107 protein-coding genes (2 of these 107 cut by a window edge) are annotated in these 115,343 nt (G+C 44.9%); 24 read left to right on the forward strand and 83 right to left on the reverse strand.

Annotated elements, in window-relative coordinates; all coding sequences use genetic code 11:
* Both FRZ06_14550 and FRZ06_14555 read left to right on the forward strand, forming a co-directional pair.
* Positions 1 to 584, forward strand: partial view of an alanyl-tRNA editing protein gene (locus FRZ06_14550; GenBank protein QOX64473.1) — the final stretch only. Its footprint begins 742 nt before the window's first position; 584 of the gene's 1,326 nt are visible here — the last part of the coding sequence; its start codon lies off the left edge, out of view; it ends in the stop codon at positions 582 to 584.
* Between the two features lie 81 nt (positions 585 to 665).
* Positions 666 to 1,199 carry a glutathione peroxidase gene (locus tag FRZ06_14555; GenBank protein ID QOX64474.1) on the forward strand — a complete coding sequence of 178 codons (534 nt, stop codon included), beginning with the start codon at positions 666 to 668 and terminating at the stop codon, positions 1,197 to 1,199.
* 71 nt (positions 1,200 to 1,270) lie between these two features.
* Here the strand turns inward: FRZ06_14555 and FRZ06_14560 are convergent, their stop codons facing one another.
* The 14 genes from FRZ06_14560 to FRZ06_14625 form a co-directional block, all read right to left on the reverse strand.
* Positions 1,271 to 2,485 carry an MFS transporter gene (locus FRZ06_14560; protein QOX64475.1) on the reverse strand — a complete coding sequence of 405 codons (1,215 nt, stop codon included), beginning with the start codon at positions 2,483 to 2,485 and terminating at the stop codon, positions 1,271 to 1,273.
* Between the two features lie 121 nt (positions 2,486 to 2,606).
* On the reverse strand, positions 2,607 to 3,083 hold the full coding sequence (locus FRZ06_14565; GenBank protein ID QOX64476.1) for an SAM-dependent methyltransferase: 477 nt from the start codon (positions 3,081 to 3,083) through the stop codon (positions 2,607 to 2,609).
* A gap of 59 nt (positions 3,084 to 3,142) precedes the next feature.
* The gene (locus FRZ06_14570) at positions 3,143 to 3,967 is read right to left on the reverse strand and encodes a MerR family transcriptional regulator (protein QOX64477.1); all 825 of its coding nucleotides are present in this window, start codon (positions 3,965 to 3,967) and stop codon (positions 3,143 to 3,145) included.
* A 119-nt stretch (positions 3,968 to 4,086) separates the two neighbouring features.
* A complete protein-coding gene (locus FRZ06_14575) occupies positions 4,087 to 4,833 on the reverse strand; it encodes a hypothetical protein (protein ID QOX64478.1) in 747 nt (248 codons plus the stop codon).
* Positions 4,834 to 5,994: an ATP-binding protein gene (locus FRZ06_14580; GenBank protein ID QOX64479.1), complete on the reverse strand. Its 1,161-nt coding sequence runs from the start codon at positions 5,992 to 5,994 to the stop codon at positions 4,834 to 4,836.
* Between the two features lie 230 nt (positions 5,995 to 6,224).
* Complete coding sequence (locus FRZ06_14585) at positions 6,225 to 6,875, reverse strand: CoA transferase subunit B (protein ID QOX64480.1); 651 nt, start codon at positions 6,873 to 6,875, stop codon at positions 6,225 to 6,227.
* On the reverse strand, positions 6,863 to 7,543 hold the full coding sequence (locus FRZ06_14590; GenBank protein ID QOX64481.1) for a CoA transferase subunit A: 681 nt from the start codon (positions 7,541 to 7,543) through the stop codon (positions 6,863 to 6,865). The genes FRZ06_14585 and FRZ06_14590 overlap by 13 nt, the downstream gene beginning before the upstream one ends.
* A gap of 13 nt (positions 7,544 to 7,556) precedes the next feature.
* The gene (locus FRZ06_14595) at positions 7,557 to 8,342 is read right to left on the reverse strand and encodes a hypothetical protein (protein ID QOX64482.1); all 786 of its coding nucleotides are present in this window, start codon (positions 8,340 to 8,342) and stop codon (positions 7,557 to 7,559) included.
* A complete protein-coding gene (locus tag FRZ06_14600) occupies positions 8,342 to 9,898 on the reverse strand; it encodes a D-lysine 5,6-aminomutase subunit alpha (protein ID QOX64483.1) in 1,557 nt (518 codons plus the stop codon). The genes FRZ06_14595 and FRZ06_14600 overlap by 1 nt, the downstream gene beginning before the upstream one ends.
* Before the next feature lie 19 nt (positions 9,899 to 9,917).
* Positions 9,918 to 11,570 (reverse strand): DNA mismatch repair protein MutS, encoded by a 1,653-nt coding sequence (locus FRZ06_14605; GenBank protein ID QOX64484.1) that lies wholly within the window; start codon positions 11,568 to 11,570, stop codon positions 9,918 to 9,920.
* A complete protein-coding gene (locus FRZ06_14610) occupies positions 11,533 to 12,573 on the reverse strand; it encodes a hypothetical protein (protein ID QOX64485.1) in 1,041 nt (346 codons plus the stop codon). Before FRZ06_14610 ends, FRZ06_14605 begins: the two co-directional genes overlap by 38 nt.
* A 143-nt stretch (positions 12,574 to 12,716) precedes the next feature.
* A complete protein-coding gene (ablA, locus tag FRZ06_14615; GenBank protein ID QOX64486.1) occupies positions 12,717 to 13,976 on the reverse strand; it encodes a lysine 2,3-aminomutase in 1,260 nt (419 codons plus the stop codon).
* Positions 13,977 to 14,446: 470 nt separating this feature from the next.
* The gene (locus tag FRZ06_14620; GenBank protein ID QOX64487.1) at positions 14,447 to 15,478 is read right to left on the reverse strand and encodes a zinc-binding dehydrogenase; all 1,032 of its coding nucleotides are present in this window, start codon (positions 15,476 to 15,478) and stop codon (positions 14,447 to 14,449) included.
* A 332-nt stretch (positions 15,479 to 15,810) separates the two neighbouring features.
* Positions 15,811 to 16,815: a sigma-54-dependent Fis family transcriptional regulator gene (locus tag FRZ06_14625; protein ID QOX65952.1), complete on the reverse strand. Its 1,005-nt coding sequence runs from the start codon at positions 16,813 to 16,815 to the stop codon at positions 15,811 to 15,813.
* A 1,492-nt stretch (positions 16,816 to 18,307) separates the two neighbouring features.
* Here FRZ06_14625 and FRZ06_14630 point away from each other — a divergent pair.
* Positions 18,308 to 18,703 (forward strand): 3-aminobutyryl-CoA ammonia lyase, encoded by a 396-nt coding sequence (locus FRZ06_14630; GenBank protein ID QOX64488.1) that lies wholly within the window; start codon positions 18,308 to 18,310, stop codon positions 18,701 to 18,703.
* A gap of 122 nt (positions 18,704 to 18,825) precedes the next feature.
* Here the strand turns inward: FRZ06_14630 and FRZ06_14635 are convergent, their stop codons facing one another.
* The 3 genes from FRZ06_14635 to FRZ06_14645 form a co-directional block, all read right to left on the reverse strand.
* The gene (locus FRZ06_14635; GenBank protein QOX64489.1) at positions 18,826 to 19,290 is read right to left on the reverse strand and encodes a DUF441 domain-containing protein; all 465 of its coding nucleotides are present in this window, start codon (positions 19,288 to 19,290) and stop codon (positions 18,826 to 18,828) included.
* A 183-nt stretch (positions 19,291 to 19,473) separates the two neighbouring features.
* Positions 19,474 to 20,052 (reverse strand): methyltransferase domain-containing protein, encoded by a 579-nt coding sequence (locus tag FRZ06_14640; GenBank protein QOX64490.1) that lies wholly within the window; start codon positions 20,050 to 20,052, stop codon positions 19,474 to 19,476.
* 27 nt (positions 20,053 to 20,079) lie between these two features.
* A complete protein-coding gene (locus FRZ06_14645; GenBank protein ID QOX64491.1) occupies positions 20,080 to 20,784 on the reverse strand; it encodes an rRNA pseudouridine synthase in 705 nt (234 codons plus the stop codon).
* A gap of 351 nt (positions 20,785 to 21,135) precedes the next feature.
* Between FRZ06_14645 and FRZ06_14650 the strand changes: the two genes are divergently transcribed.
* The gene (locus FRZ06_14650) at positions 21,136 to 21,585 is read left to right on the forward strand and encodes a hypothetical protein (GenBank protein QOX64492.1); all 450 of its coding nucleotides are present in this window, start codon (positions 21,136 to 21,138) and stop codon (positions 21,583 to 21,585) included.
* A gap of 143 nt (positions 21,586 to 21,728) precedes the next feature.
* Complete coding sequence (locus FRZ06_14655) at positions 21,729 to 22,640, forward strand: HAMP domain-containing histidine kinase (protein ID QOX64493.1); 912 nt, start codon at positions 21,729 to 21,731, stop codon at positions 22,638 to 22,640.
* Between the two features lie 253 nt (positions 22,641 to 22,893).
* Here FRZ06_14655 and FRZ06_14660 read toward each other — a convergent pair whose 3' ends face one another.
* The 22 genes from FRZ06_14660 to FRZ06_14765 form a co-directional block, all read right to left on the reverse strand.
* Positions 22,894 to 24,195: an FAD-dependent oxidoreductase gene (locus FRZ06_14660; protein ID QOX64494.1), complete on the reverse strand. Its 1,302-nt coding sequence runs from the start codon at positions 24,193 to 24,195 to the stop codon at positions 22,894 to 22,896.
* 80 nt (positions 24,196 to 24,275) lie between these two features.
* Entirely contained in the window at positions 24,276 to 25,724 is a 1,449-nt protein-coding gene (locus FRZ06_14665; GenBank protein QOX64495.1) for a LysM peptidoglycan-binding domain-containing protein, read from the reverse strand.
* Between the two features lie 207 nt (positions 25,725 to 25,931).
* Positions 25,932 to 27,374: an MFS transporter gene (locus tag FRZ06_14670; GenBank protein QOX64496.1), complete on the reverse strand. Its 1,443-nt coding sequence runs from the start codon at positions 27,372 to 27,374 to the stop codon at positions 25,932 to 25,934.
* A gap of 1 nt (position 27,375) precedes the next feature.
* Positions 27,376 to 27,819 (reverse strand): winged helix-turn-helix transcriptional regulator, encoded by a 444-nt coding sequence (locus tag FRZ06_14675; GenBank protein ID QOX64497.1) that lies wholly within the window; start codon positions 27,817 to 27,819, stop codon positions 27,376 to 27,378.
* Positions 27,820 to 28,043: 224 nt separating this feature from the next.
* Positions 28,044 to 28,730 carry an MgtC/SapB family protein gene (locus tag FRZ06_14680; GenBank protein QOX64498.1) on the reverse strand — a complete coding sequence of 229 codons (687 nt, stop codon included), beginning with the start codon at positions 28,728 to 28,730 and terminating at the stop codon, positions 28,044 to 28,046.
* A gap of 162 nt (positions 28,731 to 28,892) precedes the next feature.
* A complete protein-coding gene (locus FRZ06_14685; protein ID QOX65953.1) occupies positions 28,893 to 29,936 on the reverse strand; it encodes an ABC transporter substrate-binding protein in 1,044 nt (347 codons plus the stop codon).
* Between the two features lie 232 nt (positions 29,937 to 30,168).
* The gene (locus tag FRZ06_14690; GenBank protein QOX64499.1) at positions 30,169 to 31,041 is read right to left on the reverse strand and encodes a sugar phosphate isomerase/epimerase; all 873 of its coding nucleotides are present in this window, start codon (positions 31,039 to 31,041) and stop codon (positions 30,169 to 30,171) included.
* A gap of 84 nt (positions 31,042 to 31,125) precedes the next feature.
* Complete coding sequence (locus FRZ06_14695; GenBank protein QOX64500.1) at positions 31,126 to 32,244, reverse strand: ABC transporter ATP-binding protein; 1,119 nt, start codon at positions 32,242 to 32,244, stop codon at positions 31,126 to 31,128.
* A gap of 21 nt (positions 32,245 to 32,265) precedes the next feature.
* Complete coding sequence (locus FRZ06_14700; protein QOX65954.1) at positions 32,266 to 33,918, reverse strand: iron ABC transporter permease; 1,653 nt, start codon at positions 33,916 to 33,918, stop codon at positions 32,266 to 32,268.
* Between the two features lie 255 nt (positions 33,919 to 34,173).
* Positions 34,174 to 35,742, reverse strand: coding sequence for a response regulator (locus tag FRZ06_14705; GenBank protein QOX64501.1), 1,569 nt, complete (start codon positions 35,740 to 35,742; stop codon positions 34,174 to 34,176).
* Complete coding sequence (locus FRZ06_14710; protein ID QOX64502.1) at positions 35,717 to 37,183, reverse strand: sensor histidine kinase; 1,467 nt, start codon at positions 37,181 to 37,183, stop codon at positions 35,717 to 35,719. Before FRZ06_14710 ends, FRZ06_14705 begins: the two co-directional genes overlap by 26 nt.
* Positions 37,180 to 38,139: a substrate-binding domain-containing protein gene (locus tag FRZ06_14715; protein ID QOX64503.1), complete on the reverse strand. Its 960-nt coding sequence runs from the start codon at positions 38,137 to 38,139 to the stop codon at positions 37,180 to 37,182. Before FRZ06_14715 ends, FRZ06_14710 begins: the two co-directional genes overlap by 4 nt.
* Before the next feature lie 333 nt (positions 38,140 to 38,472).
* Positions 38,473 to 39,159, reverse strand: a complete 687-nt coding sequence (locus FRZ06_14720; GenBank protein QOX64504.1) for an MgtC/SapB family protein — start codon at positions 39,157 to 39,159, stop codon at positions 38,473 to 38,475.
* 156 nt (positions 39,160 to 39,315) lie between these two features.
* Positions 39,316 to 40,218: a ribokinase gene (locus FRZ06_14725; GenBank protein QOX64505.1), complete on the reverse strand. Its 903-nt coding sequence runs from the start codon at positions 40,216 to 40,218 to the stop codon at positions 39,316 to 39,318.
* Between the two features lie 108 nt (positions 40,219 to 40,326).
* Positions 40,327 to 40,998 (reverse strand): PHP domain-containing protein, encoded by a 672-nt coding sequence (locus FRZ06_14730; protein ID QOX64506.1) that lies wholly within the window; start codon positions 40,996 to 40,998, stop codon positions 40,327 to 40,329.
* Between the two features lie 63 nt (positions 40,999 to 41,061).
* Positions 41,062 to 41,847: an HAD family hydrolase gene (locus FRZ06_14735; protein QOX64507.1), complete on the reverse strand. Its 786-nt coding sequence runs from the start codon at positions 41,845 to 41,847 to the stop codon at positions 41,062 to 41,064.
* Positions 41,844 to 42,878, reverse strand: a complete 1,035-nt coding sequence (locus tag FRZ06_14740) for a hypothetical protein (GenBank protein ID QOX64508.1) — start codon at positions 42,876 to 42,878, stop codon at positions 41,844 to 41,846. Before FRZ06_14740 ends, FRZ06_14735 begins: the two co-directional genes overlap by 4 nt.
* 52 nt (positions 42,879 to 42,930) lie before the next feature.
* A complete protein-coding gene (locus FRZ06_14745; GenBank protein QOX64509.1) occupies positions 42,931 to 43,374 on the reverse strand; it encodes a hypothetical protein in 444 nt (147 codons plus the stop codon).
* Between the two features lie 48 nt (positions 43,375 to 43,422).
* A complete protein-coding gene (locus FRZ06_14750; protein QOX64510.1) occupies positions 43,423 to 44,619 on the reverse strand; it encodes an ABC transporter substrate-binding protein in 1,197 nt (398 codons plus the stop codon).
* A 53-nt stretch (positions 44,620 to 44,672) separates the two neighbouring features.
* Positions 44,673 to 45,794: an ABC transporter ATP-binding protein gene (locus tag FRZ06_14755; protein ID QOX64511.1), complete on the reverse strand. Its 1,122-nt coding sequence runs from the start codon at positions 45,792 to 45,794 to the stop codon at positions 44,673 to 44,675.
* A 134-nt stretch (positions 45,795 to 45,928) separates the two neighbouring features.
* Positions 45,929 to 47,761, reverse strand: coding sequence for an iron ABC transporter permease (locus FRZ06_14760; protein QOX64512.1), 1,833 nt, complete (start codon positions 47,759 to 47,761; stop codon positions 45,929 to 45,931).
* Positions 47,758 to 48,537 (reverse strand): HAD family hydrolase, encoded by a 780-nt coding sequence (locus FRZ06_14765; protein QOX64513.1) that lies wholly within the window; start codon positions 48,535 to 48,537, stop codon positions 47,758 to 47,760. Before FRZ06_14765 ends, FRZ06_14760 begins: the two co-directional genes overlap by 4 nt.
* Positions 48,538 to 48,872: 335 nt before the next feature.
* On the opposite strand from FRZ06_14765, the gene FRZ06_14770 reads away from it, so the two are divergent.
* From FRZ06_14770 to FRZ06_14780, 3 genes are all read left to right on the forward strand, one after another.
* Positions 48,873 to 49,850 (forward strand): LacI family transcriptional regulator, encoded by a 978-nt coding sequence (locus FRZ06_14770; protein ID QOX65955.1) that lies wholly within the window; start codon positions 48,873 to 48,875, stop codon positions 49,848 to 49,850.
* Between the two features lie 104 nt (positions 49,851 to 49,954).
* Positions 49,955 to 50,845, forward strand: coding sequence for a ribokinase (locus FRZ06_14775; protein QOX64514.1), 891 nt, complete (start codon positions 49,955 to 49,957; stop codon positions 50,843 to 50,845).
* Positions 50,846 to 51,073: 228 nt separating this feature from the next.
* Entirely contained in the window at positions 51,074 to 51,796 is a 723-nt protein-coding gene (locus FRZ06_14780; protein ID QOX64515.1) for a GntR family transcriptional regulator, read from the forward strand.
* A gap of 28 nt (positions 51,797 to 51,824) precedes the next feature.
* On the opposite strand, the gene FRZ06_14785 is transcribed toward FRZ06_14780, so the two are convergent.
* Positions 51,825 to 52,433 (reverse strand): hypothetical protein, encoded by a 609-nt coding sequence (locus FRZ06_14785; GenBank protein QOX64516.1) that lies wholly within the window; start codon positions 52,431 to 52,433, stop codon positions 51,825 to 51,827.
* A 213-nt stretch (positions 52,434 to 52,646) separates the two neighbouring features.
* The gene (gene ugpC / locus FRZ06_14790) at positions 52,647 to 53,738 is read right to left on the reverse strand and encodes a sn-glycerol-3-phosphate ABC transporter ATP-binding protein UgpC (protein QOX64517.1); all 1,092 of its coding nucleotides are present in this window, start codon (positions 53,736 to 53,738) and stop codon (positions 52,647 to 52,649) included.
* A 141-nt stretch (positions 53,739 to 53,879) separates the two neighbouring features.
* Here ugpC and FRZ06_14795 point away from each other — a divergent pair, with 141 nt between their 5' ends.
* Positions 53,880 to 54,389 (forward strand): helix-turn-helix transcriptional regulator, encoded by a 510-nt coding sequence (locus tag FRZ06_14795; protein QOX64518.1) that lies wholly within the window; start codon positions 53,880 to 53,882, stop codon positions 54,387 to 54,389.
* Here the strand turns inward: FRZ06_14795 and FRZ06_14800 are convergent.
* From FRZ06_14800 to FRZ06_14815, 4 genes are read right to left on the reverse strand one after another with little or no spacing between them, the layout of a single operon-like run.
* The gene (locus tag FRZ06_14800; GenBank protein ID QOX64519.1) at positions 54,384 to 54,869 is read right to left on the reverse strand and encodes a hydrogenase maturation protease; all 486 of its coding nucleotides are present in this window, start codon (positions 54,867 to 54,869) and stop codon (positions 54,384 to 54,386) included. The two genes, FRZ06_14795 and FRZ06_14800, sit on opposite strands and share 6 nt — an antisense overlap.
* A 29-nt stretch (positions 54,870 to 54,898) precedes the next feature.
* Positions 54,899 to 56,323 (reverse strand): Ni/Fe hydrogenase, encoded by a 1,425-nt coding sequence (locus FRZ06_14805; protein QOX64520.1) that lies wholly within the window; start codon positions 56,321 to 56,323, stop codon positions 54,899 to 54,901.
* Entirely contained in the window at positions 56,316 to 57,140 is an 825-nt protein-coding gene (locus tag FRZ06_14810) for a hydrogenase small subunit (protein ID QOX65956.1), read from the reverse strand. The genes FRZ06_14805 and FRZ06_14810 overlap by 8 nt, the downstream gene beginning before the upstream one ends.
* Before the next feature lie 19 nt (positions 57,141 to 57,159).
* On the reverse strand, positions 57,160 to 57,513 hold the full coding sequence (locus tag FRZ06_14815; GenBank protein QOX64521.1) for a hypothetical protein: 354 nt from the start codon (positions 57,511 to 57,513) through the stop codon (positions 57,160 to 57,162).
* Positions 57,514 to 57,668: 155 nt separating this feature from the next.
* Here FRZ06_14815 and FRZ06_14820 point away from each other — a divergent pair, with 155 nt between their 5' ends.
* Positions 57,669 to 58,898 carry a diguanylate cyclase gene (locus tag FRZ06_14820; protein QOX64522.1) on the forward strand — a complete coding sequence of 410 codons (1,230 nt, stop codon included), beginning with the start codon at positions 57,669 to 57,671 and terminating at the stop codon, positions 58,896 to 58,898.
* On the opposite strand, the gene FRZ06_14825 is transcribed toward FRZ06_14820, so the two are convergent.
* The 10 genes from FRZ06_14825 to FRZ06_14870 all read right to left on the reverse strand — a co-directional run bounded on the left by FRZ06_14825 (position 58,877) and on the right by FRZ06_14870 (position 68,346).
* Entirely contained in the window at positions 58,877 to 59,878 is a 1,002-nt protein-coding gene (locus FRZ06_14825; protein QOX64523.1) for a hypothetical protein, read from the reverse strand. The genes FRZ06_14820 and FRZ06_14825 overlap by 22 nt on opposite strands.
* A gap of 256 nt (positions 59,879 to 60,134) precedes the next feature.
* On the reverse strand, positions 60,135 to 61,217 hold the full coding sequence (locus tag FRZ06_14830; protein ID QOX64524.1) for a D-alanyl-D-alanine carboxypeptidase: 1,083 nt from the start codon (positions 61,215 to 61,217) through the stop codon (positions 60,135 to 60,137).
* Positions 61,218 to 61,306: 89 nt separating this feature from the next.
* Positions 61,307 to 62,083, reverse strand: a complete 777-nt coding sequence (locus tag FRZ06_14835) for a DUF881 domain-containing protein (GenBank protein QOX64525.1) — start codon at positions 62,081 to 62,083, stop codon at positions 61,307 to 61,309.
* Positions 62,084 to 62,477: 394 nt separating this feature from the next.
* On the reverse strand, positions 62,478 to 63,149 hold the full coding sequence (locus FRZ06_14840) for a hypothetical protein (GenBank protein ID QOX64526.1): 672 nt from the start codon (positions 63,147 to 63,149) through the stop codon (positions 62,478 to 62,480).
* 118 nt (positions 63,150 to 63,267) lie between these two features.
* Complete coding sequence (locus FRZ06_14845) at positions 63,268 to 63,675, reverse strand: hypothetical protein (protein QOX64527.1); 408 nt, start codon at positions 63,673 to 63,675, stop codon at positions 63,268 to 63,270.
* A gap of 260 nt (positions 63,676 to 63,935) precedes the next feature.
* Positions 63,936 to 64,685 (reverse strand): DUF4367 domain-containing protein, encoded by a 750-nt coding sequence (locus FRZ06_14850; protein ID QOX64528.1) that lies wholly within the window; start codon positions 64,683 to 64,685, stop codon positions 63,936 to 63,938.
* A complete protein-coding gene (locus FRZ06_14855) occupies positions 64,672 to 65,226 on the reverse strand; it encodes a sigma-70 family RNA polymerase sigma factor (protein QOX64529.1) in 555 nt (184 codons plus the stop codon). Before FRZ06_14855 ends, FRZ06_14850 begins: the two co-directional genes overlap by 14 nt.
* A gap of 689 nt (positions 65,227 to 65,915) precedes the next feature.
* Complete coding sequence (scpB, locus tag FRZ06_14860) at positions 65,916 to 66,512, reverse strand: SMC-Scp complex subunit ScpB (GenBank protein QOX64530.1); 597 nt, start codon at positions 66,510 to 66,512, stop codon at positions 65,916 to 65,918.
* The gene (locus tag FRZ06_14865) at positions 66,509 to 67,294 is read right to left on the reverse strand and encodes a chromosome segregation protein ScpA (GenBank protein ID QOX64531.1); all 786 of its coding nucleotides are present in this window, start codon (positions 67,292 to 67,294) and stop codon (positions 66,509 to 66,511) included. Before FRZ06_14865 ends, scpB begins: the two co-directional genes overlap by 4 nt.
* Positions 67,295 to 67,455: 161 nt before the next feature.
* Positions 67,456 to 68,346 (reverse strand): DMT family transporter, encoded by an 891-nt coding sequence (locus FRZ06_14870; protein QOX64532.1) that lies wholly within the window; start codon positions 68,344 to 68,346, stop codon positions 67,456 to 67,458.
* 80 nt (positions 68,347 to 68,426) lie between these two features.
* Between FRZ06_14870 and FRZ06_14875 the strand changes: the two genes are divergently transcribed.
* Complete coding sequence (locus FRZ06_14875) at positions 68,427 to 68,789, forward strand: methyltransferase domain-containing protein (protein ID QOX65957.1); 363 nt, start codon at positions 68,427 to 68,429, stop codon at positions 68,787 to 68,789.
* A gap of 29 nt (positions 68,790 to 68,818) precedes the next feature.
* Here FRZ06_14875 and mtnA read toward each other — a convergent pair whose 3' ends face one another.
* Positions 68,819 to 69,877, reverse strand: a complete 1,059-nt coding sequence (gene mtnA / locus FRZ06_14880) for an S-methyl-5-thioribose-1-phosphate isomerase (GenBank protein ID QOX64533.1) — start codon at positions 69,875 to 69,877, stop codon at positions 68,819 to 68,821.
* A gap of 191 nt (positions 69,878 to 70,068) precedes the next feature.
* On the opposite strand from mtnA, the gene FRZ06_14885 reads away from it, so the two are divergent.
* The 3 genes from FRZ06_14885 to FRZ06_14895 all read left to right on the forward strand — a co-directional run bounded on the left by FRZ06_14885 (position 70,069) and on the right by FRZ06_14895 (position 73,276).
* A complete protein-coding gene (locus FRZ06_14885) occupies positions 70,069 to 71,028 on the forward strand; it encodes a D-2-hydroxyacid dehydrogenase (GenBank protein ID QOX64534.1) in 960 nt (319 codons plus the stop codon).
* A gap of 80 nt (positions 71,029 to 71,108) precedes the next feature.
* A complete protein-coding gene (locus FRZ06_14890; protein QOX64535.1) occupies positions 71,109 to 72,077 on the forward strand; it encodes a polysaccharide deacetylase family protein in 969 nt (322 codons plus the stop codon).
* Positions 72,074 to 73,276, forward strand: a complete 1,203-nt coding sequence (locus tag FRZ06_14895; protein QOX64536.1) for a hypothetical protein — start codon at positions 72,074 to 72,076, stop codon at positions 73,274 to 73,276. The genes FRZ06_14890 and FRZ06_14895 overlap by 4 nt, the downstream gene beginning before the upstream one ends.
* Before the next feature lie 97 nt (positions 73,277 to 73,373).
* Here the strand turns inward: FRZ06_14895 and purD are convergent, their stop codons facing one another.
* The 8 genes from purD to FRZ06_14935 all read right to left on the reverse strand — a co-directional run bounded on the left by purD (position 73,374) and on the right by FRZ06_14935 (position 85,267).
* Positions 73,374 to 74,642 carry a phosphoribosylamine--glycine ligase gene (purD, locus tag FRZ06_14900; protein ID QOX64537.1) on the reverse strand — a complete coding sequence of 423 codons (1,269 nt, stop codon included), beginning with the start codon at positions 74,640 to 74,642 and terminating at the stop codon, positions 73,374 to 73,376.
* 91 nt (positions 74,643 to 74,733) lie between these two features.
* Positions 74,734 to 76,269 (reverse strand): bifunctional phosphoribosylaminoimidazolecarboxamide formyltransferase/IMP cyclohydrolase, encoded by a 1,536-nt coding sequence (purH, locus tag FRZ06_14905; protein ID QOX64538.1) that lies wholly within the window; start codon positions 76,267 to 76,269, stop codon positions 74,734 to 74,736.
* Positions 76,270 to 76,350: 81 nt separating this feature from the next.
* On the reverse strand, positions 76,351 to 76,947 hold the full coding sequence (locus tag FRZ06_14910; protein QOX65958.1) for a phosphoribosylglycinamide formyltransferase: 597 nt from the start codon (positions 76,945 to 76,947) through the stop codon (positions 76,351 to 76,353).
* Between the two features lie 197 nt (positions 76,948 to 77,144).
* Entirely contained in the window at positions 77,145 to 78,185 is a 1,041-nt protein-coding gene (locus tag FRZ06_14915) for a phosphoribosylformylglycinamidine cyclo-ligase (GenBank protein ID QOX64539.1), read from the reverse strand.
* A gap of 1 nt (position 78,186) precedes the next feature.
* Positions 78,187 to 79,650 carry an amidophosphoribosyltransferase gene (locus FRZ06_14920; protein ID QOX64540.1) on the reverse strand — a complete coding sequence of 488 codons (1,464 nt, stop codon included), beginning with the start codon at positions 79,648 to 79,650 and terminating at the stop codon, positions 78,187 to 78,189.
* A gap of 91 nt (positions 79,651 to 79,741) precedes the next feature.
* Positions 79,742 to 80,446: a phosphoribosylaminoimidazolesuccinocarboxamide synthase gene (locus FRZ06_14925; protein ID QOX64541.1), complete on the reverse strand. Its 705-nt coding sequence runs from the start codon at positions 80,444 to 80,446 to the stop codon at positions 79,742 to 79,744.
* 242 nt (positions 80,447 to 80,688) lie between these two features.
* Positions 80,689 to 81,168 carry a 5-(carboxyamino)imidazole ribonucleotide mutase gene (gene purE / locus FRZ06_14930; protein QOX64542.1) on the reverse strand — a complete coding sequence of 160 codons (480 nt, stop codon included), beginning with the start codon at positions 81,166 to 81,168 and terminating at the stop codon, positions 80,689 to 80,691.
* Positions 81,169 to 81,325: 157 nt separating this feature from the next.
* Positions 81,326 to 85,267 (reverse strand): phosphoribosylformylglycinamidine synthase, encoded by a 3,942-nt coding sequence (locus tag FRZ06_14935; protein ID QOX64543.1) that lies wholly within the window; start codon positions 85,265 to 85,267, stop codon positions 81,326 to 81,328.
* Between the two features lie 379 nt (positions 85,268 to 85,646).
* Between FRZ06_14935 and FRZ06_14940 the strand changes: the two genes are divergently transcribed.
* Positions 85,647 to 85,856, forward strand: a complete 210-nt coding sequence (locus tag FRZ06_14940; protein QOX64544.1) for a helix-turn-helix transcriptional regulator — start codon at positions 85,647 to 85,649, stop codon at positions 85,854 to 85,856.
* A complete protein-coding gene (locus tag FRZ06_14945; GenBank protein QOX64545.1) occupies positions 85,853 to 86,317 on the forward strand; it encodes a hypothetical protein in 465 nt (154 codons plus the stop codon). The genes FRZ06_14940 and FRZ06_14945 overlap by 4 nt, the downstream gene beginning before the upstream one ends.
* A gap of 137 nt (positions 86,318 to 86,454) precedes the next feature.
* Here the strand turns inward: FRZ06_14945 and FRZ06_14950 are convergent, their stop codons facing one another.
* Positions 86,455 to 87,600, reverse strand: coding sequence for a lytic transglycosylase domain-containing protein (locus FRZ06_14950; protein QOX64546.1), 1,146 nt, complete (start codon positions 87,598 to 87,600; stop codon positions 86,455 to 86,457).
* A gap of 454 nt (positions 87,601 to 88,054) precedes the next feature.
* On the opposite strand from FRZ06_14950, the gene FRZ06_14955 reads away from it, so the two are divergent.
* Positions 88,055 to 88,570 (forward strand): transposase, encoded by a 516-nt coding sequence (locus FRZ06_14955; GenBank protein QOX64547.1) that lies wholly within the window; start codon positions 88,055 to 88,057, stop codon positions 88,568 to 88,570.
* Positions 88,516 to 89,238: an ISL3 family transposase gene (locus tag FRZ06_14960; protein QOX64548.1), complete on the forward strand. Its 723-nt coding sequence runs from the start codon at positions 88,516 to 88,518 to the stop codon at positions 89,236 to 89,238. The genes FRZ06_14955 and FRZ06_14960 overlap by 55 nt, the downstream gene beginning before the upstream one ends.
* Before the next feature lie 235 nt (positions 89,239 to 89,473).
* On the opposite strand, the gene FRZ06_14965 is transcribed toward FRZ06_14960, so the two are convergent.
* Both FRZ06_14965 and FRZ06_14970 read right to left on the reverse strand, forming a co-directional pair.
* On the reverse strand, positions 89,474 to 90,835 hold the full coding sequence (locus tag FRZ06_14965; GenBank protein QOX64549.1) for a putrescine aminotransferase: 1,362 nt from the start codon (positions 90,833 to 90,835) through the stop codon (positions 89,474 to 89,476).
* Between the two features lie 302 nt (positions 90,836 to 91,137).
* Complete coding sequence (locus FRZ06_14970; GenBank protein ID QOX64550.1) at positions 91,138 to 92,289, reverse strand: radical SAM protein; 1,152 nt, start codon at positions 92,287 to 92,289, stop codon at positions 91,138 to 91,140.
* 242 nt (positions 92,290 to 92,531) lie between these two features.
* On the opposite strand from FRZ06_14970, the gene FRZ06_14975 reads away from it, so the two are divergent.
* The 6 genes from FRZ06_14975 (at position 92,532) to FRZ06_15000 (ending at position 98,842) form a co-directional block, all read left to right on the forward strand.
* Positions 92,532 to 93,314 (forward strand): threonine/serine exporter family protein, encoded by a 783-nt coding sequence (locus tag FRZ06_14975; protein ID QOX64551.1) that lies wholly within the window; start codon positions 92,532 to 92,534, stop codon positions 93,312 to 93,314.
* Entirely contained in the window at positions 93,314 to 93,760 is a 447-nt protein-coding gene (locus FRZ06_14980) for a threonine/serine exporter (GenBank protein ID QOX64552.1), read from the forward strand. The genes FRZ06_14975 and FRZ06_14980 overlap by 1 nt, the downstream gene beginning before the upstream one ends.
* Positions 93,761 to 93,914: 154 nt before the next feature.
* On the forward strand, positions 93,915 to 94,151 hold the full coding sequence (locus FRZ06_14985; GenBank protein ID QOX64553.1) for a ferrous iron transport protein A: 237 nt from the start codon (positions 93,915 to 93,917) through the stop codon (positions 94,149 to 94,151).
* Between the two features lie 2 nt (positions 94,152 to 94,153).
* Positions 94,154 to 96,160 carry a ferrous iron transport protein B gene (gene feoB, locus FRZ06_14990; protein QOX65959.1) on the forward strand — a complete coding sequence of 669 codons (2,007 nt, stop codon included), beginning with the start codon at positions 94,154 to 94,156 and terminating at the stop codon, positions 96,158 to 96,160.
* Between the two features lie 283 nt (positions 96,161 to 96,443).
* Positions 96,444 to 97,424, forward strand: a complete 981-nt coding sequence (locus FRZ06_14995) for a magnesium transporter (GenBank protein ID QOX64554.1) — start codon at positions 96,444 to 96,446, stop codon at positions 97,422 to 97,424.
* 68 nt (positions 97,425 to 97,492) lie between these two features.
* Positions 97,493 to 98,842, forward strand: coding sequence for a PAS domain-containing sensor histidine kinase (locus tag FRZ06_15000; GenBank protein ID QOX64555.1), 1,350 nt, complete (start codon positions 97,493 to 97,495; stop codon positions 98,840 to 98,842).
* Between the two features lie 19 nt (positions 98,843 to 98,861).
* Here the strand turns inward: FRZ06_15000 and FRZ06_15005 are convergent, their stop codons facing one another.
* From FRZ06_15005 to metF, 16 genes are all read right to left on the reverse strand, one after another.
* Positions 98,862 to 100,049, reverse strand: coding sequence for a GGDEF domain-containing protein (locus tag FRZ06_15005; GenBank protein QOX64556.1), 1,188 nt, complete (start codon positions 100,047 to 100,049; stop codon positions 98,862 to 98,864).
* A gap of 189 nt (positions 100,050 to 100,238) precedes the next feature.
* Positions 100,239 to 100,664 carry a F0F1 ATP synthase subunit epsilon gene (locus FRZ06_15010; GenBank protein ID QOX64557.1) on the reverse strand — a complete coding sequence of 142 codons (426 nt, stop codon included), beginning with the start codon at positions 100,662 to 100,664 and terminating at the stop codon, positions 100,239 to 100,241.
* Entirely contained in the window at positions 100,657 to 102,048 is a 1,392-nt protein-coding gene (atpD, locus tag FRZ06_15015) for a F0F1 ATP synthase subunit beta (protein ID QOX64558.1), read from the reverse strand. Before atpD ends, FRZ06_15010 begins: the two co-directional genes overlap by 8 nt.
* 263 nt (positions 102,049 to 102,311) lie before the next feature.
* Positions 102,312 to 103,163 carry an ATP synthase F1 subunit gamma gene (gene atpG, locus FRZ06_15020; GenBank protein ID QOX65960.1) on the reverse strand — a complete coding sequence of 284 codons (852 nt, stop codon included), beginning with the start codon at positions 103,161 to 103,163 and terminating at the stop codon, positions 102,312 to 102,314.
* A gap of 39 nt (positions 103,164 to 103,202) precedes the next feature.
* Positions 103,203 to 104,714 carry a F0F1 ATP synthase subunit alpha gene (locus FRZ06_15025; protein ID QOX64559.1) on the reverse strand — a complete coding sequence of 504 codons (1,512 nt, stop codon included), beginning with the start codon at positions 104,712 to 104,714 and terminating at the stop codon, positions 103,203 to 103,205.
* A gap of 86 nt (positions 104,715 to 104,800) precedes the next feature.
* Positions 104,801 to 105,340, reverse strand: a complete 540-nt coding sequence (gene atpH, locus FRZ06_15030; GenBank protein ID QOX64560.1) for an ATP synthase F1 subunit delta — start codon at positions 105,338 to 105,340, stop codon at positions 104,801 to 104,803.
* The gene (gene atpF, locus FRZ06_15035; protein QOX64561.1) at positions 105,328 to 105,840 is read right to left on the reverse strand and encodes a F0F1 ATP synthase subunit B; all 513 of its coding nucleotides are present in this window, start codon (positions 105,838 to 105,840) and stop codon (positions 105,328 to 105,330) included. The genes atpH and atpF overlap by 13 nt, the downstream gene beginning before the upstream one ends.
* Positions 105,841 to 105,893: 53 nt before the next feature.
* On the reverse strand, positions 105,894 to 106,160 hold the full coding sequence (gene atpE / locus FRZ06_15040; GenBank protein QOX64562.1) for an ATP synthase F0 subunit C: 267 nt from the start codon (positions 106,158 to 106,160) through the stop codon (positions 105,894 to 105,896).
* Between the two features lie 46 nt (positions 106,161 to 106,206).
* Positions 106,207 to 106,911: a F0F1 ATP synthase subunit A gene (gene atpB, locus FRZ06_15045; GenBank protein ID QOX64563.1), complete on the reverse strand. Its 705-nt coding sequence runs from the start codon at positions 106,909 to 106,911 to the stop codon at positions 106,207 to 106,209.
* Positions 106,912 to 107,008: 97 nt separating this feature from the next.
* On the reverse strand, positions 107,009 to 107,461 hold the full coding sequence (locus FRZ06_15050; GenBank protein ID QOX64564.1) for an ATP synthase subunit I: 453 nt from the start codon (positions 107,459 to 107,461) through the stop codon (positions 107,009 to 107,011).
* A gap of 242 nt (positions 107,462 to 107,703) precedes the next feature.
* Complete coding sequence (locus FRZ06_15055) at positions 107,704 to 109,110, reverse strand: MATE family efflux transporter (protein ID QOX64565.1); 1,407 nt, start codon at positions 109,108 to 109,110, stop codon at positions 107,704 to 107,706.
* Positions 109,046 to 110,173 carry a UDP-N-acetylglucosamine 2-epimerase (non-hydrolyzing) gene (locus tag FRZ06_15060; protein QOX64566.1) on the reverse strand — a complete coding sequence of 376 codons (1,128 nt, stop codon included), beginning with the start codon at positions 110,171 to 110,173 and terminating at the stop codon, positions 109,046 to 109,048. Before FRZ06_15060 ends, FRZ06_15055 begins: the two co-directional genes overlap by 65 nt.
* 1 nt (position 110,174) lies before the next feature.
* Positions 110,175 to 111,257 carry an undecaprenyl/decaprenyl-phosphate alpha-N-acetylglucosaminyl 1-phosphate transferase gene (locus FRZ06_15065; protein QOX64567.1) on the reverse strand — a complete coding sequence of 361 codons (1,083 nt, stop codon included), beginning with the start codon at positions 111,255 to 111,257 and terminating at the stop codon, positions 110,175 to 110,177.
* A gap of 128 nt (positions 111,258 to 111,385) precedes the next feature.
* Positions 111,386 to 111,841: a cytidine deaminase gene (locus tag FRZ06_15070; GenBank protein QOX64568.1), complete on the reverse strand. Its 456-nt coding sequence runs from the start codon at positions 111,839 to 111,841 to the stop codon at positions 111,386 to 111,388.
* A gap of 128 nt (positions 111,842 to 111,969) precedes the next feature.
* Positions 111,970 to 114,459 carry a homocysteine methyltransferase gene (locus FRZ06_15075; GenBank protein ID QOX64569.1) on the reverse strand — a complete coding sequence of 830 codons (2,490 nt, stop codon included), beginning with the start codon at positions 114,457 to 114,459 and terminating at the stop codon, positions 111,970 to 111,972.
* A 127-nt stretch (positions 114,460 to 114,586) separates the two neighbouring features.
* Positions 114,587 to 115,343, reverse strand: partial view of a methylenetetrahydrofolate reductase [NAD(P)H] gene (gene metF, locus FRZ06_15080; protein QOX64570.1) — the 3' portion only. 125 nt of this gene lie beyond the right edge of the window; only the last 757 of its 882 coding nucleotides appear in the window; its start codon lies off the right edge, out of view — the gene reads right to left on this strand; the stop codon is at positions 114,587 to 114,589.

Raw genomic sequence — 115,343 nt, forward strand, 5'->3', positions numbered from 1 at the left:
TTTCTGATTATCAGAAGAAGCATCGCATTCTCTCCGAACTCAATTCGAAGTACTCAGCAGATGACAAGGATCTTCTTGAAAAAATCAAGGCGCAGGATGAGAAAAACAAGGAAGTGCGTCAGGAGCTTTATCAGTTGAAAAACAGTGTCATCACCAAGGCTGCAGATGAAATTCTTGATAGCTTTGGCGTCCCCGAAACAAAAGCTGCTGTTGTTAATAAAAAGTCCAGCGGCACCAGCAGCAGCTCCAGCGAGGCTTCAACCTCTCTCATTCATACTTCCGATTGCCTTATCATCAGGGAATACCCCTACTTGAATGTCAACGACCTCCTTGCCATCTCGAAACTACTTGCCGCTGAACTTAAGACAGGAATCCTCGCAGCAATGATTTCAACCAGAGAGAACCTGGTAATTCTTGCTTCATCCGGCGGACACGACTGTGGAAAGCTTGTCAAAGATAATGCTCCGGTGTGGAATGGCAAAGGCGGTGGGAATGCAGGGGGAGCGCGGGCAATGTTTTCTTCCAGAGAAGATTTGGAGTGTTTTGTCACGTTTATCCGTCAAGCGTATCAAAGTCGGAAATAATTTTAAAACTGGCCGTTTGTTCTGACTCTCATTCGGGTAAAATTATTGCAAAGACAAATAATTGTTCGAAAGGAGAATACCATGAGAATCTATGATTTTAACGTAAAAAAGATCGACGGTACGGATGTATCATTAAAGGAATATGAAGGAAAGGTTCTTCTGATTGTCAACACAGCCACTGGCTGCGGATTCACACCACAGTATGACGGTCTGGAAGCACTCTATGCAAAGTACAGAGAGAGGGGCTTTGAAATCCTCGACTTCCCTTGCAATCAATTTTTAAATCAGGCTCCAGGGACGAGCGAAGAGATTGCAAGCTTCTGCAAACTCAATTTCGGAACCGAGTTTGAGACCTTTGATAAGATTGAAGTAAATGGGGAAAATGCTCATCCACTCTATAAGTTTTTAAAGGAGCAGGCTCCTAGCGATATCGACAACGGAGGGCTGGAAGACCTTAAGAAAAAGCTTCTGACCCACTCATTCTCTGTAGAAGCCCCAGAAATCCAGTGGAATTTTACAAAGTTCCTCATCGATGGTACCGGAAATGTCGTTGGAAGATTTGCACCGACCATCACACCTGAGGAATTGGAAGCACATATCGAGAAGTTGCTGTAACCTGATCAGCGGAACCTGTGGTTCCTTACAAATACGAACTAAAGCTACAAGCCATTTTAACAAAACCGGCATCACAAGTGCCGGTTTTGTTGTTTTCTTCGAATTCGGTCCACTGAAAAAAATACGATCATTGTGCCAAACACACAGGTTGCCGTGCTGATGATGAGCAGCAGCGAGGCTCCGCTGATATCCAGGATGACTCCTCCCAGCAGGCTGGCAAATACAGTACTCATGGTGATCATACCAGTGACGAAAGACTGCCCTTTAACCGCCTCCCCTTTCTCCATCACCTCATCCACCAGATGGATTGCAGCGGATAGAAAGATAGGAAAGGAAATCAGCTGAAACAGATACGCCAGGTAGATAAATGACACGGTATCGGCAAGGAACACCAGAAAAATCTTAAGGACAAAAGCAACGGACGAGAGCTTCAGCAGAAACTGGCAGCTAAAGCGTGATCTGATTTTACTGAAAAAGAACAAGCCCGGTATCTCAAGCAATGCCATAAATGAGAATAACCTCCCTAGCTGACTGCTTGTCCCACCCACTTCGGTAATTATCTGGAGCAAATAGGTATTCAGAACTGAGTTCTGAAAAAAGACGAACATGATTCCGATTGAGAACATAATAAACGGCATATTTCGTTTGACAAACACCAGCAGATTAATCGCTTCTCCCTTTTCCTCGGAGGTTTTATCCTTCAAAACTTCCTGTGAGGGAAGAGCCTTTTTCAGCAGACCTGAAGTCACACTCAAAAAAATCAAAAGGAAAGCCAACATCAATACACCGGTCACAGGGATTGCATTGATGCCATAAATCGTAACCAGTGTGCCTAAGATCGCGCAAAGGACTGCATATGCAATTGAACCACCGCTTCTGGCGATGCCGAAATTAATCCGGTATCCGCTCCTGCCTAGATAAAACGCCATCGAGTTGACCAAAGGCTGTAAGGAAGTATGAAGCGCTGCGATGATTACAAAAAGGACGGAAAGAGCGATTGCCTTTACCGGAAAGAGATAAAGAGAGAGGGTGGCAGCAGCAAGTCCGATGCTGCTGCTACCAACGATGTGGATTAACGAAATCCGTTTACTTCTGTCTGCCGCATCTGCCAGCAGCGGCTGAATCAATACCGCTAAAATATTTGCTGCCGCCAGAATCACTCCTATTTCTGAATTGGTATATCCTTTCCCCAGAAGGAATACAGAAGCAAAGCTTAGTACTGCTCCGTAATACATCCAATAGGATCCTTGGATCGCGCCATAAAACAGGTTCAACAGTGTTGTCATCTCTCTCAATATCCTTTTCTTAATTTTTATCGCAGGAAACGCTGTTCTAATCGAGTGTGCGCAGTCAGTTGAAAAATTAGCAGATCAAATGTTCATACACCTCATTGAATCAGCACTCTACCTAAAAATTAAACTCTGCACCCCAATCAAAGTCCCCTGATGCTTCAGCAGATTTTGGCCAGTGGCTGCACCAGTCTGGCACCACCGGATGCTCGACTCTGTCAATGCTTGGGGTATAGGGCTTAATATCCAGAACCGGAGTCCCGTCGTCCGCATCAATATAGGCCAGATAGAGTTCCCCTTCTTCGTGATTGATCCCCAGTACCTGAACCGCTGTCAAGGCGATAGGGTTTGGGCGGATCGGTGACCTTGTTGCAAAGATTCCCATGATTTCAGGTGATTTTTTGTAAGGAGCCGCGACTTCGAGGGTGCTTCGTGCGTCTTGGTGGTCACATTTACTGCACCACCAAAGCACATTGACATGGCTAAAACCGTCAAGAGCCTTGAGTGCAGGTCGAAAGGCTTCGTCAACGACTAAAACCATCCCATTCTCATTGTGTCTGATCTCACCGATTGGATTTACAATTCGTGTATTCATAATTAAACCTCCATTTGTTTGATTATGATACCAGCATAATCCCTGACACCGTGTGAGAGTCAATCCCTAATTTCCACAGGAATCTGAATTTCCGTAAGATAATGATCTTCCACCTCTTCATTCCATGGTCCCCGATGGCAGATTTGACGGTTGAATCCGCTCATGCGATAGGTCTGGTGCTCAGAAAGCCATCGTGCAAACTCTGCAAAGGCCGGTCCTATATTCTCAAATGGCCCGTAGACCATCATACAAGCCATCGTAGAAACCTCCTCAACCATGCGAAACATCGGTGAACTGAGGTAAGGCTCCGTTTCATTCACAACCGCGCAAACTTCTACATCAACATCCGTTTCTTTGTACTCGAGATCATGATATACAGCAAAGTTGAGTGTGTTCTGAGGAACCTCCAGCTTCTCCCGTTCGACCTGCTCAGTAAATTCCTTCCAGAGCATTCCCTCATGAAAATAGTTCGGAATTATTCTTCTCAAGCACAGGGTAGGATACGCCGGAATGCGTTTTACCAAGACTTCATAATGGATCGGCTGGCGCCCTTCCCTCAGTTCACAAATAGCAGCCTCAATTTTCGATATTTTCTTTCGCTGTTCATCAATGGCTATTTGGGCCTCTTCTCTTTTCTGATCAAGTGCGCTTAGCGTATAATTATCATCGCATCGTTTTAGGAGAGCAGAAATCTCGCCTACGGCAAAGCCGGAATCCCTGAGAAAGATAATGCGCTGAAGCTGTTGAATCTGAGCCGTTGAATAAAAGCGGTACCCGGTAAAGCGATCTATCTCGGCAGGTTTCAAAAGCCCCGCCTCATCATAATAACGAAGCATCCGCACAGACACCTGCATCAGCTTTGAAAATTCTCCGATTTTAAACATGACCATACTCCTGCTTCAATTTTTATTGAGACCTTTCCGTTAAACCATGGAAGATAATCTTTGAAAAGTTACACAAATAACACATAAAGAGGTAAAACTTTTTATGACTTAATTATAGACTATAGTAGAGTAGGCTGTAATATCTCAACATAAATTTGTTTATCACCAACCATTTTTCCCTCATATGTTTTCTTAAAATTATGGGGGTTCTTAATCACGTTTTCTTTATCATATATATAAAAAACTATGTATTTATTATTATAATGAACTATATCAGCAGCAACTTCCTCACTCAAACTGCGCTCATTCATTGTTTTTCGTGAACATTTTAATTCAATTATGATATTTTGTGAATCAATTACAATATCTTCACGGACAGTGTGGTGACCGCTATCCTCATTTTTTTCTAAGCGCGCATCTGGAAATACTGCACGAATCAGAGGATACATTAGCTGCTGTACGTCATATTCATTCTTAATCTCAATCTTTGATAAATTATCCTTTATTTCGGCACTACACTTTCCATGAATGGAGTCTTTGTATAGACTTTTACAGAACAAATGGAAATTTGCAATGATTTTTCTTACAATCGATATGCCGATATTAGTAGCAACTTCCTCTCCAAAATATATATGATTTTCTATATAATTCAATAAACTTGTCTGGCTTTGTTTCATACTATCAAAAGTCGACTCTTTAGATAACTTATTTACATAAAACTCAGACAAGCTATTTATCTCAGATGCAATATCCGGTAAGCCTTGCTGCTTTAACTTTGTCACATATTGAGAAATCCTATCCTTATACTCTTTAACTGTGTTTAGCTCTGATATTTCGTCATAAAGCTCCTTCATAATACCTTCCATTTACTCTGCCCCCCAGCGTAGGAAAAATAAAAATAGCGGCTCTAAAATAAACAAAGTATCATCTTTCCATTCAATAACTTCATAGGAGCGATCTTTTGACGTTAACACTTCCTGTAAATTTTTCAAATATTCCTTCAGTGATTTTGTTGTTGGCTTTTCTTCACCTTTTACTAATGAATTTATACGGCTCATTAACTCTGTAAGAATTAGCTTCGTTTGCGGGGGATCAATCGTTATGGATTCCAGAATCAATTCATACAAATCCAAATCTTTAACTTTGTCTGTTCGAAACGTCTTTCGACTCTTACCCCTGGAATTTTTTCCTTGCTTTATTGTATCGGCAATTTGACTATAATTAAGATTCAATGTTGAAAATTTAAAAGATCTCTCTAATATCTCATCTTTTATTTTATTTACTTCTAGCTCATCTACTTTTTCCAGAACACATATATTTAGGCATATTAATTGCATCAAATGGGGAGAACAAATGCTCTCCTCCGCTAATTTGTCGATCGCTTTCTTCGAAATTTCAACTTCGAGCTCTTTAAAACCAGCCTTAGGGATTTCCTTTAGTTCCTCTTTTGTCCACATTTCTATATCAATAATATTAATTCGTCCTTGCAAATCCGGATTTGTACGAATAGCATCATCACTCCTATGCGGTAACGAAGCGATAATGACTTTAAAGCCTTTTCTGATGGCATCCTTAAACTGCTGAGCCATATGATTTTGCATAGCACTATCTGCATAATGAAAGTCATCTAAAAGTAAGACCAGCTCTTTTTCTTTGAAATACTCTATGACACTTTCTTTTGTGAGAAGATACGATTCCTTCATTGAACCACTCCTGCATGCATTATTTGTAATTTCCGCATTATTCGGCATTCCCGCTTTTGTGCCTATCTTCCTCCAGATATCATCTTTTTCCAGAAAATCGGAACCAGAAACTTCAATAAGATGATCCAGACCGACTACTTTTTCACATAAAACAGTTTTTCCTATTTTCGATTGACCTGATATGGAAGTTAAATATCCGCTCATGTTTAAAGCTTGATTTAATCTTTCCTCATAAGTGAATCCCATTTTAGCTTGCCTCGTAATGTAAGTACTTTCTGGCAATCCCCCCGGGCTAAATACCTCTTGTGCTTTTTTCTGATTCATGGTTACACCTCCAATCCATATAGTTAGATTATACCTTATTTTAATATTTTTTATAGCTATTTTCTGAATTTATTTTAATTTAATAGTATTTTTAATATTTATCACATTTTTATAGTTTTAATAGTAATTCATGGGTTTTTATTTATTTCTATATTTACTCCTACGATTCCATAAAAAAAGGCGCACTTTACTTGTACGCCTAAACTTTACTTTAAATTCTTATCATTGTACTACTCCATCGGCTTCAACTCCGGACTGATGATCAGTTCCGCCTCTGTAGCCTCCTGAATCTGATCAACTGTATAGTCAGGATGAAGTTCCTTCAGAAGAATTCCTTCCGCGGTGATCTCCATTACGCCCATTTCTGTAATGATCATGTCCACTACACCAACTGCCGTATAGGGAAGTCTGCATTCCTTCAGAATTTTGTGCGCTCCCTTTTGGGTGTGCTGCATGGCGATGATTACTTTCTTTGCGCCTACTACCAGGTCCATGGCACCGCCCATCCCAGGAACCATCTTGCCCGGTACGATCCAGTTTGCCAGATTTCCGTGCTGGTCTACTTCAAGGGCTCCCAAAATCGTCGCATCCACGTGGCCTCCCCGGATAATTCCAAAGGAAGTGGCACTGTCAAAGAACATTGCACCGGGATTCACCGTTACGTACTGGGCTCCGGCGTTGACGATATCAACATCTTCTTTGCCTTTCGCAGCAGCAGAGCCCATTCCCATAATGCCGTTTTCCGACTGGAGCACAATATGGACTCCTTCCGGAAGAAAATTCGCAACCATGGTAGGCAGTCCGATTCCAAGATTCACAACATCCCCGTCCTTAAGCTCCTTAGCCACTCTAGCGGCGATGATTTCCTTTATATCTGCCATGGCTTTTCACCTCCTACGATGGCATCCACGAAGATGCCTGATGTTACAACATTGTTGGGATCGATCTCACCAATTTCTACGATCTCACAGGCTCCTACAATGACATAATCTGCTGCTGCAGCCATCATTGGATTGAAGGTTCTTGTGGTACCGTTGTACGTGGTATTACCAAATTGATCGGTTACAGAACCTCTGATCAGCGCAAAGTCCGCTCTTAGAGGCTTTTCCAGGAGATAATCTCTGCCATCCACATTGATGATCGCTTTTCCTTCTGCTACGATGGTTCCCACACCGGTTGGGGTCAGAAAGCCGCCCAGCCCAGTACCGCCTGCCCGTACTCTTTCCGCAAGAGTGCCTTGGGGTACGAGAATGCACTCGAGCTTATCCTCTTCAATGTCGGTGTTCATTCTCTGAGCCACTTCAGGGTTTAAGCCTACATGGGATGCGATCAGTGTCTTGACCTGTCCGTTTGAGACCAGCTTTCCTACGCCTCTTCCTGGCACACCCGCATCATTGCAAATAATGGTAAGATGTTTTACCCCCTTCTCAACAAGGGCATCAATCAGAATTTCCGGTGTACCGCAGGCCATAAAACCGCCAACCATTATCGTGGCGCCGTCATGAATCCCAGCTACCGCTTCCTGCGCTGTCATGATCTTGTTTTTCATAGAACCCTCCCTCTTATACGAGTTTCCTCTTCACAACCTCTGTGAGTACAAAGGATGCTACATCCTCTGCATAGGAATGTGCACCGAATCCTGCATCATATCCCAGCTCCTGCGCAAGCTCATGAGAGATTCTGGGTCCTCCGCAGACCAGAACCACTTTGTCCCTGATTCCTTCCGCTTCCATGAGCTCAACCAGATTCGTCAAGTTGGCAACGTGTACATCCTTCTGTGTGACGATCTGAGAAACCAAAATCGCATCTGCATTTACTTCAATGGCTTTTGCAATCAAAACCTCATTGGGCACCTGGCTTCCCATGTTTATCGCTTCAATTCCATGATAACGTTCGAGGCCGAAGTGCCCATGGAACCCTTTCATATTCATGATCGCATCAATACCAACGGTATGAGCATCGGTTCCGGAGCATGCTCCGACGATGACCACATTTCTCTTGATGTTCTCTTCTATATAACGTTCGCACTCCAGACGATCCATCACATCAACTTCTACCTTTGTCACTTTGATGGAAGTATAGTCAACAGTGTGCTGGCACTTACCATATAATACAAAATAGGTGTATCCTATTCCAAGATCCTTGGAAAACACTACCGCAGGCTCGTCAAGACCCATCTTCTTTCCAAGAATTTTCGCTGCTTCATTTGATTCTTCACCGTAGGGAACGGGAAGTGTGAAGCTGAGCTGCATCATACCGTCGTTCAGCGTATCGCCGTAGGGCTTGATTTTTGTCAGGTCAACCGTAGTTGTTGCCGTTGTCACATTTTTATTGCCAGCACCGCTCATTATTTTGCACCTCCCAGCATTAACGGAATAAACGGATTGAAGTAGTGTCCATCCTTAACGCAGACACCTGCCAGTCCTTTTCCTCCATCCTTTGGTCTTTTAACGCCGCCGAACTTACCCTTTTCAATAGTGGAGAACAGGCCTTCCTTTTCGATTTCATGAAGGAGCTTTTCAGCTTCTGTAAGAACAAACTGTGCTCTCTTCTGGATGATACCGTCCTGCTTGTACTCGACTTCTTCTCCCAGAGCTCTCGCATTATTGAAGATGTACTTTGCATTTTCAATGGAAAGCATTCTGTCATGAAGATGCGGTGTGTGGATTGCTTCTGTCAGCATACCCAAAAGCTGTAAGGACTGTCCTGACCATACTGCGATCAGGTTGAACAGTGCATCCTGAATATGCCCCTTGAAGATATTTCCTGTCATATACTTTGTGGGCGGCATATATTTCAGCGGCGCCTTAGGGAAGATTTCTCTTGCCATAATGGCCTGGGAAAGCTCATACAGGAAGCCGTTTTCGATATCCGGATCCATTTCAAAAGCATGACCGAGACCCATCTGCTCTTCTTTAATATTCGCCAGAACAGCAAACTGTTCGTTGATGAACTGGGATGCAAGTACGGTATGTGCCGCTTCATAAGCATCATCTGTGGTCAGATAATTGTCTTCGCCGGAGTTAAAAATGATACCGCAGTATCCGATGATGACTCTGGAGAAATACTGATCAACCAGTGTTCTCTGCATATTGATGTCACGGAACAGAATTCCGTACAGCGCATCGTTCAGCATGACGTCCAATCTCTCTATCGCGCCCATTGCTGCAATTTCAGGCATGCAAAGTCCGGAGCTGTAGTTGCAGAGTCTGATGTATCTGCCGACCTCTTCTCCTACTTCATCAAGGGCTTTTCTCATCAGTCTGAAGTTTTCCTGTGTCGCATACGTTCCGCCGAAGCCCTCTGTCGTTGGTCCGTAAGGAACATAATCGAGCAAGCTCTGTGCCGTTGTTCTGATAACCGCGATGATATCTGCACCTTGTCTTGCCGCTGCCTGCGCCTGGATCACGTCTTCATAGATATTTCCTGTTGCTACAATGACGTAAAGATAAGGCTTTTTCCCTTCGCCTATGGTTGCAAGGTAATTGTCTCTCTTAGCAGTCTGGCTATTAATCTTTTCAAGCGCTGCTTCTACAATGGGGAGAATCTTTGCTTCCGCTTCCTCTGATGAGGCCATTGGCAGCTTCATGATGTCCAGTTCCCCGGAAGCCATCTTCTCAGCGATTGCCTGGGGTTCAAGTCCGGTTTGGATCATGGTGTTTCCCATCCAGTAAGCGACTCCCTTAGGAAGTCCGCCGCCGTCCTTGATGGCATCAACAACGACGTTTGGAAGGGGTGTATCTACATCATCCACTCCATCTACTCCCAAAAGTCTCAGAATGGTTCTTTCCGTGCTAACTGTCGTGTGCCTGTCGATAAAAGTCTGCATGCTCTCGGCAATTCGCGCGGCGCATGATCTTGCGCTGTCAATCACCTTTGGATCGAGATTTAACTTACTCTTCATCCTTTTTCCTCTTCCTCTCTTATTTTAAATACTGTTTTGCATTCTCTATAATCTCATCATAGATTCCAAGCATCTTTGCAATATTCAACGCATCCTTGGGAATCTCTTCTCCGTTATCCGCCTCATAAAGGCGATAATCCATATATTTCTGTATGATTTCGATTCGCTCTTTTCGATTGGCATACCGGAGCTCTTTTTCCAGCCTGTGAAAGTCTGCTTGCGCCAATCCCCTAACCTGCATATTTCGAATATGACCGCCAACCGCTACACTGTCAAAGTGGGTGGTGATGAGGCTGATATAGGGTCTTGCCTTCAGATATGACACCAGGCTTTTCGTCAAAGCTAGCCCTTCCACTGGATTTGTTCCGCTGGCAATCTCATCAATGAGAAGCAGGGAACGATCCTTGCTATGATCCAGAATCTCCTTCAGCTCCTCCATTTCACTTCCAAAGCTGGACAAGCCACGTTGAACTGATTGGCTGTCTCCGATGAGAATGTGGATATAATTGGATAAGCCCACTCTAGCCTTCTTACAGGGAACAAAGAATCCGTATTGCGTCAGGATTGCAACCAGGCCGACAAGCTTCAGGGATACAGTTTTCCCACCCATGTTGGCACCTGTAATACAGGTCACTCCATCAAAAAGTCTGATACTGACCGGGCAGTAATCCTTCTTTTTCGCATTTAAGATTTCTTCCACCACAAGATGCCTGCCGTCTTCAATCTCGATTTGGTGATCCAAAACAAGTTCTGGCCTGATACAATTATGCTGTTTGGCATAAACCGCCTTAGCAAGTGTAAAGTCCAGCGCACCGATTTTATTGCAATTTTCCAATAATGTCAGGCTGTGTTTGAAGATCTCCTCTGACAGTTTCTCACGGATGATCAGCTCCTCCTCCTCGATCCGTTCATTAAGCTGATCCATCTGCTGATTCACTGCATCGGTTTCTTCCGTTCCTTTCAAATGAAAAGTTACAGACAAATAGTCTTCATCCCCTGCCACTAGCTCAGGGATTTCCTTGATGATCTTTACCAGCTCCTTGTTTGATTTTGAGACTGTATAATCAAACTTGGGAGTCAGGGTAATTCCGTAGTGACGATCAATTTCCAGTTTGATTTCTTTCTGGATTTTACGAAGACGAATTTCTATCTCACGTTTTCGTTTTCTGAGCTCTCCCAGAGTTTCAGAAAAATCATCATAGATATAGAACGTATGCATTCGATCCTGCCGCGGGTCCAGTGTGTCCAGAAGCTGCCCGGTATCTTCCAAAAGGAACTCTTCTGACAGTTTACTTTCTGACGCCTCCAGAAGCTCAGTGATCCGCTTCATCTTGAGAAGAAGACTCTTGACCTCAAACAATTCCACCACAGAGAGGGCATTTCCCTTACTCCTTTCAATGGTAAAGCTTATATCTTTCATATCCATAAAAGTCTCGGAGAGTTCTTCTGCAATCTGAGGTTTCTTCTCCGCAAGCACGAGCAATTCTTCCAGTTTTCCAAACTCATCCTGAAGGGCTTTCTCATCGCCTGGCAGGAAAGGGTTTAGTTCCTTCATTCGTTTTTTACCGAAGGGCGTAAGGACATTGATGCTCTGCATGACGTGATCAAGTCCCGTTTCGCTGCGTGTCTTTACGTTAGATAACCTCATTGAGCCCACCTCCCAGCTTGACATCAATCACAGGAATTCCCAGAGCTGCGGTTCTCATCTCCCTCAGCAGCAGCTCATGCTCAAAAGCATAGCCCGCTGGCGAATAGGGATTCACTGTCAAAGCTGCAACCTTGATATTCTCAAGAACCTTGACGGTAAAGCCTTTCTTGCGAAGCTGCTGCCATAAGGCTGCTTCGATGAAGATCTTGGTCGGATCCTTTAGGATGAATTCAACTTTTTTCATTTTAGTCGGATGAATTTCGGAAATTACACTTTTGGTCAGGGCTCCCGGAATATATATGTAGTCCGTTTCTTCGTCGATGGCCTCATCCAAGAATTTTCCTGCCGTCAGACCGGTCTTCAGATCCAGGACAACAACGTGTTTCCCTTTCACAAGCATGATCTTTTCCTTTGCCTGATTTTTGACAATCAGATCTTTTCCTGCTCCATCCTCCAAAGCGGGAAGCTGGTAAAGTTCTATGATGTGAGCCGTTTCTTCTACAACCTTTTTCATGCTTCTAGAGAGAACTGCGCCTGTTGCCAGAATGATCGCATCTGAGGTATCCGGTGCGGCGATGGACTTCCTGTCTATGGCGCCGTCAATGAGAATCAACTCCGCTCCAAATGAAAGCATCTCCCCGCACATTTTTTTATGATCCTTCGTATTTACCGGACCTGCTATCTGAACATAGCCACTTTCCGCAACGCGGCAGATCATAATTTGACCCAGTGCAGTGGAATAATTGGTCATGCTGAGAATTTCAAGTCCTGCGTCAGCCAGCTCGTAGAGTTTCACCGGCACAGATACGATGGTGCCGGCATCAAGAAAAACTTTTGGTTTGTCCGTCCCAGTCACAAGGTCGGTACTTTCGCCATCTCTGCCGGTGGATGTGATTCCCAGAACAACGCCTTCATCCATCGCTTCTTCGATCAAATAGTTCAATGCTGTTGTCTTCCCCGCATTTTTTGCCATTCCAACGATGGACAGGGTTTTGTAATTCTGCTTCAATTGGCTTAGTAGACCCATTTTCATCTCCATTAAACGCAACAGATGCATCTGCCGAAATTTCCCGCCAGATGCCCGGTTTCGCATGGGCAAAAGGAAGTTTCAGCCCATGCGTCCGGGTCCTCTTTTGGGGGAATCAAACAGATGCATATCTATTATTTGATTTATTTGTTTCTCTGGTGACGCAAAAGCTCCTGCGGCTCCATGGACATTCTTTCGCCCTGAAGCAGTCCTGCGACGCCTTCATAATGATACTTTTTCTTTCCGGTGCAGTAATCGCAGTTACATTCGATCTTCGGCAGATCCGTAGGTTCGGTGTAGGTCGTGATTACGCCTTCATAGTTTCTCAGGATTACCTTGTCAGGTGACTGAGAAATGATATACTGTGGCATTACCGGAATCTTTCCTCCGCCGCCGGGAGCATCCACAACAAAGGTCGGAACGGCATATCCAGAGGTGTGGCCTCTCAGTCCTTCAATAATCTCAATTCCCTTTGCAACAGAGGTTCTGAAATGCTCGATCCCCAGGGACAGATCGCATTGATAAATATAGTAAGGTCTTACTCTGTTTCTGACCAGAGCATGAACCAGATCTCTCATGATATGAGGACAGTCGTTTACTCCTCTGAGCAGTACGGACTGATTTCCTAGAGGAATTCCTGCATTTGCAAGCTTCTTTAAGGCTTCGATTGCTTCAGGAGTGATTTCCTTAATGTGGTTGAAGTGGGTGTTCAGCCAGATCGGATGATACTTCTTCAGCATATTGACCAGATCGTCTGTAATTCTCTGAGGCATAACCACAGGTGTTCTGGATCCCAGTCTTACGATTTCAACATGAGGAATCTTTCTCAGCTCACTGATGATGTATTCCAGAATCTCGTCATCAACCAGCAGACAGTCTCCGCCGGACAGAAGTACGTCTCTGACCTGAGGAGATTTTTTGATGTAGGCGATACATTTGTTGATATCATCCATGCTTCTTGCGCCGTCTTTTTCTCCTGCCAGTCTTCTTCTGGTGCAGTGCCTGCAGTACATGGAGCACTGGTCTGTAATCAGAAGCAATACTCTGTCAGGATATCTGTGGGTCAATCCCGGTGCAGGAGAATCTTCATCTTCATGCAGCGGATCCAGCATATCTGCATCGCTTCTGTGGGTTTCCGCAATGATAGGAACCGCCTGCATTCTTACAGGACATCTTGGATCATCTGCATCCATCAGGGATGCATAGTATGGGGTAATTCCAAGACGGAAGCTTTTCAGCGTTTCGTTAATGTCATGTTCTTCCTGGGGTGTCAGGTTGATGATCTTTTTCAGCTGCTCAACGGAGGTAATTCTGTTGGCAACTTGCCATTTCCAGTCATTCCATTCGGCATCGGTAACATTTTTCCATGCTTCGATCTCTTTCCAATTTCTTCTTTCTGACATTGCAGTTTTCCCTTCTTTCCTTTCTTTTTTGCCCGCCTGCCAAAATGCAAGGCGGACTTACGCAGGGAAACCGCATCTTTGTGCGATTTCTCCCGCCAAGTCCCTTTTTCGTTCAGCTCTTAGATTAAATAAACAAATTTTAATGCTTACCTATGTAAGCTACTTATTTCTATACCAACGGCTTCCTCAACAACACTACGTCCATCATTGCTAGCCTAATCAAAATCTACTTAGAACCGCTATGCAACAACATCATAGCAAGTGCAAAACGTTCTTCTGCATGAGCGCCGAGTGACAGCAGCACAACTGTCTCCTGCAAGCGCAGGGAAATTTGTAAGCCCCAAAGCTGTCAAGCGCAGGAAAATTTGTTCACAGCTAGGCGTGCAGCCAAGTGAGAGCGGAACGTACTTCTCGTACGTGAGCACCGAACGAAGGCAGCACAACAACGCTGTGGGCAAATTTTACAAGCTTTATGCGTACATCTCAGCGAACAGTTCCTTTAAAGGCGCACACTCTCTCAGCACCTGAAGGGAAATTGCTGCATGACCTTTGCAGTATCCGTTTCCTACGATCATATTGACGTCTTTGCCTACGCCTTCTGCACCTAATGCAGCTTTTGTGAAGCTGGTTGCCATGCTGAAGAAGTATACAGTTCCGTCGTCTTTACATGCCAGGATGCTGGCCATTTCTGTGTTTTCAATATTTACGCAGTTAATTACCACATCAGCAAGCTTACCGTCAGTCAGGTCATAAATCTTATTGTAAATTGCTAGCGCATCGGTTGCGTCTGCTGCAAAGTATTCATCTGCCAGACCGAGCTTTCTTGCTCTGTCAGTACTCTTTTCGCTTCCGCCGATGCAGATAACCTTACCGGTTACGCCAGCTCTCTTCTTTGCTTCATACAGGCAGAGCAGTCCTGATTTTCCGCCGCCGCCGATTACAACTACTGTATCACCGGACTTAACCAGTTTTGCAGTCTGAGCAGGTGCTCCTGCAACGTCAAGAACGGACAGTGCAAGTGTTTCTGGCAGATCTTTCGGAAGTACTGCATAGATTCCGCTTTGGAACAGGATTGCCTGTCCTTTGATGTCTACCTGATCGATGTCAGGTCTTACTGCAAGAATCTCTTCGATTACCAGCGGGGTCAGTGAAAGGGATACTAATGTAGCGATCTTGTCTCCCACTTTCAGGTCGCCTTCGTAAGCAGGTCCAACTTCCTTAATGGTTCCGATGAGCATTCCGCCGGAGCCGGTTACGGGGTTCTTGTGCTTTCCAGCCTTTGCTACAATTCCCATCATGATCTTTTTGATCTCTTCGATATCTCCGTTTGCTTGTCTTTCTATCTGGGTGAAGCTTGCAGAGTCAACGTTCAGAGTCTGGACGTCGATCAAAACTTCGTTGTCGTAAATTTCCATCGTGTTATCGATGACGTCAGCCGGCTGCGGCAATACTCCTTTTGGTGAGATTACTCTGTGTGTACCGAATGGGCATCCTTTTTTCATTGTGTTTCCTCCTAGATTAAATACTTAAAAATAATCATTAATTATTGAATTTAATAGCATGCATATATTTATAGCAATTAGTGTGCCAACTGACCTACGTTGAAAATTACATTGCCTCGATGCACTTCGAACCGTTTGTGACAAAATTTCATTCCAAACGCGAACCATTAATGGTTCGACCGAACAAAAAAATAGATGGAGTGCATTTCAAGCCGGACTCATTTCATAGTTTGCCCCCGAGAATGCATTCCATCCATCATCAACATTTGTTAGTTTGCAAGGCATACTCCAGCTTTCATACGCTGTTTCGCCTTTCTAAATGCTTGCTATTTTTAAGGAATGTTATATTTATTTTTCTTTCTTACCAGCTGAGTTTGACTGATTCCAATTGCCTTTGCTGCTTTTCTTGTCGAGCCGTGCTTTTCACAGGCATACTGAATAATATTCTTTTCAAAGTTATCCACCATATCATCCAGATTGATTTTCTCCGCGTCTTCGAATGCCGGTTCGTCATAATTCACGCTGATTTTGTCAAACAGATCCGCGTGCAGCTCTTTCATAACATCTAAAACAGTGATAACCTCTCCTTTGCATGAGATCAGCAGCCTCTGGACAACGTTCTCCAGTTCTCTGATATTTCCGGGCCAACTGCATTCCTTCAGATATGCCAGGGCGTCCTCTGCAATGGAGCGCTTCATACCAAATTTCTCGGTATATTTGCCCATGAAATATTCCACCAATGCAGGAATTTCTGCCCTTCTCTCATTAAGGTCCGGTACTCTGATGGGGAATACGTTAAGCCTGTAATAAAGATCTCTTCTGAATTTCTTTTCCTCAATCAGCTTCTCAAGATCCCGGTTGGTTGCGGAGATAATTCTAACGTTGGTCTTGATGGGTTCGGTCCCTCCCACTCGATAAAATTCTCCATCTTGAATGACTCGCAAAAGCTTTGCCTGCAAGTCCGGGGGAAGCTCACCAATCTCGTCCAGAAAGATAATTCCGTTGTCAGCCAGTTCAAAATATCCTTTTTTTCCGGTCGCATTGGCTCCGGTAAAAGAGCCTTTTTCGTATCCAAAGAATTCCGATTCAATCAGATTGTCTGAAATGGCTGCGCAATTAATCTTGATGAATGGCTGCATTCTGCGATTGCTGTTTTTTTGGATGATCGAGGCGACCTTTTCTTTTCCGACTCCCGTATCCCCTGTAATCAAAACGTTGCAATCGTATTTTGCCACGCTGAGTATTTCATCCACAACAATGGTCATCGCTCTGCTTTCACAGATAAAATCCTCTACAAGGCTCTTGCGGTAGCCGGATAATTCAAATCCCTTTCTCATTCTCCCCAGCGGGTAGGCGATGTCATCCTCAACCTTCATCTCAGTGACCACCGCGCGTTCCAGGAACGGAGCAAGGCCCTGCACGATCCTAATGTCAAATTCGTCGTATTCCTTTAGGTATCCCACTGCGCAGCGGATGTCCAGCTGCCTTGAAATTGCTTCTGTCAAGTATAGCGCGATGTTGTAATTATTAATCAAGTTCGCAAAGCAAACTGTACCACCGGATTTCGTGGCAAGAATATTAATGGTCTCTGCCCCTGGGATATCGGCGCAGTTGACGCTCAGGTCAAACATGGAATCCATCTGCAGGCTTTCTATGCATTCCATGGGCTTTAATATGTTTACATAGTAGATTTCCGTAAAAACATTGTTCAACAGCAGCTCGATGCTTTTTCCCTTAACCATAACGTCGGACTTACTGTCCAGCAGACAGACAATTCGAGCATCCGGACCGGCCACATTTCGGATGGCGTAGCCGTACAAGGCGTTGGTAAGCAGGTTGCTGCCGACAATTAGAAAATTGGTTTTACCCTTGGCGCAGCTGCTTGCAGTATATAAAGTACCCGATTCATCAAATGCGAAAAGCAGTAGGTTCATCGGAACACCTTCCGGTTTTTTTACGATGGGGAATTCGTTGAAAAGGATTGCATATCCCTCAGCATCCGCTTGATTGTACGCCATATCAATCTTTGTGATGCGGCTGATATAAAGGGGGATTGCAGCCAGTGACGCATTACAGATAATTTCGTCTCCAACCTCAAGACCGTATTGATTGCCGTACTCCTCCCCGATTTTCTCTACAACGCCGAAGAGCAGCCCCCCCGTGTCTGTTACCGGATTATGGAGCTTCCCTCTTTTTATGACAATATCGATAATTCGATCCTTAATCTTGTCAAGGTTGTTGTTAGATTCGATGCAAATCTGTTTAAAACTCGTACTTTCCAGATGAAGTTTTTTGATCGACACCCGCATTTCATTGGGATGGATTTCTCTGTTGTTATCCACCTTCCATGCAGAGGTAGACAGCACATGCTTAGGCTCAATCACCCGTTTTATTCCATAGCAATTCTCTGCCATCGCAACACGCCTCCTTTCACGTACTTTTCGCATCACCCTATCCAAAGGGCGATGCGAAATCGGTTCATTACTCACATAATACAAGGATAACTGATTGGCACATTATTTGCAAATTATTTTTTATGGAATCACTGATTTAATGGAATGCACACAGGTGGTTGAGGAAATTTTACGATTGGCAAGGAAAAACGCAGCAATAGCAGCGCTATTGCGAGGCTTTATGACAGCGCCAAGCGAAAAATTTACCAGTCAAATGTGTCCATGAAATAAATCAGCGTTTCCTTAGGATAAAATATTGAACGCAGTTCATAATAATCAGCAACTTTGCTATCAATGCTGTGTTCAATATAACGTGCAGGAATAAGCGTCTGCATGTTATAACATTATACAAACAAATTATAGATCAAAGAGGAGAATTGCGATGGAAAAAATAACTTCAACGATTCGTCTGAGAATGTCTCATAAAGATGCGCATTACGGCGGAAGCCTGGTTGACGGCGCACATATGGTTCATCTTTTCGGCGACGTTGCAACGGAGCTTTTAATCAAGCTCGACGGTGATGAGGGACTATTCCTGAAGTATACTGATATTCAATTCCTGGCACCCACGTTTGCAGGAGATTATATCGAAGCATACGGAGAAATTTATGAAGTGGGAAACACATCCAGAAAAATGAGATTCGAAGCAAAGAAAGTTGTTGCGGCAAGGCCGGACATCAGCCCTTCTGCTGCGGATTTCCTTGAAGAGCCCATCGTTGTTTGTAGGGCGGAAGGCATCTGCGTGACGCCGAAAGAGTCAAAAAGAAAGTAAGCATACATTCGACATAATTTTCCCATCGGCAAAAGCCCGGTCCTTGCAAAGATCCGGGCTTTTGCTTTTGGTCCGTATTCCGATCTGACTGTGCCGACTAACTTCCGATCTCACAGTCCAAGCTATCCTTTAAAGACTTCCACAATTTTGATCAGCAGCACCAATAGGCCGCTGGTAATCAGCGGTCCGACAGGGACACCGCCTAAAAACGCCGTGGCGATTACTGCGCCCAGGATCATAGCGGGCATCACGTCGCTATGCCCTTGTACCGTAAGGAAATCCAGGCCTCGACCACTCAAATATGTCGTAAAAAAGGATAAGGCAAAAGCAGCGATACCAATCCATGACGCAAAGATCTCCTTGATACCATCAGAGGTGATCTTACCGCTGGCAATGGGAAGAAGAATGGCTGCGACCAGAATGATGATCCCATAAGTCAGGCCGTTCTTTTCCAGAAATGGGTATATGTATTGATCGATTCTAATCAGCTTCAGGCCAAGTAAGATTCCGGTAGCAATGGCAACCGTATTTGCCTTTCCGATTACCGCAATGATAAAAATCGAGAGCAATATGAGTTCTGATCCCAATAAAAACATCTCCATGCGATTTATTTCGAGTAAAAGCTGATTTCATTGATGATAGCTAGGTTTCAGATGTGCCAATAGAATTAATCAGCATTTCCCTATATAATAATATGAAGCGCACCGTTTGGCGGTGCACTTCTCAGCATTTTCTTGTGATGAGCAATCGTTCTGGAGAGTTCTTTCTAATTAGCATTTTCTTGTGATAAGCAACAGTTCCGGCGGACTCTTTTTCTGATTAGGAAAAGAAAGATAAGCGGTATGATACTGCCTCTGTGAAAGGTTCTCTGAGAAATGCAGCAGCGAGGCTCTTTCCATTTCCCCCTCAGGATGTCCGGGATACATTGTCACCGCTATGATTCCGCCTATGCGGATCAAGTACAGTGCCTGTTCTACCGCAGCAATAGTTGCCCCCGCCTGTGTTGTCATTTCCTTTTGCCCTCCGGGGAGATACCCCAGATTAAAGACCACAGCGGAAAGCTCTTTTTTCTCATGGTCCGGTATATGGCTTCCCATATTTTCATGAGAATCCAAAACCAGTGTGCAGTTATGAAAATAACCCTCTTTTTCAAGAAGGGTTTTTGTTTGTTCCAAGGCTAGAGGCTGTACATCAAAGGCATAAACCTTGCCTCCAGTCCCTGCTAATTTTGCAAGGGCCAGTGTATCGTGTCCGTTTCCGGCGGTTGCATCCACAACAATGTCACCAGGTTTTATATATTCTTCAATTATTTTCAAAGACAACGCTGTAGGTTTTGTGATCAGATTCATATTCGTCTTCTTCTCCTATGAACGGCTTCAGCAATCTTTGAGATAATCCACTTCCTGCTTTGTCAGCTTGCGATAATGGCCCTGCATCAGGTGACCCAGATAAAGTTCTCCGATGGCAATTCGCTCCAAATCCATTACTTTATTCCCCACAGCGGAAAACATCTTGCGAACCTGTCGGTTTCTTCCCTCGAAGATTTTGATCTCTACAATCGCCGACCGTTCCACCTGTTTCATCACATTGACGACCGCTTTAGAAGTCACAAAGCCTCCGATATCTACTCCGTTTCTGAGCTTTGCAACCTTTTCCGCAGACAGCTGTCCCGACACTCTTGCCCGATAGGTCTTGTAGATATGGTGTTTCGGATGAGCCAGTTTATGTGCCAAATCCCCATCATTGGTCATGAGAAGCATTCCCGAAGTATTATAGTCCAGCCTTCCAATGGCAAACAGACGCTCATTGATATCCGTAACAAGCTCCATTACCGTCGGCCTGTCCCTTTCATCTCTTGTTGAAGTGATAAAGCCCTTGGGCTTGTTGAGCATGATATAGACCTTTTTTGCCTCTTGCTTGATGATCCTGCCGTTAACCTCTACGAGGTCATCTTCTTTCACATCATAGCCCATCTCCGTCATGACAGCACCGTTGATCTTTACTTTGCCCTGCTTGGCAAGCTCGTCCGCCTTTCTGCGGCTGGCGACACCTGCCTGAGCTATAAATTTATTTAAACGCATTTTTTTCTCCTTTTTTCATCAACCCATATTTTGCTGCGCCATTGACGCAAAACAGAAAATCACCAATTGCATCTGGCAGCAATCTTAGCTTCTCTAATATTAGCATTCCGCTTTTCTCTAAATTTTAGCATATCCCTGAATAAATAGGAAGTGAAAAGCGATCGAGCCGGTTTGACGAAAAAAGTATAGGTTGTTTCGCTAAAGGCGTCTTACTGCTCTCGCGCCTGCTGAGACGCAATATTCTTTCCATTTTATTCAAGCTGTGCTATTCTAAAATAAGTTCTACTACCACTCTGTGCCACGAAAGCCTTGTCATTGCACAGGATCTTATAACGAAAGGAGAGTCGCTCTATGCGAAAGCAAATTGCATTCTACATGCTATGGGATGTCCTGTTTCTTGCACTCCTGCTGGGTTACTGCGAAATCAGCACCTGGGCGCAGGAAGCCTACTTCAAGTACACCGGCCCTCAAAGCATGTATCTTATAATCTTTTATCCCATCCTGCTTGGTGCAGCACTGGCCCTGCTGGCCTATGTTAGCAGCCGGTTTCATTTTACCGAAAGGCTAGCCAGATTGGAATTGATCATTGTCGGCGGACTTGGCCTCTATCTTTCCACAACTTTAGTTTTGACACCTCTGCTGGCACCCTTATTTGGCCCTAATCTACCATTTCTTCTTAAATTTTGGCTTTATTATGGGACAACACCAAATATTCTGGGCAGTGTCCTTCTGGGTTATGTGCTGTTCCGGTTCATAAGCCGTATGGCAAAGCGGGAGAAAGAACAAACGCGAGAAATCTAAAATGGGCTCTCTGCCGTCAGAAATAGGTCACCATTGGTATATCTTAAGGGGAAATGAAATAGATTTATAGTATCTATTACTTCAAAGTGGTATTTTGGGCGAAGCGCTAAGTGAATCCCCCCTTTCAGGACTAGGAGTACCAAATGGTTGTACAAGAAGGATTTGTTACAGAATGTACAAGGATGGACAAAAAACGTAAGGAAAACATCATGCTCATGGAGAGTGAGTCAAAGATTCACGCATTGTTTCTTGAAACTTCCTATGTTATTAATAATTGTGGCATCAGCGATCGAAAAACTGCAGAAGAAGCTCTGAAAAAAAGCGAACAGGAAGTTCTGGCACTGGTTGACAAACTGGAGTCATTAAATAAAAGTATGCTTTGGTTTCTCGATATACTATCTCATGAACTTAGAAATCCAATCGCAACAATTGCGTCAGGCCTAGAACTTTTGAATCTGACTGCTGACTGGGATAAATTTTACAAAACCAAGGAAATTCTGATTCGTCAAACGAATCAGCTCTGTCATCTCGTCGACGAACTGCTCGACCACACACGGATCTCGAGTAATAAAATGAAGCTGAAAACAGAACCTGTTAATCTAAATCAGCTTGCTCAATTGGCAGTTGAGGATTACAATCTGCTCTTTGAACAAAAAAAAATAGAACTCAGCGTGGATGAAGGAAATCAAGGTCCAATCTATATCAGTGCGGATCCACAGCGCCTTAGACAAGTAATTGGAAACCTTCTCCATAATGCCTGGAAATTTACGAATACAGGCGGGAGTGTTATTCTCAGCCTATATCGGCACAACGAGAAGGCATTTATCCGTGTAAAAGATACGGGCTTGGGCATCGCCGCAGACATGATCGAAACCCTGTTTGACCCCTTCATTCAGGCCGAAACAGTTCAAGGGCATAACAGCAGCGGCCTGGGCCTTGGACTTGCCATCACCAAAGAAATCATTCAGCTTCACAAGGGCGAAATAGAAGTTCATAGCGAAGGACTGGGAAAAGGATCAGAATTCATCATCTGCCTCCCAATACAAGAGCAGTAATAGGATCAAAACAAGCGCCTTGCAGGTGTACTGCCCAAGAAAACCGTCCGACAATACCGTGAATATTTGTATTGCCCGATTAAAACAGAAAGGTGCCGCGACGCGGGTATTCTCTTGGAAACCGCCTGTCAAAATTGTGAATATTTATATCACCGATGAGCAAAACAAGCGCCTTGCAGGTGTACTGCCCAAGAAAACCGTCCGAGCAAAGCGAGCGGTTTTCGTGGCAGCATGCCTACAAGGCGCTTCATATTTATATAATCGGTTCCTTATAAATATTTTCAAGATCAAACTTCTTAATCCGCTTCCTCACCGCCTCTGAGTCGGTGGTATAAAGCCCCTTATCCTGCATTCGCTGGAAGTATTCAGATCCAGCGAAGGTATACCTTGTCATAAGACCATCCTTGGTCTTAACCCGTTTGTTTGCATATGAAATCAAATCTCCGATGGCAATCTGCTTCGGCAGTTCCAGCGGCCTGATTCCTTTCAAGTACCTAACACTATTGTAGCCTGCAAGCGTACCCGTCGAAATTGCTTCGGTATGACCTACAAACAGCCCTGATTTTTCACCGCCGCAGAACAAGTTTTCAATGCCGGTTACCTTCATTTGATTATCCCGTTCCGCTACAGACAGGTAGCGTATGGAATTTCCTTTTCCGCCTGCATATGGATCCGCATATCTGGCATTTTCAAATCCCGGAACCATTCTCAGCTTCTCGAGAGGAAAAAACGGAGTCATGATCTTTGCATACCCCGTATCCAAAAGTACAATATTCTCAGCATATTCATCCAGCGCATATTGCTGGCAAACCTTCATATCCAGCTTTTCCTTCGTGATCTGCTCTGCTTTCAAAGGTATGACTGCAACACCGATCTCATTGAGCTGACTTTGTATTTCTTCTGACAGCGAGGACTTTTCCAGCTTGCCGGAGCCGCTGAAGGCACCGAAAGCGCCGTCTTTGCGCTGTCCCATAATATCGTTATTTCCAGCCTTTTGGGTGATACTGACCCTTGGACCGAATGCAGGGCATCTGAGGATACACATACAACAACCGTTTCCATAAGTAAGGCAGTTTCCCATCGGTCCTGTAGACCCCGTGCATTCAATGAAAACATCACCCTCAATCACCGTATCGTCTGCAAGGATAATTCCTTTCATAATTCTGTTTCCGCCAGGCGTAACCGAAGGATCCATTACTACATCCACCGCTCTGGCGATGGTTTGAATCGTGATCCCTTTCTCTTTCAGCAATCTTCTCACCTGCGGCTCAACCTTGATCACATCGTATAGGCTCGCGTGCTTGTGCCCTGGAAAATCTACATTCACATGCCTGGAACATTTATCTGTAATACCGAAAAGTTCATCGGCGCCAAGGGCTATATTTTCTTCTGCGGCAGTATACCTGCCGTTGTTTCTCATAATACCGCCTACATTGCCAAGCCCAAGAAGCATATCTGTCTTTTCTACTAAAGTAACTTCCGCCCCCGCTTTTTTCGCAGCCAAAGCAGAAGCGACGCCTGACCAGCCGCCTCCTATGATAACAACCCTTTCCATCTAGTTGCCTCCATCGTTCAGAATATATATCAGCATATTCTGAGAGGAGATAAAATGATACCTGTAGAAAAAGCTTTTTCTTATTGATTTGACGCTCTTACTGCTCCGCAGTACTTCAGAGTAGTGGTAGAAAAGCTGCTGACTTTGACACTCTCACCGGATTGTGGTGAATGGATAAAGCTTCCGCCTCCAACGTAAATGCCTACATGGCTGATGCGGGAAGAGGACGAGAAAAAGACAAGATCACCAGGTTTCAACTGGGATTTTTCAACATAGGTACCGGTTCCGTACTGGCCGGTTGTGGTGCGCGGCAAACTTCCGCCAAAATGTGAATAAACATATTGGGTAAATCCCGAGCAATCAAAACCCTTTGGACTGGAACCGCCATGAACATAGGGCGTCCCCAGAAAGGATTTTGCGTAAGCTACGATATCGCTCCCCGATCCACTTACAGTAACTTCTCTTCCGCCGCCTCTGCTGGCTAGATAAGTTCCTGCTTTTGTTCCTTTCAAAGCCACCTGAGCTTGAGGTTCTGCCGTTACAGTAGCCTCCAAAACCTTCGTTTCAATGGCAGTACCATTTTCTTTTGTGACCTCAGAAGTGACAAGCTGCGATCCGTATACACCAGCGGTCTTTACTTTGATTTCACCTTTGTTGAGCGTATTGGTTTCCTCGTAAACTGTGTCGAAATCGATCTGCTCGGCAGCAGTGATTCGTTCCTTCGTCAGAACCGTTATATATGGCTTAATTGCAACTAAGTTTAGCTGCTGCCCAATTTTCAATTTATTCGGATCAAATCCCGGATTGGCAGCCTGCAATTCCTCCGTGCTCACGTGGTTCGCAGAAGCGATATCCCACAGGGTATCTCCATCTTGAACGGTATAGACAACGGGCGCATTTTCACCGGCAAGAAGCAGAGCCTCGGCTTCCTCCGCACTCTTAAACTCTGCAATTCGAACTGCCGACTGAGTAACAGCAACATCTTCTTTGAAGGAAACGCTGACGATCTCGCTGCCATCTGTCAGGTAGTGGTTCTTAATATCTTCAAGAATTTGATTCGCCGATTGCTCTGTTGCTACTGCCGCAAGAGTTCTTCCGTCAACATTAATGGCAAAGCCCTTTGCTTTAAAAGCATCAGACGCCACAACAAGCTTTTCCAGCGCATCAAGATCCAAAGGGTTAACATCCTTCTTCTTTAAATCCGTAGGACTGCAAAGAAGTGTATTCTCATCGATGGTAAGCTCCATTCCTTTTTCTTTGTAATCTGCTATGACGTTGTCCACCGCAGCTTGAACCAGTGATTGATCTGTAACATATCCGGCTTCTTTCCCCTCGATGTTCAAACGATACACCTCTGCACCAGAAAGCTGAATCCATACAAAACAAAGAGCAATGCTAAATAGCACTGCTGCCGCTGTGACTTTGGACTTCTTATTCTTCTTGAATTGGGAATATAATTGTTTCATGAACGGAATCACTTCCGTTTTAAATTGCTTTACGAATTGTGCTGATTGTGATATTTGTTTCATTCTCAATTTCTCACTTCTGTAGTTTTTATCATGTAATAACTTACTACATTGTTATCAAAAATTCAAGGAATTATATCCAAATTTCACAATTGACAAAATCAAAATATGGTGTCACACCTTGATTTTACAACGTTCTTCAAAAATATTTATTTCAGACCACATCTTATCCCTTCAAAAAATTTTAACTAATTTGCGGTCGATAGTGATTCAGTTGCCTAAGACTCTGCCCCTTTCTGATTTCCAACAGGGACTCCTCAAATACCGCAGGAGTGTAAGGATTGCTCCCAGCAGGCTGATTCCCGCCGCAATGAGATATACAACGTGCATACCGTAAATAAATGCTTGATCCTGGCCCGCAGTATAGTTTGATACTTTATACGCAAGTTTCAGGCTCATCATACTGTAAAGGACAGTAGTAGCTAGAGCAATCCCCGACACCATTCCCAAATTTCTGACCAGCGCATTGACGCTGCCTGCGATTCCCAACTTGTTTCTAGGAACAGTTGACATGATTAGAGAGGTGTTTGGGGATTGAAACAACCCCATTCCCATTGCCATGACCGCGATAAATAAAACCAAATGGAACATCGAAGAGTTTTGGTTCAACGTTCCCATAGCAAAAAGTCCCGCACTGGCAAGTGACAGTCCCACGACAGTAAGAATTTCAGATCCGATTTTATCCGAAAGATGACCGCCGAAAGGCGCTGCCACCATCAAAATCAGCGGATAGATCATAAGGATCAGACCTGCGTGCTGCGGACTGTAGGCCATGACATCCTGAAGATAAAAAGGAAGGATGATGTTGCTGCAGAACATTGCCACAAATGTAAGAAAACTACAAAATATGCTAAGCGAGAATAAGCGGTTCTGAAAGATTTCAAGCCTGATGAGAGGATGCTCTTTTCTCTTTTCAAGCTGTATAAATAAAAAGAAGGAGACGATCGAGACGCCGAAGCCACAGAGGATCACAGAGTCGGTAAAGCCACGGTTTAAGCCTTCGCCCAATGCGGTGAACAGCGGAATGATGGAAAGCAGCAACAGCAGGGCGCCAAGTCCATCCATTTTTTGACCTGCCATGCTTTTTCCTTTGGGCAGCAGCCGATATGCAAAAAAATAAGCAGCAATTCCAATCGGAACATTAATCAAAAAGATATATTCCCATCGTCCTACACCTACAATGATCCCGCCAAGTCCAGGACCTACCAAAGAGCCTAATGCAACAGCGGTTCCCGAAAGACCCAGAGCCCTCCCTCGCTCCGCTGCCGGAAACACTTCCGCAATAATCCCCTGATTATTCGCCATCATGGCTGCAGCCCCTACCGCTTGAACGACCCGCGAAACGATCAAAAACAGAAAGCTGTATGAGATTCCGCAAAGCAAAGATCCTACCGAAAAGATCAATAGCCCGTAACGGAAGGTTCTGCTTTTACCGATCATGTCGCCCAATCTGCCGAAAATCAAAACCATACCGGAGATTACGATGAGATAGCTCAAAGCAACAAGCTGAATTCTCGAGGTTCCCACCCCCAGTGCCCGCGCCATATTGGGAAGCGCTACGTTGACGATACTGCCATCCAGTGTTGACATAAAGGTCGATACAACTACAACCATCAGCACAGACCATTTGTTCCTTGTGTTTTCCTGTTCCATCTTAAAGATCCTCACCTCGTAATAATTTTGTTTGTTCAAAGATCTTTTTCAGAGAATCCATCGTAACTTGACGTTCGTTATCTGTGAGATCTTTTGTAATTCTTTTGACCAGAAGATCAAACTCCTGATGAATTTTAGGCAGAATATCCTTTGATTTCTGCGTCAGATAAAGTTGGTATGCTCTGCTGTCCTTCTCATCTGCGGTTTTGTAAATGTGTCCTGATTCGATCAGCTTCGTTATGGTTCTCGCTGACATAGCCTTGTCATTTCCGACTTCTCTGCTAATTTGATTCTGGCTGACTCCTTCCTGATGCTCCAGGAAGAATAGGTAGGAAAAGGCTCCGCTGCTTAGCTCATATTTTTTTAAAGCCCGATCCAAATACCGCTGGGTATACCGAAAGATTTTGTTATTATATTTTAGAAACATCATGATTTCCGGTTTCATTTTTTCACCGCCATTTCGTTGATTGATCAACCATATTTTATTCCAAATTGGTTGACTTGTCAACCATGAGGTAGGTCTTAGAACACTGAAGGAGGTATTTAAGATAGAAAAGAGCCGGAAGCTGTGCTCCCGGCTCTTTCCTTGTATGAAATGACAGTTTTGCATCGGTTGCGATGCTATTGTAGCTTGCGAATTCACGGAAACACTGATTGATCAGTGCCTCTTTATAAATCTTTCACCTTTGTAACGGACACGCCGTCAAGCCGTTTAATCTCCGAAGTGAACCCATCCTTATCGACTTTCTTGCTGGATTTGCCAAAACCGAACTTGGATGTAACATGGTACAATACCCGATCCTCTCCGATCTCCTCTGCAATATCGACATCGTTAAGTACTACGTCGTAGCCGGGAGCTATTTTTTTGATGTTGATCAACGTCGATGAAATATCTGTGCATACCATATCCATGGCGAGTCCCTTTTGTCTTACTTTGCAGAACCGCTTCTCCAAATATTCGAATATGGTCAGTGTGATGATGATGGCGATGGTACCTGCTGTGGCAGCTTCGTAAAAGCCTCCTCCTGCCGCAAGGCCGAGGCAAGCCACTGCCCATAGGCTGGCTGCGGTGGTAAGTCCTTTCACCGTCGCCCCTTCTTTCATAATTGTCCCGGCTCCCAAAAAACCAATTCCTGAAATGACCTGTGCACCAAGTCTCGTGGGATCCATGGTTGTAATATCTGCATAAGTCTCCAGAGACAGCTCTCCCATCAGCATGACTACAGCCGCTCCAATGGCGACCAGCATATGAGTCCTTAGGCCTGCGGGCCGGTTGCTGTTTTCCCGTTCCCAGCCGATAATTCCTCCGATTGCCATGGCAAGCAAAATTCTTGCGCATATTTCCAATAGAGACATAGTTTTCACCTTTTTTCCTGTATCACTTCGTTACGCCTTTTGGTTAAACAGTCCTCCCTGATGTATTTTGCAAAAACGGGTACGAATTCACAAATTTGAGAGGAAAGGGCGGATTTCTCCGCCCTGAAAAAGATAAATCGCACGGCTCGGAGGCTACGTTTCTTATTCTTTTAATGAACCTGCGTTATCAATCTTAGCTTTGAAATCCTCAACAAGACGTTCTCTGTTTTCTCCGCTCCAAACAGCGTCATATGCAATTACATTGATATCGCTGATCTTCTTAAGACCATCTGATACCTTTGCATTCACGTTGATGGGCAGACGATTGCTCTTTGATTCGATGAAGCATTCCTGACCTCTCTGAGACAGTACCCAGTCGATAAAGAGTTTTGCATTTTCTTTCTCTTCTGCTTTTCCATTCTTAATGAGAGCAATGGCTCCTACTTCATAGCCGGTTCCGTCTTCTGGGAATACAACTTCAATGGGGTAGCCCTCGTTTGCAGGCTTTAATCCGTCATGAGCGAAGGTAAGCGCAATAGCGGCTTCTCCCAGAGCAACTTCCATCGGAGGCGCTGCACCAGCCTTAGTATACTGACGAACATTCTTGTTCAGCTTTGACATGTAATCCCAAGCCTGGTCTTCTCCCATCATCTGCACAATTGTTGCCAGAATGCTGAAGGAAGTACCGGACGTGGAAGGATGCGCCATGGAGACCTGACCTTTGAATTCAGGCTTCAGCAGATCATCCCAAGTCTTGGGATACTCAAGTTTATTCTTTTCAAACCAATCCTTGTTGCAGGCAAATGCAAGTGCTCCAACATAGAAAGGAGACCAATTTCCGTCGGCATCCTTATACTCGTCGGGGACGTTGGACAGCTCCGGTGAAGTATATGGTTCCAAAAGACCTTCCGCAGCAGCAGCGATATAGGTATCGCTGGAACCGCCGTACATCAAGGAAGCGTTTGGATTTGCTCCTTCTGCCTTAACTCTTGTGAGCATTTCTCCTGCGGATAATCTGACATAGTTCACCTTGATGCCGGTATCCTGCTGGAATGCGTTGAAATAGAAGGGCAGTTCGGTTTCTGGCAGAGCGCTGTATACCGTAAGTTCTTTATAAGCAGGCTCTTTTTTTGCGTCTTCGCTATCTCCTTTTTCTGCCTCTTTGCCGGAAGAGCCGCATCCGGCCAGAGCGGCCACTACCATCATGAGGGCCAAAAGCAGAGCACATACGCGCATACGTTTCGTAAACATTTTTCATCCTCCTCTTTTTTTGTAAGTGATAGTTAAATGTTTTCTATGGAAGCGTTGATTTAATCCAATAAATCAACGTTTCGTTATATTAAGGAACTGCTGCCTTACTAATTTAGATTCGGGGTACAGCTCCTGAATATATTCTTCCACGTCCACCAGGTTCCCTTAAAAGGTCCGAAGGTCTCCATCATGCATTTTCAATTTCTCTGCGAACTCTTTCCTGTACCTCACGGTTAAAGGGAACGAAGCTTTGGTTGTAGTACTCGCAGATCCAAAAGCCGCTGTATTTTGTTTGTTTGATCACTGCAAGGGCTTCTGCCAGTGGCGCCTTGCCCCAGAAGGGAGGCACGTGGATATCTCCCCTGCCAAAAGCAAACCGGTAGTTCCGGTCCATGGTTTTATAAAGATCGAAGTTGGTAAGGCGCATCATTTCAAAATCTCCGGTGTTGTCGTTAATGTGCAGATGGCTCAGCAATGGCGCACATTCTTTCACCGTCTCCAGAAAATCATACCCAAAATGTTTTGCCGAAAGATACAGGTGACCCAGATCCAATGTCATCCCAAGATTCGGGTGATCTACCGCGCGGACAAACTCTGCCGTTTTTTCAGCAATCTCAACTTCTATATTTTCGATGCTGAGCTTAACGCCCAGCTTCATCGCATATTCTGCTGCTTCACGGTGTGCATCAAAGAAGGCCTTCTCCCTTGCTGCGTATTGGGTCTTGACCTCATAGTGCAGGTTCATCAGCTCGATTCCCAAGGATGCACATACCTCGATGGAGGAAAAGAGCACTGCCCGGTGCATATCAAGCTCTTCTAAATTGCGAAGATCCAAACCATAACCGGCATGGGCGGTATATCTCAGAGGATAGCGTCCCAGTATTTCCTTAACAAAATCGACGACGATTGGTTTTATTTCCCCACCTATAATCATTGGGAACGTTGACAGATTTATCTCACAGGCGTTAAAACCGTCCGTCACGTATCGCTTGAGAACCTCCGCGAGCTGAGGAAGTCCGGTGGAATCGGGAAGATTCACGCCAATGATGTAGTCGTTCATTTTTTTCTCCTTCTGTATGTTCGGTTGAGCCTGATCAAAAGCAGCAACCTGGCGCCGTAACCCGATTGGGGATACCCGCCGCAGTTATTTCAGGATTCTGACACAGGCATCATCAAGCGCGATGCTGACCCGGTCTCCCTCGTAGAAGCGCTCTGTGAGCTGAGGATTGTAAACCTCAACAATAACAGGACCTGTTCCAATCTTGATCTCGTATTCCACTTTTGCTCCATAGTAGACTGCCCGGATTACTTCCCCGGTGATGCCTCCCTGATCGGCTTTTAGAATTCTGACCGATTCCGGCCTCACCGAAAGAACGCATTCACTGCCGGCCTCAATTCCACTCATAGCTCCAGGGCTCGGAACCTTATAGATGGTGTCCGCCAGCGCCACTATCGCATAATCGCCGTCCATCCCTCGATAGACGCACGGAATGAAGTTCGCCTTACCAATAAAGTTTGCAACGAAGCGATTTGCAGGAAACTCGTAGATTTCCTGAGGGCTTCCAAGCTGCATGATGTTGCCATCCTTCATGATGACGACCTTGTCGGAAATTGCCATGGCTTCCGACTGATCATGGGTAACATACAGGCTGGTAATTCCGAGGCGTTTTTGGAGCGAACGGAGCTCATCTCTCATATGCTCCCTTAATTTGGCATCCAGATTGGACAGGGGTTCATCAAAGAGCAATACCTTGGGCTCAATAATGACGGCACGGGCAAGGGCCACACGCTGCTGCTGTCCTCCCGAAAGCTGATTGGGAAAGCGATTTTCCATTCCCTTAAGCTCCATCAGATCGATGACTTTTTTTGTCCGCTCCTGGAGCTGATCCTTAGGAAGCCTCTGAACCCGCAAGCCATAACAGATATTCTCATAGATGGTCAGATGCGGAAACAGGGCATAGGATTGAAACACCATAGAAATATCTCTTTTGTTCGGCGGAACATTGGTAACAGATCGATCTCCGATGAAGATTTCGCCGCCGCTTGGAGTTTCAAAGCCTGAAATCATACGAAGTGTCGTTGTTTTACCGCAGCCCGATGGACCCAGAAGGGTCATCATTTCACCGGTTTTAATTTCCAAATTAATATGATTTACAGCAACGGTATCGCCAAGTCCCTCATGGGACGGAAAAACCTTTGCCAGATTTACCATCTTGACGCCGCTTGAACGCTGCCTCAGATCTTCCACAATATCTTTACTCATGTTTACGACCCCCTTCACAGATCATTTTGCAGTTGCTCTTTTCAGATATTTCGGTTTGAACAGTAGATTTACCAGCAGATTAATCAATGCTATGGCTGCCAAAATAATGGCGATCATAATAACGATATACGCTGCAGCTCCGCTGTATTGGCTGGATTCAAACAGTGCGAAAATTCGCGCTGTGGACAGGTTCCATTTCGGAGAGATGAGGAAAATAATCGCACTGACTGCGGTCATAGCCTTAACAAAGGAGTAGACCAAGCCTGAGAAAAACGCCTGACGCAGCAATGGAAGTGTTACCCTGCGGAAGGTCGTTCCCGCTCCCGCCCCCGATATGGTCGAGGCTTCCTCGATCGACCTGTCAATCTGAAGCAGTGTTGTGGTTCCGGCCTCGATTCCAACGGGCATATTCCGGAAGGTAAAGGCTGCCACCAGTATGACTGCGGTTCCTGTCAAGAGCAAAGGCTCATGATTGAAGGTAAATATGTATCCTATTCCCAGGACGGTTCCCGGGATAGCAAAGGTCAAAATTGAGGAGAACTCCATTAGTTTCTTACCGAAGAACTTCTGCCTTACAATGAGGTATGCGATGGCCATTCCCAGAAGACCTGAGATAGGCGCCGATACCGCGGCCAGTATGATGGAGTTTTTCACCGGATCCCAGCCCATGGAGAAGACATACTTGAAATGTTCCAGCGTAAAGGTATTGTTTACACCCCAAGTCTTAACAAAGGCTCCCGCAAGTACGGTTCCGTACAGCATGATAACAGCCGCGCTCACAAGGGAGCAGGCCCCGAACAACGGCCATACAATATGTTTCTCATGAAGCTTCCTTCGTTTTTGGGTGGGTTTTCCTGTAACGGTTACAAAGGATTTCTTGCTGATCCAGTAACGCTGCACTGCAAATGCAGTGAGGGTGGGCAGTAAAAGAACAATTGCCAGAATCGTTCCTCCCTGCATGTCGTACATTCCGGTGATCACCCGGTATGCTTCTACAGACAGAGTGGAATAGCTTCCTGCGATAACGGCAGGATTTGAGAAATCCTCAAGGGACTGAATAAAGACCAGCAGCATCGCGCTTCCGATTCCCGGCAGGGACAGAGGCAGCGTTACCGTCCGGAATATATGCCATCTGGAAGCACCTATATTGTATGCGGCGTCTTCCACGGAATCATCGATGGATTCCAGGATTCCCGTCAAGGTAAGAAATGCAACGGGAAAGAAGGACACCGACTGTACAGCTACAAGGCTCCCCAAACCATACACGTCAAAGCTGTCGATATTCAAAAGCTTGTTGGTGATAAGCCCCATCCTGCCAAAGAGAAAAATAATCGAAAGTGACAGAACAAAGGGTGGAGAAATAATTGGCAAAGTTGCAATACCACGGAAGAATCGTTTGCCGGGCATCTCCGTTCTGGTGATGGCAAAAGCAAAGATATAGCCTACAAAGGTAGAGATACAGGCTACCAATCCTCCAAGTTTCATGGTATTCCAAAAGGTTTTCTGATATCCGGGATCGGATACCATTTTTACAAAGGTTTCTGCGCTGAAGCCTCCGTCAGGACCTGTAAAGCCCAGTCGGAAAACATTGATTAGCGGCAGGATGATGAAAATAATCAGAATAGCGAATATGAATAGTATTGTCAGCAACAGTGCCGGCTGATTTAACAGCATTCGGAAGTTGCTAAAGCGCTGCGGCTTAGACACATCGACACGCCCCCTTTTCGACCGCCCAGTTGAGCATCAATTGATATATGGGCAAATTCGTCTGCAAAATAAGCAAGACATTACCAACTGATGCAATCTTCTTGTCACCACTATAAACAAAAGGGAGGTAATAGGGAATGCATAGATTTATCAAAAAAATGCATTCCTTTTTTTACTCATTCAGATTCATATTGAAAAGTTATAAATTTTTATCGTAAAAATTTATAGGTTGTTTCTAAACTCCTTGGGGCTGACGCCGGTATTCTTTTTAAACACATAGCTAAAATAATGAGGATCGTTGTAACCAATGGCTGGTGCAATCTCATGAAGCTTGTTTTTTTTGTCCTGAAGCATGGTCTTTGCTGCCTCAACCCGGCATTTGGTAAGGTATTCTATAAAGGTTCCTCCCGTCTCCTGAGAGAAAATCGCGCTGAAATGGCTTGGGGAGAACCCTACCTCTTTGGCTACGGTATGCAGGGAGATATCGGGATCGCTGTAGTGCGCATCAATGTACTCTCGGGCACTGCGGATTTCCTGCCCATAGGGGATTGTACTGGAGGCACTTCGCAGCGAAATCATTTCCGTCAGAAGCTCCAGTGAAAAGCTGCGGCTGTCTTCCAAAGAAGCAGCCAGCTCGAAAACCTGCCGGGGATTTTCCGAAATCAGCTTTTGCATTTCACCCTTTTCCTGAGTCAGGCGGGATGCAGTCACGATCAAATCCGTGAGCAGATAGTACCGCAGCAGATGGCTGTCCAAACTTTCATCACTAACCTCCTGAAAGTAACTCTCTAAAATTTGAGGCAGATCTTTTTGGGAAGCATGACGAAGCTGCTCTCCCAGTGGAACATTGAGGGAAAGCATCTGTTTCCCGGAAAGCCGATCGAGCTTCAAGTCATCAGACCCTATGATTTTACTTCCCTGAAAGACAAGGCCGCTGCCGAAAACGCTGCGAGCGTCTGCATAGGATTTTGCCAATTCACCGATCCGATCCACTATGGAACCAATGCCCACCGATACGTCCATGGAAAGATACCGTTTCATCTCATGGCGCAGGATCTGGGCCGTCTCATAGGCTGCCTCCCGAACTGCTGTTTCGTGCTCTCCCTTAACAATGAATACCATTTGGTCGTTGCTCTGCAGAAACCAGATGCAATCGGTTCTTTCTCCAAAAACATGATTTCCCACAAGGCGAATCCGGGCCGGCTCATCTCCTGCCGCAAACCCCGATAAAGCAGCCTGACAGACCACGTATTTTTTGCTGATCAGACTCACCTTATGGCGCTGCGCGGCTTGAAGGGCCTCGTTGAGTCCCACGGCTCCTACCACCAGTTCACTGAGAAAATGCTCACGAAGGATGGTGGTCTCCAGCTCGTCTCTTTTTAGGCTTTCTTCCATATCGAGGTAGGTTTTCTTTTCTTTTTCAATCCGTTCCGCCACCTCGGTCAGAACCTCCAGCAGCTTGGGAGAGTTCACAGGTTTCAGAATGTAGGCATCGACTCCAACATTCAATGCTTTTTGGGCGTATTCGAATTCATCATGACCGCTGACGATAATGATATGAACCCAAGGCATAGCCCTCTTCACCAGCGCTGCCAAATCAAGACCATCCATGAAGGGCATTCGCACATCAGCGATAAGAATGTCCGGCCTCAGTTCTTGGATCAGCGGCAATGCCATTTCTCCATCCTCCGCTTCCCCGCAGATGGTGAAAATATCAGCTCGCTTTTCGATGCAATTTCTTATCCCTGCGCGGATAATCTCCTCGTCATCCGCTACAAACAGTTTCATCATTGTTCTTCTCCCCGCAAGGAAGCGTAAAGCAAATGCTTGTCCCCTTCCCAAATTCACTAGCGATTTCTAATTCTCTGTTGTAGTACAGGCGAATACGCCTGTTTACATTGTATAAACCAAAGCCCGAAAATTCGGGAAGAATTCCTTCCCGAAGCCGAAATCTGAGACGCTCCAGCTGTTCCGGGAGCATACCAATGCCGGAATCGCTGACCGTGAAGGTCATGGTATTATCTTCATTTTTTCTTGCAAGAACTTGAATCTGGCCTCCGCCCCGCTTATTCTTGATCCCGTGATAGATTGCATTTTCCACAAGTGGCTGAAGAAGAAGCTTAAGGATGGATTCCTTTTCCAGTGCCGGATCAATATCGATATTGTAAGTCATAATCCGATTGTACCGTGCTGATTGTATGCTGAGATAGCTTTGAACATGCTTCTGTTCGCTGCTGACCTCCACATAATCTTTGCCCTGATTGAGAGAAATCCGCAAAAACTCCGTAAACGCCATGGCAATATCCACAAGTTCCTCGTTTCTCTCTTGCTCGGCAAGCCAGATGATGGTTTCAAGCGTATTATATACAAAATGAGGCGTAATCTGCGCCTGCAAAGCCCTCATTTCAGCCTTCTGCAAATCCTTTCCAACCTCAATCCGCTCGTCAATGAGCTGCTGCAGCCGTTCCGCCATATGGTTTAAACTCTTGGTCAAAGGGATCATCTCAGCAACAGCGCTTCCTGTAACCCTTGCGTCCAGATTTCCGTCTGTAATAGCTCTCGTCATCTCCTGAAGCTTTAAGATTGGGTTGTGGATCGAATCACGCAGATACTGATAGGAGTTTACCGCAAAATAGATTACCATCATTAGGATTCCTGCAGTAAAAATCAGCACCAGAACGGCAACCATCTGAATTCTGCTGTTGAGTCTGGAAATATTGATCAGTTCTTCATTAATGTATTGTTCCAGTACGGTATGAATGAGCGTTACTACACCGGTGATATCCCGATACGTGCTTTCCTGCAGACTCACCGCCTCCTGATTCATTGTCTGAAACCTTAGGGTATCTACATAGGACCGCAGAGTATTGCTTGCACGCTGCGCCGCCACCACATACCGAGCGGTATGCGCATTGTTCTCTTCCAGTTCTGCAAGCCCCTCTTCCATTTGCTGCATCATTTCGCCCTGGCTGCCTTCCATAAAATCCATTTTGCCCGATACGATATTCCAGATTTCCCCGGAAAACTGATTTTTTGCAATATCGCGAATTTCTGCTGCTTTATCTATATTCTCTATGAGATCATCATACCGTGCCGTCATCAGCATCATAGAGGCAGTCATGATCACTGTCGGAATGATCATTGCCGCAATAATGGTTCTATAAGACTGTTTCAGCATTGTTCTGATACTGCCCTTATGGCGAAAGATTGTCGTATTGAGATACCGTATCATTGTGCAAATACCTCCTTTGTGATCAACTTCGTTTTGATCAGTCGGAACGCATCCTCACTCTCAGCACCACTCTTAATCAAACCTGCTGCAGCCTCCATGACAGTATCCCCAAGATCCGGGTCACATTGCACAAGGCATTCAATTTTCCCTTCCTTTACAAGGGAAACCACTTCTTCCGCTCCCCCGAAGGCATAAATTTTGATATCTTCTCCCGGTACCTTGCCTTCCTGCTCAATTGCATCAATGGCACCCAACGTCATGGCATCATTGTGTGAAATCAGAATATCAATACTATAGTCATTGCGAAGAAGACCTTTTACGATTTCCTTCCCTTTGGATCGCATACACTCTCCGCACACACTGTAATTGATTTTGTAGCGCCCGTCTTTTTCCAGAGTCTCCCGAAACCCTCTGGTGATCTCCCTCACCGGATAGGCGCCCGTTGTCCCGCAAAGTTCTACAATGGTTTTATCACCACTTATGTTTTCCAGCATTACCTCTGCCGCTTTTACTGCTGCCGAGTAATAATCGTAACCCACATAGCTTGAAGTAATTCCGCCTCTTCCTGACCGCACTGCCTTATCTACCGCAATAATAGGAATCCCTGCTCGTTTCGCCTCCGATAAAACCTTGTCCCATCCATTTTCCACCAGAGGTGAAAATACAATCACATCCGCTTGATATGCAATGAGCGCTCTTAAGGCATCGATTTGCGCATTTTGATTGCGCTCTGCAAGCAGGGGCATTACAGCCATATCATACTGGGCAGCGGCGTCCTCTATTGATTTCTCCAGTTCATCTTTCCAGGAATCCTCCGTAACGGTAACCACTAATCCCAGAATTTTTGAAGAAGCGGGAATACTGTCCCGCCGCTGCAGATTAATATCGATGGCCAGGGCGACAAACAAAATTAAAACGGCGATTACGCTAATCAATACCTTAATGTCTCGATTCATCAACGGACTCCTTTCCCTATTTAGAACAATTTATGACTCGCCTATATCCTCACAATTCATGAAATCAGTGCTTCCTCAGCGCTCGCCTGATCTGTATTACTCCTATTATATCTGTTTTTTCGACTACTTTCACCACACAAATGCGAATACAGCGTACCAGAAGGATTTCTTCCGATACGCCGTATTCGCAAAACACGATTGAATGGATGGATCAGCCGTGTTTCCGGGAAGCGCTTGTTCAACGTTTCCCTAGGTATGAATTGACAGTTTTACTGATACACGCATAGTTGGCAATAACCCGCTGTGAAAAATTTGGGCGGATTGATGTGTTCGTTATAGATCGCTGATCTTGGTTACGCAAACGCCTTCCAGCTTTTTTAACTCTGACGTAAATCCGTCTTTGTCAATTTTTTTGCTGGACTTGGTAAACCCAAATTTAGAGGTCACATGGTAGATGACTTTTTCCTCTCCGATTTCTTCTGCGATGTCCACATCATTGAGAATCACATCATATCCGGAGGCTATTTTTTTCGTACTGATCAATGTACCCGAAATATCGGAGCACACCATTTCTATGGCCAGTCCCTTACGCTTTACTTTTCGGAACTTTTTCTCAAGATAATTAAAAATGGTCAGCGTTATAATAATTGCAATAGTTCCCAGCATAGCAGACTCGTAAAATCCGCCTCCTGCCGCCAGACCCAGACAGGCTACAGCCCAAAGGCTTGCTGCCGTCGTAAGACCACGTACGGTCAGCCCCTCTCTCATAATCGTCCCGGCGCCAAGAAACCCTATGCCCGAAATAACCTGCGCCCCTAGTCTGGTGGGATCCATGGTTGTGATATCGGCATACTTTTCCAAAGACATCTCACCCATCAGCATGACTACAGCAGCGCCAATGGCTACAAGCATATGGGTTCTGAGCCCTGCGGGCCGATTGTTGTTTTCCCGTTCCCATCCGATGATTCCTCCAATTGCCATGGCTAAAACGATTCTGATTATCATTTCGATTAATGTCATGGTTTCCCTCCTTTCCAAGGTATCGTAGCACTCCAGTCTCACCGACAGCCATTGTACTCTGCCGGCAACACCAATTTGAAAAATTCACTCTACATAGAATATTCCGCCGTGATTTCTCCGGTGTCTTCCTGACAAGCAAACTTCTCTCTATTTATGTTATAAAATATATCCATCATAAAAGGATTTGATGTATTCTTCTACATCAGCACGATCTCCTCTGAAGGGGCCCACCGTTTCCATTTTAAGAGATACCAGCGCAGATGCAAAAAGCAGCGCCTCAGGAATATTTTTTTGCAGTCGTTCTGTTATGTAACCGCTGAAGCAGGTATCACCCCTGCCAGTTCTGCCGGAGAGATTTCTTGCTTTGATCGGACAGGTGAAAATCTCTTTTCCGTCATACACGAGTACTTCTGTATTGTGGGTGATCATAATTTCCTTTGCACCCCACTGGTAAAGCTTTTTCGCTGCTTCTACCCGATCTGTTTCTCCCGTTAAAATCGCTGCTTCTGCGGCGTCCGTTTTCAGGAAATCGATATATTGGAGATGCGTTGTTTTGTCTGCCCAATCATAAAACACCATGCTGCCATCAGGTTCCGCATGCCGCAGCAGACATTGAACATCAACTGCAACCTTTCCGTCCTGACGGCTCAGTGCTTCGATCATTTCACTGGAGAAATCTCCGTAAATCAATCCCGCAAGATGATAGATTCTGGTACTTACATCCGGCAGTTCCTCTATTTGAAAGGGATCACAAACACCGATGGCCTTGCATTCCCGAGTTTCCTTATCTGCAGTAAAATATTGGTTTCGGATTGAGGTAGTCCTTTCGGATGCTTTCCAGTAAAGCTCGGCTCCAGAGGCTTCAAACGCCTTTTCAAGGTCGGCATCCTTTGGGTTCAGCTTTGTAAAAAGTGCTGTTTTATGCCCAATCCGAGAGGCCGCAAAGCCAGACTGGACAATAGCGCCGCCTACTTCCTGGTATTCGTTTCCCTGATGGTCAATGTTATGATCCAGAGAAACCGGTCCAATAATCAGTGTGTCGTATTCCATTTTACTCATAAACGAACTCCTATTCCATATCCTATTTCATAGTTGTATAGACGACTTCATTATAGTACAGGAAACGATTTCTGTAAATAATATTTCAAGAATTTGTATAGACAAATTTTATTCAGCAATGATCCTGTAATTACCAGAACGCAAAAGTGCTGCGAATTCAAAGGAGTCCTTTGGAAGTGTGTCTGTCAGAATACCGCTGGCGCACTGATCCCCCGGACGATGGCAGTCAGATCCACCGGTTTGTATCAGGCCATGGCGCAGAGCGTAGGCCTTTGCCATGTGATCGCAGCTATCATGCCTGGGGTTTGGATTGTATATTTCGATCCCATCGATATATTCTGCCGGAGCAGGGATGCAGGAATCTCGAAATGGATGTGCCTGGATCAAAACCGCACCATCTGCACGGGAAAGATCAATGAAATTTTGAATTCCCATCTTCATTACTGTATCAGGGTCTTCCAGTAATTTATGACGGAATCCATAGAGCAAATAGTCGTTATCACACTGATCAAAACGAAGCTCAGCTCCTTCATAAACCAAGATTCCATACTGCTCTGCTGCCTTTTTCAGCTGCACATACCCTTCCAGAAAAGCTCTCACCTTATCTCCTGAGCCGGAAAGATCAATTCCTGCATAGTCAAAGCAAAGCCTGTTATAATGGTCAGTCACACAAATTGCCGCATACCCTCCTTCATGATAAACTCTGGCCAGCTCATCGGGATACATCCATCCGCAGTGGCTAATCAGCTTAGTATGAAGATGCGTCTCAATTTTATACATACTTATCTCCTTTGTTGATTTATCAAAGACAGAGGGGGGCAAAGCCGCTCCCTCTGTGCCTCTTTACGTTCTTTCTGTGCTCTGCAGCTGGTCGAGATATGGAATCAATTCTTCCATGGAATAGATGATGCGATCCGGTGCACAAGCTCCTGCTGATGCCTTGGAATCGCTCACCTCAGTCATAAACGAGCAAATCTGCACTGCCTGTGCAAAGCCGGCCTTTTTAGAGCCGATGACATCCCTGGATACCGTGTCGCCCACATAGACACATTGTTCCGGCCTGGACTGCATCTGCCGTAACGAGATTTCAAAAATAGAGGGATGCGGCTTCCGATATCCCGTCGTACTGGATAGCGTTACATCCAAAAAGTAATCTCGTATCCCATACTGCTCGAGCACATTAAACACAGAATAGAGGGACGCAGTGTTGGAGATCACTCCAAGTTTGTATCCCCGCTGATGCAAGGCTTCCAATGTCTCCTTTACCTTAGGGCGCATTTCCCTGTGGTAGTAGACGGTTTCCCACGTCTGAGCCAATGCTTCCGCAATGGGAATGATTCTTTCCCGTGGGAAGCCAAACTCCCGCAGGTAATAATCAGGCCATATCTCTTCCGGCTTTTTTTCCAGCATGACACTCTGGCTCCATTTTTTATAGGAATCCACTCCGCGGTGCAGGCGCTTTTGGAATTCATCGGAATTGCAGTCAGTCTCCAGACCGTTGCGGCTGAGGAGACCCCTGATTTCAACGATAACAGCTGCTGCCGTTTCCTCATTGTACCAGATATCCTCAATTGTACCGCCCATATCAAATAAAATTGTATCCGGCAAATTAACCTCTCTTTTTCTCATAAGTGATACCTAGCCCAAACTGCATTATGGTCTGACAATTCCTTTGCCTTTAGTCCCTCCAGAGCAGACCCGGCCGGTGCAAACCCGCAGTTTTCTTTCTCAGTTGATATAATTCGACTTTCCAAAGGCTCAAGTCCCTTGAAAAGAAGCCAGTCAAGCGCTAGTGTCAGGTTACCGCCGTCAGGAAGGGGCTTCCTCCTGGTTCCCTCTGCAGATGCAGATTCCTGATGAGTAAAGCCCCATTCTCGGGCTGCAGGCAGCAACGGTTCGTAATCAGAAAGATGTTCAAGCCGCCGCCGCAGCAACTCCGGATTTTTTGCAAGAAGCTGAATTTCCTCTTTGCTTCTGCCGTCAAAGGCATTTGTATTCAGGTCTCCTCCCAGCAGCACTGGTATTTCCGGAAACAGCCGCGCTGCCTCTTTGTAAATTTCAATCATCTGACGCAGCCGTCCCTGACCGTCGGTGCGATTTTCAAGATGAGCAGACACAACACCAAGGGAACGTCCGCAAACATCTATCTCAGCAAAAACAGCGCATCTGCTTCCAATTCTTTTCTGTCGGTCGAAGTACCAGTTGTACTCCTCCGGCAGGTGCAGCGTCTTCGCCCATTTAATGGGATACTTTGAAAAGACCGCGTTGCCATGGTAACCCTTTGTTGAATCTGTCTGTGCCAACTCGATAAATTCAAGAGCAAACACATAGTTCATATTGAGTGCCCTGCCAATTTCTGCAGCAACGTCCCGTTCACCGGAGCGTATGCATCCGTCATCCAGTTCATTGGCCAAAATCAGATCAAAGGGCTGAATCTGCGGAGAAAATTTCAGAAAATCGATCAAGGCATCGCAATGAACTCCCCGCTCCATATTAAACAGCAGCGCACAGATTGTTTTGGGAGCCGCCTGCAGCGGCTTATCGGCGTGATAAATATGGGCCTCCTCAAACTGCGGAATTATTCCCATTACTTCTCTTTGCGTCATTGTTTCAAGCAGCTCGCCTAGTTCTGCGCGTTTCCCCTGATCGATTGCATCCATTTGATCTCCTCACTTTCTAAATGTGTCATCATTTTGTTTTAAACGTCAGCCGTTAGATCAATAGCGCCCTTTGCCTTTGCCGCCTGCGCAGTCTTATATAAACACTCCAGCTGACGGCGTTGCCAATCAGAACAGGCCCCGTACCATAGAGGATCAGCATCTGGAGCATCAGACTGCGCCTGTCAACCGGTAGGTTGAAAGACACCAGACCTCCGAGAATCAAGCTGATTGTCATAAAAACAAAGGCACCAGGTACGATTCGTTTGTCTCGCAGAGCGAAGAAAATACAGCAGACTGCAGTTCCTGCCAGTGCCATTAACACGGCATGTAGCACTACAGAAAATTCATTGCTCACAACATTCACGTACCAAAACAGAGGCTCCGTCAGAAATGCGTACATAACGCCGAAGATTCCATAAAAGACCAGCCCAAGACAGAAACAGTTCAGGAGCAGCGAGCTTTTAGGTGTTTTGTCTTTGTTTAAAAACAGACTCATAATAACACATCCCTTTCTGATATTGATCAGAATCCAGCTGCACTGTTATTACAGAAGCTGCCAGAAGTCACGTACGGTATTGATATAGGTATAAATAACCTTAGAGTCAAACCCGGCAACATTGAGTTCCTTATAAGGTGTGGAGCCCTCAGCAGGTTCAATATCGTCTCGAACCGGCCACCCTCCCAAAGTATTAAACGGCTTGTATCCGGAGATATCTCCGTCGGTACCGCCCAGCATAAATCGTACGAGAAGCTTGGCTGCATTGGGATGCTGGCTTCCTTCCACGATATGGAGTGTGTTAACTGCAGGAATACCGGTATTCGGAATCAGATTGATCGGAACCAGGCACCAGCCATTATCCTCGTTTTTACGGATTTTTGAGGAGGAACAGAAGCCGATGGGCGGATTGGTTTGACCCTTCGTCCCTACAGCCTCTGCAATTTCATCCGAGGAGGATGCGTAGATCGGGTTATTCGCATGGAGCCTCTTGAGGAATTCATATCCCGCGTTTTCAACACCATCCGAAAGCTGAAGCTCTTCTCCGGTCAATTCCTTATAAGCGTCAGCAAGCTGCTGAGGTGTGTCTCCCACACAGAAGCCAGTGATCCATGATCCCCAGGAAATATCATCCAGCGGATTCTGCATCATGATACGGCCCTTCCACTGTGGCTGGGTAATTTCCCAGATGTTTTTAATGGGTGCACCGTTTGGATTCGCTTCTTCGTTATAGAAGAGCTGTACCAATTCAATATAAAGAGGGGTCTGGGTCTCTTTCAGACTGTCGTCTATCTTAGAAGCAATCTCCGTTGGCAGATAGTTATAGAAGATCTTATTCAGAACGTATTCATTGTACAACGTACCGTCAAGATCCTTTGCATGAACGACATCGGCAATATTCTGGCCTGCCTCGTGTTCACGCGTGACTTTTTCTAAAAGTTCATTGTGTTTAATATCAAAGGGAATACACTCAACCCCTGGATATTTTGCCATAAAAGCCTCGGCAACTTTTGTGCAGCGTGATGAGATAGAATAGAGCGTCACCGTGCCCTCTTCCTTTGCCAGTTCATAAAGCTCCGCCTCAGTCTGATCCATGTTCAGAATCTGTGAGCTTTTTTCCCACTCTGTCAGTTCTCCCTCTGCTTTACCTCCCTCGGAAGAAGCTTTTTTTCCTCCACAAGCTGCCAGTGAAAAAACCAAGGTTATGGCTAAAAACACAGCAACCAATTTCTTCAGTTTAAACATGCGAACCTCCTTTTACTTTTTACATCATTAAATTTTATATTTCGTGCAACGTGTTACACGGAATATTTGATCAATGCTTCGGATGTTTTATCAAAGACGTTAATTTTTTGAGGGTCGATTGATAGATATACGGTTTGATCCGGGCTATAGTTGGTAATCCCCAGCGTCTTTATTACCATGCTGACAGAGTTTACCTGAACGGTTACCAGTGTCTCCGAGCCTGCAGGCATGGATGTGTAGATCCTGGCTTCGATATCTGAGGAATTCTGCCGCTGGGTATGAATCACCACCTGCTCGGGACGAATGCCAAGAACCACTTCGAAAGAACCGCTTTTGGGAGCCTCTTCTGTCATATCGGATGGCGGAAATGCGAGCTTTCCAAGGGGGCCGGAAACAGTCATGCTTCGCTCGTTCACTTCAGCCTGGGCATTGACAAAGTTAATACGGGGATTCCCGATAAAATCTGCAACATAGAGGTTGCAGGGATTGTTATAAAGCTCAAGAGGAGGGCCCACCTGCACAATCACACCTTCCCTGAAAATGGCGATTTTCGTTGACATCGTAAGCGCTTCCACCTGATCGTGGGTTACATAGATCATCGTTGTGCCCGTTTCCGTATGCAGACGCTTCAGCTCACTGCGCATATCCACGCGCAGCTTGGCATCCAGGTTTGATAAGGGCTCGTCTAGCAGGAGCAGCTGAGGCTTTGATGCAATTGCTCTGGCGATTGCAACACGCTGCTGCTGTCCTCCGGAAAGTTCCGAGGGATAGCGGTCAATATACTGCAGAATCTGCATGCGTCTTAGGGCGTCTTCCGTAAGCTTTGCAACTTCCTTTTTGTCCAGCTTTTGTATATTCAGTCCAAATGCGATATTATCACGTACCGTCATGTGAGGCCAAAGTGCATAAGATTGAAATACCAAGTTTAGACCGCGCTGACTGGGCGGCGCATAATATGCTTCCGCAGTGTTGATCACTTCTTTTCCGTCCATATGCATCGTTCCGCTTTGCGGCTTTTCCAGTCCGGATACCACACGTAATGTGGTGGTTTTTCCGCAGCCGGAGGGGCCGAGAAGGGTCATAAAGTCGCCGTCTTCGATGGTCAGGCTCACATCTTTCAAGACATGATTTTTTCCATAATACTTATCGATGTTCTTCAATTCAATTTTGCTCATTACCATAACTCCTTTTTTGCCGTTATCTTATTTTTCGAAGCGTTGATTCATGCTGCGCGCACATCTGCGCCTTCTCCATTCCATCAATACTCCCTTGGATGGCGTTTGCCATCTCTCGGTGGTGTTCGGATTCCTCAGCCGCCCATGCTCTTTGACAGGTCTGCCTTTCCTGAGAGGTTTGCTATCGCATAAACCAGGAACACAATTGAAAACATAACGATTGCTACACAGTTAGACGCCTGAGGAGCATTGCCGTTTTGGTATTGAAAAGCCAGATACGGCAGCGTAGTGGTGGTCGGGGTCATGATGAGGATGATCAAATCCAGCTCCTTCATAATCGATACAAAGATCAGCATAAAGCCGGAAACAAATCCCCCTTTGGAAAGCGGGAAGATAATGCGGATGAACCGCTTGAAAAATCCTGCTCCGGCAATGGAAGCGGCCTCTTCAAGCTCGCCGCCAATCTGCAGCATATTGGCGGTACCTGCACGGGATGCAAAGGGCAGATGCTTGACGACAGAGGTTAAAGTCAGCAATGCAAACGTTCCATAAAGCGACGGAATCAGAGTGACGCCGAACAGTTCCTGGGACTTTGAGAACATAGACAGGAAAATTCCGCCGAAGGCAATGGATGGGATCAAGTACGGAATAAACACGAGCTGTTCTACAATCCTGCCATGAAGTGTACCTCGTCCTTTGGCGCAAATATAACCGATGATCTGTCCAATGATCGTACCAAATACACCGTTTACAAACGTCAGCTTCAGGGAATTTGTCAGGGCATTGATGAAATCTCTGTTTTTGAAGATACCGGGCAAGCCTTCCATAATAGCAGGGTTTGGATCTCCGATCCAGTAATGGGTGGTAAGGTTTGCAATAGAATAGCTCCCCTGCTTGAGCATAAAGGATTCCAGGATAAGAATTGCAATAGGCGTAATGATGCCTACGGCAAAGAAAACAATCAGAATGACCGTGATGAGCGGTTTATGTATTCCAAGTCCAAGCAAGGTAGACCGTCCGCCTTTCCCTCCTATGGTAGCAAAAGATTTTCTTGAACCGATCAACCGCTGATTGATAAAAACGGAGATCGAGGCAATGCAGATCATGATTAACGCCATAGCGAAGGCCGTCTGCGTATTTTGAGACTTGTTATTCATGTACAGCTGACTGGAGAGGGTAACGAAATTCACCTTGCTTCCCAGATAGTTGATGACGCCAAAGGTACCGATTGCCTTTGAAAAGGTCAGAATAACAGCCGAAAGCATGGCAGGCATCACCAGGGGGAAGGTTATTTTACGAAGTATGGTGTACTTGCTGGCTCCCTGGATTTCCCCCATTTCCTCCAGCTCCGAATTGATAGAGTTCAGTGCTGCCGACACCAAAAGATACGCGTAGGCGTAATAGTGGAGAGACAACACCGTTATGATGGCCACAGGCCCGTAAGCAAGCCAGTCAGGGACATCAATACCAAGACTCATTAAAAACCCCGGAGCACCGCCGATTCTCTCAGTTTTAAACATGGAAAGCCATGCCTGGGATTTACACCAGGAGGGAATCATATACGGCATGATGACTGCTAACGAGAAAAAGGGCTTAAATGGCAGATCGGTTCGGACCATGAGCCATGCTAGGACGGAGCCCAGTGAAATGGCACAGACAGAAACACTTACGCCAATGAGCAGAGAATTCATCAGCGGCTGAACCAGCAGTCTTCCGCTTAGCTCGCTGGCAAGCAGGCGCTTCCAATAGTAAAAGGTAAAATCTCCCGCTTGACCGCCTGTTACCCGGAGATCTTTCTGTGCCAGGCTAAAGGTGGTCGATATCATATCGAGCAGCGGCAGAATGATTAAATACGTCAAAAGGATGATAGCTACGAGAACAATGATGTTATACGGGTTGGTAATAATCGATTTGATCTGATTTTTCAAGCGTTTTGATTTGCTGTAAGGCATTACTGCTGAATTCATGAATCGCTTCCCCTCTCTTTTCGTTCCGTGTTATACTGTTTCACTATGGGCGGAATTTCTTCCAGGGACCTTATGGAATAATCTGATTGATATCCGCACGCAAGATACTTGGCATCTTTATGGGCGATGCGCGGATTTTCAATCTGAATCATCAGCTCCCAGCCTGCTGCCCGAACACCGCGCACATCTCTTGAAATAGTATCACCCACATAGGCCGCCTCACGAGCCGTGACGTCCATCAGACGAATTGCTTCATCGAACATGTCTCGGCGGGGTTTTCTGACACCATACTCACTGCTCGCAAGGATAAACTCAAAATACTGTGATACTCCATGCTCCGCAAGGATGCGCGGCACGAAAGTGCGGCTCATAATATTAGAGATTACACCAAGCCGAAAGCCTTCATCAATAAGCCTTTTCAGCGTCTCTTCCAAACCTCCTCTGGGGGTAATCACCTTTCTATAACGGTCAAACAAGTAGGAAAGTTCTTCCCCCATGCCGCGGATTTTTTCCGAAGGTACGCCAAAATCCTTAAGCATAAAGTCACACCAGATATCATCTCCCGGAAGCTCAATCAGTTCCTGCTCGCTAAACGCTTTGTATTGCTTTGCACCCTTGTCGATGTGGGTTAGAAGCTGCTCCGGTGTTTCTGCAGTTTCAATTCCGCGTTCTTTTAAAAAGCCAAACAGCCTTTCAGCAAACGCCAAATCATTATCCAAAGTCGCATCCTGAACATGAACTGTGCCGCCAATATCGAACCATACCGTTTTAATCATATGCTTCACCTACTCGTTTTCAAAATTACTGTAAACGTTTCCGATTTTGTTATGTTTGATGCTACCATTCAATTTCTAATTTGTCAATAGAACTTTTTTTTAAAAATTTTCACCCATTCATGCAACTTTTCATTTGATCAATTGTTAAATTTCCAACACTTTCATATTGTGTACATCTACCGATCCCATGGGATTTCTTACTTTTTAAGAAAATTTATACCCCCTTCTTCAACGATCCATATTGACACCTCATTTTATTATTGCTATAATTTCTGTAAACGTTTCCGAGAAATGAAGGTGATCATATTAACATTACAATTAAAGACATCGCAAAAATGGCGGGGGTTTCCTACGCCACCGTATCAAGAGCATTAAACGGCAGTGATCAAGTAAATGAAAAAACCAGACAACGGGTTCAGGAGATATGCGACAGTGTTGGTTATTCTCCAAATGCACTTGCCAGGGGTTTGGTTACCAATTCCAGCAACGCCATCGGCTTAATCATACCAAATATCACAAATCCATTTTATCCGGAAGTCGCCCTTGGTGTGGAAGGCGAAGCCAGAGCCAGAGGATACAATGTATTTCTCTGCAACAGCAACTTTGAACCGGAACGAATGGAGAGCTATTTTAGGATTCTTATTGAACGAAGAGTCGAAGGTTTGATTGTGGCATCTGTACCTGACGCAGCGCGGGGGCTTTTTGATTTCTATCGAAAACGCATGCCCGTTGTCTACATTGGCAGCCGTCCGGCAGATGAAGAATGCAACTGTGTGGCCACAGACAGTGTGAAGGGCGGATATCTTGCTGCTGATCATCTGATCAAACTAGGCCACCAAAGAATTGTATTTATCGGAGGGACGAGAACCAGCAATTCTCAAATTGACAAATTGAAGGGTTTTCGACTTGCTATGGAGGAAAATGGCTTGCAGCCAGAGGTCCGTCTCAACATCAACTATCAATATAACAAACGAGAGAGCGGATACGATATGGCCAAGGTTCTGATTCAAGAGAAAAATCCCCCCACCGCAATTATGGGTTCCAATGACATGGTTGCGCTGGGCGCACTGGAGGCATGCGAGGAATACGGTTTAGACGTTCCCGGCGACATGTCCATTATCGGCTTTGACGATATCCCCTACGCTTCTCTGCCAAAAATACAGCTCACTACAATTGCACAGGCCAAGGATCAGCTGGGAAAAATTGCAGTAGACATGCTATTCAAACTAAAAGAAAACGGTTTGAAGAACAACTGCATGAAAGAGGTCTTACAGCCAGAACTCATCATCAGATCCAGCTGCCGCAAACTATAATCCCTTTTCACAAAAAACATTTTGCACAAAGAGATTAAAAAAAACTGTTACAATGCGAAATAAAATGATACGGCGATGGTATTAAGAGAGGATAAGAATTCGATATGAAACATTACGATACCTTTATCATCGGCCATATAACACAAGATCAGAACATTACCGAGAACAAAGAAGTATCCGAATCCCCAGGAGGAGCTGTGTTTTTCAGTTCCTATGCCTCGTTGGCTGGCGAACGCGCAACAGGTATATTGACCAAGACAGCAAGGGAGGACCGGCATTTATTGGATGCCTTTAATGTTCCAAAAGAAGATCTCTACTATATTCCTTCCGAGCATACTACGCTTATGCGGAATGAGTTTTTTTCAGCTGACAGAGAGAAACGAATCTGTACGGCCTTAAGCATTGCAGATCCCTTCCGGCTGGAGGACATTCCTGAAGTAAGCACAAAGATTTACCACTTAGCCGGTTTGGTCTACGGAGACTTTGAGAATGAAATGATAAAGCCTCTTTCGGAAAAAGGACTGGTCGCTGCTGATATGCAGGGATTTTTGAGAGTTTCTAAGAATGGCTCTATGGTTTTTATAGATTGGAAAGACAAAATGGAATACCTTCCATATATTCACTTTCTAAAGACAGATGCTGCCGAGGCGGAGATCATGACAGGCTGTTCCAAAACAGAGGAAGCCGCCAAAATCATGTTTGACTGGGGTGCCAAGGAAGTCATGATAACCCACAACACAGAAGTCATCGTATACACTGAGGAAGGCTTATTCCGATGCCCGCTCCGCCCAAGGAATCTGTCAGGGCGAACAGGAAGAGGCGATACTTGCTTCAGCACGTACATCACCGAACGGCTTTACCAAGGGGTAAAAGAATCCCTTTTATATGCGGCAGCCACTGTATCGTATAAAATGGAGTCCCCCGGACCCATCAAAGCCAGCCGCAAGGATATAGAAGCTTACATAACAGAATTTTATGCAGATGAAATTCGCTGAAACCGGCCTCAATAAAATTGATTGAATAAAGGAAACTCCCTTTGTTTGTCTGATAAGATTGCATTGTATGGTGTTATCAGGCATAGGAAGGGATTTTTCTTGTTTTTTTGTTTGGTTTTTCTTATTCGGTTCTTCTTGTTTTGATAAGAGATACAAGCTTTAATCTACCATTTCTCCTCTTTTTATGGTATATTACCTTTATCGTGTTTCTATTTAGGAGGTTGGTTCATGAAGAAAACAGCATTGGCAATACAGGCAAAAAATCAGTTTTTAGCGCTGTGCGAGAAGGGAACCTTTACTGCGGGGCAGCGTATCCCGTCGGAAGCGGAAATGTCAAAACGGTTTGGAATCAGCAGGGAAACCTGGAGAGCCTCTTTGGAGCTCCTGCGCAGAGAAGGGATTCTTTATTCGAAACACGGCGCCGGGACTTATTTGCTTGGTTCGGCTCATAAAATTGAAAACGACCTGTCGGAGCTGCGTAGTCTTTCCGAAATGATCCGCAATGCAGGCATCACGGAGATTGCACCTGAAATTGCTATCAGCCGCGAACTGCCGCCTGAAGAGGTTTCCGACCTGCTGCAAGTATCTGCGGATGAGCCCGTTATGGTCATCATAAGAACTCGATATGCGGAATCCGGTGCGATCTGCTCCAGTGTAAATTACATCCCTGGACAGCTGGCGGATGAGCTGGATGAACAAAATCTTCCGGTTTCTATTTTCCGATATTTTGAAGACAAAAAGGGAGTGATCATCACTCGTTCCGCTACCCGTATCGTGGTTCCAGATAAGAATGATCCCTTGACCTCAGAGCTTCGTAAAATAAAGAACGTGTCTATATTAGGGTTGAAACAGCTTCATTTTGATTCCAGAGGAAATCCCGCCATGTACGCCATCGACTATCTCCGCTGTGATCTATTTGATTTTTCCGTCACCAGAACGAGACCGCGCTGATGCACAAGACGATCACATTTGGAGCTTGCTAAATTTCTGTTTCTTGATATTCAGGCAGCACCGAATCCCAAGCAAGCCCTTCTTGGATTCCCCATTTGCCATCTTTATTAGAAACATAAAACCGGAACGCTTCATATCCCTTATCAGAAACCACTTTACCGTCAAAGGTCAAATTAACTTTATACAGGTCATACTCGAAAATGCCAGTCGTCAGCTCTCCGACGCCGTTCACCGAGGCGACTTCTTCAAGCGTGAACGCCACACTGTCCCACACGTCACCACCAAAGCACTCTCTTAGGAAGATACGCTGATCATCAAAACACTTAAGCATAAAATCTCGGACTTCTTTCTCGGTCCGCCCCCCCATCAGAGGACTTTGTTTCTCCGCTTCTTCCAGCGGCATTATTATGTCTTCCGAGGTTGGATGGCAGGACCCCGCCCATGTGGAGTTCATCATGTCGAGCAAGGCTTCTTCATCCCCTGCCGCCAAAGCATCTAAATATTGGCTCGCTGCACGGGCCGCATATTCTTCTTGCGTTACAGGCTTCTTTTCCCATTCCTCGCACCCAGCCATATCCAATAGAAACAGCATTGCAAAGCATATAATCGCAAATGACTTCAAAACATTGTGATTCATACTCTTCTCTCCTCTGTTTTTCGTTAGGTTATTTCCAGTATATCACAGTTCGGCTACAATAAGGTTAATTTTTTCACAATCCATGATAATTTATTTCAATATTTTTGATTATTTTGATTTTCATGTTTATTTGTTTTTTCGTTTAAGCGCTTGACAAAAACAGCCGAAACTACATATGTGTTTCGGCTGTTAACAATTTCTTTCATTATAGTATTAATTGCTGATGACAGCTTCGCTTTCCTTGTCGAAAATGTGAAGCTTCTCAGTGTTGATCGTAAAGCTCACCACAGTATCTGCTTTGCAGGTATCATTCACAGGCGTACGTACTACGATCCGATTATCGGCAAGATCGCAGTGGAGATATATTTCAGCACCCATCAACTCCACCAAGTCAATTTTCATTTCAACTGCTTCTGCATGCTCTTTGCCAACGATAATGTCTTCCGGCCTGATACCAAACACGACTTCTTTGCCTGCATAGGCTGCCAGGTTTTGCTGTTTGCTTTCCGGCAGAGCAATTCTGATACCGGCGAACTCCGCTGCAAAGCCGCTGCCGGTCTTTACAATGGTACCATTGATAAAGTTCATCTGAGGCGAGCCGATAAAGCCTGCAACGAATAGGTTGCACGGATGATTATAAAGATTCTGCGGCGTATCGATCTGCTGAATATAGCCGTCTTTCATAACGACGATTCTGTCACCCATGGTCATGGCTTCGGTCTGATCGTGGGTTACATATACAAACGTGGTTCCCAGCTTCTTGTGAAGTTTGGAAATCTCGGAACGCATCTGATTTCTCAGCTTGGCATCCAGATTGGAAAGGGGTTCATCCAAAAGGAATACTGCGGGATTTCTTACCATTGCACGTCCTAGAGCAACACGCTGACGCTGTCCCCCGGATAAAGCCTTTGGCTTTCTCTCCAATAGGTTCTCGATTCCCAGTACCTTTGCGGCTTCTTCCACCTTCTGTTTGATTTCTTCCTTCGGCATTTTTCTTAAGGTCAGTCCAAAGGCCATATTTTTGTAGACAGTCATATGGGGATATAGCGCATAATTCTGGAATACCATTGCGATATCTCTGTCCTTGGGAGCTACATCATTAACCAGTGCATCCCCTATATACAGTTCACCCTCGGAAATATCCTCAAGCCCGGCAATCATACGAAGCGTTGTTGATTTACCGCAGCCGGAAGGTCCGACTAATATAATAAATTCCTTGTCTTCAATTTCAAGATTGAATTCCTGCACCGCAACAACATTGCCCGGATAGATTTTCTTAATGTTTTTAAGTGAAATATTGGCCATCCAAACCACCTCCTGTTTTTATCAAGTTCAGTCTAGCATGGCCTGTAATTCGTCACAAGTGCATTTTATTGATATTTGAGGGTAAAATATTGATATGTATTTTAAAATTGATTATAATTAGGGGGTACTGATTCATCCTAAATGTGTCTTGGGCATTTTCAAATTTCCAGCAAGACACAAACTAGGGTTATATTACAGCTGCGCAAGCCTTTGGAAAGGAACAACAGGAATAACATGGAGCAAGTCATCTTTTTATCTCAGCGCCAAAAGGAATCATTCCCAGCCTTGGTTCGTGACGCAATCTCTCTTATCGAAGTGAACTTCGCCTTTCTCTATGGGATTGATGAACTCGCAGACCAGCTGGAAGTGACTAAGCCGCATCTGATCCGCCTATTTACAGCAGCAACCGGGATCTCTCCCGGACAATATTTGATCCATATCCGCATGTACCACGCCCGCGGTATGCTGCTGTCCGGTGCTGATACCCCACTTGAAATCATCGCCGGGGCCTGCGGTTATTCCAATGCCAATTATTTTTGCAAGGCCTTTAAAAAGCAGACAGGAATGCCTCCCTCTGAGTACAGAAAAGTTTTTGGCAGGGAATCCCAACATTCAGAGCCTGACCCTATTATTCAAAAGCTGTACCTATAGTAGATAGTTTTCAATATGCCCAGCTACCACATCAACGATGCGGGGAAACTTTTCCTTCATCACCTCAGACAGCCCGATTCGGCAGTTCACAGAGGCCGCTTCAATTCCGATCAATAGCCCTGCCCTTTCGCAGCCATAGGTTTTCATCGCTTGCAAGATGCTATAGTTATGCGCCATAGCAGCTTCCGCCACACCACGGAAAAATTCATCGTCCATTTGGAAAACGGAAACAGTTCCCGGCAGGTTTCCCGTATGCGCCGCATCGATGAGTATGATTCTTTCTGTCTCTTCCAGTACATCAAGGCAAAATTCCGTATCGGTCTCCCCCTCTTCCAGCCTAAGCATCGGAAAACTCTCTCTGTCTCGCAACTCTTTTACTACGTAGTTGCCAATACCGTCATCCTCCATAAGCCGGTTCCCAATTCCCAGCACTGTTAAGGGCTTCATGGCACCGCTTTTCAGCGCAGCCTCATCTTCCATGGCTCGCCTTCCTAATGCAGTCTCAATTTTCACGGCACCACCGTAATGAATTTCGGTTCCTTATTGGGATAGAATACATGGGTGGCGCAGGAAACGCAAGGGTCAAAGGATCGTATGATTCTTCCTATTTCAGAAGGACGGTCTTCGTCTGCCAGTTCGGTACCGATCAGTGCTCTCTCTGCAGTCCCCGGCGTGCCGTCATTACCGTGAGAAGAAAGATTCCAGACCGATGGTGTAATGATCTGATAAAAGTCAAGCAAGCTATTTTCAATTTTGATCCAATGACCCAAGGCGCCCCTGGTTGTATCTGTCAGCCCTTGGCCTCTGGCTGCATTGGGTGTGAGATATGGCGCCTGTCCAGTGGGTCCAGGAATCATCTGATCAAGTAGAACCAAAAGGATCTCGTGTATTTTCTTTGCTTCCATTACCCTTGCAATATATCGGTCCATGGTGGAAATTCCACGGCGATACTCGCCGCTGAGCCACTGCCTGGCAAGAGGTCCGCTCTCAAAGCTCAAGTTTTCCATTTTGGATGCTTTGATAAAAGAATAAGCACCTTCCTTATTTTGATCATCCATCGGTATTGTCTCAAAGGGCGTATAGGTATCCAGAGAATCCGTGTACCACGAATAATCGATTTCCTCTGTAATTCTGCGAGGGTCAAGCGTTCGCACTGCGCCGCCGGCAGCCGCATCTACCGATACGGAGGGTTCTACATACAGCGTACCCAGCTCCGGATAGAAATCAAAACATCCGAAACTCAAAAGATTTCCATAACCTGTCCCGTTCTCATAATAATCCGGATAATACCGTGCCAGGGTCCCCGCGTCTGGAATCATCACATTTTCTATGAAATCACCGATTTCCCTTAGAATTGATTGGCATTTTACAATGCTGTCTGCATTGATCGACGCAGTGGTCCCTCCCATGAAAATTCCATGATTATGCGGTGCTTTCCCTCCGAATAATGCCAGAAGCTGATGGGCAGATCTGCTAAGCGGCAGGGAGTCAAAGTAATGCTGGACGATCACATCATTCGTTTCCTTCGGCAGTCGAAAATCTCTGAAGTTGGTCTGATACAGCGGATAGTTTTCCGGCATCTTTACGAAATCCGGCACTGTGAACTGGTAGAAATGTCTGATATGATTCTGCAAAAATTCGCAGCCATGCATAAAGTCTCTGACATACCGCCCCTGTATCGTGGGTTCTACACCAAATGCCTGTTCCAAGGCAATGGTTGCCGCTAGGCTGTGAGCAGTAGAGCAGATTCCGCAAATCCGTTCAGTATAATAGATAGCATCCAGCGGTGCTCTGCCCTGCAGCATCATCTCAAACCCCCTGAACATCTGTCCTTTTGTTCTTGCATCAATAATACGTCTGTTTTCCACCGTAACTTCAATTTCCATAAATCCGCTGATTCTTGTAATTGGGTTTAGAATTATTTTTTCACTCATCCTCCAGCACCTCCACCAATTCTCCTTCCCTATCAGTCTCTAGTGTAAAGTACCGGACGAAGGGTTCCATTACATCAGGAAAACCAAACTGAGCGCAGCCGATACAGTTGGTGTTGGCTTGAACCGGCCAGTTGATCCGCTCATTCCATTTTCTGATAGGACAGTCAGTAGTCGTCATGGGTCCGCGACAGCCCAGCATGAACATGCAGGTGGGTTCTCCCAGCTGTGTAGCAAAAATGCCCTGATCAAAATAGGATCGTCTCTCGCAGCGCCTATGAATGGAAGTCCCGTAAATAAACACAGGCCGTCCCTCTTCATCCAGCTGCGGCTCGCCAAAGTAAATCAAATGGGCCAGTGTCCCAAGAAACCAGTCTGGATGACACGGACAACCCGGAAGCTGAATCACACGCCGCTGAAGAACTGACTGAATCCCCACACTCTCACTTGGATTCGGTCTTCCCGCTGAGACTCCGCCGTGGCTAGCACATGCCCCTACCGCAATCACATACCGTGCACGCTCCCCAAGCAGCTGTATCATTTCAAGAGCAGTGATTGACCTGCCCTGCCAGTTGCCCACAATCTGGTATCGTCCCCCGTTTTTCAACGGAACCGCTCCCTCCACCGCAAGGATAAACTCCTGATCCATCAAGGCAAAAAGATGCTCCAAAGCTTCTTCTCCCTCAGCTGACATAAGGCTGTGCTCATACACAAGCTCAACCATTTCAGAAATCATATAGTCAAATCCCGGGTCCGCTCCATCCAGAAGCGAGATAATATTTCCAGAGCAGCCGTTCAGCTCCAGCCATACCATTTTCATACCGGATAAGCCGGCCATATTACCTCACCAGCCTTCCCACGATGTTCAGGCGCTCTAATATGGCATGATTATGGCATCTCAGAGAGACTTCGGAAACATCGGTACCTGCAACCATATCATAGTGAAAACCCTGTCCCCATGTGGAAAATCCCGTTACATCGTATACAATGCCGTTGACTGCAACGTAGGCAGGTCGCCCCTGCCGCCCATTATATTGTGCCAGCTCTTCTAGTGTGAAAATAGGAAGTCTCTCATAGACTCCACCTGGTTCAGACAATTCACGTTTCCCGTACAGTTCTAAGCCGCTTTGCTCATCATGATTCGGACCGCTTGCTTGACCCGTCTGTCTTCCCTTCGTCTCATCCCAATCCATTACCGTCCCCCCTTTTACCCTATCTCATCTTATTATTTGCACGAAATGTTTATTCTCCAAATCTTGATCATTTATTGCATCCAATCGGGAATTCGCCATTTGCTGTCACATTTCCCTTAATTTCTTAGATTTTGTATGGTTTTCAAAACTCTGATATGGTAATATATAGTCATCCCATCTTTTCAAGGAGGAGAATCCGGTTGAAAAAGATTAGCGGCTCTAGAATGATCTTCTTGTACATAACGATCGTAATTGTTTCCGTAGTATCCCTCATCTCCTCATTGTATCTTTACAACAGCGTTCAAAATCTGCTGGTGGAGGAACGAGGCCGGAAGGCGCTGGGGGTCTCCATTGCCGTGGCTAAGATTATCCAGCAGGATTATGCCTCATTCCGTAATCTTCTTGAGGTTGAAAACTACGAGGAAGGGAATTATGATGAATCCTATTATATAAAGATGCAGCAAATTTTCCAGGAAATTAACGTACAGTCCAACGTCAAATTTGTCTATTGCGGCAAACGGATTTCCGATGAAGAAATGGTCTATCTGTTTGACGGAGAATCTCCCGGCAGTGTACTCTTTTCTCCCATCGGCTCTGAGGATGATCTGGATGCAGTGGAGAAGAAGACTTATGCAGAAAAAAAGCCAAATTATACTTCTATCGTAAAGGATTCTGACTGGGGAGAGCTTTTGACCGGCGTTGCCCCTATCCGTGACCCGTATACCGGAGAAGCCGTCGCCCATGTGGGCGTAGATGTCTCAGCAGAGCAAATCTACAGGTCACTTTCAGGCATCAAAAAACTGATTGTGATTAACGCCATTCTGTTTATCCTTATTACTTCACTGATCATCTACAAATTACTTTCCATGAACCTTTTTTTCATGGAGAACGACTATCTGACCGGCTTACACAGCAAGGGGTTCGAAGAGCGTTTTCTTGACCAGCTCATAAAAAAATCTACCATAAACGGGAAGTCCTTTCCGCTGATTATGATAGATTTCGATGATTTTAAACTCATTAATGATGAATACGGCCACCACTTCGGCGATTGTGTATTAAAACAGGTAGCTGATATTCTTCAAATATGCACCCGATCTGTAGACTGCTGCGCCCGTTACGGCGGAGATGAATTTATCATTGTTTTGCCCGAAGCCAATCTGGAGTATGCATCCTTTGTCTGTCAGTGGCTGCTGAAAGAGGTCTCAAAGCAGCGTATCAAGACCAAAGACGGATGTTCCGTCTCTGTTTCCGTCAGCATGGGAGTCGCCCTATGGAAAAAAGGAATGACTTCAGAACAAATTCTTGAACACGCTGACAAAGCACTTTACCATTCGAAACGGACTGGTAAAGGAAGAATGGTTATCTATAAAGAGGATTTGGAATGAAATTGGCATTTGCACATTTTAATAGTTTTCCCGCCGGGAATATCCACCGTGCAGGAACCGCACAATCCTTCTCCGCAGCAGATATGGAAGTTGTTGCTCATGGCCAGATTGGCAGAGGGAAGAATCCTCTTTGTCAGAGCGCCCAGCTTCTCGATATAATAATCTGAGACCAAAAGGATCACATTATCGTAGCCTTTTACTCTCATCATTGATTCCATCACCTGCTCTGCCTCTTCATCAGCAAGTGCCATGTATTTAATTGTTCCAATTGCTGACTGTGCTTCATCGTCCATATAGTCGCTTACCAGTTCGTCGCTGATCTTCTCTGTGTCGATAATCATATCGATGTGATCTTTTGCCATAAGTGCTTGATTAATCAAGATACCCGGCGCAATTCCGATCCCTTTTGCAATAATCAGTGTCTTCGTCTCCTTTTTTCGTTTTGCCAAGATTGCTGATAAGCCCTGAATTCCGTTACGGTACGGGCCTCTTACCAACAGCTTCTCTTCTTCTTGCATCAGCGCCTTTGTCTTTGTCGAAATCACCTTGATCGCAAGGTGTACATATCCTTGCTCTACATCTGATTTCATCACCGAAATTGGTATATCATAAAACCCGGAAGCACCGCGGGCTTTCACAAATAAATAGGATCCTGGTCTCCCGGCTTTCATTGCGAAACCTTTGCCTACGTCAAGTACGTAGACAACCAAGTCCTCTTTATATAGCTTTTTACTGACAATCTTCGCTTCAAAATCCTGTCTCGGATTATTCACCTTGCGATTTCCCTGTATAAATTCATTATAGATACATACCCCATGCCATTCGCAGTCACAGTAATGTTTCCCCTGCAGCCTGCTGCATACCAGACAATCTCCCGTCACCGCAAGATAGCATGGGCAGTTTTCCGTTCCCGCATCGATACAATTCATTATATTTTGAGTTGGCACGGATTTGCTCGCATCTAAAGCACCGTAGCTCATTACACTGCCCCCATTTCAAATCCACTGATTTCAATTGAAATTGCCGCGCACTTAGGGAAGCTCTGATTTAATGGAATTTGCGCAGATGTACGCATGGAATCAATCAGTGTTTCCTTATAATAGTTTTCGCGGCATTAAATTGGAGGAACGGCGGAATCCGCCGTTCCAGTACACTGTATTATGATATTGCGAGCCACTAGAAATTGCTACTTTTGATCAGACTTGAAATTGGATTGTTTGAAAATTACTCTGTCGTTTATTCCACATCCTCCATATAGTAGAGTGGCGTGGAATAGAGGTAAGTACCGTCTACATAAATTTTCAGTTCCCCGGCTTCCTGCCATCTTGATACAGGCGCCTTTGGTTTTTGAGGCAGAACATATTCGATGGAAATTTTGCTGTCAGAATCCTTTCTCACCGGACAGGTAATATCTTCCTTTGGTCCGATCAGCACGAAGTTCTTATCTCCGCCCTGAATTCCTACTGCTTTTAACGGGCGCTGTCCCGGAGCAATATTTGCAGTCACATACTGCGAGTATGCATAGTCCATGAGCTGATAGGTATCCTGAAACCAGTTCGGTGCATTCATCACAACGCAGATCAATACCATACCGTCTCGCTCAGAGGATGCCACCAGAGTTCTTCCCGCAGCCTTGGTATACCCGATTTTGATCCCGTTTCCCCCGTCATATTGGTATACAACCTTGTTCTTATTATAAAAATAGTTGTATTTTCCTTCCCCTCGATTGGTCTCCCAGCTCTTCGAAGCAGCAACTTTTCTAAATTCTTCATTTTTCATAGCAGCCTGAGCTATGAGGGCCATATCTCTTGCAGTGGTATAGTGGTCAGGATCATGTAGGCCATTGGGATTTGCAAAATGGGTATTGGCAGCACCGAGTTCTTTCGCTCTGCGATTCATCATTTCAACAAACCCATCTTTGCTGCCTCCGATTTCCTCAGAAATTGCGATAGCCGCATCATTTCCTGAACGCAGCATCAGTCCGTAGACCAGATCCCGCAGTGCAATTTTTTCTCCCACCTCAAGATATATGGAAGATCCCTCCACGCCGGACGCATTGGGCGAAATCTTAACCTTCTTATCCAAGTCTCCGTTTTCTATGGCAAGCAGCGCGGTCAGGATTTTGGTAATGCTGGCCGGATATGCCTTTTCATCTGCGTTTTTCTCATAAAGCACTTCTCCGGATTTCGCCTCAATCATGATCGCAGTCTGGGCTGAGATACCCGGCGGCTGCGGTGCCGAGACCTCTTGTTCCCCATAGGCCGGCATGCCGAAAGCGGAAATCAGGACGATCAGTACTACAATAATCATCTTCCTCATAAAAAAATCTCCTTTGCATTATTTTTCGTAACGACAAAAGAGATATGCTTGGTAATATTATGTTGATGAAATTTTTGAACAATCACGCTTTATTCTTCAGGCTCTGCATATTTATATTTAATATGATTGCTATACCTTGGAATTTCTATCCGTTCATTTTTCTCTAAACGTACTTGCAGCCCGTATTGATTTTTCATCACATCAAGGATGCCCTTCCGAAGGGTAAGCAAAGACTCCATTGTATCGGGATTTCCGGTAGCTTTGATGATGTATGGTGGTGCGGTCGGCAACCTATTGATATAAATTGCATTGTTCACATAGTTAAACTCTGTTGTGGCAATAATCCGCTGCCCATTGATGGAAATAGCTTCCGCACCTGCACGTTTCAAATGATTCATAAGGTTCACCAGCAAGTCGTAGTCAAACAGTATCACACTTCCCCCTTCGGGGATATATTCACTCAGAATATCGAGCTCTTTTATATATTCGGGCTCTTTTATTGTTATCGTAATTCCCGGACCTTCTACATCATAGACTCCCGCACTCATTTTATATGTTTCCAGCTCTGCCATTCTCGACTTTAAGACTAAATTTCCACTGATGATTTGTTCTTCCAGCTTCGTCATTTTGCTTTCGGCTTCCGCAAGCTTCTGCTTAGCCTGTTCTTTGTCCGTTCTAATGATGCTAAGCTGCTCTTCATACGCCTTTGCCACATGTATCGGGATAAGCCCTACTCCATCCGTATTTTGTACCATATTAAGCTGCAGCGAAATGAGTATCCCTGCAAGGAAACAGGAGGCAAAGAGTACAATGCCGTTTAACTTCTTGAGCATCAGATTATCACCAACTTTAAATTTTAGTTTCATGTTTCATATACAATTTGAGTGCTTTTATAATTAGTCTAAAGAAATAAACCGTAAAAGCAATGAAAAAATGAAGATCAGACCGCATGTGATTACAAGGGGTCAATTTATAAAGAGCCTCTCACCAAAATCATCGGTGAAGAGGCTCCGACTGTAAAATTATGAAAGAAGGGCTCTGCATGCAGACTATGATTTATTTTGTTTATTTGATGAGTAGCCTAAATTAGCCCGCAGTTCACGTATCTTTAAATCAAGGAATACATTTAACCTGATCATTGTATAAAGGAATGTACATAATATTGTTATTATTAATATCAATACTATAATACTCCCAACTGGCATTCCTAAATTATCAGCCATTTCATTCTCCCTTCTTCTATTTCAATGTTACATTCAATTATGGGCGTACAGTCCATTTTGATGTAAAAATTCCGTGAGCATTTGCTTGTGAATAACACTCTAAAGAGAAGTTTAGGTACAATACATTACCCGTGAATAAGGTATCTGCCCATGAATTCAGCCTTTCATCATCGCTGTGATCGGTATCAACCCCATAGTCCGGACCAATTCCAGTAGTATACGCTTTCACATTAGTAATTGTTGTGTAAATTCGGTTAATAGCTTCAACCCTTTCGTTATAATCAATTCTTTGATAAGCTCTACCTACAGCCAGTATAGCATTATCTGCAAAATATCGCTTATTTGTCGACAACAACCCAGCACTATCTTTAAATGTTGTATAAGTGGCTGTTTGCACTATTGGCAGTTTTTTATTTTTATCAAGATATAAAGTTTTCGTTTCAGTTCTGATGATAGAATCATCATTTTCCACTATTGTTACTACTGGTTTAATGTCATCCATACGTTGCAGCGTATTTTGAATTAGAGCCACATTATTAACTGCCTCTATCTCTTCTACAGAGACATTCAGCGATTTTGCAGCAGATTGAACAGCTTTTTTATCTAAAAGTGCATTACTTTTCATTGTATCACTTTCTGAAGCAAAGGCAACTGAAGTTGCTGCAAAAGATAAAGCCAATATAAGTAAAAATACTAAAGTTTTTTTCATTGCTATTTTCTCCTTCGTTAAAAAGATATAACTTACAAATACGAAACGGCCCTGCACATACACATCCCTCCATTTTGATTAAATCAATTAATACAGTCACGGATCTCAGATTTCCTAACTATAAATATTTATAATATGTCCGTGAAACAGTCTCACCATCAATATGTTCAGCCAAGTTAACCTTAACTCTATAATCCATATCTTTCTCCAGAGAAAATTTAGTGCTGTGCTTTATTGTTCTCCCATTAGCTGTTTTTGTTCTGATCGATTGAGACGAATCATTGAAGGACAAAGCTCCTTTTGGCGCTTCTTGTAATGTAATTTTAGATACAATTTTTTTACATAATGGTTCAGACGAGGTTGCCGAAACCGTGACTTCCCCTGTTGCTTTGAAGGTAATCGTATATGTAGATATGCTCTGAGATTGATACCCTAAGCCAAAAGCACATATTGTTTGAGTGTAGCTAACGACCAAAATCAGTAAAATAGCTAAGCAAAAAGTACCTAAAGATAAATTTTTATTCATTATGAACCTCCAGAATATTAATATGGTAAAAAACCCCTTTGTTTGTTAGATGCATATCAAAATGAAATGATACAAATATGATATGTAAAAAATAGAAAAATCTTGTAGATATTTTGTAGTAGTACCAAGACTTCCCGATTAACTACGATAAAGAGTTCCTAACCAAAACTATTAGAAGTACATGAAAATAGCCGGGTTATCTTCCACCCGGCTCAAAATTTAATTATGATTTTTATCTGCTTCTAATCTATTTTTTACAATCAAAGAAACTGACGGGCAACGGCCAAAAGTTTTTCTTCATCATTCTCTTTTGTGCTGCTTATGGTAAAAATGATATTGTGATTCACAAAATTTAGAACTGAAGTTCCTGTTATTTCACTCCAAGAGTAAGCCGTGATTCCATCCAACTGGACCTCTTCCACAGTTCCATTATAGGAAACGCCCACTGAACTTTCCTGTTCAAAATTCATGTAGCTTACACTTAATGCCTCACCCTCAGCGTTATCATATAGAATCGATACTGTCCAACCATTGTCAGTACCTTTTTGTATCACGAGTTGTTTAAAAACATATCCAGTCGGTCCTGTTTCTGGAAAGATTAGTTTCGGGAGAAACTTTCTTGCCCTGTCAATATGATCGGGGGAGTGGATTGTTAATTCCGCCGTGCCTTCCTCTATGGAATATGTCGAATCATCGTCCGCCGACAACCTCCCCTGTAGATTATGCAATATCCGCTCTAGTTCAAATTTCGCCGCTACCGCAGATTCCTGATTCAGCCAGAGACCAAACGCTCCTGACATAACAACAATTAGGAGAAAGGAGGCTACAACAGCAAGGAACTTCTGATAGCGTGGCTTTGACCTTGATCTCTCAAGAAAATAGTAATCCACCCCACCCTTCATTTGTGGCGCAAATAACTCCGGGTCTTTTTCCAATACTTGATTGATCGCCCGTTTTAATTCTTCGTCTGATTTCGTCCAATCTTTAGAACACAGCTTACTTTGTACCATATTTTAAGTCCTCAGCATCCAAACCATGATAGATCTCTTTTAATTCCTGTTTTGCACGTGAAATATATACCCGCATACTATTATAGTTAATATTAAGAACATCTGCAATTTCCTTCAAAGACAGTTCTTCTACATAGCGAAGCAAGATCAGACGTCTGTTCTTTGCAGTTAGGTATTTTATTGCAGCATGTAATCGCTGATAGTCCTCCTGTCTGTTGAATTCTTCCACAAAATTATCTGATTTGTCTTCAATTTCATCAATATCGTTCTCACTATAGGAATCACAAACAAAAGAGAGATCACGCTTTCGTTTTCTATAAAACATCCTGATTTCATTATATGCAATGGAGAAAATCCAGCTCTTCGACTTTTCAGGATCCTTCAACTGATGCATTTTCTTCCATGCACATTCAAAGGTATTCTGAACAATATCCAACGCATCCTCATTTGATGTTATGTAAGAAGCTATAAACCGTTCAATACTTTTCTGATGTATCATGATATAGGCGTTGAAAAACGCTTTCTCATATTGATTCTTCATAATATCACATGTTCCTGATTACACGTTACATTAACGTTTGTTCCTCTTGGATTCTAATCCGCTATTATGCCGCTTATTTGGATAGAGGACTCCCATAACTTATTAGCATTTCCATATTTTGTATTATATCAGAATTCATCAAAAATGGAATTTAAATGTAGAAAAAACCACACACTACTGTTGAAAGTTACAGCGTCATATTGAAAGGTTCTTCCGGCCAGGTTAATTTCGCTCCACTTCATTTTACAAAATAAATCATCTATTGTTTCCACATCGCAGGGGATTTTGTAGTTGAAGAAAGCACCCTCCCCTTTGCCATACCAAAGAAAGAATTGAATTCACTCCGATATAAAGCTTGCGGTCAGATATCTCAGTGATATACCCGACATAAACCCCCATGCTAGCCCAAAGGCGCCAGCCGTACCGTGTCCATACCTCAAGATCCTCAACTTACTTTTTTCTGCTTCAAGATTAATTTCAGAAATCGGTTAATCATTCCGAATAACCGGGCTGTATTATTTTTTCTTGTTAAATCAAATTTTAATGGTAATTGAAAGTTATATTGCTTGGGAGATCTACCATAACTTTTGAAAGCCATATAAAAAGCATACATCGCTGTAGATCTTACAGCGCTATATGCTTTTCTGGTTTTCCAAGGTAGTACATACCTAAGTCCTTTTGCGATTTATTTACACCTTTATAAAATCGATGGATATCTGCTGCAGGTCCAAACTGTCCGGAGGGTCTTCTTCTTCCTCGTGAACCACGCTTCCGATATCGTCAATATCCGGCAGCTCTCTCAGATCTTTGAAGCCAAAATGCTTTAAAAAGGCTGGGGTTGTTCCGTAAAGAATGGGACGGCCGATGCCGGAAGATCTTCCTGCTTCTGTCACCAAATCCTTTTTCACCAGCCCTTCAATAACCCGCTCGCATTTGATACCGCGAATAGATTCAATCTCCCCTTTTGTCACTGGTTGCTTATAGGCAATGATGGCCAGCACCTCCAGTGCAGATTGAGAAAGCTTTTTTTCCTTTACCGGCGTACAGAGCCGTTCGATATACTCACTGTTAATCGGATTTGTGCAGAGCTGAAAACTCTTATCAATTTCCCTGATCTGAATGCCTCTGCCATCCTTTTCATATTCCTTTTGGAGCTCTTTAAAGTAGTCATAAGCATCCTTCCAGTTCATATTGAAGATTTCAGCGGCTACTTTCACGTCAAGAGGCTCGCCCCAGACAAAGAGCATGGATTCAAATGCAGATTTTATTGTCTTTTTACTTGTCATGAAACGATTTCTCCTTCCTCCTGCAGTTCACTGCCGCCATCCGGTTCGCTGTCAGCAATGCTGACCAGAATCTCGCCGAAATTTACACTCTGCCGTACAGAAATACTCTTCTGCCGGATCATCTCCAGCATGGAAACGAAGGTCAGAACAAGATCATAGCGACTCGCTCCAGGCGTCAGCAGTTCTTTAAAGCTGAGTCGTCTCTGTTCTTTGGAACGGAACAGATTTATAATAAATTCAATCTTTGATTCAATGGTGATTTTCTGTCGTTCTACCCTTGTATAATTCTTCCTGATTTCCTCTAGTTTTTTCTTTTTGAGAAGGAACATCTTAAATGCCTTCATAAACTGGCCTATATCCAAATTCAGCAGTTCATCCGGTTCCTTTGTATATGGGGAAAGATCTTCTTTCGGCTTTTCAAAAATTCGCTGGTTATCCTCTTCCGATTGCTCCAGCAGCTCAGCCGCTGCCTTAAATCGTTTATACTCTAAAATCTTTTGTACAAGCTCTGTTCGCGGGTCTTCTTCAATCACCCCGTCACCGTCGGGTTTCATTCTGGGCAGGAGCAATTTGGATTTAATCTCAATCAGTGCAGCCGCAAGAACCATAAACTCCGTAGCGAGATTCACATCCAGCAACTTTATGTCTTCAATATACTTGACATATTGATCCGTTATCTCGGAAATTTGGATATCGTAGATGCTCATCCTTGCATTTTCTATGAGATACACCAACAAATCAAAAGGGCCCTCAAAGATATCCAGTTTTATCTTATATGACATAAGTCACTCCTTGTCCAAAAGTTGATTACAGGCCTATATTTTAGCACAATCCTGCACTTCATACAATACCTGCGCATCAGTACCTGCGCAAAATCAAGCCGAAATGGGGCCTTCTCAAAACTAGACCGATCCAAATCAGCACCACTGCTGAAGTATCGGCATCATTCTTTTTTCCCCGGGTTGTCCTCTTCATGATAATGATAATAAAGCAAACCTACGATTACGATTCCGCCCCCAATCCACTGCCACAAAGTCGGAATCTCAGAGAAAAAGACTGCTGCAAGCGCAGCCGCAAAGATGGATTCTCCTGTCTCGATGGTTGAGATATAGAGAGGTGAAACATGGCCCAGGCACCAGTTGAATACCGCATGGGCACCGATCTGGCATACCATGGCGAAGGCGAATAAAAACAGGTAATCCTTGACCGAGTACCCTGTGAAGGGAGTTCCCGTTGCAACCATACCGATTCCAAAAGCAAGCCAACAGGAAAAGAACACGATAAAAATATAAACTGCTGCGTTAATACCTTTTCGCATTGTTCGGCCTACAAGAAAGTACAAGGAATAAAATAACGCCCCCAAGAACGCCATAATATCTCCAAAGATTGCGTTTCCTGCAAAACTGTAATCGCCGCCAGCGATAACCGCAGCACCGATGAGGGCTAAGGCCACTCCCGTTACGGCTTTTCCATTGGTCTTCTCCCGAAAAACAAGAACGGTGAAGATCAGGATAATGATAGGGCTGAGATTGCAGAGTACCACTGCACTTGCCACCGTTGTATGGGAGATTGCGGTAAACCAAGTGAAGTAATGTCCTGCTAGAAACAGTCCCCCCAGAATACAACCTGCCAGTTGTCTGCCCTTAACCGCAAGAAGCTCTTTCCGATAGCGCATCAAGACTGCTGCCGCGAAGAAGGGAACAGAGAACGTCAGCCGATAAAATCCGATGGCAACAGGCGGAACATCCACTAGTCGAACAAAGATAGCGGAAAAGGACGCAGCCACGGCACCCATTACTGCAATTTTTTTTGCATTATTTTTTAGTACATCCATAAGTCACACACTTTCAATTTCATTAAATTTGACCACATTACAATAGCACTTTTCATAACTTTTGTCATCCCTTTTGTAAGCTGTCACCTCGTGGCAGTTCGTCTACAAGCTTTCTATTTAAAAGCTGTGAACAAGTACCTTATCCTGATAATACATTTGATGCGATTACCGTCTGCGCCGCATATCATCATTTTCCAGATGTTAAAAATTTCGCCAAGGAGGCTTACCGTGTATTAAAGCAAGATGCAACGATTTATATTGCTGAGGTGTATTATCCCACTGTCATTCGAGTTGCCTGCAATCCATTTCTCCCTTTATTAAAAGAGGGTGACGTAAAGTTTTATTCACCCCATGAAATTATAACCACGATAAAAGGCGCTGGATTTATAGACCAATCATACAGAATAAACGGTCATATTCAAATCGTACGCGCCTGTAAGTAAAATCCATTTTCAGATGGATATTTTATCGTTTACTTTGTTTCTTCCTGCTCAAAAAGCTTCCTGATGCTGTCTTCATAAGGAGGGTAAAGGATGCCCTTCTCTGTAACAACCGCTGTAATGTATTTCGCATCTGTTACATCAAAAGCGGGGTTATAGGTTTTGATCCCTTCCGGTGCCATGGGTTTTATATACCAAAGGGTACTGATTTCTTCCCCGTTTCGAAGCTCGATATGAATCTCTGCGCCGGACTTTGTATTGCAATCGATGGTAGAAGTTGGAACAAACATATAAAATGGGATGCCGTACTCGTGTGCTAGGATGGCAACGCCTGAGGTTCCGATCTTATTTGCACCGTCCCCATTGGCGGCCATTCTATCGCAGCCAACCACAACTGCGTCTACCCAACCGTTTTTCATCACGATAGATGCCATGTTATCGCAGATCAGTGTTGTGTCGATCCCTGCCTCATTCAGCTCCCACGCCGTAAGTCGTGCACCCTGCAGCAGAGGACGTGTCTCATCTGCAAATACTTTAAAATCATAGCCTTTATCATGGCCAAGATACAAAGGAGCAAGGCAGGTGCCGTATTTTGCGGTAGCGATGGTTCCTGCGTTGCAGTGGGTAAGGATTCCCATTCCCGGTTTCAGCAGGGAAAGACCGTATTCTCCCATCGCCTTGCACGCTTCTTCATCTTCCTGACGAATCAATTCAGCTTCTTTCAGCAACACATCTTTTATATCCGCAACAGATAGATCCTTTGCTTTGATCAGGCTGGCTTCCATTTTGTCCAGCGCCCAGAACAGATTCACGGCGGTAGGTCTGGACGATGCAAGATACTCTTTGATCTCCATGAACTGCCTGCGGAACGATTCATAGCTGCCTGCTTCAAGATCCTTAACCGAATGATACAGCCCATAACCCGCTGCCACCCCGATAGCCGGGGCACCGCGAACCTTCAGCTTGTAGATGGCGTCCCAAATATCTTCTTTTGTCTTCAATTCCAGATATTCTTTTGCACACGGCAGCTGCGTCTGATCCAGGATCAACATTTTCCCGTCTTCATATTTTACTGGTACGATATCAATCATCCCAAAAACCTCCCTAAGTCCCTATAATTCAAATGAATATTTTGCTATAATTATATTGAATTTTTTAATATGATTCAAAACTGTAGATCACGTTATTATGCTCTATCATTTTACAATGATTATACCATGGACGCAAGCAGCATCGTCACCTTGCTGCACACCCGAATTCATTGAAAGAACAGGAGGAAGCTATGAAAATTGTTATCTTAGATGGTTATACCGTCAATCCGGGGGATTTGAGCTGGGATCAGCTGAAAGAATTTGGTGAGTTCACCGTATATGACCGGACACCACCGGAACTCGTTATCGAACGTATTGACGATGCAGACATTATCATGACCAACAAATGCCTCCTGACAAAAGAAGTCCTGGCAGCTTGTCCTAATATAAAATGGATCGGGATTCTCGCTACGGGCTTCAACAATGTGGATTTGGCTTACACCAAAGAACATGGTATCCCCGTTACAAATATCCCCGCCTACTCAACCAATTCTGTTGTACAGCTGACCTTTTCACTGCTGCTTGAAATTTGCAATCAGGTGAGAATTCACAGCGATGCCGTACACTCTGGCGCGTGGCAGTCATCAGAAGATTTTTGCTTTACCAGAACACCGCAAATGGAGCTTTGGGGCAAAACATTTGGAATTGTCGGGTTCGGAAGTATCGGAAAAAATGTAGCCAAGGTCGCAGAAGCGCTGGGTATGCGGGTGCTCATCGCAAGCAAACATCCAGACCCTTCCTTTGAAAGTGAAAGGATCGTCTTTACAACGCAGCAGGAATTATTTGCTCAGGCTGATGTCATAAGTCTTCACTGCCCTTTAACAGAGGAAAACCGTGGTTTGATTAACCGCAGTTCCATTCAAACGATGAAAGATGGCGTTATCATACTAAATACCGCCAGAGGTCCCCTGATCAACGATGCTGATCTTGCGGAGGCACTGAGGTCGGGAAAAGTAGCAGCCGCAGGCCTGGATGTTCTATCTGCAGAACCACCCAGAGAGGGCAGTCCCCTGTTTGGTATCCCAAACTGCATCATAACACCACATATTGCATGGAACACAAAAGAAGCCCGATCGCGTCTCATCAATACGGCAGTATCAAATTTAGCCGCATTCACAGAGGGAAGGAAGCTCAACTGCGTGAGCATGTAAAATCGAGCTGCAATTGACCGGAATCAGACAGCATGAATAGTATATAGCATCACAGAAATTGATATAACAGGAGACATCAAATGAGTGAGCTATCTATTATTATGTACCATTATGTCCGTGACCTTGCACGCAGCAGGTTCCCAGATATAAAAGGGCTGGACCTGAATCTCTTCAAAGTTCAGATTCAGTTTCTAAAAGCACATTTTGTGCCGGTGACGATGGAAGATGTCGTACGGGCATTTCATGATAAAACGCCCCTCCCCCAAAGAGCGCTGCTTCTCACCTTTGATGACGGATATTCCGATCATTTTGCAAACGTCTTCCCGATTCTCAGGGAAGAGAAGCTTCAGGGCTCTTTTTTTATCCCAGGCAAGACATTCATGGAGCAAAAGCTCCTCGATGTGAATAAGATACACTTCACCTTGGCCTCCGCAGACATCGCCATACTGACCGCTGAGTTGCTTCAACGAATCGACGACTTTCGTCAGAAAGGAGTCCTTCTTCCCCCCGCAAAGGAGTTATTTGACACCTATGCTCATGCAAACCGATTTGATCAGAAGGAAACGATCTTTTTCAAACGAATGCTCCAAACTGTCCTTCCGAAGGAAATTCGAAAGCAGCTTTCAAGCGAACTTTTTGAGAAGTATGTTGAAATGACAGAAGAGACATTTGCAGGAGAGCTGTATCTCAACCAAAAACAGATTTCTGAAATGAGGGATTCGGGCATGCATATTGGTCTGCATGGTTACGATCATGACTGGCTTGGGAATCTTACACGTCCCGAACTAGAAGCAGATTTTTCAAAAGCGTTTGACTGTATGGGCGACTTCATTCATCAAGATTGCTGGACAATGTGTTATCCCTATAGTTCCTATAGCCAGAAGGTAATCCGGCTGCTGAAAAGCAAGGGCTGCAAGCTGGCTTTCACAGCTGACGTCAGGAGGGCGGACACACGAACGGATAATCCTTTCATGATCCCCCGATATGATACCAACGACTTTCCCCCTATCAGCACCAGATTTTCCGAAATAGAAGGGAGGCTAATATGATGGAGGATATCCTGAAGGAATTGAACAGCAAAGAATATATTCACGCTTTGGATGATGCATATGATATCAGATTCTGCAGGACGGACGAAGCGCCGGAACTTCAGCGCTTTATAGACACCCACTGGAAGAAAGGGCATATTTTTGCTCACTCCAAAGAGCTTCTGGACTGGCAGCACTACGACAAAGAAAATGATCGTTACAATTTTGTAGTTTCCAAGCATCGTGAAAGCGGCGAAATCCACTCCATTCTGGGTTTTGTATTTCCGTCTCAATTTGATCCCCACATCGAGGAAACGCAGCTATGGCCTTGCATCTGGAAGGTTCGTGATGATGTGCATGTTAAGGGCCTGGGGATTTCGTTATACTATTATCTGAAGGAAGCCATACCAATTGAAACCATCTCCATTATTGGCATCAGTGATATTGCCCTGAGTATTTATAAGAGCTGGGGGTTTGAAACTGGCCTGATGGATCATTTTTTTATCCTGAATGATCATATCTCGGATTATAAGATGGTTTGTTCTGAAGCGGCCTTCCTTCCAAGCCAGCAAGTGAAGGAGCAGCTTTCTGCTGATATAATAAGGACGCCTCGCCCCTTGGCAGAAGAAGTAGCCGGCAACCTGCCCTTAATGGACGAAGGAACTGGCGACTGTCCTTTGACCGACCTTGCACCTGTTTCCTCAGACTGTGGCTGCCGTTTGGAACCACTGGATGAGGAGCACTTCAGAGCCGCTGCTGAGGGTCTGATCCTTCCAAGGTATAAGAGCATCCGATACTATCTCAACCGTTTTTTCCGGCATCCGGTCTATCAATATGACATTTATGGCGCTTTTTCCGGGAATTCCATCCAGTGTATCCTTGTAACAAGGCTATGCCGCAGCGGCGGAGCATGCTGCATCCGAATCGTTGATTTTATCGGCAAAGAAGAAGGGATTCTGGGCATTTATCGCCTCTTGAAAGATCTTCTTTACGAAAAGAATGCGGAGTATCTGGATTTTGTGGTGGCAGGCAGAAACGAGTCTCTTCTATTGAATGCAGGCTTTCAAAAGAAGCAGGGAAAAATGGTGCTGCCTCATTATTTTGAGCCATTTCTCCTGAAGAATGTGGAATTATCCTATGCGTTTAAAACGGTCTCACCGGATGCTGCCAAAATATTTTATAAGGCCGATGCAGATCAGGATCGGCCAAATCTCTTATAGCAAAAACCGGCGCCAATAAGTTTATAATTTTGGCGCCGGTGTTTATTTTAAATTTAAATTTGATTTCAGCCTCCGCTGATGGTGGACCACGGATTGCTTATCGTTTGTTCAGCCTGCCGATATCATTCCTATACTGCGCACCTTCAAAGGAAATCCGCTCCACATTGCAATATGCCCTCTGTCTGGCCTCTTCATGGCTGCTGCCCAATGCAGTGACCCCGAGAACTCTTCCTCCGTCAGTTAAAATCACAGATGAAGAAGATCTTCTCTTGGTTCCGCTGTGAAACACCAGCACATCCTTATCGACCGAATCCAATCCTTTGATTTCTTTCGCTCTTTCATAATCTCCCGGATATCCGCCTGATGCCATGACAACACAAACCGCCTTCTGATCACTCCAGAGAATAGTCTGTTCCGACAGACGGTCTTCTGTCACTGCGACCATAATATCCAACAAATCAGATTTCATTCTGGGAAGGACAGACTGGGTTTCCGGATCCCCAAAGCGATTATTAAACTCAATGACCTTGGGCCCCTCCTCGGTAATCATAAGGCCAATAAAGAGCACTCCTTTAAAATCAAGACCATCCTCCTGAAAGCCTTTCAACGTGGGCTCCAGGATCCTTTCCCTGATCTGCGCTTCCAGTTTTTCATCGAAGATGAGACTGGGAGAATAGGTACCCATTCCACCTGTATTCGGGCCTTGATCCCCGTCAAAAATCCGCTTATAATCTTGAGCGGATTCCATTGGCACAATGGTCTTGCGATCTACGAAACACAGAACAGAGGCTTCAATTCCCGTTAAATACTCCTCAACAACAACCTTGTCTCCTGCAGAGCCGAAAACCTTGTCTCCCATGATCTGCTCGATTGCGTTGAGAGCGGTTTCCCTGTCCTCTGCAATGACAACGCCCTTGCCTGCGGCCAAGCCATCTGCCTTAATGACCATAGGATATCCGAAAATCCCCACCGCCTTTTTGAGCTCCTCTAAATCAGAAAACTCCCGATATCCTGCCGTGGGAATGCTGTGCCTTGCAAGAAATGCCTTTGTAAACGCTTTGCTGCCCTCAAGCTGAGCGCACTTCCGATTTGGCCCGAAGGCTGCCAGCCCTCTTTCCGCAAGTGCATCCACAATTCCTAAAGAAAGCGGTACTTCCGGCCCTATGACCGTCAAATCAATCTTATTTTCCGCTGCGAAGGAGCAAATCCCATCGATATCTTCTGCTCTGACAGGGATGCACTCTGCAACCTCAGCAATCCCCGCATTGCCGGGAGCACAATAAAGCTTGTCCACCTTGCTGCTCTGTGCCAGTTTCCATGCGATAGCATGCTCACGCCCGCCGCCGCCTACGATTAAAACTTTCATTTGAACTCCTGCTTCCCTGCAGTTTTGGCGTATGATCCTCCGGCCAAACCCGAAGGATCATACCAAAACTGCGATTATCTTCTATATGCAATTAATGTTTGAAATGCCTTACACCTGTAAAGACCATTGCAATGCCCATTTCATTGGCCTTTCTGATACAATCCTCGTCGTGTACCGAACCGCCAGGCTGAATGACAGCCGTAATTCCCGCTTTTGCTGCGGCGACGACGTTATCGTCGAAGGGGAAGAATGCATCGGAAGCTAAAATTGCTCCTTCCGTGCTTTCCGTCGCCTGCCTGATAGCGTTTTCAATGGCCCAGACCCTGTTGGTCTGTCCCGGTCCGATGCCGATGGTCTTCCCGTCTTTTGCGAGAACGATTCCGTTTGATTTGATATGCTTTGCCACTTTCATGGCAAACTTCATATCCTCCATCTCCCGCTCGGTGGGAATCCGGTCGGTAACAATCTTAATTTCCGCTTCATCATATAGGCTGTGGTCTGCCTCCTGAATTAAAAGCCCGCCGCTGACCTTCTTGATATCGATGGTATCCTTCGGTGCTTTTGCAAGAATGTGATCCAGCTTGAGCAGCCTGATATTCTTTTTCTGCGTCAGGATATCCAGTGCCTCCTTCGTAAAGTCGGGAGCGATGACGATTTCCACGAAGATCTTATTGATTTCTGCAGCTGTCATCTCATCAACAGGCCTGTTAACAGCAATAATTCCTCCATAGATGGAAACAGGATCCGCTTTGTAAGCCTTCACATAAGCATCAAAGGCATCATATCCAACACCGACGCCGCAGGGATTGGCATGCTTTACCGCAACAACGGCAGGCTCCTCAAATTCCTTTAAGGTTTCCAGTGCGCCATTGGTATCGTTGATATTATTGAAAGAAAGCTCTTTTCCATGAAGCTGAACCGCATGAACCAATGCGCCCTCCCACGGTTTGATTTCCTTATAGTAGTATGCCTTCTGATGCGGATTTTCTCCATACCTGAGTTCCTGAGCCTTCTCAAAGGTTAGGGTGAGATTGTCAGGAAGCTCCCCTTCAATCTGCTTTCTCAGGTAATCGGAAATCATAGCATCATAAGCGGCAGTATGCTCAAATACCTTCAGTGCCAGTCTATATTTTGTATCATAGGATACCGTTTTCGTTTCTTCCAGCTCACGGATCACTTGTCCATAGTCTCCGGGATCACAGATCACCACCACATCTTTATGGTTTTTGGCTGCTGAACGAAGCATAGTGGGTCCCCCGATATCAATGTTTTCAATAGCATCTTCCAGCGCAACGCCGGGTTTTAAGATGGTTTCCTTAAAGGGATAGAGATTGATGGCAACGATGTCAATGGTCTCTATGTTCAGGTCTTCTAATTGCTTCATATGTTCTGGTTTTTCCCGCATAGCAAGAATTCCGCCGTGAACAGCCGGATGAAGTGTTTTTACTCGGCCATCCAGACATTCGGGAAACCCTGTCACATCAGAAATTCCCATTACCTCAACTCCGTTGTCTCTGAGCCTTGTTGCGGTACCTCCTGTGGATATGATTTTTACGCTAAGCCGTTCCAGCTCCTGGGCGAATTCCACGATTCCTGTTTTGTCAGACACGCTGATCAATGCTCTCATTACTGTTCCTCCCTTACTCTTTTTTATATCATTGGATTTGTGCCTTACGACACGAACCCATTTGCTTCTATGTTATCTAAATTATTTTCCTTTGAGGTATTCCTCACAAAAAAGCTTGACGGCCCTGGGCAGGATTTTATGCTCCACCGCCAAGACTCTTGCCGCTAAGGAATCCTCTGTATCTCCCGGCTCTACCGGCACTGTTTCCTGAAGGATGATCCGTCCCGTATCAATCCCCTCATCCACATAGTGAACCGTCGCACCGCTTTTTAAGTCACCTGACTCCAGCACGGAACGGTGAACTCGTTTTCCGTAATATCCTTTGCCGCAGTGTCTGGGGATGAGCGAAGGATGGATATTGATGATTCGGTCACTATAGGCCGAGATCAGTTCCGGGCTCAAAATGCTCATATATCCGGCCAGAACAATCAAGTCCGTCCCGGCTTCTGTCAAAAGTCTCAGGATTTCTTCATTCCTTTTTTCTTCTTCCGGCCACTGCTGCCTTGTCACCGCAATTCCGGGGATACCTTCGTTCTTTGCCCGCTCCAGAGCATAGGCATCCGCGCTGCTGGAGATCACCTGAACAATAATTGCTTGGTCAAGGAATCCGCTTTTAATGTGATCGATCACCGACTGAAGATTGCTGCCCCCGCCTGATACCAGCACGGAAATCTTCACAGTGCGCTTTTCTAATGTATTGAACTGGTTGGCTGGCTGATTTGACTGGTTCATCGCCTGATTGACTGACTGTTCCATGTTATTCTCCGCTCTCTCGTTGTCTGGATTTCTCATCCACTTGATTCACAGCCGATTTGATCCTTCTGTATTTCTCACTTGCTGCATCTGCGGCTGCTTCCATTCACTTCCGGTGATGTTTACAGACCGACGATTTCCACTCCCTGCCCCTTTACGATGGCTCCGATGACGCTTGCAGTCTCTCCCGCCTGTTCCAGCACAGCAAGCGCCAGATCCTTGTGCTCCTCGTCAACGATCATCATCAGACCGATTCCCATATTAAAGGTAGAGAACATCTCCTTCAGTTCAACATTTCCTTGTTCCGAAATATACCGGAAGACAGCGGGAAGCTCCCAGCTTCCAAGTTCAATTCTAACACCCAGCCCATCGGGAATAATTCTTGGGATATTTTCATAAAATCCGCCTCCGGTGATGTGAACAATCCCGTTCACCGTCGTTTTCCCCAAAACCGCATTGCAGGCAGAAGAATAGATCTTGGTCGGCGTGATCAATGCTTCACCAAGGGTGTTTCCCAATTCTTCCACATAATCATCCGTTTTCATGCCAAGCTTGTCAAAGAAAAGCTTTCTGACCAAAGAGTACCCATTGCTGTGAATGCCGCTGGAGGCAATTCCAATCACCACGTTTCCTTCTTGAATCTTTGATCCGTCGATGATTTGCTTCCGGTCAACGATGCCCACGGCAAAGCCTGCCATATCGTATTCACCTTCGGTGTAGAAATCCGGCATCTCTGCCGTCTCTCCGCCCACAAGGGCGCATCCCGCCAGAACACAGCCGTCGGCGATTCCTTTTACAATGTCTGCAATCTTTTCCGCCTTCACTTTTCCCGTTGCAATGTAGTCAAGGAAAAACAAAGGCTTCGCTCCCTGACAGAGCACGTCGTTGACGCACATTGCCACACAGTCCTGACCTACAGTATCATGCTTATCCATGAGAAATGCAAGCTTAAGCTTTGTTCCAACGCCATCGGTACCCGATACGAGAACCGGTTCTTCCATATCCTTCACGTCCAGGCGGAACAGACTTCCGAAGCTTCCGAGGCCGGTGAGAACATTCTCGTTGAAGGTCTTTTTTACGTGCCCCTTCATCAGGGAGACGGCTCGTTCCCCTTCCTTTGTATCGACGCCTGCGTCTTTATATGTCAGCTTTTCAACCGCCATCTTATTCCTCACTTTCTTTATCGGCTAACGTACCGTTTTCTTTTGCTTCTTCATCGGAAAGCGCCATAGGATAGTCCCCGTTGAAACATGCGAAGCAGACCTTATCCTCACCCAAATGGATGGAATCCATCAGGCCCTCAACGCTTAGGTACCCCAGGCTGTCCGCACCGATCATTTTCCGTATTTCTTCCTGGCTATGGGCTGCCGCAACCAGCTGATCCTCCTCGGGAGTGTCAATGCCAAAATGACAGGAATGAATTACCGGCGGTGAGCTGACCCTCATATGAACCTCAAGTGCACCCGCATCTTTGAGCATCTTTACGATCTTGCCGCTGGTGGTTCCTCTGACAATCGAGTCGTCCACCATAATGATCCGCTTTCCTTTTACATTATCCCTGAGAACATTGAGCTTTAGCCTGACGCTCAGTTCCCGCATTCTCTGATCCGGCTGGATGAACGTTCTGCCCACATACCGGTTCTTAATCAAGCCTTCGCCGTAGGGAATGCCCGATTCCTCTGCATATCCGATGGCCGCCACAGTTCCTGAATCGGGCACCGAGATGACCATATCCGCATCAACGGGATGCTCCTTTGCAAGGGTTCTTCCCGCCTGTGTTCTAGCCATATAGACACTTCTGCCATCGATATCGCTGTCAGGTCTGGCCAGATAGACATATTCAAAGGCACAGATCGCCCTGCGCTTCCCTTTGCTGAACCGCATGGATTTAAGTTCTCTGTCTTCAATGACAACAATCTCTCCCGGTTCTACATCCCGGATGAACTTTGCTCCCAGCAGCGGGAAGATGCAGCTTTCCGAAGACAGCACGTAACCCTCTGCGGTTCTTCCGATGCAAAGCGGCCGGATACCGTTGGGATCACGGACGCCGATGAGCTTATTTCCGCTGGTGATGACCAGCGCATAAGCGCCTTCCACAATCTCAAGGGTTTTCATAATGGCTTCTTCAATGGTATTGTCCCTGATATATCTTGCAATGAGTGCTGCGATAACTTCAGAGTCGATGGAGGTCTGAAAGATGACTCCTCGGTCCTGCATTTCTTCCCTCAGCAGCCCTGCATTGACTAAATTCCCATTATGGGCAAGGGCAAGACTTCCGCCCTTGTGATAGACCACCAAAGGCATGGCATTCACTGCATGGCTTTCTCCAAAGGTAGAATATCTTACATGGCCGATGGAGATATCACCTTGAAGTCTTGCGATGATTTCATCATTGAAGACCTCCTGAACCAGCCCCATCTCTTTATAATATTGAATTTTTCCGTCTTTATTGGATGCGATTCCGGCGCTCTCCTGCCCTCTATGCTGCAGAGAATGCAGTCCGAAGTATACCGATCTAGCAATGTCTTCTTTGCCGGGGGCGTAAACGCCCACAACGCCGCATTCGTCGAATACTTTATCTTCTTCTAGCTCCCTGAGCGCACTGTTGATATCATAATCTTTGAGCATTTCTTTCTCCTGTATCAAGAGGAATTTCACCTCCGTTCCAATTCCTTACAGTGTTTCCAAAATAATTGGTAGAAAACGCTGTTTCGGGTCATTATTTTTTAATTCTCGCCAGTACTTCCTGATAAGTCTCTTCCACATTTCCCATGTCTCTTCTGAATCTGTCTTTATCCATTTTCTCATTGGTGTTCACATCCCAGAGTCTGCAGGTGTCAGGAGAGATCTCGTCAGCCAGAAGAATTTCACCGTCTGCAACACCGAATTCGATCTTAAAGTCGATGAGTTTCAGTCCCTTATCCAGGAAGAATTCCTTCAGTGCGTTGTTTACGATGAGGGCATATTTCTTTACGGTGGCAAGCTGTTCTTCCGTTGCCAGCTCAAGGGCCAGAATATGGTCATCATTGATCAGCGGATCCCCCAGATCGTCATTCTTATAGGAGAACTCCAAAGCCGCTTTTGCAAGAGGTCTGCCCTCTTCCACGCCGTATCTCTTTGAAAAGGAGCCTGCAGCAACGTTTCTGACAATGACCTCAAGAGGCAGAATCTTCACCGCTTTTACCAGGGTCTCTCTGTCGCTGAGGAGCTTTACAAGGTGTGTGGGAACGCCCTTTTTCTCCAGCATCCCAAAGATGATGGCAGACATGGTGTTGTTTACTACACCTTTCTCTGAAATGGTTCCCTTCTTTTCTCCGTTGAACGCTGTCGCATCATCCTTATAGTCTACAATATATAATTTCGGATCATCCGTACGATATACCTTCTTTGCTTTTCCTTCATACAACATTTCAAGTTTTTCCATTTTCAAATCCTCCTTTATTTCATTTCTACACAATTATAAAAATCGGGTTGTCTAGTCGTGCTATCTTTACTGTCATATAAGCGAAGCATTGAACGATTTTGTTATATTTTACTGCTTTGACGAATGAGATTTTTTCTAGCTGCCTTTAGCAGCCCAGCAAAGAATGCGATCCTTCACATTTTTGCGCAGAAAAAATCATGAGACAGAGCTAATAAAATATCAAAATCGCGAACAGCTTTGCGTTATGGCTGTAAAGATAGATCCATTTTTATAATTTCTTCTTCCATCTTCTGTTTATATTCCTTCATCTTCTCTCTCAGCTGCGGATATTTCACAGACAGGATTTGCACTGCCAGTAGCCCGGCATTCTCCGCTCCGTCGATGGCTACGGTAGCTACAGGAACGCCCTTGGGCATCTGTACGATGGAGAGCAGGGAGTCCAGTCCGTCCAGCGTGGATGACTTGATGGGAAGTCCGATGATGGGCAGTGGTGTAAAGGCTGCCAGAACGCCTCCGAGGTGGGCCGCTTTTCCTGCAGCGGCGATGATTACCTCAATCCCGTTTTCTTCTGCTGCAGAGGCAAACCCTTCTGCAATTCTGGGGGTTCTATGGGCAGAGATAATTCTCGTTTCACAATCAACTCCAAATTCCTTTAAAATCCCTTCCGCCCGCTGTACCACGGGATAATCAGATTTGCTGCCCATTACGATGGCTGCTTTCATACGCTTCCTCCTTTTTTTGCGGCTGCTTAATCAGCACGCATCGTTTATTTGCTATATAAATTATATCAATGCATTTTTTCCTTGCTATTGTGTGGTTTTTCTCCCCGTCAAGCTAAAAATGAACCAGGGGATGCCTGCGGGAGGAATCATCGTTTTCTTAAAGGAAATAGGAGGTTCCTGCCTCAAAAATCCTCTGATCATTGCTGCCCGGTACATTCCGGTACAGGTTTTCCCCGATTCGTTCTGAGTGTGCCATCTTGCCGAAGACTCTTCCGTCGGGGGACGTGATTCCTTCAATTGCCAGCACCGACGCATTGGGATTGAAACGGGTCTCCATAGAGGGCTTTCCATCCAGATCCACATACTGGGTCGCAATCTGCCCATTCCTGATCAACCCTTCAATCACGCCATCGGCGGCGATAAATCTGCCTTCCCCGTGGGAAACGGGAACAGTATGAACTTCTCCAACCTCTGTGTTTGCCAGCCAAGGCGATTTGACCGATGCAATCCGGGTTCTTACCAGGCAGGAGGCATGTCTGCCGATCCGGTTATAGGTCAGCGTTGGACTTCCTTCCTCCGGCTCGGTAATTCTGCCGAAAGGTACCAGCCCAAGCTTGATCAGTGCCTGGAATCCGTTACAGATTCCCAGCATCAGGCCATCACGCATTTGAAGGAGTTCTTCTACTGCCTCTTTTACTGACGGATTCCTGAAAACTGCGGTAATAAATTTTGCGGAACCATCGGGTTCATCTCCTCCGCTGAAACCGCCTGGGATCATGATCATCTGGCTGTTTTTTATTTTCTTAACCATCTCTTCGATGGAGTCAATGAGCTCCGCTTGCTTCAGGTTTCTTAGAATCATGACATCCGCTTCTGCGCCTGCTTTTTCAAATGCCCGTTTGGTGTCCACTTCGCAGTTGGTTCCGGGGAATACCGGAATGAAAACCCTTGGCCGGGCGATTTTAATGGCAGGGCGGTGGCTCTCTCTCATGTTGCAGGAGATTGCCACAGGTGCTTTCTCAGCGTCCGCGCTCTTTTTTATAGTGGGGAATACGCCTTCAAGAGGCTCTGTCCACGCCTTGATCAGCTCATCCAGGTCAAATTCCATCAAATTCTGCTCCAGCTGCTCCTGGGCCGGATCCGTCAGACTTGGTTCTAACTGCTCCTGAGCCGGATTCATCAGGCTTTGCTTCAACTGTGCCAGAAGTACTTCTGGAGGCCCTTCATAATTAAGCCTGAGTCTGGCTGTGATAGCAGGATTGCTGCGGGTAAATCCAATCACTCTGAAGTTTATGGTTTCAAAAATTTCTTCTATTTTCAGGTCATTATCAATTTCCAAAAGTAGTGCACCGTAATCCGGAAGTTTCAGTTCCTCTTCCGCCAAGGGCATGAGGGAAACGCCGATTTTGTTTCCTGCGGCCATTTTGAAGAGAGAAACAAAGAGTCCTCCTTCTCCCACCGTATTGGCGGAGAGAATTTTTCCTTCCATTGCCAGCTTACGAATCCGCTTCATCGTTTCACGATATGTTTCATGATTCAGCAGACCATCGCAGTCTTTTTCCGGTGACAGAAGCACGATGCGGCTGTTTGTACGCTTCAGCTCCGTGGAAACCACGCTAGAAGCCTCAGAGATGCCTACCGCGAAGGATACCAGTGTAGGCGGAACATGAAGGTCCATAAAGGAACCGGACATGCTGTCCTTTCCTCCGATAGCCGGAAGCTCCAGCTCCTTTTGCGCTTTTAGTGCTCCCAGCAGTGCTGCGAACGGTTTACCCCATTTTTCGGGGTCATCCCCAAGCCTCTCGAAATACTCTTGAAAGGTCAGTCTAACTTTGGAAATATCTCCGCCCATAGCGGCTATTTTCGTTACGGAGTCAATGACTGCAAAGTAGGCTCCGTGGAATGGGCTCTGAGATGACAGCTGTGGATCGAAACCATATGTCATCAACGTAGCAGTATTGGTATCACCGCTGGTTACGGGAAGCTTGGCCGCCATACCGGCTGCTGGTGACAGCTGGTACATTCCGCCCAGAGGCATCAGAATGGTTCCTGCTCCGATGGTGCTGTCAAACATCTCTATGAGACCCTTTTGGCTGCATGCATTCAGGCCTGCAACGGAAGCTTTGAGTTCCTGTGCAATGCGTTTTGTAAATGTTTCTGTACTGGCATTCGCTCTACCATTCACATCCTCTGCCGCTTTTGACTGATTCTCTAAGCCAGTATTGCCAAGCGCATCATCCGAAACGGATACGGTTATTTCCTGCTTCACACCGTTGGTATCGAGGAAGGCTCTGCTCAGATCCAGGATGCAGTCACCTCGCCAGAACATCCGAAATCTAGGATGTTCTGTGACTTTTGCAACGACAACGGCCTCCAAATTTTCTTCTTCTGCATATTGAATGAATTCTTTTATATCCTTTTCAGCAATGACGGCAGCCATACGCTCCTGTGACTCAGAGATTGCCAGTTCTGTACCGTCAAGACCTTCATATTTCTTCGGTACCAGGTCGAGATTAACATCGATTCCGTCGGCCAGCTCGCCGATGGCAACAGAAACGCCGCCTGCTCCGAAATCGTTACAGCGCTTGATTAGCCGCGCCGCTTCTTCTTTGCGGTATAATCTCTGGATATTACGCTCTACAGGCGGATTTCCCTTTTGTACCTCTGCCCCGCAGGTCAGTATGGATTCCAGGGTGTGCCCCTTTGAGGAACCTGTCGCTCCTCCGCAGCCATCTCTGCCGGTTCTTCCTCCGATGAGTACGATGCAGTCGCCGGAGGCGGGCTGCTCCCGATAGACGTGGGACGCGGGCGCAGCACCGATTACCGCTCCGATTTCCATCCGCTTGGCCATGTAGCCGTCATGATAGATTTCCGTAACCTGGCCCGTTGCCAGACCAATCTGATTGCCGTAAGAGCTGTACCCCCTTGCAGCTCCTTTGGTGATGATTCTCTGCGGAAGCTTTCCGGGCAGAGTATCAGAAAGTCTTGTTCTGGGATCACCGCTGCCGGTTACTCTCATGGCCTGATATACATAAACCCTTCCTGACAGAGGATCTCTGATCGCTCCGCCCAGACAGGTTGCAGCGCCTCCGAAGGGTTCGATTTCCGTCGGGTGATTGTGCGTTTCATTTTTAAACATCACAAGCCAGTCCTCTTCCCTGCCGTCAATATCCGCTTTCACTTTAATGCTGCAGGCATTAATCTCATCGGATTCATCCAGGTCGGGCGCCAGACCTTTTTTCTTGATATATTTTGCACCGATTACTGCCATATCCATCAGACTCATATCCCGATTGTTTGCGTTCTCACCGTAGACCGCATCTCTGATATTCAAATATTCCTGAAAGGCTTTTTCGACGACTTTAGAATAGGCATCCTGCTTGAAGCTTACCTCCTTAATCTTTGTAAGGAATGTGGTATGTCTGCAGTGATCAGACCAATACGTATCGATCACCTTCACTTCGGTTACCGTTGGATTTCTTCCTTCTTCGGATTCAAAGTAATCCCGGACAAATTTCAGATCCTCACTGCTCATCGCAAAGCCTTGTTCGTTACGGTACTCTGCGATCTCTTCATCTGCCATCTCCGTAAATCCCTCAAGCACCTTTACTTTTTCCGGGGATGAGGTCAAAAGTTCCAGCTTCTCAGGCTTATCAAGAGCTGCTTCATGAGAGTCAACGGGATTGATGCAGTACTCCTTGACTGACGTAAACTCCTGATCGGAAAGATTACCGGAAAGTACGATCAATCTTGCAAACTGAACCACAGCTTCGGTATTCACGTTTAACAGTTTTAGACACTGCGCTGCAGAATCTGCTCGCTGATCATACTGTCCCGGGAGAAATTCCACGGCAAAAAAACGAGAACCTGCTTCGATAGAAATTGCCTCATCAAAGGCACAATCGATTGCAGGCTCAGCAAAAACCGTATATTTCGCCGCTTGGTAGGAAGCTTCATCCATTCCTTCCATATCATAGCGGTTGATTACTCTGACAGATTCTAATCCTTCTAAATTTAGGTTTTCTTTTAAATCTTCATATAAACCCTGGGCTTCTATATCAAAGCCCCTTTGCTTTTCTACATAAATACGGCGTACCATATTGCCCTCCTTAACACGATGTTCGGATCTTCTCTACCGCCTGACGGCATTCATTCCGAAAAATCACGAAGTCCAAACCGGTATGGTTTATTAAAATAATCCGTATGATCGATTTTACAATTCCATTGAACGTTCGTGTTTGTTGCGATTTGTTCTGTATCCAATCTCATGTTATCAGCTTTATTTTAATATTACAATAAAAAATACGAATATTATATGAAATTTTATCACTTTATTCGTCTGTTTTTATGTTTTCCCGAACTTAGGATTTCATCATAAAAACTATCATTCGTATTTTATCTTTCCTAAATATTATTTTATGTATAGTTGACTTTACATGTAAAGTCAACTATACTATTTCTAATGGAGGTGAAAACCTATGGAAACATTATTAAATATTGTAAAAGAGCTGCGGATACAAAAGGATATCTCACAGAGCAAGCTGGCTGAGTTGGTGGGAGTTACAAGACAAACGATTATTTCTTTAGAAAAGGGCAGTTATATTCCTTCCCTGCTCTTAGCCATGAGAATATCCGAGGTGCTGGATACACCGATTGAACAAATATTTCAAAAGGAGATTATTAAATGAAAAAAATTATAATTAAGAGCACAGGGAATGTAATATTATTTTTATTAGTTGGATTAGCCTTTTTATTTCCGTTTTCAGAGATAAATTCAATTCAAAGCGTGGGATTCAGTGTAACTTTATCAATCTATCCTATAATGCTCGGCGTGTATTTGATTCTCTATCCTATCCTATATTATATGGTTTCAAAGAGATTAAAATGGAGTAAAACAGATATTCATGAACTTGCATTTTCAGATGAACGGGAAAAAATAATTGTCGCAGAAGCTACGAAAATATCATATATCGTTCTCACAGGCGGATTAATATTGAGTATTGCAATCATTGGCGGAATAAAATTGTTCTCATTGTTTACCCATGAAGAAGTTAGCGTATACTTTGCCAGCATATTGCTGATTACAATTTTGCTTGTATTATCTACCATTTCATATTGTGCTAAATGGTGCCTAGAATATCGCAAATAGACTTCTATGAAAGGTATCAGAGAGGACCTATTGCAGTTCAGTACAATACAAAAAACCGGGGCATTCCCCGGTTTTTTGCTAATTTCTATATGCTTTTACTGTCATGTTTTTTATTACTCGAGATTGTCTTCACTGAATCAATTGCCGGAACCATACCCATGTGAGGTAAGGTAAGAGCTGATTCCGTCGACTGTACCAATAATTCTATTGGCATATCTCGTGGAGTAGGATCCCCTGTTAACTGCAACGGATCCCTGATTATAAGCGGAGAATCCCTTGGAAACATCGCCGCCGTAGGCTGCAATTCTTTCACTGAGATACATCGCTCCAAAATTGATACTGGTTTCAGCATCCAGGAGCTGGCTTTCACCGAGACCATATCTGGCCCCTGTCGAAGGCATTACCTGCATCATGCCGAGCGAGCCGCTGCTCCCTCTGGCTTTGGAGTTGAAGGTGCTTTCTTTATGCGCTACAGCCATGAGGATTTTCTCATCAATCTTGTAAGTTTCCGCAGCATGCTTGAACATAAATACCAGTTCCTGTGCCTTATTTTCGGAATAACTTCCATTGTACTCACGGATATAGTTTACTAATCCTTTGTTATATTTTGACTCTGCTTCTTTCCAATAGGATTTTGCAGGAGTCCCTTCTTTTGTGCTAACATAGATTCCAGTATAGGAGTCGTAATACACATCCCAGGCGAATCCGTCTTTTCCAGACATAGCCTTAAGTGGAAGATATACTACTTTGTCTCTGGTCAATACAGGCAGACCCCCAAGGTCCAATTCCCTGACCGACAGCTGCGGAATCTTTATTACTTCGTCGCTTACGGTACCTTCTGTCTCCTCGCTGATGTCCGAGTTTACTTTAGCGGTATCTCCTCCCAGAACTTTTGCTAAGCTTTGATAGTCCAACTCATACATAAGGACCTTTGCATCGCTGAATGTCTGGGTCTCGATCTCCTTTCTTTCGTTCTTCTTCCACCGTTCACTGATGTTCACCAGTGATGGCTCAGTTTTCAAAAGTTTAAGTGTGCGGCTTTCAAAATCAAATTCGGTCTTAATGCCGAATATCTCTCCCATCTCAGGTGTCAATGGGAAATAAGTCGTGTCTTTGTACAGAAAAAATGGAAACTGTAAATGGTCGTTGTCAATCGTTTCCCCATTAACAACGATTTCTTTAATAAAAAAATCTCCTTGAACGTTTTCTTCAGCATATATAGAAATTGATGAGAAAAGTAAGACAGTCAATGAAAGCCACACAGATACAAGCTTCTTTGCCATATCTATTTTCCCTCTCTTTCCTTGTCTTAAATTAAGACTTTATCATTATACCACAATTAGCCAAAATGTATACCTTTTTTTGTGTAATAGTTATATATACCAATTAAAAACATTGAAATTTGAACATTTTATACCAATTTATCCACAGCAAATCAGTAATATATTTGGCAGAATTATCAAAATATATTCGAAGATTTTGATAATTTTGATATTTATTTTGGAGGCTTCTTTTACTTACAAAAGCCAAAATGATTCTACAAAATAACGCATATTACGACGAGATCGATTCTTACTTTCTGTCGTAGGAATCGAAAAAATGGCTCTATAATAAATGTTGTGGTGTTTTAGAAATTAAAATGCCACAGCATTTTGTTTTTTGCAAAAAAGATAGAGCATAAAGCAGATCTCAAGTAGAATGAAGTTACCACACACCATTTCGAAAGGAGATTAGCTTATGCTCTACCCAAATTGTACAGCAGACTTGCTGGGATTAAAAGATGTAATTGTAACCAGAGTCGAGAATTTTAACAATCAGATTCATGTGTGGCTGGAATCTAGACTTCAGATGCAGGTTTGCCCGGTCTGCCGTCATGGAACGAAGAGAACGCATTCCTACCGCGAACAGCTTGTAAAGGACCTGCCGTTACAAGGGCTGCACTGCCTGCTCCATGTGCGAAAGCGCAGATATTACTGCCCTCACTGTGGAACTGTCTTTCAGGAAAGGTTATCGTTTCTTGCACGATATCAGCGGAATACAAAACGACTAACCTCTAAAGTATTGCATGATTACAGCTGTGAACAATCCACTGCATCTATCGCAAAAAGGAACGGCATTTCTACTGGAACAGCGATAAGAATCTTCGATAGAGTATCATATCCGCTTCCAAAGTTGCCAAGGGTTCTTTCTATCGATGAATTCAAGGGAACGCAGGTGGGCGCAAATTTCAGTGCATTCTCACTGATCCTGTAAAGCATAAGGTCCTAGATATTCTTCCTTCCAAGAAAAGCGATGATTTGATCGCCTACTTCCTTCAGTTTCCTCTGGAAAAGCGCAAACAGGTTCAATATCTAGTGATGGATATGAGCCTTCAATTCCGAGATGTTATGACGCTCTGTTTTCCAGAGGCCAGTGTAATCACGGACAAGTTCCACGTTTGCCGGTATGTGACATGGGCGCTAGAAAACGTGAGAAAATCCGAGCAAAAGAAATTCAGTGATGAACGACGTAAATACTTCAAGAAAAGCCGCTGGCTACTTCTATCTCGGCAGGAAAAGCTCAACGAAGAGCAGTGCCAGCAGCTTGAAAATATGCTGGCGGTATCCGAGAAACTCCGCAAAGCGTACTGGTTGAAAGAAAACTTTTATGTATTTATGGACAGCAAAGATATCTACGAAGCAAAAAAGAATCTGAGTAACTGGAATCTATGTGCAGGAGTTGCAAAACTAGAGGAGTTTCAGAAATGCTTTGATATCATCAACAAATGGCAGCCCTACATACTCCGAGCCTTTAGCCTGGGATATACAAACGGATTTACGGAAGGCTGCAATAATCGGATCAAAGTCTTGAAGCGAAACTGTTACGGAGTCCGAAATTTTAGCCGCTTTCGCAATCGAATCCTTCATATGATGGCAGCCTGATTAAAATGAATCATTTCGACTGTTCCAATTCCTGGCCTACCTACAATATGGCTTGTTTTGTTATGCCCTTACCAACTAGTTCCCATAAAACAATCCAGCGATGGATTGACCTTCGCTGGATTGAAACACATTTTTACTTATTTTTTATTTTACTTGAGAGCTCTACCACAACATTTGACATAGAGCCGAAAAAATCCCGGTGCGCCTTAGGCGCTCCGGGATCATGTTACTCTGTTTAAAGCTGGAATTCAGCCTTTGCATCTGCAAGAGATTCATCCAGCTTGGAAATGACTTCGTCAATGTGCTCATAGGATAAAGTTGCAGGTGGCTCAATTCTTACGGTCTTGGCATTAACAAGTGTTCCTGCTGTCATTACGTGTCTTTCGAACAGCCCCTTTGTCACTTTGTATCCAACTTCTGCTTCTGGGAATTCCATAGCAATCAAAAGTCCTGCGCCTCTTACAGCCTTCAGAACTGTCGGATATTTTTCCATCAGTATGCCGAGCTTTTCCATGAAGTAGTCGCCCTTCTCTTTGCAAACCTTTGGAATGTCATTTTCAAGCATATACTTGATGGTTGACAGTGCAGCCGAGCAAGCAAGAGGATTTCCACCGAAGGTTGGTGATCCAAGAATCCATGGATTCTCAATGAGCTTTTCTCCCCAGCACCAAGGTCTTGCAATAATACCGGTAATCGGCATGATTCCGCCGCCGAATGCTTTTCCGTAGGTCATAATGTCCGGGGTAACGTCATCTGCTTCACATCTCCACATGGTTCCGGTTCTTCCCATACCAGTCTGGATTTCGTCAAAGATCAAAGCCACGCCATACTTGTCACAGATCTCTCTGACTGCCTTCAGGTATCCTGCCGGAGGAATAATAACTCCTGCTTCTCCCTGAATTGGCTCAATGATAACGCCGGCAACCTTCTCACCCACTGCCTGAAGATTCTTAATAGCAGCTTCCATTGCATCGGCATCACCGTATTTTACGTGCTGAACCTGCTGAATCATAGGAGCATAGTCTTCTCTGTAAGCGCCTTTTCCTCCCATGGAGATCGCTCCCATGGATTTTCCGTGGAATGCACCGACCGTAGAGATATACCATCTTCCGCCTGTAGCAAGACGAGCAAGCTTAAGGGCCATTTCAACTGCTTCCGCTCCGCCGTTTGTAAAGAACGCATACTGCAGATCTCCAGGAGTAATCATCGCAAGAATATTTGCAAGATAACCTCTGAGCGGATCTACCAGTTCCTGGCTATGTAATGCGTATCTGTCAAGCTGCGCTTTTACGGTCTTTAAAATCTCAGGATTTCTGTGTCCACAAGTATAGATTCCGAAACCTCCCAGGCAGTCGATGAACTGAGTTCCATAAAGGTCTTCAAAATGATCCACAGAGTCTGTCCATTCAACGAATGCGGCATTGTCGGACACGGATTTTCTGTATTCCAGCCATCCTGGATTAACATTTTCATTAAAGTTTGCAATGGAATCCTTAACGATTCTGTCTTTATCATCTTTTGACAGCTCTGCCTTCTCGATATAGCCTACAACTCTCTGAGCTTCTTTTAATGCTAATTCTTTGTTACATGCGGTCATGGTATAAAACCTCCTCAATTTTAACTTATAACTCTTTCTAGAGCAGCTAACGATTGCCATTAATATATTCAAATATCATGCCAACTTTATTTCTCCTCCGAAAAATATTATAATTTTCTGAATTTATCCCCAAATTCAAAGGGTTTGAGATGCTTTCAGTTTTTTTAAAATCGAGCTTATTGTCAGAATATTTTTCTCAAATTTAGTATAATAATTGAGATTTGTCTCAAATTCGAGACAAATCTAAACCTCGTATCAAGATTACCCTCTGGATCCATTTGATGGATTGCAATCTCTTTCCCTTATATATAATCCATCAAAATCTCATTCATCTTTTCATCCCAAAGCACTTCTTCTGTTATGGAACGAATCGATTGTTCCAGCCGAAGCCGCTGATCCTTTGCCAGCAGAAGTAAATCACTGGGCTCAGAGACCATTCCGCAGCGCCTTGCCAGCTGAAAGAGCTTTTGCTGAAGCGGCGGCAGCGCAAAATACTCATTAATCTTGGCCAGCATGTTCTGGGAATCAGCATCAAGTCTTCCCTCAACATTTTGAAGGAGGTTGATGATATGGTCACTGGCCAGATATCCGGTACAGCCCTGGGAATTTTCTATCAGCAGTTTGACCTCAGTAAGCTTATCATTTTCACTGCATAAGCGGATACGTCCGCCCCTGTAATCCTGCCACAAGTCTGTGCCCTCCTTGATCACAGCACTTCTGAGCCTCACAAAATCAGGGTTTATGGCACGAACCACCCTGGCTGTCTCAAGGGCATTTTCTGTCGAAAGATCTTTCCCTCCTATCCCGGGCATGAAATATACTGAAAGTTCAATGCCGCCCGCCTTAATATTGTGTCCTGCCAAAATTTCCTGCTCTGCCGTTACCCCTTTGTCAATGAGCTGCAACACCTGGTCTGATCCGGATTCAAAACCGGAATGAATGCGATCAAGTCCCGCTTTCTTTAGCTGTGTGTATTCGTCCGCCGAAATCTTTGCAAGGGTTTCAGCTCTCCCATAAGTCGTAACCCGCTTGATGCTTGGAAGCTTTTCTCTTAAGTAGCGCAGAACTTCAAGAACTCGCTCCGTCTTAACCGCAAGAGAATTTCCATCCTGTAAAAAAACATTCTCACCACCTCCTGCAAGCCAGCGGTATACTAAATAGTAGCAATTTTTTTCTTCCTGCGTCATGCCTTCAAATCTTGACAGTGCTGTTTTTTTGTTTAGCGTCCCATCTTGATTCATGTAGCTCGTGACCATGTCAGCATATTCCGCCATGACATCAATATCTCTTTTGATGCTATCTACAGAAAATACTCTGAACCTTTCATGCTTGTAAATGCTGCAAAACTTGCAGCGGTTCCATGTGCACCCCCCAGTAATTTGCAATAGCAAGCTATTCGCCTCGCTCGGAGGACGAATGGGACCAATTCGATAGGTCGTCTGTTTTTCTTCCATAATATTGCCACCCTTTTATTTTTATATAATAGTAGTAACCCATTTATCGTATGATATTGATAGCGTGATTTTTCTGAAAGGAGGGTACCCTCCTTTGACAAAGTAAGGATAGTACTATTTTATCATATCATCTGCTGTAGGGGCGAACACAATATGTTATAATAAATACATGTATTTTAACTGGTCTTACATTTGCGATTCATACGTCGGGCAAATTATGTTATAGGGGGAAGCGTGCATCTATGATTAATCAGATACAAAAAAAAGTACTCATCCTGGCGCTCCGTGCCGGTGAGCTGATGATGAAAAGCGGTGCGGAAGCATATCGGGTAGAGGACACCATCACAAGGATCTGTAAAGCATGCAAAATTCCTTATGTAGAAGTGTTCGCTACTCCAACCGGAATATTCCTGTCTCTTGACCAAGGCTCTGAAGACAGCGACATGCACACCTTTATCAAGCGAATTAAGGGCACCGGTATCGATCTTGCAAAAATATCTCAAATCAATCATTTTTCCAGAGAATTTGCCAGTACCGACTTGTCCATTGATGCGGGGCTAAACAGACTGAAAGAGATCGCGACAATGAAACCCTATGCACTGCTTGTAAGAATTCTCGGTGCAGCACTGGTATCATCTTTTTTCGCCTTAATCTTCAATGGTGATTCCAAGGACTTCTTGTGCTCATTTTTTATTGGAGCTTGCAGCTACATGCTGTCCATTCTGCTTGACAGAATCGACACCAACCTCTTCATCAGGGGATTTTGCTGCTGTGCGCTCGCCACATTTCTTGCTCTGACCTGCCTTTCCCTGGGACTGGGCACCGATCAAAATGCCATTATTATCGGGTCCATTATGATTTTCCTCCCTGGGGTTGCCCTGACCAATGCAATTCGCGATACCCTTGCGGGTGATATGCTGTCAGGTGCCACAAAAGGGATAGAGGCCGTAATCATTGCCATTTCTCTTGCGGCCGGGGTCGGCGTTACCATCAAGCTGTGGACTCTTTTGGGAGGTGCATTCTGATGATTTGGGCATTTTTATTCGCCTTCTGCTCAACGATAGGCTTTTGCATATTGTTTCATGTGCCAAAAAAGCACATCGTCAGTGCTTCCTTTGTTGGCGCCTGTGGTTGGCTCACCTATACGTATTTCATTGAGACAGGTTCAGGCAATATCACGGCTTGTTTTGTCGGCTCATGCATAGTGGCATTGTTCAGCGAGCTTTTTTCCAGAGCCTTTAAGGATGCCGCCACCATCTTCATAATACCAGGCATCCTGCCACTGGTTCCCGGAGCAAATATGTATTATACCATGCTTGCAATCCTGGAAGGAAATTCCCAGGAAACGGCAGCAATTGGAACCGAAACGATACTAATGGCGGGAGCGATTGCCGTTGCACTGCTAGCGGTCGCTTCTGTGATCAAACTTATTTCCCAGGTAGGGAGAAATTTATTGACATGGTTGCGGTAATATAATAAACTTATTTCAGAAAAAATGGCTGTGATCAGCCATATTTTTTTGACAAAGGATAAGTCAAAACTAACTCATCTATCGATAGAATCCCTGCCATATAAAGATGGACGATTCAAATGATTCAGCAATTATGCCGGAGGCAGATTAGAATATGAAAACGACACTGGACAAACTAAAAATGGGAAGCAAGGGCATCATCAGCAACGTGGGAGGCGAAGGTGCACTGCGCAGACGTCTGCTGGATATGGGTTTGACCCCCAACACAACGGTAATGGTACGAAAGGTCGCTCCTTTGGGCGATCCCATCGAGCTTCATCTACGGAATTATGAACTGACAATCCGTCAGGAGGATGCCGGGAAAATAGAAGTAACGGAGGTGGCGGAGTGAGTATCACCTTTGCACTCATCGGAAATCCCAACAGCGGAAAGACAACACTTTTTAATCAGATAACGGGAAGCAACCAACGCGTGGGCAATTTTCCAGGGGTTACCGTTGAAAAGAAAGACGGTCCCGTCAGAGGCCATAAAGGGGTAACGGTGGTGGATCTTCCGGGGATCTATTCCCTTTCACCTTATACAGCCGAAGAAGTGGTCACCAGAGATTTTCTGATTTACGAAAAACCCGATGCCATTATCAATATCATCGACGCGACAAATATTGAACGAAATCTCTATTTGACCCTTCAGTTAATGGAACTTAATGTGCCGATGATTCTGGCCTTAAATATGATGGATGAAATCCGCAGCAACGGAGCATCCATTGACATACAGAAGCTGGAAGAACAGCTGGGCATCCCCGTTGTACCAATCTCAGCCAGCAAGAACGACGGCGTAGACGAACTAACACACCGAGCAATCAAGTGTGCCGAGCATAAGACGAAACCAAAGAACCTCGATTTCTGCTGCGGTCACGTACATAACGCAATTCATTCCATTGCCCACCTGATAACAGACGAGGCGAAGGCTGCTGGTCTTCCTTTGCGATTTGCCGCTGCTAAAATCGTGGAGGGTGATCAGCCCGTTATCGACAGATTGAAGCTGATGGAGCCCGAGCTGGACATCATTCAGCATATTGTGGATGATATGGAGTCTCACCTTAATACTGACCGGGAAGCGGCGATAGCAGATATGCGCTATGCCTTCATTGAATCCATCTGCAAAGAGTGCGTTAAAAAGTCAGCCCAATCCAGGGAGCATCTAAGGTCCGTTCAGATTGACAACATAATGACACACAAATATTTGGCAATACCCATCTTCCTTGGGATTATGTTATTTGTCTTCTGGTTAACCTTCGGAATCTTTGGTTCTGGACTAAGTGATTTGCTTTCCTTGGGAATCGATAGTGTCACTCAGGTGGTGGACCATGCCCTTTCGCAGGTAAACATCAATCCTGCCCTCCACTCACTGATCATCAACGGGGTATTTGCGGGAGTAGGAAGCGTGCTTTCCTTTATCCCCATCATACTCGTGCTGTTCTTCTTCCTCTCACTTTTGGAGGACAGCGGTTATATGGCTCGTGTTGCTTTTGTCATGGATAAACTGCTGAGAAAGATCGGCCTTTCCGGACGCTCCTTTATTCCCATGCTGATCGGATTTGGATGTTCTGTACCTGCAATTATGGCAACCCGAACCCTGCCAAGTGAACGAGACCGCAAAATGACCATTATCTTGACACCTTTTATGTCCTGCAGTGCCAAGCTCCCAATTTATGCAGTCTTTACTGCTGCTTTTTTTCCGAATCATGAGCCCCTGGTCATGATTTCCCTTTACCTTATGGGCATACTCGTGGGGATCCTTGTGGGGCTTTTGCTGAAAAAAACAGTATTTGAAGGCAGCCCGGTTCCCTTTGTCATGGAGCTGCCTCCGTACAGACTTCCATCCGCAAAAAGCGTGACCTTAAAAATGTGGGAACGTGCTGTTGATTTTCTCAAGCGGGCTTTTACGGTAATATTCATCGCGACGATTATTATTTGGGCACTTCAGAGCTTCGATTTTGGATTTAATATGGTCGCAGACACTGGAGACAGCATGCTTGCCGGAGCGGGCAAGCTAGTCGCGCCAATCTTTGCGCCACTGGGCTTTTCCGACTGGCGAGCAGCAACTGCGTTGGTTACCGGTTTAACTGCCAAGGAAGCCATGGTAAGTACGTTTGCAATCCTGCTGGGTGCGTCGGATACCGCATCTGTAACACCGCTGCTTTCCCAGCTTTTCGCACCACTGTCAGCCTTTTCATTCCTTACATTCTCTTTACTGTACATGCCATGTGTTGCTGCAATGGCTGCGGTAAGACGAGAACTGGGCGGCTGGAAAAATGCGATTCTTGCAATGTCCTTTCAGACATTCGTAGCGTGGATTGCAGCTTTCCTTGTCTACCAGATCGGATCGTTCCTTTTCTAAAGGATTTATAAATAGCAGGACTGCTTTCGGATTTTAGTAAATTTGACCAGTCCTGTTTTATTTTTCTTTTATTTTTTTATCAGAATATTCTTGCAATTATATTGTTTTATGCTATACTATAGTCAAGGTAAATAATAATACCGATTGAAAGATTTGATATAGATGGCTATATCAGTCGGCAGAAAGAGGGTGATTCCACCAGAAATGTTAAGCGAAGACTTTAAATAGCGCCAGTCATCGGAAGTAGTGATGATTGGCGTTATTTTGTTGACGAAAAAGGAAACTGGGTGGTAAAATATACCATGATACGTTTGCGAATTGGGGTGAGCAACTTTTGATTTACAATTTGGACGGAACTGCCACAAAATTGGAAAAACTAAAACCAAATGAGATACTGGGGGAAAAGCCCTGCATCGGAGTCCTTGACAGAAGTGAACTTCTCCAATGGAATCCTCATCTGGCCATCCCTGAACGAATTCTGGAAGAATGCCTGAAAGGAACTGTGTCAAAATTTGAAAGCCATGACGGCTTTGACTACGTTAGCCTCCTGATACCGGACAGAACAAGTCTTTTGGGAAGCAGCATCAGTATCTCCATTTACTTTCGGACAAACCTCCTTATTTTTATCTGTGATGAGACACAAGATTATAGCCTGCTTCACAGCATCATCAGCAGAATCGAACAGAAAGAGATAAAGAATCTAACGCTGGAGCGCGTTCTCTACGAATTTTTTGATCTGCTAACGGCCGGAGATTCCCTGTTTCTTGAAAATTTAGAACAGGAGATTACAGAACTCGAGGAATCGCTTTTTACGAAAGGAAAAAAAGATTATATTAAAGAAATCATTCTTATGAAGAAGAAGCTTCTAGTCTTAAAGCGCTATTACGAGCAGCTCTTTGACCTCTCCGAGGCGATGGAGGGAAATGAGAATGAGCTTCTGACAAACGGTATGATTCGTTACTTTCACATTCTGACGAACCGTATTAACCGACTTTCTGATTCAATCTCCAATCTCCGAGATTATGTTTCTCAAGTTCGGGAGGCTTATCAGACAGAGGTAGATATCAGCCAGAACAGAATCATGCAGCTCTTCACTGTAATAACAGCAATCTTTCTGCCGCTGACCCTAATTGTAGGTTGGTATGGCATGAATTTTCCTATGCCCGAATACCACTGGGTCTATGGGTATCCAGCAGTGATCATCACTTGCGGGGCAGTGTCTCTACTGAGTATTATCTATTTCAAAAAACACAAATGGTTTTAGTTTCCGGCAAGCATTCCTTATTCCTGCTTCAAATGCTTTCGGTATTGTAAATAATAGAGGTAATTGGAATGAATGATTTTATTGCTACATCAAAAGAAAATGAAAAGATGCCGAATCAGATTAATAAAATCATAAGAGACAAGACTCAAGTCAACCAATATATGCGAAAATATTTTAAGGAACTGAGTGTTGTCAAGTGCATTTCAGACGGCCTTGTGGTAATAGATAAATTTCACAGGCTTTACTTTCTGAATGAATCAGGAAAAGAATTCTATTTTAAGCCGGATTCCATCAAATTCTACGAGGATGTCTTTTACGGTACCTCCTATTACGATATGGAAGGCAGCCAGCTCAACTTGGAGACTCTGCCCGGAGCCCGTGCATTATCAGGAGAGACAATCGCAAATGAATCTATTAAAATTGTACGTCCTGATAAAACCCTTTACTGCAGCATCAACGGCAACCCTGTCTATGATGAAAACAATGTGCTGATCTTTGCGGTTCTCTGCATCCGTGATACAACAGAAAATATGTTAAATTACATGAAAATCGAGCAGCAAAGGGAGCGCCTTCTCAAAGTCGAGCAAGAGAAGAATGAAGCTCTTGAATCATCCATGAAGCTGAAAGATGATTTTCTTTATCTGATCACTCATGAATTCAGAACGCCAATTTCAGTCATCAACAGTGCACTGCAGGCCATTGAGCTACTCTGCAGCAAGGAGATCACGACAAATATTTCAAAATACCTGAAGACCATCAGGCAAAATACCTTCCGCCAGCTCCGCCTGGTAGACAATCTGCTTGACAATATCCGCTACGGCTCCGGCAATTTTAAGTTTCATTTCACTCGGTTTGACATTGTCTATGCGACGCTTGAGATCATAAGGTCAGTAGAGCCCTATTCAAAGCAAAAGGAAATTCAACTTGACTTCAATTCAGAACTAATAGAAAAATTCGTAATCATGGATGAAGAAAAATACGAACGGATCCTCTTGAACCTCCTTTCAAATGCGTTGAAGTTCACACCGAGCGGCAAAAGGGTCACTATTATGCTAACGGCAGATACCGTCACCGACAGTAAAATGTTATGTGTTTCCGTCAAGGACGAGGGAATCGGAATTCCGAAAGAAATGCAACAAAAAATCTTTGAACGTTTTGGACAGGTAGATGGAGTCTTATCGAGAAAAAATGAAGGAACCGGCATTGGACTGCACCTTGTAAAGCAAATCGTTCATTCTCTGAGCGGGGATATCAAGCTGGAAAGCCAAGAGGGAGAAGGAAGTACATTTTCCATCTACCTTCCGATTGGATTGAGGGAGAGCATCAAAGAAACGTCGGTTCTGAAGGAAGATGAAAACGAAAACTGCCGTATTGAGCGAGCCGTTTCCATTGAATTCAGCGACATCTACTATAATTAGGGCGCTGAAAACCTCCTGGCTAAGCTTCGAGTTTGATCTTACGCGACTTTTGCTTATTTTTATTCTCATACATCAGCAGATCTATTTTCTTTTGAAATGCTTCCGGAGTCAAGTGAGTCTTGAAGTCATAAACAGAATATCCCATGCTGAAGCTTATTTTATAAGGCTTGTCCGATACTTGATTATGTAAGTCCAGACACCTAGAGAGATTTTCAGTTGCTGCTATTAAATCCTCCTCATCTGAGATATCCATAATAATGCAGAATTCATCCCCTCCATAACGAGCAATAAAATCATTTCTTCTGATGCAGCTCTTTAAAAGTCCAGCCGCAGTCTCCAGGGCTTGGTCTCCTGTTTCATGGCCGTAAGTATCATTGATTAGTTTGAAATTATTCAGGTCGATGAGAATTGCCGAAAACGTCCGTGCCGCGGTACTGCCCGCAATCTTTGCCTTCAGATATTCCTCAAGTTTCTTTCGATTGGCAACGCCTGTAAGATAATCAGTATCCATTCTTTGATTTTGTATCGTTATAAATACGACCAGCAATGAAATGGTCAAACCATTTAAGATAAGTGAGGTTCCGTAAACATAAATTTGAACAAGGATCGAGACCAGAGGAGGCACGGGAAAGAACACAAGGGAGAAATAGTGCTTTTTCTCGATTCGCTTCCTATTTTGGGACACCATTACAAAGGCAATCAAAATAGAACCGACTGTCAGCATTGCCGGAACAAGAAAGAGCGGCCCTCGATGATAGATATTTCCCTCATCGATATAGTACAGCCAATGATACCGAAGAGAAAGCAACGTCAGCAAGCCATTGAGTGCAAGCCATAAGGACATCACCCTCGCCAGTGCCTTTACACGCCTTTCATCACGGTAAATTTCGTAATTGGCATATGCCATCCACACCACAGATGGCAGCGGCCCCATCAGAAAGACAACAAAATTACCAATGGAATTGAAGTAAACATAGTAGGTTTGGGCGTGGCCATCAAACCTGCTTAATGTATCAAAAAAAAGCAACAGCAAAGTCAGCAAAAGCATCAGATGAAAGAGCTTTTGCTGCAGAGAATATTTGTCATGCCGTCTGCAAGAATGAGCACACATCACAATGAGAATAATCGCCGAATAAAGATTGAGCATCAGATTAAACAGTAAGTTCAACGTCCTGCACCTCCCCTTCCACATTGATTTGTAAAACATCTATAGTCTAGCCCAAATGGGCAAGCGGTTCAATAGCGATTCTGGTCGTATATTGTCGAAACGATGGAAACAGTACAATTAAAATAGTGTAACTAATGCAATAATAATATAATTCGATTGAAAAGCGAAAAAAATCATGCGGTTAGTGATCCGCATGATTTCAATCATCTTTCGATGTGTTTCTATTGATTACCGCTTACGCCTATGCCCTCCGGCCTTGACATGCATACGGGTTAGAGATTTTGCAATAGCAATCTTGGCTCTTGCGACTTCTGAATCATCATTGCTGGGATGTCTCAGCCAATCTTCTGCCAATTCTTTCTCATGCTCAGCCCTTGCAAGATCAATTTCCTCAGGCCATTCTGCCGCGTCAGTAAAGATGATAATATTATCCTTCACATCAACAAAACCACCTGCGATGGCCGCAATTTTGAAGTCCTTTGATCCGGCTTCCTGAAACCAAAGCTCTCCTGCGGCAAGCAGTTTAACTGCCCAGGTATGACCTGCCATATAGCCCTCATCACCGTTCAGTGTTCTGGCGATAACGAGTTCAACCTCTCCCTTATAGAAGAGTTTGGAAGGTGTGATTACCTCCAGCAGCATACTTTTAGGCATTGCTTTGGAACCTTTCTACGACTTCGTCAATCCCTCCGGCAAATAGGAACATAGATTCAGGAATCGCATCATGTTTTCCTTCCAAAATTTCCTTGAAGCCTCTGACTGTCTCCTTGAGCGGTATATACTTACCGGGCATGCCGGTGAACGCTTCCGCAACGCTGAAGGGCTGCGAAAGGAATCTCTGAATTTTTCTTGCCCGGGAAACAACCAGCTTATCCGAATCGGACAGTTCATCCATACCAAGGATGGCAATGATATCCTGCAGGTCTTTATAACGCTGCAGCACCTCCTGTACCCCTCTGGCAGTATTGTAATGTTCTTCGCCGATAATCAGCGGATCCATTATTCTGGAGGATGACTCCAGCGGATCTACCGCAGGATAGATTCCCAATTCTGTGATGGCTCTGGAAAGAACCGTGGTTGCATCCAGATGGGCAAAGGTTGTGGCCGGAGCAGGGTCCGTCAGGTCATCGGCAGGAACGTAAATTGCCTGTACCGATGTGATAGAACCCTTCTTTGTGGATGTGATTCTCTCCTGCAGTGCTCCCATCTCCGTTGCCAAGGTTGGCTGATAACCTACCGCACTGGGCACACGACCCAGCAGCGCAGATACCTCAGAACCAGCCTGAGTAAAACGGAAGATATTATCAATGAACAGAAGCACGTCCTGTCCTTCTTCATCTCTGAAGTGCTCTGCCATCGTCAGCCCTGTCAATGCGACCCTCATTCTGGCTCCCGGCGGCTCATTCATCTGCCCGAAAACCATGGCAGTCTTTGCAATTACACCGGAGTCGATCATTTCATGATAGAGGTCGTTTCCCTCTCTCGTTCTTTCTCCTACTCCAGCAAATACGGAAATGCCTCCATGCTCTTTCGCAATATTGCTGATCAGCTCTTGGATCAGTACCGTTTTTCCTACGCCGGCTCCTCCGAATAGTCCAACCTTACCGCCTCTTGTATAAGGGGCAATCAAGTCAACAACTTTGATTCCGGTTTCAAAAATTTGTGTACTGGTATCCTGCTCGTCAAAAGCAGGTGCAGGTCTGTGAATCGGCAGCCTTGCCTCGGTATTCACAGGACCCTTTTCATCAATAGTCTCTCCGATTACATTGAACAGCCGGCCCAGCACTTCCTTCCCAACAGGGACGTTGATCGGTGAACCGCTGTCTACAGCTTCCATCCCCCGAGTCAATCCATCCGTTGAGGACAATGCAACGCATCTAACTACATCATCGCCGATATGCTGCGCTACTTCCGCAACAATATTTCTATTTTCAAAATAGATATAAATCGCGTTGAGCAGCTCCGGCATTTCTTCCGGCATAAACTTTATATCAATTACGGGACCAATGATTTGGTGTATGGTACCTTTATGACTCATTACCTTCCCTCCTTTGCTTGTTAATTTTATGCAATGCTGCGTTGCTGGCTTCTTCGCGCTTGCTTACGTATGTCCATATACGTGCGCTTCACGCTCATAAGCCGTGCCTTGCCTTGCATAAAATTTCCTGCGCAAACTTTACTTTCTGAATTTATGCAATGCTGCGTTGCTGGTTTCTTCGCGCTTGCTTACGTATGTCCATATGCGTGCGCTTCACGCTCAAAAGCCGCGCCTTGCCTTGCATAAAATTTCCTGCGCAAACTTTATTTCAGCGCTTCGGCGCCTCCTACGATTTCGGAAATTTCATTTGTGATGGCGGCCTGCCGTGTCCTGTTGTAGTAGAGGGTTAGCTCACCGATCATGTCTCTTGCATTGTCGGTGGCGTTCTCCATGGCAATACGCCTTGCAGCGTGTTCACAGGTGGCAGATTCTACGATGGCGCCATAAACCATAATTTCCACGTATTTTGGCACCAGATAGTTGAAGACCTCTTCTACCGAAGGCTCATAATCAACCTGCTTTTCCAATCTCGGAAAATCCGGATCCCTGTTGATCTCGAAGGGAAGGAGGGTTACAGATCTTACCTTCTGCTCCAGGGAACTGACAAACGAGGTATAGATGATTACTACTTCGTCAATCTGTCCGGAATTATACATATCGATGATCGGCTTACTGATATCATGGGTCTCCAGGAAGGAAATACTTTCCGGCGGGAGCATATACTCCTCAAAGATATCATAATCTCGCTTTTCAAAATATTCTTTGCCTTTTCCACCAACTGCCACGATGACCGGTTTTCCCCGATCCTCAGCGATTTGTCTTGCTGCTTCTTTAATGATATTGGAATTGAAGCTTCCGCAAAGTCCTCTGGAGCTGGTGACGATGATATAGCAAGTCGACTTGATCTCACGGTTCCCTTTCAGGTATTCCGAAGGGACTTCATTTGTATGGTGAAAAATTTCCTCAATTGACTCAGTCACATAGTGGAAATATTCTTGTGTTTTTTCAAAGGTGTTTTTGGCTTTCCGCAATTTTGCAGCAGATACGAGCTTCATGGCATTGGTGATATGTTCCATGCTGCTGACGCTTCGGATTCTGCGCTTAATATCTCTCATGTTGTTCGTTGCCATGCCTTCACCTCCTCCTTACCAGCGTCAATCGGATGATCTCAGCGATTTGAATTTCAAGATTGCAGTCTTGAGCTGCTCTTCTGTTTCCCCTTCCAGCTTACCGGTGGACTTGATTTCTTTTCCCACTTCCGGATACTGGGTATCCATAAAGCTGTAGAACTCCTTCTCAAAATCCTTGATTTCTTCGACCGGAACATCCACAAGATAGCGGTTGGTCGCGGCAAAGATGATCATAACCTGGTGTTCGACCTTGACAGGTGCGTACTGAGGCTGTTTTAAAATTTCCATCAGAACAGTACCATGTTCCAGCCGTTCTTTTGTATCTTTATCAAGATCGGAACCAAACTGTGAAAAGCTTGCCAGCTCTCTGTATTGTGCTAATTCTAGTTTTACCTTACTGGATACCTTTTTCATGGCCTTGATCTGTGCGCTTCCTCCTACACGGGATACAGAAATACCAGCGTTAACAGCAGGTCTCTGTCCTGTAAAGAAAAGCTCTGATTCTAGGAAAATCTGACCATCTGTAATGGAAATTACATTGGTCGGAATATATGCGGAGACGTCTCCCGCCTGGGTCTCAATGATAGGAAGTGCCGTAATGGAACCGCCGCCCAGCTCATCGGATAACTTTGCCGCTCTTTCAAGAAGTCTGCTGTGCAGATAGAATACATCTCCGGGATAAGCTTCTCTCCCAGGCGGTCTTCGAAGCAGCAGTGACATGGCTCTGTAAGCAACTGCATGCTTGGAAAGGTCGTCATAAATGATCAGTACATCTTTTCCCTGATACATGAATTCTTCCGCCATTGCACAGCCTGCATAAGGGGCTATGTACTGCAGCGGAGCAACCTCACTGGCAGTCGCGGAAACTACGATGGTATATTTCATTGACCCTTTGTTCTCAAGGGTTTGAACCATTTGCGCAACGGTGGATTTCTTCTGCCCTATGGCCACATAGATGCAGATGACATCCTCTGATGCCTGATTGAGAATCGCATCGATGGCAATGGCGGTTTTTCCGGTCTGCCTGTCACCGATGATCAGTTCTCTTTGCCCCTTACCAATGGGGATCATAGAATCGATGGCCTTGATTCCCGTTTGCAGCGGCTGATTGACCGATTTTCTCTGCAATACTCCGGGAGCTATATTTTCCACGGGTCTGGTTTTCGTCGTGTTGATAGGTCCCTTGCCGTCGATTGGCTGTCCAAGTGCGTTTACAACACGTCCGATCAGTTCCGGTCCTACGGGAACTTCAACAACCTTACCGGTTGGCTTTACAACGTCGCCCTCTTTGATTTCCTTATCGGGCCCCAGAATAACCGTACCGACATTATCCTCTTCCAGATTCAGCGCCATGCCGTAAACATCGCCGGGAAACTCAAGTAGTTCTCCCGCCATGCACTGATCCAAACCGTAGATTCTGGCAATACCGTCACCAACCTGTATTACTGTACCGAAATTGGATATTTCCAACTCGTTTTTATATTGTTTGATCTGTTCTCTTATGACCGCACTGATTTCTTCTGGTCTTAAATTCATATGTGCAAGTCCTCCTTATTTCTTCGCCTTTTCATTTCGCCGTATCAAAACAATTGATGTAAACCAGCAGCGAATCGATGCGTCTTTTATTGAGATCTTAGGCTTTCTCCGAGGTCATTGAGACGCTTTCTTACCGTAGCGTCGATAACCTTACCTTCAATAAAGATCCTGACTCCTCCAATGATTGAGGAATCGGTTCTGTTCTCGAGCTTTACTTTCTTGCGGATCAGATTGCTTGTTTTTTCTTCAAAAGTGGAAAGCTGTTCCGCTGAAAGCGGCCCTACAGAGAATATGGTTCCCGTAGAGAACCCCTGGCTTTCATCAATCAACTGTTTGAACCTGCGGACAATGTTTTCGAACTCTTTGGCTCTCCCCTTGTCAATCAGAATCCACAGCAGATGAATGAGCTCATCACTTATTCTCCCCGAAAAAATCTTTGTTATTGCCTGCTTTTTTTCTGCAGCAGACACAACAGGAGTTTTTATGAACTCAAAAAATTCAGGTTCCCTTTTTAGGATATCCAAAACCTCCAGAGACTCCTGCAGAAGAATTTCCGTTTTATTTACATCGGATGCTGCCTCAAACAAGGCTTTTCCATATGTCATATCAACTGTTAATTCTGCCATCCCGAATTACCTGCCTGTTCTATCACCCGCTGAATAATATCTTCCTGTCCGGCAGCATCCAGCTGCTTTTCAATGATTTTCTCAGCAGCATAAATTGCGAGACCTCCGATTTGCTGTTTCATCTCGACCACCGCCTTGAGTCTATCGCGTTCGATATCCCTATGTGCCTGCAGAATCATTTCGCTGGCCTTCCTGCTGGCATCATCAACGATCTCTTTCGCCTGTGCCTCGGCTCTAATCTTGGCGTTCTTTATAATTTCCCTGCCTTCATTCTCGATGTTTGCAAGCTGCTTCTTATATTCTGCCAGTTGTTCATCGGCAATAAGGTTTGTTCTGTCAGCTTGATCAAAAGCATCCTTTACTGCATTCTGTCGATCCAGCATGAACTGATGCACTTTTTTGAAGAAGAAAAGCTTGAGTATGACATAAAGGATCAGGAAGTTCACTGCTACCATCAGTAAAGTCCAATCCAAATGGATTAGATCTGCGTATTTTTCCAAGGCATTTCCCTCCTTCCTTGCTTAAACTTAAATTTCAACGCTCTTGTTGGCTGCTAGAGCATGCTGATGAAAGGATTCGCAAACAGGAGCACGATGGAAACGATGAACGCAAAGATACCTGTTGTTTCCGCAACAGCCTGACCAACCAGCATCGTCTTTAAAATATCTCCCTGTGCTTCGGGCTGTCTGGCTACGCCTTCTACCGCTTTGCCTGCCGCAAAGCCCTGGCCAATACCGATACCCAAAATTCCGATCATTACGATGGCAGCTCCAAGTGCGGACATACCCAATACAAATGCTTCCGGTGTTACTAATGACATGATTATTTCCTCCTTAAATACATGTTTCGTCTTGCTAAATTATCTCCTAATGGTGTTCGTGCTTGATAATTCCATTGGAGATGAATACCATAGTTAACATGGTAAAGATAAATGCCTGAAGTCCTGCCTCGAAAATATCGAAGAAGAAGTTCGCGGGCAAAGGAATTCCGATGAGCAGGAATGGAATCGTAATTTCCATGCCTTCTGTAATTCCTTCCAGTCCTCCAAACAGCAGCGCCATAATGATGACGCCTCCTGTAATGTTACCGAACAGTCGGAAAGAGAGAGAGAGCGGAAATGCAAGCTCACCCACAAGATTGATCGGCAGCATGAAGGGGTATGGCGAGGACAGGTGCTTGATATATCCCTTCAAGGTCTGGGAACGAATCGCATTGTAGTGGATCAGTACAAACGTGATCCCGGCAAGTGCGAACGTCGTGTTGAGGTCGGCGGTCACCGGTCTTTGTTCATAGAGTCCCAGCGAATTTCCCAAGATTAAAAAAATGAACAGGGTTCCAATATAAGGGGCAAAGCGTATATTTTCCTTGCCCATGGTATTCGCAACCAAATTGTAGATGGATTCTACAATCCATTCGGCGAATGCCTGCGAGCCCTTGGGAATCCGTCTCATTTTCCTCGTGGATATGAAAGCAAAGGCAATCATAACGGCACTGACGATGAGTGAGTACAAAACCGTTTCGGTTATATTAATCCCGCCTATGCTGTAAATAATTCTCGGCCCAAGATGCATTCTAAACCTCCTTTTAAGTCTATTTCCTGATTTAGAAATCGCTGATTCATTCCAGGCACACGTTGAGCTGCGCACCTACCATACAATCAGAGTTTCCTTAGTTGTCAAGCTCCTCGTATTCTTTAAAATCATACCAGTGTTTCTTCGGCTGCAGCTCTTCAGGCTCTTCTCTGACAGTCCTGCCTTTGGAAAATTCCGCTTTCAGTCCATGCAGATAGAACATTGCCAGCTTAAGGGTCAAATACCCCAGTGCCGTGCCCATTGCGCTAATCATTCCCACATGAAGGGATGCAATAAAACCAGCGCCGTAAACGGCCAGCCGAATGAGATAACCAATAAAGGCCAGCGAAGCGTTGTGCCGCTCCAATACGAGCTGAAAGGTAAACGCCATAAGATTAAAATTCACAATTGCAATCGCGGTTCCCAGCGCGAGACCATATAAAAACTGAACATCAAATCCCAATAGAGGAATTGATGCCAGTTCAATTATGGCGGTAGCCACGATTCCATATTTAAAAATTTTGTTCTTAAAGGCCGTCAATCCATTCATTCTCAGCGTTTCCCCGGTTTTTCATGGTATTATACTATTATAATCCTTAATTGTTAAATGTAAAGCATCGTTAAAAAATAAACATTCAGAATATTTTGTTATCTAGAAAAAAAAGCATCGCAAACCTTCTAATTTCAAAAGATTTGCGACGAAGTACCATTAATTTATGTGGATTTTTTACAAGAAATTACGACAAATTATGACATTTTTTCAAGCAAGCTGTTTCATGTTAGCCTCTACCATTAAATATCATGCACCAGATTGTTAAGCCATTTCTTGGATCTGAAGCGTTTATGGCAGATAATCACCTTGATGACCTCTTCTGTCTGCGCCATCAGAACTACGAAATAAATCGGAAGATGCAGATAGAGCGCCCCCAGAAACACCAGCGGAACTCCAATGAGCCAAACGGATCCTACCTCTATAAACATCGCAAATCTGGTATCACCGCCACAGCGCATCGTTCCTACAATATTTAAACCACTGTAAATCTTCACAGGCATGAATAGACCATAGACAGAGATAATCAAGAACGCATACATCTGCCCTTGGGGCGTAAAATTAAACAAGCGTACAATCAGCTGTGACGACAGGATCAGTAATGTACCGGATGCAATTCCAACGAGAATCCCAATCCTCAGAAGACGTTTTGCAAGAGCATAAGCATAATCCATCTGCCCCATCCCGATTCGCTGCCCCACAAGAATCAATAAAGCGTCTCCCAAGCTGAAAATTGCAAGTATAAAAAGTGTGTTCAGGGTATTACTTGCTTGAATTGCTGCAAATTCTGTTATACCCATTCGTCCGTAAGCAGCGTTGTAAGCCGCCATGCCCAGACTCCACATTGCCTCGTTGATCATTACAGGTACTGCTGTCACCATTATTTTAGCCACCATCGGGCGATGCCATCCAAAAAACTCGTTTAATCTTCCCGCCACCAGATTTTTCTTGCCAAAAACCACATACAAGACAAGGATCAATTCCAGTACTCTGGAAAGCGCCGTCGCCAGTGCTGCGCCTGTCACACCGAGCTTTGGAGCGCCAAAGCTTCCAAAGATAAAAAGATAGTTCAGGAACGTGTTGGTAGAAAAAACCACCATACTGATTTTCATAGGCAGTGCGGTCTGCTGGGTAGTACGAAGGACAGCGGTAAAGGGAATCGTTACACTTAAGGTCAGAAAGCAGATGGCAGCAGTTCTCAGATAATGCTGTCCCAGTTCGACGGCTTCCGGGATATCAGTGAAAATTCGCAGAACATAATGAGGAAAGAACATTGCGGGGATGAAGAACAGCATACTGATGCCAAAACATAGGACTACAGCGAAGCCGGTAACACGCCTCATGCTTTTTAGATCCTGCCTTCCCCAATACTGAGCCATAAAAGCGGCTGACCCACTGACAAAGCCAAACATGACCCCCCAATGAACGAAAAAAAACTGTGAAGAAAGCCCCACCGCAGCGAGTTCTACTTCACCCAGGCTCCCAACCATCAGATTGTCAACAAGGCTTAGTGAAGATGCGATAAGGCTTTGTAATGCAATAGGCAGCGCGACCCGAATCAAGGTCTTGTAAAGTGATTTATTTTCAATTGTGATTGGTTTGTTGTTCTCCATACTCCACCAGTATTTTAATGATCCTTTCACAGGCATGCCCGTCTCCGTAAGGATTTACGGCGTGTGCCATCTTTTCATAGGCACTCTGCTCGGACAAAAGCTCTTTAGCCATCCCATATATGGTCTCTTTGGATACACCGGCAAGCTTCACAGTGCCTGCTTCTACTGCCTCTGGTCGCTCCGTTTCCCTACGGACAACCAAAACAGGTTTTCCTAATGAAGGAGCCTCTTCCTGCATCCCGCCTGAATCGGTTATGATCAGATAGGATTTTGCCATCAGATTAACAAATGGCTGGTATTGCAGCGGCTCGATCAAATGAATTCTTCCGGTATTTCCAAGGATTCTATTTGCTGTGTCCCGCACTTTTGGGTTCATATGCATGGGATAAATAATTTCAGTGTCCTCAAATTCATTGGCAAGGTCTCTGATTGCACCGAAAATTTGTTCCATATTTTCACCGAGATTTTCCCGGCGATGACAGGTTACTGTAATGACTCTGCGATTTTCAAAGTCGATGTTTCGCAGGGTTTCATCTTCAAAATCATACGGTTTTCCGGCAACCTCAAGCAGCGCATCGATCACAGTATTCCCTGTGATAAAGATGTCTGAATCAGAAATCGCTTCCCGCAGCAGATTTTGCCGGTTTCGTTCCGTGGGCGCAAAATGCAGGTCAGCGATATGCCCCGTCAGAACCCGGTTCATCTCCTCCGGATAAGGAGAATATTTATCGTAGGTTCTAAGACCTGCTTCTACGTGTCCGACCTTAACCTGCTGATAAAATGCTGCCAGAGCCGTTGCAAAGGTCGTGGTGGTGTCACCATGAACCAAAACAATATCCGGTTTTTCTTTCTGAAACACCTCTTCCAATCCCATGATGACATTTGATGTAATCTGGCTGATGGTCTGGTTCTGTTTCATAATATTTAGATCGTAATCCGGAACAAGGTCAAAGAGTTCTAAAACCTGATCCAGCATCTGTCGATGCTGGGCTGTAACACATAACACTGCCTCAATTCCCGGTTCTTCTTTCATTTTCTTAATAAGGGGCGCCATCTTGATCGCTTCCGGTCTGGTGCCGAATACAGTTAGTACCTTCATACTATGACTCCTTTTTCTTATTTTGCTTCTTTTCGATTACTTCCGTATTGACCGCCTTGATATTCAGCCCTGAGCTGCTGGGGTCCGTCAGGAATACATAGATGAAGGTGGCAGCGATCACTACCAGAAGTCCTGATTCTATGAACAGATCCCGGCTCATCAAAATCGCCGCGCCGCCCATAATCCCGCTAATGCCATAAAGGGTGAGCACCGTTCTTCGCTGCCCCAATCCCACTGCCATAATTCTATGGTGAAGATGACCTTTATCCGCCTCCATAATCGGCCTTTTGTTAATCAGCCGCCTTAAAATCGCAAATGCCGTGTCAAAGATTGGAAGTCCCAAAACCAGAACTGGCACCACCGTGGCGACCATGGTGGTACTTTTCATAGGGCTCATTACCGATAGTCCGGCAAGCATGAAGCCCAGAAAAAGCGAACCGCCATCTCCCATGAAAATCTTCGCCGGATTAAAGTTATAGGGAAGAAACCCTGCGGCACTGCCGGCAATGGCCAGCAAAGCCAAGCAAACTTCCACTTCGGAAGGATCATGGATAAACGCTGCGTAAGCGATGGAGATGGATGCAATGAAGGATACACCAGCAGCAAGACCGTCAAGACCGTCAATCAAATTGATGGTATTGGTAATCCCCACAACCCAGACCACTGTTATCAGCAGACTGACAAACCATGGAAAGTAATAGTACCCCTCTCCGAAGGGATTGCTGATAAAATCGATCCTTACACTAAATTGGAATAGGATGACCGCGCAGAGGATCTGAAAGCCAAGCTTGATCTTTGCCGGCATCCCCTTCAGGTCATCAATAATTCCTACGATGAACATCAGTGTGCCTCCTGCAATAACACCCATAAGTCTGGTGCTGTAGGGCAGGAAGATCAGAATAGAAGCAACGGTTCCGATGTATAATGCCATTCCCCCAAACCGCGGCATCGCTTTCGTGTGCATTCTCCTGTTGTCTTTTGGGATATCGATTGCTCCGATCTTTGGTGCAATTTTTATGGCTATCGGCGTAAATACCAGTGCAAAAGCCATTGCAACGATAAAAGTCAGTACATATTGAATCATATTCTCTTCCCTGCAAAGAAATCCCTAAAAATTGGAGGGATTTCTGTCATAATCCTTTCACGAATATGTATCACTTGAACACATTCAAGTTGTGTATTTTTTCCTTATTTATGGTGTTTACTTTTATTTTACTGCAGCTCGTCAATCATTTCGATTGTAAGCCCTGCTTCTTTTAAAATCTCCAAGGAAAGTTGGTCAGGATAGCCCTCCTTAACCACGATCCGCACAAGTCCTGCATTAATGATCATCTTGGCACAGATCACACAAGGCTGATGAGTGCAGTAGATCGTTCCACCAGCGATGCTCTGTCCCAAGTGCGCAGCCTGGATAATTGCATTCTGTTCCGCATGCAGCGCCATGCACAGCTCGTGCCTCTGCCCCGACGGCACATTCAGCTTTTGCCGAAGGCAGCCACCCCGTTCCTCACAATGTTTAATACCAATGGGCGCTCCGTTGTACCCTGTCGCCATAATTCTCTTATCCTTGACAATTACCGCTCCAACCTGCCTTCGCATGCATGTGGAGCGTTTTTGAGTCACTTCAGCCATTTCCATAAAGTATTGATCCCAACTAGGTCGTTCCATACCCTTTTTCTCCTTTTCATACAGCATTGGCTGACCAGGCCTGCTAAAGACGCCTGAATGAATCAGCGCTTCCCTAAGCAATTAGACGCAGCTTCTCTGCGGCAGGTTCCCCTGATCCTCCATGATTTCTATTTCTTAAAAATAAGATTCGCCGCTCTCACGGTATCCATCGCATCTTTACAGTAAAAATCTGCACCTATTTTTTTCGCGTAGTCCTCTGTCAGTACAGCGCCTCCAACAGCGGTTACGCAGTCAAGACCGGCTTCCTTCAGCGCCTGAATTGTTTTTTCCATATTCACAACGGTGGTGGTCATCAGAGCAGAAAGACCTACCATCTTAATATCCATAGATTTTGCTGTTTCCACAACTTTTTCTATCGGCACATCTTTTCCCAGATCTACAACCTCGTATCCATAATTCTCGAGTAAAACTTTTACAATATTTTTTCCAATATCATGAATGTCTCCCTGAACCGTAGCAAGAATCATTTTGCCATAGGAAGTCATGCCTCCGCTTGCCTTCATTGCTTCTTTCAGCACTGTGAAGGCTGATTTCACCGTATCAGCTGATTTGATCAGCTGAGGCAGAAAGCTGGCTCCGCTTTCGTAATCCTTTCCGACAATCTCAAGGGCCGGTATGATCTTTTGTTCCACGATTTCAAGAGGCTTCATTGTTTTCAGCAGTGCTTCGGTCGCCGCAGCAGCACGCTCATCATAGCCTTCGATAATAATTTCTTCCAGCGTGAAAGCCTGCTCTGCTCCCTGAACTGCTGCAGCTTTCTTCTCCGCTGCCTTCTGGGAATCCGGCTGTCCTCCGTAAAGTCTGATATAATCTTTTGATTCGATATCCTTGCAGCTCAGTGCTTCAAAGGCATGGATGGTATCGATATACTCAGGCACCAGCGGATCTGTTATCGGCGCATCAAGGCCGGCTTCCAAGGCCATGGCAAGGAAGGTCCTGTTCAGCAGCTTTCTCTCCGGCAGTCCGAAGGAAACATTGCTGGCACCGAGGGTTGTCCTAACACCGAATTCTTTTTTAACCCTGCGGATTGCTTCCAGAGTATCCCTTCCGGCGTTTTGCTGGGCAGAAACGGTCAGCGTCAGGCAATCAACCAGAATCCGTTCTCTTCCGATGCCGTAGCGTTCCGCGGTTTTAATAATGCGCTCTGCAATGGCAAGCCTCTCTTCCGTATCTTTTGGAAGACCCTTTTCATCCAGGGTAAGCGCGATGACACAGGCTCCATATTTCTTGACAATCGGGAAGATTTCTTCCATATTTTCTGCTTTTCCATTGACGGAGTTGATGATGGGCTTTCCATTATAGTACCGCACAGCCGCTTCCAGTACTGCCGGGTTTGCGCTGTCAATCTGCAGGGGAACCTTCACTGCGGAAGAGACCCTTTTTACCGCGGCAAGCATCATTTCATGCTCATCGATTTCAGGCAAACCTACATTAATATCGAGAATTTCAGCACCAGCCTTTACCTGATCGATTGCTTCCTTTTCAATGTAGCTTAAATCTCCTGCTTTCAGTGCTTCTTTCAGAAGCTTCTTTCCTGTGGGATTGATTCTTTCTCCGATGATTCTGATCCGGTGGTCAAGTACCACTGTTTTGGTAGAAGAACTGACAGCAGTGACCGCCTTGGCTTTTCTTTCTTCCTCTGCCTCGGCAAGAAGCGCAGGGTAAGGGTTCCCTGCAATTTTCTTCGCAAGCGCGCCAATGTACTCCGGATTGGTTCCGCAGCAGCCGCCGGCAACCGCAATTCCTGCTTGAAGCATTTCCTCCATGGCATCCAGGTATTCCGGAATATCCACTTCAAAGGTAGTTGCTCCATCAACGATTACAGGAAGCCCTGCATTAGGCTGCACCAGGACCGGAAGCTTGGAATACTTCAGAATCTCCTTAACGATTGGGATAATCTGCTTTGGCCCAAGAGAACAATTTACGCCAATGGCGTCGATTCCCATATCCTGAAGGATATTGACCGCAGTCTGAGGATCTGTCCCCATAAGCATTCTTCCATCCTCCTGGAAGGTTAGGGAACAAAATACCGGAAGGCTGCTGTTCTCTTTTGCCGCAAGCACTGCGGCCTTTGTCTCGTAAATATCCGTCTGCGTTTCTATGATGATCAGATCCGCACCGGCTTTCTCTCCGGCTTCAACCTGCTCCTTGTAAATATCATACGCTTCATCAAAGGTCAGTTCTCCGACAGGCTCCATCAGTTTTCCAATGGGACCAAGATCCAGTGCCACATATTTCTCCGCTGAAAATACACGGGAAGCTTGCGTATCACCTGTGGTGGCGCCTGCCTCTGCCGTTTGTTCCATAACCTCTTTTGCCGCTTCCTTGGCAAGCATGACAGCCTGCTCAATAATCTGCGCTACTGTATAGCCTGTTCCCTCGAATTTCGGATGATTGCAGCCGAAGGTATTGGTTGTGACAAAGTCACTTCCTGCCAGATAATATGCCTTATGAATTTCTTTGATTGTATCGGGATGGGTAAAATTGAGAAGCTCAGGCAATTCCCCGGCCTTCAGCCCATGATGCTGCAGCATCGTTCCCATTGCACCATCACACACGATGATCTTTTTTCCGAGTAAATCCTTTATTTTCTTCATAAACTTCTCTTTCACCTCTCTTAACATTCGTTGTCCCCGATTGTTTGCTATCGTTCTGATTGATTACTATCGTTCTGATCGGTTGCTGCTGATCCGGTTCATTGTACAGCAGCAATCGATGGGATCGTTAGCCCTGCAGTCTTCTGATATTTTCAATATTTCCGATGATTCTCTGCGCGGTATCCGGCTTATTCATGGTATAAAGGTGGATCCCTCTGACACCCCATGCCATCAGATCAATAATCTGCTCGATGGCATAGGCTTCACCGGCTTCCTTCAATGCCGCCGGATTATCCTCATACCGATCTAGAATCCTGACGAACTTCGGAGGCAGCTGACAACCTGCCAGCTTGGTGATTCGTTCAATCTGGCTCTTATTCAGTACCGGCAGAATACCCGCAGATACAGGAACATCTATTCCTGCCAAATCGATTTCTTCCATAAAACGATAAAAAAGCTCATTGTCAAAAAACAGCTGGGAAATCAGAAAGTCGGCCCCCATAGAAACCTTGTCTCTCAAGTATTTCACATCCTGAACTTTGTTTTCACAGTCCACATGACCCTCGGGATAACAGGCGGCTCCGATGCAGAAGTCCCCTTCGGCTTTCACCTGACGAATCAGGTCAGAAGCATGTTCATAGTGCAGTGGATCGGGAAATTCAAAATCCGGATCTTCTGGAAGATCTCCCCGCATTGCAAGAACATTCTCGATGCCGTTGCTCCGAAGTTCATGGAGAATTCCGTTGATCTGCTCTTTTGTAGCAGAAATACAGGTCAGATGCGCGAGACTTTCAATGTGATAATCATTTTTTATCTTAGAAGCGATTTCTACCGTTCTGTCTTTCGCTTTTCCCCCTGCACCGTAGGTTACACTGATAAAATCA

The sequence above is a fragment of the Clostridiales bacterium genome, assembly GCA_015243575.1.
GTDB lineage: Bacteria > Bacillota > Clostridia > Peptostreptococcales > Anaerovoracaceae > Anoxybacterium > Anoxybacterium hadale.

Bases quoted from the DNA above. Each gene is read 5' to 3' on its own strand.
- FRZ06_14555 (QOX64474.1), top strand. From the start codon at position 666: ATGAGAATCTATGATTTTAACGTAAAAAAGATCGACGGTACGGATGTA.
- FRZ06_14560 (QOX64475.1), bottom strand. From the start codon at position 2,485: ATGACAACACTGTTGAACCTGTTTTATGGCGCGATCCAAGGATCCTAT.
- FRZ06_14565 (QOX64476.1), bottom strand. From the start codon at position 3,083: ATGAATACACGAATTGTAAATCCAATCGGTGAGATCAGACACAATGAG.
- FRZ06_14570 (QOX64477.1), bottom strand. From the start codon at position 3,967: ATGTTTAAAATCGGAGAATTTTCAAAGCTGATGCAGGTGTCTGTGCGG.
- FRZ06_14575 (QOX64478.1), bottom strand. From the start codon at position 4,833: ATGGAAGGTATTATGAAGGAGCTTTATGACGAAATATCAGAGCTAAAC.
- FRZ06_14580 (QOX64479.1), bottom strand. From the start codon at position 5,994: ATGAATCAGAAAAAAGCACAAGAGGTATTTAGCCCGGGGGGATTGCCA.
- FRZ06_14585 (QOX64480.1), bottom strand. From the start codon at position 6,875: ATGGCAGATATAAAGGAAATCATCGCCGCTAGAGTGGCTAAGGAGCTT.
- FRZ06_14590 (QOX64481.1), bottom strand. From the start codon at position 7,543: ATGAAAAACAAGATCATGACAGCGCAGGAAGCGGTAGCTGGGATTCAT.
- FRZ06_14595 (QOX64482.1), bottom strand. From the start codon at position 8,342: ATGAGCGGTGCTGGCAATAAAAATGTGACAACGGCAACAACTACGGTT.
- FRZ06_14600 (QOX64483.1), bottom strand. From the start codon at position 9,898: ATGAAGAGTAAGTTAAATCTCGATCCAAAGGTGATTGACAGCGCAAGA.
- FRZ06_14605 (QOX64484.1), bottom strand. From the start codon at position 11,570: ATGTCAAGCTGGGAGGTGGGCTCAATGAGGTTATCTAACGTAAAGACA.
- FRZ06_14610 (QOX64485.1), bottom strand. From the start codon at position 12,573: ATGGGTCTACTAAGCCAATTGAAGCAGAATTACAAAACCCTGTCCATC.
- ablA (QOX64486.1), bottom strand. From the start codon at position 13,976: ATGTCAGAAAGAAGAAATTGGAAAGAGATCGAAGCATGGAAAAATGTT.
- FRZ06_14620 (QOX64487.1), bottom strand. From the start codon at position 15,478: ATGAAAAAAGGATGCCCATTCGGTACACACAGAGTAATCTCACCAAAA.
- FRZ06_14625 (QOX65952.1), bottom strand. From the start codon at position 16,815: ATGAGAAAGGGATTTGAATTATCCGGCTACCGCAAGAGCCTTGTAGAG.
- FRZ06_14640 (QOX64490.1), bottom strand. From the start codon at position 20,052: ATGAATCTGATCACAAAACCTACAGCGTTGTCTTTGAAAATAATTGAA.
- FRZ06_14645 (QOX64491.1), bottom strand. From the start codon at position 20,784: ATGCGTTTAAATAAATTTATAGCTCAGGCAGGTGTCGCCAGCCGCAGA.
- FRZ06_14650 (QOX64492.1), top strand. From the start codon at position 21,136: ATGCGAAAGCAAATTGCATTCTACATGCTATGGGATGTCCTGTTTCTT.
- FRZ06_14655 (QOX64493.1), top strand. From the start codon at position 21,729: ATGGTTGTACAAGAAGGATTTGTTACAGAATGTACAAGGATGGACAAA.
- FRZ06_14660 (QOX64494.1), bottom strand. From the start codon at position 24,195: ATGGAAAGGGTTGTTATCATAGGAGGCGGCTGGTCAGGCGTCGCTTCT.
- FRZ06_14665 (QOX64495.1), bottom strand. From the start codon at position 25,724: ATGAAACAAATATCACAATCAGCACAATTCGTAAAGCAATTTAAAACG.
- FRZ06_14670 (QOX64496.1), bottom strand. From the start codon at position 27,374: ATGGAACAGGAAAACACAAGGAACAAATGGTCTGTGCTGATGGTTGTA.
- FRZ06_14675 (QOX64497.1), bottom strand. From the start codon at position 27,819: ATGAAACCGGAAATCATGATGTTTCTAAAATATAATAACAAAATCTTT.
- FRZ06_14680 (QOX64498.1), bottom strand. From the start codon at position 28,730: ATGTCTCTATTGGAAATATGCGCAAGAATTTTGCTTGCCATGGCAATC.
- FRZ06_14685 (QOX65953.1), bottom strand. From the start codon at position 29,936: ATGATGGTAGTGGCCGCTCTGGCCGGATGCGGCTCTTCCGGCAAAGAG.
- FRZ06_14690 (QOX64499.1), bottom strand. From the start codon at position 31,041: ATGAACGACTACATCATTGGCGTGAATCTTCCCGATTCCACCGGACTT.
- FRZ06_14695 (QOX64500.1), bottom strand. From the start codon at position 32,244: ATGAGTAAAGATATTGTGGAAGATCTGAGGCAGCGTTCAAGCGGCGTC.
- FRZ06_14700 (QOX65954.1), bottom strand. From the start codon at position 33,918: ATGCTGTTAAATCAGCCGGCACTGTTGCTGACAATACTATTCATATTC.
- FRZ06_14705 (QOX64501.1), bottom strand. From the start codon at position 35,742: ATGATGAAACTGTTTGTAGCGGATGACGAGGAGATTATCCGCGCAGGG.
- FRZ06_14710 (QOX64502.1), bottom strand. From the start codon at position 37,183: ATGATACGGTATCTCAATACGACAATCTTTCGCCATAAGGGCAGTATC.
- FRZ06_14715 (QOX64503.1), bottom strand. From the start codon at position 38,139: ATGAATCGAGACATTAAGGTATTGATTAGCGTAATCGCCGTTTTAATT.
- FRZ06_14720 (QOX64504.1), bottom strand. From the start codon at position 39,159: ATGACATTAATCGAAATGATAATCAGAATCGTTTTAGCCATGGCAATT.
- FRZ06_14725 (QOX64505.1), bottom strand. From the start codon at position 40,218: ATGAGTAAAATGGAATACGACACACTGATTATTGGACCGGTTTCTCTG.
- FRZ06_14730 (QOX64506.1), bottom strand. From the start codon at position 40,998: ATGTATAAAATTGAGACGCATCTTCATACTAAGCTGATTAGCCACTGC.
- FRZ06_14735 (QOX64507.1), bottom strand. From the start codon at position 41,847: ATGAGAAAAAGAGAGGTTAATTTGCCGGATACAATTTTATTTGATATG.
- FRZ06_14740 (QOX64508.1), bottom strand. From the start codon at position 42,878: ATGGATGCAATCGATCAGGGGAAACGCGCAGAACTAGGCGAGCTGCTT.
- FRZ06_14745 (QOX64509.1), bottom strand. From the start codon at position 43,374: ATGAGTCTGTTTTTAAACAAAGACAAAACACCTAAAAGCTCGCTGCTC.
- FRZ06_14750 (QOX64510.1), bottom strand. From the start codon at position 44,619: ATGTTTAAACTGAAGAAATTGGTTGCTGTGTTTTTAGCCATAACCTTG.
- FRZ06_14755 (QOX64511.1), bottom strand. From the start codon at position 45,794: ATGAGCAAAATTGAATTGAAGAACATCGATAAGTATTATGGAAAAAAT.
- FRZ06_14760 (QOX64512.1), bottom strand. From the start codon at position 47,761: ATGAATTCAGCAGTAATGCCTTACAGCAAATCAAAACGCTTGAAAAAT.
- FRZ06_14765 (QOX64513.1), bottom strand. From the start codon at position 48,537: ATGATTAAAACGGTATGGTTCGATATTGGCGGCACAGTTCATGTTCAG.
- FRZ06_14770 (QOX65955.1), top strand. From the start codon at position 48,873: ATGGCGGGGGTTTCCTACGCCACCGTATCAAGAGCATTAAACGGCAGT.
- FRZ06_14775 (QOX64514.1), top strand. From the start codon at position 49,955: ATGAAACATTACGATACCTTTATCATCGGCCATATAACACAAGATCAG.
- FRZ06_14780 (QOX64515.1), top strand. From the start codon at position 51,074: ATGAAGAAAACAGCATTGGCAATACAGGCAAAAAATCAGTTTTTAGCG.
- FRZ06_14785 (QOX64516.1), bottom strand. From the start codon at position 52,433: ATGAATCACAATGTTTTGAAGTCATTTGCGATTATATGCTTTGCAATG.
- ugpC (QOX64517.1), bottom strand. From the start codon at position 53,738: ATGGCCAATATTTCACTTAAAAACATTAAGAAAATCTATCCGGGCAAT.
- FRZ06_14795 (QOX64518.1), top strand. From the start codon at position 53,880: ATGTGTCTTGGGCATTTTCAAATTTCCAGCAAGACACAAACTAGGGTT.
- FRZ06_14800 (QOX64519.1), bottom strand. From the start codon at position 54,869: ATGGAAGATGAGGCTGCGCTGAAAAGCGGTGCCATGAAGCCCTTAACA.
- FRZ06_14805 (QOX64520.1), bottom strand. From the start codon at position 56,323: ATGAGTGAAAAAATAATTCTAAACCCAATTACAAGAATCAGCGGATTT.
- FRZ06_14810 (QOX65956.1), bottom strand. From the start codon at position 57,140: ATGAAAATGGTATGGCTGGAGCTGAACGGCTGCTCTGGAAATATTATC.
- FRZ06_14815 (QOX64521.1), bottom strand. From the start codon at position 57,513: ATGGATTGGGATGAGACGAAGGGAAGACAGACGGGTCAAGCAAGCGGT.
- FRZ06_14820 (QOX64522.1), top strand. From the start codon at position 57,669: ATGGTAATATATAGTCATCCCATCTTTTCAAGGAGGAGAATCCGGTTG.
- FRZ06_14825 (QOX64523.1), bottom strand. From the start codon at position 59,878: ATGAGCTACGGTGCTTTAGATGCGAGCAAATCCGTGCCAACTCAAAAT.
- FRZ06_14830 (QOX64524.1), bottom strand. From the start codon at position 61,217: ATGAGGAAGATGATTATTGTAGTACTGATCGTCCTGATTTCCGCTTTC.
- FRZ06_14835 (QOX64525.1), bottom strand. From the start codon at position 62,083: ATGAAACTAAAATTTAAAGTTGGTGATAATCTGATGCTCAAGAAGTTA.
- FRZ06_14840 (QOX64526.1), bottom strand. From the start codon at position 63,149: ATGAAAAAAACTTTAGTATTTTTACTTATATTGGCTTTATCTTTTGCA.
- FRZ06_14845 (QOX64527.1), bottom strand. From the start codon at position 63,675: ATGAATAAAAATTTATCTTTAGGTACTTTTTGCTTAGCTATTTTACTG.
- FRZ06_14850 (QOX64528.1), bottom strand. From the start codon at position 64,685: ATGGTACAAAGTAAGCTGTGTTCTAAAGATTGGACGAAATCAGACGAA.
- FRZ06_14855 (QOX64529.1), bottom strand. From the start codon at position 65,226: ATGAAGAATCAATATGAGAAAGCGTTTTTCAACGCCTATATCATGATA.
- scpB (QOX64530.1), bottom strand. From the start codon at position 66,512: ATGACAAGTAAAAAGACAATAAAATCTGCATTTGAATCCATGCTCTTT.
- FRZ06_14865 (QOX64531.1), bottom strand. From the start codon at position 67,294: ATGTCATATAAGATAAAACTGGATATCTTTGAGGGCCCTTTTGATTTG.
- FRZ06_14870 (QOX64532.1), bottom strand. From the start codon at position 68,346: ATGGATGTACTAAAAAATAATGCAAAAAAAATTGCAGTAATGGGTGCC.
- mtnA (QOX64533.1), bottom strand. From the start codon at position 69,877: ATGATTGATATCGTACCAGTAAAATATGAAGACGGGAAAATGTTGATC.
- FRZ06_14885 (QOX64534.1), top strand. From the start codon at position 70,069: ATGAAAATTGTTATCTTAGATGGTTATACCGTCAATCCGGGGGATTTG.
- FRZ06_14890 (QOX64535.1), top strand. From the start codon at position 71,109: ATGAGTGAGCTATCTATTATTATGTACCATTATGTCCGTGACCTTGCA.
- FRZ06_14895 (QOX64536.1), top strand. From the start codon at position 72,074: ATGATGGAGGATATCCTGAAGGAATTGAACAGCAAAGAATATATTCAC.
- purD (QOX64537.1), bottom strand. From the start codon at position 74,642: ATGAAAGTTTTAATCGTAGGCGGCGGCGGGCGTGAGCATGCTATCGCA.
- purH (QOX64538.1), bottom strand. From the start codon at position 76,269: ATGAGAGCATTGATCAGCGTGTCTGACAAAACAGGAATCGTGGAATTC.
- FRZ06_14915 (QOX64539.1), bottom strand. From the start codon at position 78,185: ATGGCGGTTGAAAAGCTGACATATAAAGACGCAGGCGTCGATACAAAG.
- FRZ06_14920 (QOX64540.1), bottom strand. From the start codon at position 79,650: ATGCTCAAAGATTATGATATCAACAGTGCGCTCAGGGAGCTAGAAGAA.
- FRZ06_14925 (QOX64541.1), bottom strand. From the start codon at position 80,446: ATGGAAAAACTTGAAATGTTGTATGAAGGAAAAGCAAAGAAGGTATAT.
- purE (QOX64542.1), bottom strand. From the start codon at position 81,168: ATGAAAGCAGCCATCGTAATGGGCAGCAAATCTGATTATCCCGTGGTA.
- FRZ06_14935 (QOX64543.1), bottom strand. From the start codon at position 85,267: ATGGTACGCCGTATTTATGTAGAAAAGCAAAGGGGCTTTGATATAGAA.
- FRZ06_14940 (QOX64544.1), top strand. From the start codon at position 85,647: ATGGAAACATTATTAAATATTGTAAAAGAGCTGCGGATACAAAAGGAT.
- FRZ06_14945 (QOX64545.1), top strand. From the start codon at position 85,853: ATGAAAAAAATTATAATTAAGAGCACAGGGAATGTAATATTATTTTTA.
- FRZ06_14950 (QOX64546.1), bottom strand. From the start codon at position 87,600: ATGGCAAAGAAGCTTGTATCTGTGTGGCTTTCATTGACTGTCTTACTT.
- FRZ06_14955 (QOX64547.1), top strand. From the start codon at position 88,055: ATGCTCTACCCAAATTGTACAGCAGACTTGCTGGGATTAAAAGATGTA.
- FRZ06_14965 (QOX64549.1), bottom strand. From the start codon at position 90,835: ATGACCGCATGTAACAAAGAATTAGCATTAAAAGAAGCTCAGAGAGTT.
- FRZ06_14970 (QOX64550.1), bottom strand. From the start codon at position 92,289: ATGGAAGAAAAACAGACGACCTATCGAATTGGTCCCATTCGTCCTCCG.
- FRZ06_14975 (QOX64551.1), top strand. From the start codon at position 92,532: ATGATTAATCAGATACAAAAAAAAGTACTCATCCTGGCGCTCCGTGCC.
- FRZ06_14980 (QOX64552.1), top strand. From the start codon at position 93,314: ATGATTTGGGCATTTTTATTCGCCTTCTGCTCAACGATAGGCTTTTGC.
- FRZ06_14985 (QOX64553.1), top strand. From the start codon at position 93,915: ATGAAAACGACACTGGACAAACTAAAAATGGGAAGCAAGGGCATCATC.
- FRZ06_15000 (QOX64555.1), top strand. From the start codon at position 97,493: ATGAATGATTTTATTGCTACATCAAAAGAAAATGAAAAGATGCCGAAT.
- FRZ06_15005 (QOX64556.1), bottom strand. From the start codon at position 100,049: ATGTTTTACAAATCAATGTGGAAGGGGAGGTGCAGGACGTTGAACTTA.
- FRZ06_15010 (QOX64557.1), bottom strand. From the start codon at position 100,664: ATGCCTAAAAGTATGCTGCTGGAGGTAATCACACCTTCCAAACTCTTC.
- atpD (QOX64558.1), bottom strand. From the start codon at position 102,048: ATGAGTCATAAAGGTACCATACACCAAATCATTGGTCCCGTAATTGAT.
- atpG (QOX65960.1), bottom strand. From the start codon at position 103,163: ATGAGAGATATTAAGCGCAGAATCCGAAGCGTCAGCAGCATGGAACAT.
- FRZ06_15025 (QOX64559.1), bottom strand. From the start codon at position 104,714: ATGAATTTAAGACCAGAAGAAATCAGTGCGGTCATAAGAGAACAGATC.
- atpH (QOX64560.1), bottom strand. From the start codon at position 105,340: ATGGCAGAATTAACAGTTGATATGACATATGGAAAAGCCTTGTTTGAG.
- atpE (QOX64562.1), bottom strand. From the start codon at position 106,160: ATGTCATTAGTAACACCGGAAGCATTTGTATTGGGTATGTCCGCACTT.
- atpB (QOX64563.1), bottom strand. From the start codon at position 106,911: ATGCATCTTGGGCCGAGAATTATTTACAGCATAGGCGGGATTAATATA.
- FRZ06_15050 (QOX64564.1), bottom strand. From the start codon at position 107,461: ATGAATGGATTGACGGCCTTTAAGAACAAAATTTTTAAATATGGAATC.
- FRZ06_15055 (QOX64565.1), bottom strand. From the start codon at position 109,110: ATGCCTGTGAAAGGATCATTAAAATACTGGTGGAGTATGGAGAACAAC.
- FRZ06_15060 (QOX64566.1), bottom strand. From the start codon at position 110,173: ATGAAGGTACTAACTGTATTCGGCACCAGACCGGAAGCGATCAAGATG.
- FRZ06_15065 (QOX64567.1), bottom strand. From the start codon at position 111,257: ATGATTCAATATGTACTGACTTTTATCGTTGCAATGGCTTTTGCACTG.
- FRZ06_15070 (QOX64568.1), bottom strand. From the start codon at position 111,841: ATGGAACGACCTAGTTGGGATCAATACTTTATGGAAATGGCTGAAGTG.
- FRZ06_15075 (QOX64569.1), bottom strand. From the start codon at position 114,459: ATGAAGAAAATAAAGGATTTACTCGGAAAAAAGATCATCGTGTGTGAT.